We start from the raw sequence: 112,157 nt of genomic DNA on the forward strand, positions 1-112,157 counted from the left end.
GGTCCTGACCCAGTGGAATGGCCGCTATTCGACGTCCTTCACCGGCAACGCCTATCTCTACCAGATCGCCCAGGACACCATCACCTTGAGGAACCTGATGCCATGACCGTCTTGCGCAACCTCGCCGGGCAGCGGCAGCGCGGTGCCTCCTTGCTGATCGCCCTGATCATGCTCCTGTTACTCACGCTCCTGGCGCTGACCAGCCTGCGCGGCGTCACCCTGGAGTCGCGGGTGATGGGGAACATCAAGCAGCAACGCAACCTGCAGAGCGCCGCCGAAACCGCGTTGCGGGCCGGGGAGGGAACGCTCGGCAAGGCCGTCACGGCGCCGGATCTGGCGAGCAGCTGCACGACGACCTTCTGCGTGCCCTATCAGTTGCGCAACAATGCCTACCTCAATGCCGCCGGCACGGCCCTGGGCAGCCAGACGATCGGTACCCGCAGCGTGCCCCTGGGCTACATGACGCCGCTGTTCCGCAACGGCGACCCCAGCGCCACCCTGGACGGCTACAGCATCCTGAGCGCCGGTGCCACCGAGACGCCCAATGCCCGCTGGTATGTGGTCGACCTTGGGCCACTCGACAATGGCAGTGAAGACAATTGCGCCCTGATCGGCTGTGGTACCCGCTACTACGAAGTCAACAGCTGCGCCGGCGTGGGCTGCGCCAGCAGCCAGCCCGGGCAACGGATCACCCTGAGATCCGTCATGACCAAATCCTTCTGATCGGCCGGAGACGCTATTGATGAACGCCCGAGGTCGCCGTCGCTTCCCGCTGCCCCTGCTGCTGCTCGCCCTGGCGACCAGCGCCCAGGCGGTCACCAACTTCCCCACCCAGACGCCGTTGTTCGTCAACAGCGCGGTACCGCCGCTGAACATGCTGGTGGTGGAGCGCGATCACAAGCTCTATGCCCCAGCCTACAACGATGCCGCGGACCTGGATGGCGATGGTGTCCTGGACATCTATTACAAGCCGGGGGTCATCGACTACACCGGTTACTTCGATTCCGCCAAGTGCTATTCCTACGATACCGCCAACGGCTACTTCGTCCCCCAAGGGGCGGGTACGGCGATTTCCAGCGCGCCTACAACCGGTACGCCGAAGAAGTGCGGGACCGGCAACAGCGCCGCGCCCTGGAGCGGGGACTTCCTCAACTACCTGACCACCTCGCGGATGGATGCCCTGCGCAAGGTGCTCTACGGCGGCTATCGCTCGACCGATACCGCGACCAGTACGGTGCTGGCACGGGTCAACGTGCCGGCTGATGCCCATTCCTGGGGCAAGGAATACAATCGGGCCAACGGCTACAACATTTCCGACTATGCGCCCATCAGCACGCCGAGCAGCACCAATACCTACGTGTTGTTCGCCAACACCACCTACAACAGCCAGCCGAGTCTGAGGATCATCCCCAGCACCTCGGATATCCGTATCTGGGGTTGGGTGTCGCGCGAATCGGTGCAGGGGCAGAACACCGCGACCACTACGGCCTTCTCGGACGTCAACCTGTCGGCAACCACGCCCTCGGGCACCCTCACCAGTTCCTCCGGCCGCAACGTCTACAGCTTCAACGTCAAGGTCCAGGCCTGCGTGAGCGGGCTGCTGGAAAGCAACTGCAAGGCCTATCCCAATGGCCAGTACAAACCGACCGGGTTGCTGCACGACTACGGCGAAGGCAACCAGATGTATTTCGGGCTGCTGACCGGCACCTATAACGACAACCTCCAGGGTGGGGTGCTGCGCAAGGCCATCAGTTCCTTCGCCAACGAGGTGGATGCCCAGACCGGCATCTTCGGCGTGGCCTCGGGCAGTGGCCGGAACATCACCTACACCAAGCAGGGCATCATCGCCACGCTCGATGGGATCCAGTACTCCTCGGACAGTAACTGCTCGAGCTGGGCAACGCCCGGCAACGACCTGCCCAATGGCCGGTGCTACAACTATGGCAATCCGCTGGGAGAGATGTCCTACGAGGTATTGCGCTACTTCAGCGGCGCCACGACGCCTACTTCCGGCTATGCCGCCGGTTCGGTGGACAGCGGTCTGGGGCTGCCGGCGGTGACCAGCTGGAGCAATCCCTACAACACCTATCCCTCGTGCTCGAAGCCCTTCCAGACGCTGCTCAGCGACGTGAATCCCAGCTACGACTCGGATCTGCCGGACAGTGCCTTCACCGCCACGTCCGTACCTGCGACGCTCACGGGGTTCAGCAGCCGTACCCTGGGCCAGACCATCTGGGACAACGAGGTAGGCAGCAACCGCAGCATCAACATCGGCGAGGTGGCCGGGAGCGCTACCGACTACGCACCTACCGCCAAGACGGCGAGCGGCTTCGGTAACTTCCGCGGCCTGCCCGACGAACCCACCCGGCAGGGTACCTACAACGTCGCCAGCGTCGCCTACTACGGCAACAAGACCGCCCTGACCACCAGTGGACAAGGGCTGAAGACCTTCGCCGTGGCGCTGTCCTCCACCCTGCCGCGGATCCAGATGACCACCAGCCTCGGGACCCTCACCCTGGTGCCCTTCGGCAAGGTGGTCACTGCGGGCAATACCAAGGATGCGACCGAGCAGATCACCGGCTTCTACGTGGACACCATGGCCAATCTGAGCGGCATGCCGGTGGACAGCAGCAAGAACGGCGGCCGGCCGCTGATCAGTTTCCGCGTGGTCTATGACGATGCCGGCCAGGGCGGCGACTACGACATGGATGCCATCGTCCTCTACACCCTGGCCGCCAACGCCAATGGCACCATCACGGTCACCAGCGATACCCAGTACTCGGTGTCGGGCAATGACTCCCACATGGGCTATACCATGTCGGGCACCACGGCCGATGGCATCTACCTGGAAGTGACCGGCGGTGGGACTTCGTCCAACAGCGGGAACCTGCACTATCCGCTGGATACCCCACCCAACCGCTTGCCCGGGGCCTGTGTGAACAACACGAATAGCTGCCCGGCCTTGCCGGGGCGCAAGAGCAACAGCGTGATGGTAAACGGCAGTACCGCCACCTCCAGGATCTTCACCCCATCGGCCAGCTCCCTGGTCACCAACCTGCAGAACCCCCTGTGGTACGCGGCTAAATGGGGCGGCTACAGCTATTCCAGCAGCAACCCTTTGCCGGTCGCTGGCGACTGGGATTCCAATAGGTCGGGAACGCCCGACAACTATTTCCTGGTGACCAACGCCTCGACGCTCAAGACCCAGCTGTCCAACGCCTTCAACCAGATCCTGCAGAGCAACAGTTCGGTGGCGGCCCCGGCCGTGCTGCCCTATTTGAGCACCACCAATGGCTCGGCGACACGCTACGACAGCTACACCACGTCCCTGAACGCCACCTACTGGAGTGGCGACCTGACCAAGACCACCATCGAGATCACGCCCACCACTACCGGGACAGCGACCAAGACCGCCACCACGGCGTGGAAGGCCAGCGCCCAGATGCCGGGCTGGGCGTCGCGTACCATCAAGATGGCGGCGATACCCGGTACCGGCACCGGGATGCAGGACTTCACCTATGCGCTGCTCTCCGGACGGCGCTATGGCGGCAACGATCTGCAGACCAACCTGGACGCCAACAAGGTCAATTTCCTCAAGGGCGACAACAGCCTGGCCACCTCGAGCTATCGCCAGCGCCAGACGCTGCTGGGCGACATGATCAACTCGGCGCCGGCCCTGGCGGTCGGGGCCCAGTACCTGACCAGTGCAGCCAACGCCCTGGAAAGCGGCGGCGACTACGCGACCTTCAAGACCAACCAGGCCGCCGAGACGCCGATGGTCTACGTAGGGGCCAACGACGGCATGCTCCATGGCTTCAATGCGAATACCGGGCAGGAGACCTTCGCCTTCGTGCCCACGGCGGTAATTCCCAACCTCTACCTGCTGGCCAAGCCGAACTACAACAACGCCACCGCCTCGCAGCACACCTACTACGTAGATGGCTCGCCAGTGATCGCCGACGCCTACTTCGGCAGCGCCTGGCACAAGGTGCTCATCGGCACCCTGCGCGGGGGCGGTCGCTCGATCTTCGCCCTGGACATCACCGACCCGGATGCCATCAAGCTGCTCTGGGAGTTCAGTGGCGAAGCCAGCAATGCCGGCGGCAATAGCCAGACCAGCGCTACCCTGGGCTACAGCTTCGGCACCCCGCTGGTGACGCGCCTGCATACCGGCCAGTGGGCGGTGCTGACCGGCAATGGCTACAACGGCAGCGGCGGTACCGCCTCGCTGCTGATCCTCGACATCGCCACGGGTCGGCTGCTCAAGCAGCTGGATGCCGAGACCACCACCCAGAGCAACGGGCTATTCAACCTCAAGGCGCTGGACGTCAATTCCGATGGGATCGCTGATTACGTCTATGGCGGCGATCTGAAGGGCAACCTCTGGCGCTTCGACCTGCTGAGCAACGGCAGCCTAACGGCCACGGCGACCCTGAACGACTTCAGCGTCGCCTTCGGCGGCCGGCCGCTCTACACCGCGCGCAGCAGCGATACCAATGGCACGCTGCAGCCGATCACGGCACCGCCGTCGGTGGTCAAGCATCCCTCGGGTACTGGCTTCATCGTCATGTTCGGCACCGGCAGCTACTTCACCACCGAGGACAAGACCTCCACCGACCTGCAGACGGTCTACGGCATCTGGGACAAGAACGTCTCGACCCTCGCCACGCCCAACACCACCAGCACCTTGACGGCGCTCCAGCGCAGCAACCTGCAGCAGCAGACCTTCACCTCGGAGTCCACGCTGAACGGGACCAGCGCTCGGGTACTGAGCAATACGACGGTGAACTGGACCACCAGCAGTGGCTGGTACCTGGATCTGCAAAGTAACAACCAGACCCTCGGCGAGCGCGTGGTGAACCCCATGACGGCCAGCGGCCAGGCGTTGCTGTTCAGCACGGTCACACCCAATGCGGATGTCTGCTCCTCGGGCATCACCGGCTGGACCTATGCGGTAGATCCGGCATCGGGTGGGCGGACCGCCTACAACGTCTTCGACCTGAACGGCGACGGTGTGGTAAACAGTCTGGACGGTCTCAACGGAAACGTCGTATCGGGCTTTGGTAGCACTGCCGGCGGCTTTACGCTGTCCAACGACCAGTCTTTTTCCCCTGACTCCAACAAGGATCAGAGAACGATCAGCAAGGGTCCCCAGGCCTCGGGCCGGCAAACCTGGCGGGTGATACCGCAACCGCAATGAGTTCGGGAGACAACAGCAGCATGAACAGCACGCGAGGCTTCACCCTGATCGAGGTGATGATCACCGTCGCCATCGTCGGCATCCTGGCCGCCATCGCCTATCCGAGCTATCAGAGCTACATCCTGCGCAGCCATCGCTCGGAGGGCATGGCGCTGCTCAGCGAGGCGGCGGCGCGCATGGAGCGCTACTACGCGCAGAACAGCACCTATGCCACGGCCACGCCCAGCCGCCTGGGCCTGACCAGCACGGCCAACGCCACCACGGTCAATTCGGCGAACGGCTACTACAGCCTGAGCCTGGGCACCCCGAGCGCGACGTCCTACAGCCTGAGCGCGACGCCGCAGAACGCCCAGGCGAGCGACAGCTGCGGCACCCTGACGTTGGATTCCACCGGCTTGAAGGGCGCTGCAGGTACCACCGCGACCGCCAATGCCGCCACGGTGAGCAACTGCTGGCGCTAATCCTCGCGCGGCTGCACCAAGCCCGCATCCCGACCCTGCTCCACCCGGCAGCCGCCGAAGCCCAGAGTGACCCTCTGGGTGGCGTCGGCCTTGCCGGCGTCGCGGGCTTCGTGTTCCACCACCAGGCGATTCAGGCGGTTGAGCAACTGCATGGATTCGTCGTAGGCGATCTGATAGAGGCTCAGGGTCGAGTCCTGGGTGAGGTTGTGGCCGTAGACCACATGGAAGGTGAAGTCCGGCGCCGCGCGATCCTGCAGGTAGAGGCGCTCGAAGCCGGCCAGCAGGTCGCCGGTGAAGTGGGCCAATAGCCGGCCCGCGCCTTCCTGGCTCTCGGTGCCGCGCAGCAGGGAGCGCGGGGTGAGCACCACCCGGTCTTCCTCGTCGAGGCGGGCATAGCCCTTGCGCAGCCATTCATCCAACACGGTTCGCGCACGGACATCGCTGCCGACGCTGGCCACCAGGGCATCGAAACTCTGTTCCCCACCACGGCGCTGGGTGCGCGGCAGTGGCAGCAGATTACCCTCGGTATCGAGCAGGTCCAGCCGCGAGGTCCAGGCGCTGAGCACCTGCCATTCCAGGCTCGGGGTGCCGCGCGGCTGGTCGGGACTGGCATCGCGCAGGGTGCGGACCTCGCGCCGGGGGAGCCCGGTGAGCACCGAGATGCGGCTGTCGGAGTTGGGTTTGTCGCCTAGGGGTTCGAAGTCCCGCGCCACCTCGAAGTAGGTCTGGCGCAACAGGCGGTCGAAGGTCTGGTAGGTCACGCCGGAGGCGATGGCGATCCGCACCAGTCGACCGATGAGGCTGCGAAGAAGCAAAGGAATCTTGGTGGAAAGCATGCAGGAGAGGCTCGACGCGGATGACGCCCACCCATCTTCGCGGCAGCCAGGGGCGCCGTCAAACCGGCGGTGTCTTCGGTGGACCTGGCGAGAAGCGCGACGGGCCCGGCCCGCCGCCTTCTGGGGAGTCAGCCGGGCGTACCCGATTCGGTCTGGCCGGCCACATCCGGGTCATCGGGAAACTCTTCCGGCTCCATGTCGGCGTAGGGCAGCTCTTCGGGCGGTGGGGTGTTGCTGGGGTTGTCATAGGTCTTGCGGTCGGCGTCGCTCATGGTGGTCTCCCGTGGTCGTCGCAGATATCGAACCCGTCTGGAAGGCGCCGTTCCCGGGCGCGGGCGAGCGGTAGGCCACGGCGACCTTGCGTCGGCGCTGGCTGGGCTGGCCGAACGCCATCAACCCGGGGCGGGTCAACCGCACAGACCGTCTCGTTCGGATGACGGCGCCCGAGGATTCCCGTGATGACCACACCCACCGCTGTCCATCCGTTGCCGTTCCAACCCGCCTTCGAGCAGGTGCCGGACGATGAAGCCGATACCATCCGCGAGATGGTCCAGGCCATGAGAGACATCGCCGAGACCACCTACGCCAACGGCGGCCATGCCATTCGCAGCGTCCACGCCAAGAGCCACGGACTGCTCACTGGCCGGGTGACGGTACTGGACGGCCTGCCCCCGGGCTATGCCCAGGGCGTCTTCGCCACGCCTGGCAGCCATGCGGCGGTCTTGAGGTTCTCCACCAATCCGGGCGACATCCTGCCGGACAGCGTGTCCACGCCCCGGGGGCTGGCACTCAAGTTAATCGATGTACCTGGCGAGCGCCTGCCCGGTAGCGAAGGGCAGGTGACCCAGGATTTCGTCATGCAGAACGCGCCGGCCTTCACCGCGCCGGACCCCAAGACCTTTCTCAAGACGCTCAAGCTGCTGGCCAAGACCACCGACCGCGGCGAAGGCGTGAAGAAGGCACTCTCGGCGGTGCTGCGCGGTACTGAGAAGGTGGTGGAAGCTTTCGGTGGCGAGAGTCCGACGCTGAAGAGCCTGGGCGGTCACCCGGAAACCCACATCCTGGGCGAGACCTTCTACACCATGGTGCCCTTTCTCTACGGGCCCTATTTCGCCAAGCTCAGCGTGGTGCCGGTGGCGCCCGAGCTGACGGCCCTGACCGACGCGCCGGTCGAGGTCAATGGCGAACCCGATGGCTTGCGCGAGGCGGTCAAGGCGCACTTCGCCCAGCACGGTGGCGCCTGGGAGATTCGCGTGCAGCTGGGCGTCGACATCGAGCAGACGCCCATCGAGGATGCCTCGGTGGTCTGGCCGGAAGAGCTGACGCCCTATGTCACCGTGGCCCGTCTGGAGGTACCGCCGCAGCCGGCCTGGAACGAGGCCCGCTCGCGGGCGGTGGACGATGCCATGGTGTTCAGCCCCTGGCACGGCCTCGCTGCCCACCGGCCGCTGGGCGGGATCATGAGATCACGACGGCCGGCGTACGAGATGTCGTCCCAGTTCCGCAGCGAACGCAATGGCTGCCCGCTGCACCATCCGCGTGGACCGCTGGAGTTGTAGCAGGCGGTCAGTTGAGCGCGGCGAGGTCGGCGTCATCGAGTTCGCGGGCGCGCACAGCGGCGGGGCGGGCCACCAGACCGGCGACATAGCGCTCGAAGTTCGGCCGCTTCTCGACGGTGCCGAAGGCCATACCCCAGGCGAGATGGGCACCGACATAGATGTCGGCGGCGGTGAAGCGGTCGTCGACCAGGTATTCGCCGGGCGCCAGGGCGGCGTCGAGGGTATCAAGTACCTCGGCGAGGCTACCGTAGCCCACCGCGCCGCGCTTTTGCGGATCGTCGGGCAGGGTCACGCCCAGGGCCTGGTTGGTAGTGGCGGCTTCCAATGGTCCGGCGGCGAAGAACAACCAGCGGTAGTAGGTGCCGCGGGCCGGATCGTTCAACGGCGGCGCGAGGCCCGCGGCGGGGAAGGCATCGGCGAGGTAGGCGCAGATGGCGGCGGTTTCGGTCACCACCGCCGCACCGTGCCGCAACGCCGGCACCTTGCCCATGGGATTGATTGCCCGGTAGGCCGCCGACTTCATCGCCGGACCATAGTCGATGCGCTGCACCTCGTAGGGCTGGCCAAGCTCTTCCAGCAGCCAGCGCACGATGCGTCCACGCGACATGGGGTGGGTATAGAGCACGGGCCGGTCGAACATGGAAAGGCTTCCTGGAGTTGTCGTACCCCTTAGCATAGGTAGGCCAGCCACCAGCGTCCACGCGCCAGTGCGGCGGTGTCCTTCTGCTAGACTGGCAAACCTTTACGAGCCGTTTCACAGGACTCCCGTGCCCGCATCCTTCGCCTCCCTGCCGCTGGCCGACGCCATGCAAGCCAATCTGGTCGACCTCGGCTACCTGAGCATGACGCCCATCCAGGCGGCCAGCCTGCCCATCATCCTCAAGGGCCAGGATCTCATCGCCCAGGCCAAGACCGGTTCGGGCAAGACGGCCGCCTTCGGTATCGGCCTGTTGACCGGGCTCAATCCGCGCTACTTCGGCTGCCAGGCACTGGTGCTGTGTCCGACCCGCGAGCTGGCCGACCAGGTCGCTCGCGAACTGCGCCGCCTGGCGCGGGCCACGGCCAATCTCAAGATCCTGACCCTCTGCGGCGGCATGCCGCTGGGACCGCAGATCGCCTCCCTGGAGCATGGCGCCCAGGTGATCGTCGGCACCCCGGGCCGGGTGCAGGAGCACCTGCGCAAGGGCACCCTGGTGCTGGACGGACTCAACGTGGCCGTGCTCGACGAAGCCGACCGCATGCTCGACATGGGCTTCATCGACGCCATCGCCGACATCCTGCGGCAGACCCCGGCGCGGCGGCAGACGCTGCTGTTCTCCGCCACCTATCCGGAGGGTATCGAGCGACTGGCCCAGGACTATCTGCGCGCGCCCCTGCGCATCAGCGTCGAGAGCCAGCACAGCGAGACCCAGATCCGCCAGCGCTTCTACGAGATCGCCGCCCAGGATCGCCTGGCCGCCGTGGTGCGGCTGCTGCGGCACTATCGTCCGGCCAGTGCCGTGGCCTTCTGCCAAACCCGCCAGCAGTGCCAGGAGGTGGTCGAGGCGCTGCACGCCCAGCGTATCTCCGCCGCGGCCCTGCACGGGGATCTGGAGCAGCGCGAGCGCGACCAGGTGCTGGCGATGTTCGCCAATCGCAGCCTCTGCGTGCTGGTCGCCACCGACGTGGCCGCCCGCGGCATCGACGTGGCCGGCCTGGAAGCCGTGATCAACGTGGAGCTGTCCCGCGATCCGGCGGTGCACGTGCACCGCATCGGCCGCAGCGGTCGGGCCGGCGAGCAGGGCCTGGCGCTGTCGCTGGTGGCGCCGGCCGAGGCCAGCCGCGCCCAGGCCATCGAGACCCAGCAGGGCAGCCCGCTGGACTGGCAACCGCTTTCTGCCCTGCGCGATACCCCGGAGCCGCTGGTGCCGGCCATGCACACCCTGGCCCTGGCGGCGGGCAAGAAGGACAAGCTGCGCCCCGGCGACATCCTCGGCGCCCTGACCGGCGATGCCGGCCTGCCGGGGGCCAAGATCGGCAAGATCACCCTGTTCGATCACCAGGCCTTCGTCGCCGTGGAAAGAGACATCGCCCGCCAGGCGCTGCAGCGTCTGGCCGAGGGCAAGATCAAGGGCCGCTCGATCAAGGTGCGGATGTTGTAGGGCGGATTTGGCTACGGCCATTGCGGTCCTGGTGGTGCGCTCCTCACGGTATGCCCGTTATCGCGGCCATGGGCCGCTCCTACAGGGTGTCCGTACCTGTAGGAGCGGCCCATGGCCGCGATAGGTGTTCACCAGAAAGCTGCGTAGTGGGGGGTGCCCTCACCCCAGCTCTCTCCCATAGGGAGAGGGGGCTATCGGAGCAGGCGGTCAGTGCCGCCCGCTCCGGCCAGATCGCGATCAGAGGCGTAGCGTGGAAAACGGCGTAGCCTTTTCCACTGAGGGTTTCGTCGCGAGGCGCGCCCTCACCCTAGCCCTCTCCCAGGGGGAGAGGGGATAGTCCGAGCGGGTATCAGGCTTTGTTGGCCCTGGAACCTCGCAGTCGACCTATCTTTAGTGGCGGCCGCGATCAGTCGTCGATCCCCATCCGCCGTCGCGCTCGATGCGACGAGCCGTTGCGCACCGCCCAGCGCAGCACTGGGGCGGTGGCGCCGATGCCGGTGCGAATCAGCCGGCGTTGTAGCGGCCCCTGGTGGAGGCCCAGCTCCGCACTGGCCCAGTCGGGCAGCAGCTCGATACCGGCCTGCATCATCAGCTTGCCGAAGGGCTTGGCCAGGGCGCTCGGCGCGGGTGCCTGCAGCAGTACCCGGCACACCTCGCGGCTGCGCTCGTCACAGACCAGTTCGGGGCGAATCGCCTGGTAGTAGGCGGCGATGTCCGCTCGCGAGCGGGGAACGTCGGTGGCGCCCAGGCGCTCGGCCACCAGGGCGATTTCGGCGTAGTAGCGGTCCTGCTCCGCGCCCGGCAGCCCGGGATCGAAATAGCGCAGGTAGGCGGCGAGGAAGTGGCTGACCTCGGCCACGTGCACCCAGGTCAGTAGCGCCGGGTCTTCGGCGCGGTAGGGACGGCCGTCGGCGACCTGGCCCTGGATGTGGCGGTGGATGGCCTTGACCCGCGCGATCAGCCGCTCGGCGTCGCCCTGGCTGCCGAAGGTGGTGGCGGCGATGAACTGTCCGGTGCGGCGCAGGCGGCCGAGCATGTCCTCGCGAAATCTGGAATGGTCCCAGACCCCGGCCAGGGCCAGCGGGTGCAGGGTCTGCATGAGCAGCGCGGCGATGCCGCCAATGAGCATGCAGGTGAAGTCGCTATGCACCCGCCAGGGGACGCTGCCCGGGCCGAACAGCCCGGGATCGCCGGGTGGCTGCTCGTAGTCGACCTCGCCAAGGGATAGCCCGGTGAGGCTCATCACCTGCCGTTCGATACGGGTGCGGACGAGCTCCATGGCTCAGCGCGGCAGCAGATAGAGGGCGGCGTACTGCAGCAGCATGATGGTCTTGCCGTCCACCAGGCGACCGTCGCGCGCCATGACCAGCGCCTCGTCGAAGGGCAGCTCCAGCAATTCGATGTCCTCGCCTTCCTCGTGCACGCCACCGCCGGCGGTGATGCGCTGGTCGGCGCGGTACTCGCCGGCGAAGAAATGCAGCAGCTCGGTCACCGAGCCGGGGCTCATGAAGGCATCGAACAGGTGCTGGACGTTGTCCAGGCGGTAGCCGGTCTCTTCCTCCACCTCGGCCTTGATGCGGGCCTCGGGTGCCGCCTCGTCCAGCAGACCCGCGGGCGTCTCCACCAGCAGGCCGTCGGCCAGGCCATTGCCCAGGGTGGGCAGGCGGAACTGGCGGATCAGCAGCACGGTGCGCCGCTCGCGGTCGTAGAGCAGGATGGTGGCGCCGTTGCCGCGGTCGTAGGTCTCCCGGGTCTGGCGTTGCCAGGTGCCGTCGCGGCGCAGATAGTCGAAGGTGGTCTTCTTCAGCAGGCCCCAGTCGTCGGCCAGGGTCTGGACCTGCTGGATACGGATGCGGGAGGTATCGGACATGGGACTCGTCTTGGCGGGAAGCGTGGCAGCACGTTAGCAGAAGTGTGCTGCCTTGAGTCGCCGGTCACCCTGGAGGTTGCGCCCAGCACCAGGACAGAACCCCGAGCTACGTCGTCAGAACCAGCGGTCGTTCTTTTTCCGCCGGGTCATGGAGGGCAGGATGAGACCGGCCAGCAGGCCCGCGCCGGCGATGCTACCGCCGTAGACCATGTACTGCATCAGTGCCTGCTTGTTCTCGTTGCCGAGCTTGGCCTGGGTGCTGCGCAGTTCGGATTGCGCCTGGGTCAGCTGGGCGTCCAGGTCCTTGCGGCGGGCTTCGAGTTCGTCGATCTGCTGCTTGCGCGAGTCGAGGGTCTCCTGCATGCCCTGGACGCGATTCTTCCAGCTGTCGTCGATGGTCTTGAGCTGGCCGCTCAGTTCGGCCACCTGCTGTTCCAACTGCGGCAGGCGCTCGGCCTGGCCGGGCTTGGCCTGGAGTTCACTGCTGGGAATCCAGACGGTGCTGCCGCCTTCGCCACGGACCTGGCTGTAGTCGCCCTGGGTGCTGATCAACTCGACCTTCTGCCCGGACTTAAGGGTGCCGACGATGCGATAGCCATCGGTGGGGCCGCTGCGGACATAGGTGGTCAGGCTGTCGCTGACCCAGCGGGTGTTGCTCTCCTGAGCGACGGCGGTGCCGGCGAAGGACGCGAGGGAGGCGGCCAGGCACAGGCCGAGACGCGGGAGGCGGGACAGCAGGCGAGAAGGGGACTTGGGCATGGTCGGGTCTGTATGCATGAGCTGAAAAGATGAAGGCCGTGGTGAACAAGCCGGATTATTGTGGGGCAGTACCCTAGCAAGCTGCCGCGATCTATCCGCCACCCCGGCGCGCTTGCTGTTCGAGACGGTGAAACAGTTCAAGCTTTGAGGGGGGAAAGCGACGGTCAGTGTCATCTTGTCGCCATAAGACGGCCGACGGAAAGCTTCAGAGCCGGCCGAGCAGATCCAGACCCAGGGCGGCCAGCAGCCCCAGCGCCGCGCAGCCGAAGGCCAGCGCCTTGCCCCACCCGCGCTTCCAGGCCACGGCGCCGACCACCATGCCCAGGCCGCAGAGCAGCAACGCGGACTTGAGATAGAAGTCGGACCAGGCGAGCAACCGGTCGATGAAGTCGAAGAGTTCGTGGAATTCCTGCGGCATGGGGCCTCCTGGCGCGCTGGCGCTATTGAGTCGCTAGGGGGCCGGTCGTTCCCTGGCAGTCCGCGGCCAGCAACCGTTCCGCCGAGCCGTAGTCATCGGGCTGGCTACCGGCACGGCCGGCCAGCAGCAGGAATTCGCGGCTGGCAGTGCGGCTCGGCAAGGCGACCAGGGCCAGCGACAGGCGGGGATCGGGCAGCGGGTAGGGCGGTCGTGCGGCCAGGTCGGGGAAGAAGTCCGGCGCCAGCAACTGGGCTTCGCTCAGGCGTCTGGCCTGGTAGCGACCCTCGGCCAGGGCCACCGGCAGCGGTCGCCAGTGCTCATCCAGCCCCGGCGCCAGCTGCCCTAATTGTTGGCGGATCGCCGGACGCACGCAGGCGAGATGCACGTGCAACTGGTCCTGGCTGCGTCCGCTGGGAGCATTGAGGGCGAGACCGATCCAGGCATCCGGCACCGGTGCCGGGCCCCAGGCGCTCAGGTACCAGCGCTGGCGCCAGGCGAGCGCGAACCAGTTGGGTTGACCCGCCTGCCACAGGGCCGGGCTTTCCAGCCCGCGCAGCGGACGTAGCGGAACCAGGATGAAATGCTGACGCTCGCCGGGCGCGCGCAGCACGGCATAGCCCGGATCGGCGACCACTGCGCGGCATGGGGTGGCGAAGCCGGTGAGGCGGGCGTTGGGTGCGCACAGGCCGACCGTGACCTGGCGCAGCAGCTCGCGGCTGGAACAGCCCGTGAGCGTCATGGCCAGCACCAGCAGTGACAGTCCCAGCCGCCACGACCGGCGGACACTGGACGAGTGCGAACATCTGCGCGAGCTTCGCTTCCAATAGGTATCGAGGCCACACAGGGGAGACTCAGCCATGGCCAATGGGTGGGCCGGAGACGGCGCGGTGCAGGAACAGATCGACAGCACGGTGGACGATGCGGTGCAACGCGCCCGCAGCCGTCTGCACAAAGGCGCGAGCCTCAGCCACTGCGAGGAGTGCGGCGACGTCATTCCCGAGGCCCGTCGCCAGGCGGTGCCGGGCGTGCGCCTGTGCATCCGCTGCCAGACGGAACATGACGCGGAGGACCAGCGCGCCGGCGGCTATAACCGGCGCGGGAGCAAGGACAGTCAGTTGCGGTAGGGCTGGATTGACTAGTGTCATGGGGCAGCGACCCGTACCGGGCCATGTCTCGCGGGGTCAAGGCTAGGCGCGTCTTGTACCATGCTGGCCCGCTCCTCGGCAGTGGGTACGGACCGCGTCCACTGCCGAAGCCAGCGGCCCGTCGCGATCAGTCGGGATGCACCGCGTAGCCCCGCAGCCGGTTACCGTCCGGGTCGAGGGCGACGAAGCTGCGGCCGAACGGCAGGTCGGTCGGTGGCAAGGTCATCATTGCGCCCCGGGTCCGCCAGAGTTCGTGCAGCTCATCCACGGCCGTCATGCTAGCGACCTTGAAGCCCAGTTCACCCGTGGCGCTGCCTGCGCTCACCGGTGGGACCACGGTCTCCCGTGCCCACAGGCCCAGGGCTAGACCGGACGGGAGCACGAAGAGGGCGAAGCCGGGGCCGTCCTCGACCGGGGCGAGGTCGAGTAACTGGGCATAGAAATCCCGACTGGTACGGACATCGGCAACGTAGAACATCAGACTGGTGCGGTAGTGCATGGCATCTCTCCTCTGGGTTGATGCCGCCCAGTCTAGGGACCCCCTACTGCCAGTTTCTGTCAGCAGTCATGCAGGGATATTGCGCTGGCGCTCCATTTGCCGCCGCCAGTCCCTGAGCAGGGTCTGGCGCCGCTGCGGATAGCGTTGCTCGCTGGTTTCTACGGCGAGGATGCGGTCGGCGCGAAAGCTGCGGAAATCCTCACGCAGCTCGCACCAGCCCAGTAGCACCCGGGCGGCGTCGAAGTAGGCCAGCGCGAAGGGCCAGATGGTGCGCCGGGACTGGCTGTCGGCGGCATCGCGATAGACCAGGGTGAGCTTGGTTTCCTGGCGGATCGCCTGGCGCAGGAGCGCTGGATCTATCTGGTTTTGTGGGGTTTCCCGGCTCGGCCCGATGAGCAGGGTGGTCATGGCCAACTCGTTTTGCAGTTCGCTCGGCAGGACCGCGGAGATCCGCGCCAGGGCATTGCCGGCTGCGGCGGCGAGACTGCCATCGGTGCGCTCGGCGACCCAGCGCGAGCCGAGCACCAAGGCTTCCAGTTCTTCGGGCGTGAACATCAGCGGTGGCAGCAGGAAGCCCGGCTTGAGGATATAGCCGACCCCGGGTTCGCCTTCGATGGCCGCACCCAGGGCCTGCAGGCTGGCGATGTCGCGATAGAGGGTGCGCAGGCTGACCCCCGTTTCCTCCGCCAAGGCGCGGCCACTCACGGCGCGGCGGTGCCGGCGCAAGGCCTGGAGCAGATCGAACAGCCGTTCGGAGCGTGACATCCGCGCAGTCTAATCGCCCGGCTCCCTTAGCTCTAGCCAGGATGCCTCGAACGTGGGGTGGGGTTGCAGGAGGGCGCGGCTACCGGTGTCCAGGCGAAGCGGAACTTAGCGCGCTGCCGGCCTCTCCATCTGACTATCTCTTACCTTCAGGTCTAGGCCGAGGATTCCCGATGCTTCCCCACAGCCAGCAGGGCAGCGGTTCGCCCACCTTCGTGCTCATGCACTTTCTCGGTGGCTCCCACCGCACCTGGTTTCCCACCGTGCCCTACCTGGATGGCAGGCATCGCTGCGTGGCGCTGAATACCCCGGGCTTCGGCGATGCAGCCGGTGTGAAGGGCTATAGCGTGGCCGAGATGGCTGACCAGGTGGACGCCAGCATTCGCGCCCTGGGCCTTACCCATTGCATCCTGGTCGGACACTCGATGACCGGCAAGGTGGCGGTGGTGCTGGCGGCGCGGCGTCCGGAGTATCTGGTCGGACTGATCCTGGTAGCGCCGTCGCCACCCGGGCCGCAACCCATGAGCGAGGCGGATCGCGACGCCCAGCGTGCCTACGGCAAGAGCCGGGCGGAGGCCGAGGCCTTCGTCGACGAATCCAGCGCCCACCGCCTGCCCGATCCCATCCGGGAGGTCGTGATCGCCGATGCCCAGCGGCTGAATCTGGATGCCTGGCGCGCCTGGGTCGATCATGGCAGTCGCGAGGACTGGAGCGACCGCATCGAGACTCTGGACTATCCGGTGCTGCTGGTCTGCGGCGCCGACGACCAGCAGGTACCGGGGCCGGACGAGCAGCGCCGCACTACCCTGGCCACCTTCCCCAACAGCCGCCTGGAGGTCATCCCCGGCGCCGGCCACCTGATGCCGCTGCAAACGCCCCAGGCCCTGGCGCGGCTGATGCTCGATTTCGCCCGAGGCCTCTGACCGGTGGATTCGCTGACCCAGGCCGTGCTCGGCGCCACCGTCCAGACCGCACTCTTGGGTCGCTGGCAGGGACGCCGCGCCATCCTCTACGGCGCCGCCCTGGCCACCCTGCCGGATCTCGATGTGGTCATCGATTACGGCGATGCGGTCAGCGAGATGACCTACCACCGGGGTTTCAGCCATTCGCTGTTCGTGCTGACCGGATTGGCCCTGGCGCTGACGGGGATCTGCGGGCGCTGGCGCGATCCGGGCTACAGCCGACGACGACTGTTCCTGACGCTCTGGCTGGTGCTCATCACCCATCCCTTGCTGGATGCCTTCACCACCTACGGCACCCAGCTGTTCTGGCCCCTGGCGACCACCCCTGTGGCCTGGTCCAGCATCTTCATCATCGATCCGCTCTATACCCTGCCCCTGTTGCTGGCGGTACTCGCCGGGCTGGTGGTCGGACCGCAGGGTCGCAGCCCACGCCTGCCGGTGGCGGCCCTGGTGATCTCCACGGCCTATCTGGGCTGGACCCTGGTGGCCAAGCAGGCGGCCGAACGCGAGGTGCGCGGGGTGCTGGCCGCCCAGGGGCAGGCGGATGCCCGACTGTTCAGCGCGCCCTTGCCCTTCACCAGCCTGCTCTGGCGGGTGATGGTGGACGATGGGCCGGAGCGCTACCGGGAGACCTGGGTCGGGCTGTTCGACGACCGTCCGCCGCAACTGGTCCCCTTGCCGCGCGGCGGCGAACTGGCGCCAATTCTCGCCGATTCAGCGGCCGAGCGACGGCTGCGCTGGTTCACCGACGACTGGCTGCGCTACGACCGGCTGGGTGATGACCTGGTGGTGACCGACCTGCGCCTGGGCGCCACCGGCTATCACACCTTCCGCTTCGTGCTGGCTCAGCGCGACGCCACGGGCTGGCGGCTGGTCGCCGACCCTTCACTCTGGCCCCGCGAGCGCGGTGGTCGCGAACAGCTGGCGGTGGTCTGGCGCAGGCTCTGGCATCCCGAGCTGCCGGCACCGGTAGCCGACTGGGGCGCGCGGCTGTCGCGCCTGCCGGACTGACGCCAGGCGTCCAGCAGCAGCAGCCACCAGGGGCACCGGGCCTCGCGCAGGGCGGTGTAGCGATCCAGGCCGATGTCGGCCAGCTCCCGGTCCGTGAGGTCGGGCAGGATGCGGCGGGTGGTCAACTGACGCTGGAACAGCAGCCAGCAACCGGCGGCGCGGGTTTGGTCATGAAGGCTAGCGGGTCTGGGCATGGCGGTTCTCCTCTGTGTCTCCATGCTCCGGTGTCCGTGCCAGAGCGGGCAGATCCAGCCCAGCGGATAGTTCGCCATACAGCCGCCGCACAGTGGCAGGCTGTATGGTGGATGGCGTGCGCATCTGTATGGCGCGAGACGGCCCGCTTCGCCGCTATAGTCCGGGCATGAACCGTTATCAGCTGTTGGCCGAGGCGCTCGGCCGTCGTATCGAGCAGGGCCTCTATCGACCGGGCGAACGCCTGCCGTCGGTGCGTGCCCTGGCCCAGGAACACGGGGTCAGCCTGGCCACCGTGCAGCAGGCCTATCGCCTGCTGGAAGACCGTGGGCTGGTGGAGCCGCGGCCCAAGTCCGGCTATTTCGTCCGGCTCGAACGGCGGATGATCGAATTGCCCCAGGTCACCCGCCCGGTGCAATGGCCGGTGGAGGTATCCGGCTGGGAGCCGGTGCGCGAGTTGATGACCAGTACGCCCGACTCGGTGCGGGTCCAGCTCGGCCGGGGCCTGCCGGATACCGAGGCGCCGACCCTGGCGCCCTTGCTCGCCGGCATGGCGCGGCTGGCGCGGCGACCGGGCAATGCCGGGCTGTCCTACGACAGCATCCAGGGTGTGGCCGCCCTGCGCGAACAGGTCGCGCGGCTGCAACTGGATGCCGGTTGCGTGCTTACCGCCGATGACATCGTCATCACCAGCGGCGCCCACGAGGCCCTGGCCACCGCGTTCCGGGCGACGTGTCAGGAAGGCGACATCGTCGCGGTGGATTCGCCGACCTTCCATGGCGTGATGCAGACCCTCAAGGGCCAGGGCCTCAAGGCGCTGGAAATCCCCACCGATCCGCGTACCGGCATCAGCCTGCCGGCGCTGGAGCTGGCCCTGGAGCAATGGCCGGTGCGCGCCATCCAGCTCACCCCCAGCTGCAACAATCCCCTCGGCTACTGCATGCCCGAAGCGAACAAGCGCCAGCTGGTGGCCCTGGCACGCAAGCATGACCTGGCGGTGATCGAGGACGACGTCTACGGCGACCTGCTCTACAGCTATCCGCGCGGGCGGGCGCTCAAGGCCTTCGACGAAGACGACCGGGTGATCCTCTGCGGCTCCTTCTCCAAGACCCTGGCCCCCGGCCTCAGGGTCGGCTGGGTTGCGCCCGGTCGCTACGGCGAGCGTGTCCTGCACCTCAAGTACATCGGCACTGGCTGCACCGCCCCCCAGCCACAGCTGGCCATCGCCGAGTTCATCGCCGCCGGCCACTACACCGCCCACGTGCGGCGCATGCGCGCCCAGTACCAGCGCAATCGCGATCTGATGAGCACCTGGGTGCAACGCTACTTTCCCGCCGGCACCCGGGTCAGCCAGCCCCAGGGCAGCTTCCTGCTCTGGGTGGAGTTGCCCGAGGGCTGCGACAGCCACAGGCTCAATCGCGAATTACTGGCGCAGAGCGTGCAGATCGCCTGTGGCAGCATCTTTTCCGCCTCCGGCAAGTACCGCAACTGCGTACGCCTCAACTATGCCCAGGCTCACCGGGCCGGGGTTGAGGAGGGCGTGCGCCGAGTCGGCGAGACGGCCCGGCGCCTGCTGAGCGAGGCTAAGACGCTGTCCGAGCCCGCGCCGGCCTAGCCGACCTCGGCAATCTCGCTGCAATTGCGGCCGCGGTGCTTGGCCCGGTAGAGGGCGGCGTCGGCCTGGGCCAGCAGCCGTAGCGGCGCGCCTTCCTGCCGTGGCGCCGTCACGGCCACGCCGAAACTGGCGGTGACCGGCAGGGCTTCGGTCGGACCGACCACGAAGGGCGTGTCGGCGATACCCAGGCGTAAGCGCTCGGCGAGCGCCAGGGCAGCCTCCGGCTGCTCGACGTCGGCCAACACGGCGAATTCCTCGCCACCGATGCGGGCCAGGCGATCACCTTCGCGCAACAGGGCACTGCAGCGCTGCGCCAGGTGCTGCAGCAGCTGATCGCCCGCCGGGTGGCCGTAGGTGTCGTTGATCCGCTTGAAGTGATCGATGTCGAAGGCGACCACCGCCAGATAGTGCGGCGCCCGGGCCAGCCCTTGGGCCAGCTGGCGTTCGAAGGCGCGGCGATTGGCCAGGCCGGTGAGGTAGTCGGTTTCCGCCCGCACGCCGAGTTCGGCGATCAGGGCATCGCGCTCCTGACGCAGCAGATCGGCCTGCTGCAGTTCGCGTTCCAGTTGCTCGAAGGCGGCGAACAGGGTGCGCGGATCGTCCTCGTCGTCGGCGATGGTACTGGCCGGCATATGCCGCCGGGTCAGGGTGAGCAACCGCTGGGTATTGGCCAGCAGCGGCGACAGCAGCCGGCGCTTGAGCAGCAGCAGGCCGGTACCCAGCGCCAGCAGGATGCCGAGGGCCGCGACGATGGTCAGCAGCAGGCGCAGATGGGCTTCCCGGGCCAGGCGCGCCGCCTCGGCCTCGGCGAGACTCAAGGCGGTATCGCGCAGGTCCAGGATGCTGGCCATGGTGGGCACGTAGCCGCGGGCGAAGGCGGCCGCGCTGAACGGCTGGCCGGCGACCAGGGCCGTCAGGGTCTGCTGGTAGTACGCCAGGCCCTGGCCCAGGTAGCGCTCGCGCAACTGCTGGAAGCGCTCGCGCTCGGCGTCGGCCGCGCTCCCCTCGAGATTGCCCCGCAACAGATCCACCAACTGGTTCAGGCGGCCCTGGGTCTGCTGCAGCTGCTCGCGCTCGTCCGTCGTGGGCGCGCGCGCTGCCTGCAGCGCCGGAGTCAGCAGCGAGCCCAGGCGCCCGGCGGTATCGCGCAGGCGGGATGCCAGCTTGGTATTGACCAGGCAGGCGGTTATGCCGGGCGTCCGCGAGGTCAGATCCTGCAGGGTGAAGTCCGCGGCGCGGAAATTGGCATCGGAGGCCTGGAACATGGCCTCGACCACCTGGCTGACGGTGGGGCGTGCGGGATCGCTGGCGGGCAGGTTCAGGCGCTGGTCCGCCAGGGTTCGTGCCTGGCGCAGGCGCTGGTAGCTCGCGGCCACCTGCTCGCTGGTCACGCTGCATTCCGGGCAGTCTTGCAAGGCCCGCTGCAACTGGGCGAAGCGGGCATCGCTCAGGGCCCGGGCGCGGCTCAGCGCCTGGGGATCGCCGTCGCGTTCGCCGAGCATGGCGTTGGTGGGACCGCGTTCGGCGGAAATGGCCTCCACCAGGAGCAAGGCCTGGCGGTAGACCGGTAACTGCGCGAGGGTGAGTTGCAGGCTGGCTGAGGCCTCATGGGCCTGACGTACGATCAGTGCCATGCCGCAGCCGGTGGCGAGCAGGGCCAGCACCAGCAGGAAATTCGTCAGACGATTGAGCTGAGCAGTCAGAGAAAAGCGGCCGGACATCTGATGACACCGAAAGCTAACAGATCCAAGGATGGCGAGTTCGACCGCTGATCCAGAGCGGATTCAGGCTCACGCGTCAATAGTAGGTCTCTTCCCTTGCAAAACGTATATGAAAGTTCCCTCGGCAAAGCAGCCGTGGCACGAAAGGTCGTAGGGGAGGCACGAGTGGCCGCGTATTCTTCAGCCAGCCCTGGCAGACGCCCGGGCAGCGGTCTCCTACACTGGTGGCTTTGCCCTGGGAGGCGCCATGTCACTCCGCATCTATCTCGCCGGTCCCGATGTGTTTCGCCCCGATGCCGTCGCCCATGGCCAGGCGCTCAAGGCGCTCTGCGCGGGGCAGGGCTGCGAAGGGCTGTTTCCCCTGGACAATGCCCTTCCCGCCGAACTGACCGAGCCGCGCGAGCAGGCTGCCTGGATCTACCGGGCCAATGTGGCGTTGATCGAGCAGGCCGACGCTGTGCTGGCCGATCTGGACTTCTTCCGTGGCGCCGAGCCCGACAGCGGTACCTGTTTCGAGGTGGGCTATGCGGTGGCGCGGGGCAAGCCGGTGGTGGGCTACGTGCCGGAGCAGGGCAGTCTGGCCGCGCGCATCCGCGCCCGTCATCCCGAGTGGCTCGGCGCCGGACTGCTGGACCGCGACGGCTGGACCCTGGAGGAATTCGGCCTGCCGCTGAATCTGATGCTGGCGGTGTCGACACCCATCGTCGTCGGTGGGCCGGAGAGGGCCTTGGCGGTGTTGCGCGAGCGGCTGGGCTAGCGGCTCATGCCGTGCGGCCCTCACTCCAGCCCTCTCCCAGCGGGAGAGGGGGCGATTGGCGCGGGATCAGCCGCGCGCCAGGGAGGCCAACTCGTCCAGTCCGCTGTTGCCGTCGGCATAGGCCGCGCGGAAGCTAGCGCGTTGCTGCCAGCGCGCCCAGAAGGCTGCCAGGTGCTCGAAGCGCTCATCCAGCGGCGTCTGGTTGGTGGGGAACTTGGAGAAGGCGATGGCGGTGCACAGGGTGATGTCGGCGAAGGTCGGTGCCGCGCCGCCCAGCAGCCACTCACGGCCATCGGCCAGGTGGCGATCCACCAGCGCCGCGTGCATCAGGGCCTCCTTGCGGCAATGCTCGCCCCACTGCGGATTGTGGGTCAGCTCCAGCTTGTGGCCGAGGCCTTCGTGCTGCACATGGAACATGGTCACGATGCGATAGAGCACATGGACGAAGATGCGATCGTTCCACATGGCATCCTGGCCCTGCTCCAGTGGCGTCTCACCCATTACCTTGCGACCGGGATAGCTGTTGTCCAGATAGCGAGCGATGGCCGCGCTCTCGGCCAGGTAACCGCCTTCGGCAAGTTCCAGGGTGGGGGTCTCGCCCCAGGGATTGCGCTTTAGGTGCTGCCACTGCCGTTGCTCGCCCTCGGGCGCCATCTTCAGGATGACCTCCTCGAACTGATCGGCGATGCCCTTTTCATGAATGAACAGCCGCAGCCGTTGCGGATTGGGAAAGGCGGACGGCGAGGTGAAGAGGCGTAGCTTGGCCATGGCGGGCTCCAAAAGGGGGAGGTGACGCAGCATGCGACTGCGCGCAGTCGGGTCGCGTTCGGATAAGGCGACAGAGGATGCTTGCCCCGGGCGGGGACGAGAAGCCAAGCCGCTGTATGCCCTCCATATGCAGAGTCGATTGGCGTTCACCCCGAGAGGCTGGAGACGATCCGCTCGCGCAGCCAGGTATGGGCCGGGTCGCGGTGCAGGCGTTCCGGCCAGAGCAGCAGCATGTCGAAGCCGGGCACCGCCAGCGGCGGTGGCTGGGTTTGCAGACCGGGGTGCGCCAGGGCGATCCGCGATGGCAGCAGGGCGACCAGGTCGCTGCTCACCAGGGCGCTGGCCAGGGTGCTGAAGTGCGGTACCGACAGCACTACGCGTCGCGCCAGGCCGCGCTCGGCCAGCAGGCGGTCGGTCAGGCTGGCGAAGCCGCCGCCGTTGGGCGAGACCAGCGCCTGGTCCAGTTCACAGAACCTCTCCAGAGAGACCGGCTCAGCCAAGGCGGGATGACCCTGGCGTCCCGTCAGCAGATAGCGCTCGGTGAACAGCAGCCGCTGGCGCAGCCCGGGCGCGGCGGCATCGGCCACGTCCAGGGCCAGGTCGAGGTGATCGCCTTCCAGCTGCTCGGCGAGCAGGTCCGGCTTTTTCTCCAGCAGCGCCAGGCGAATGCCGGGCGCCTGCTGGCGCAGGTCGGCCAGCAGGGGCGTCAGCAAGGTGGTGGCGCTGTGGTCGCTGGCGGCGATGCGCCAGGTCCGTTCGGCGCGGGCCGGATCGAAGGGCGCAGCCGGGGCCAGGGCTTCGTCCAGCGCGGCCAGGGCCTGGCGTAGCGGCTCACGCAGGGCGGTCGCCCGTGCGGTGGGTCGCATGCCGCGCGGTCCGGGCAGCAGCAGGGGGTCGTCCAGCAACTGGCGCAGCCGACCGAGTTGCAGGCTGACGGTAGGCTGCGCCAGGTTGAGGCGCCGCGCCGCGCGGGTCACGTTGAGTTCCACCAGCAGGGCGTCGAGGGTCACCAGCAGGTTGAGGTCGAGGCGCCGTAGGCTATTGTGCATGGCAATGGCTACTGTTTCGGTAATTCATTTTCAGCATAGCCTAGCCGTCCCCTAGCCTGGGCTCCTCTTTTCCCGAGGTGCCCGTCATGAAGATCCTGCTGGTCTACGCCCATCCCGAACCCCGCTCCCTCAACGGCGCCCTGCGCGATTTCGCTATCGCCCATCTTCAGGCGGCCGGTCATGAGGTGCAGCTTTCCGATCTCTATGCCCTGGGCTGGAAGGCCACGCTAGATGCGGCGGATGCACCGCACCTGGCACCCGGCGAGCGTTTCGATGCGGTGATGGATTCCCAGCGCGCCTATGCCCAGGGCAGGCAACCTGCGGACATCGCCGCCGAGCAAGCCAAGCTGCTCTGGGCCGATGTGCTGATCCTGCAGTTCCCGCTGTGGTGGTTCTCCCTGCCGGCCATCCTCAAGGGCTGGGTGGAACGGGTCTATGCGTGCGGCTTCGCCTATGGCGTGGGGGAGCACAGCGACACGCACTGGGGCGATCGCTACGGCGAAGGCACCCTGGCGGGCAAGCGCGCCATGCTGGTGGTGACCTGCGGCGGCTGGGAGTCGCACTACGGCGACCGTGGCATTAACGGGGGCCTGAACGACATCCTCTTTCCAATCCAGCACGGCATCCTCTTCTATCCCGGCTTCAGCGTGCTGCCGCCCTTTCCGGTCTATCGCACCAGCAAGGTGGATGCTGCCGAATTCGAGCGGCTGTGTCAGGCCTATGGCGCCCGGCTGGATGGGTTGGCCACGGATGCGCCGCTACCGTTCCGCCGGCAGAACGGCGGCGACTACGAGATTCCGGCGCTGACCCTGAAGCCCGAGCTGGCGCCGGGGCGGGCGGGGCTGGGGATTCATCTGGAGGAGTGAAGGCCTGCCGCCTGCCCAGCATTTTGGCCCCTCACCCCAGCCCTCTCCCTGAGGGAGAGGGGGCGGTCACAGGCGGAGGTTGGGCGTCAGGACGGCGGGGTCGATCCAGTGGAAAAGGCTGCGCCGTTTTCCACGCTACGGGTTGTAGGGTGGACGACGGCGCAGCCTCGTCCACGCGCAACGCCGGGCAGTCTCAGTTGGCTCTCTTGCTATCCACCTGGTCCAGCCGGCCGCCGCGGAAGGTGAGGAAGTACAGCATGCCGTTCCAGGGGCCGTAGGCCCATTCCTCGACGAATTCCACCTGGCGATAGCCGTAGCCGTCGGTGACCTGGCGCTCGCCCAGCGGGGTGACGCTCAGCGGATCGCCGCACTTGCCACGCACCTCGTGGGTGGTGGAGCCGTCGGATACCAGGGCGCTGCCGCAGCGCAGGGAGGCGGCCTGGGCGGTGCCGGCGGCGAGGAGGGCGAGCAGGAGCAGGGCACGGGTCATTGGCGCTTGAACTCGATGCGGGTGAGGCGGTTGGCTTCGAAGGTGAGGATGTAGTTGGCGCCGTTCCAGGGGCCGTACACCCATTCTTCGATCACCGCCTCGCGGCGTTCGTTGCGGCCCAGTTCGTAGCCCACCAGGTCGCGGTGGACCGGCTCGCCGCATTTCTGCAGCACTTCGAAGGCTCTATCACCGCGGCTGACCAGGGCGTTGCCGCATCTCATGGAGTCGGCGGCGGCACCGGTGGCGACCAGCAGGGTGAAAACGGCGAGCAGGCAACGCATGACGAGGGTCTCCTGACCGGTCAGAGCGCGCCGAGCTGCAGCTGTGCGGCCGTGGGCGACTCGCCGGATTGGGGTTGGGTGCTGACGTCCAGCAGATAGACCCGCTGGGCATCCAGTTTCGCCGTGTCCACCAGGTAGGTCTTGATGGCCCCCGCGCGCTGCTGAGCCAGGCTGCGCAGGAGACCGTCGTTGCCGCTCCAGGCTTCGAGCACCGCCTGGCGCAGGCGCGCCGTGCGGGTGGCATCGTCCAGACTATCCCATTCCTGCGGGGGTTGCGCCTGCAGCCGCAGGCGATACAGGCCTTCCAGCAGCGGCGCGCGCATGTCGGCGGGTACCTGCAACTGGCTGGGGTCGGCCGGGACCTTGTCGCCGCGGCGTTGCAGCAGGTTGAAGTACTGGGTCTGGAAGTCCTTTTCCAGCTGGCTGGCCGCCAGGGCGCGTCCGTCGCTGGCGGCGCTGGCGTGACCCTTGACCTCCACCGCCAGTTGCGGACGCTGGCGCAGCGCCGCGGCCAGCTTGTCCAGGTCGCCGCGGGCCTGGGCGGAAAGGGTGGTGCTGCCCGGGGCGAAGTCGATGGCGTCGAGATCGGCCTCGTGGCCGCCGACCAGCCCCGCCAGCATGCGGAAGGGTGCCTGGACGGTACGGGTCAGCAGATTCCTCAGGGTCTGCCAGACCACCGGCATGACGCTGAAGTTGGGGTCACTGAGATTGCCCGCCACCGGCAGGCGCAGGTCGATGCGGCCGTGGCTGTCCTTGAGCAGGGCCACCGCCAGGCGCACCGGCAGGTCCACGGCGTCCTTGCTGTCGACCCGCTCGCCCAGTTCCAGCTGGTCGAGCACCACGTGGTTCTGCGCCTGCAGCTTGCCGTCGTCGATGCGGTATTGCAGGTCCAGGTCGAGACGCCCCTTGCGCACCGCGTAGCCGGCGAACTTGCCGGTGTAGGGCGACAGGGTGGTGAGTTCGACCTGGCGGAAGTAGGCGGTCACGTCCAGTTGTTGCAGAGGGTCGAGGGGGTCGAGGCGGCCCTTGATCTCCACCGGGGCGAAGCGGTCGACCTTGCCAGCGAGGTGGATATCGGCCGGTTTGGAGGCGGCGGTGTCCAGGGTGCCGATGCCGCCTTCCAGGGACTGGATATTGGTGGCGAAGCCGGGTTTCAGGCTGTTGTCGGCGAAGTCGGCGCTGCCATCCTTGATGGTCACCCCGCCGATGCGGACCTGCAGCGGTGGCGAGCTGTCCTTGGACGCGGATTTCGGCTGGGGGACCAGCAGGGCGCTGAAGTTGTTGCTCAGGTCCTCGTTGATCATCAGGGTGCCATAGGGCTTTTCCAGGTCGACCTTGTCGATCACCAGGCGCTTGCCCAGCTCGAAGGCGATGCCCTGCAGGTCGAGTAGTTGCCAGCGCATGAAGTCCTGCTGGTGCAGGGTGTCCAGCACATGCACCTGGGTGACCTGGGCGGTGCCGTCGACCTTGAGGCCCAGCGGCTCGCCCGGGGCGAGGGCCACCTTGAGCTTGCTGGCGAGCTGACCGCTGCGGATCTCCAGGCGCACATAGGGATTGAGATAGGGCTGGGCCTGGCGCAGGTTGAGTTCGTCGATGCCGACGTCGAGTTGCCCCTGCAAGGGGGTGAGGCCCAGCTGGCCGGCGACGGTGATGCGGCCGCGGTCGCCCAGGGTGGTCTTGAGGTCGAGGGCGAAGGGCTTGTCGCCCTGGGTATCGAAGCCCTTCAGCGCCACGTCCAGGCCGCTGAAATAGAGACTGGCCGGGTCCGGCGGGACACGGTCCACCAGGTGCAACTGGTTGTCGGTGAGCTGGACGTCAGCCAGCTTCACCCGCCAGCCCGGGCCGCTGCTCGGAGCGTCGCTGCTGGGGAAGAGCTTCTGCCAGTCCAGGCTGCCGTCCTGCTCGCGATTGCCCCAGGCGTCGAGGCCGTTGCCGCGCAGCTGGGCGATGGTGACTTCGCGTTGCTGCAGATCCAGGGCGATGCCTTCGGCGGCGAAGCGCTTGAAGCTGGCCTTGGGTTCGGCGTTCACCGCCTGCACGGCGACGTCGTCGAGCGCCAGGCGGCCCTGGCTGAGTTGCAGTTGCAGCGCCTTGGCCAGGTCCAGCCGGTAGTGGGTACTGGCCTCCAGGCGGCCCTTGCCCAGGGCCAGGGGCAGTTGGTTGCGCACATAGGGCCACCAGGGCGCGAGGCTTACGTTCTGCAGCGTCAGATCCCCTTCGCTGCGCAGCGGGGCGAGGTCCAGGCTGCCCTTCCAGGTCAGTTGGCCACCCTGGGTGGTGGTGGCGGTCAGCGCCAACTGGCCGGGGGTATCGCCGCTGCGGGTGCGGAAGTCCTGCAGGGTGGCGTCCAGCGGGGTGAGGGTGACGTCCACCGGCTGGGCGCCCTGGGCATCGAGGAAGTGCAGGCGGCCGCCAACCAGGGCGATGCGCTCGATGTGCACCGGGAAGGGTTGGCCGTCCGGCTCGGCGGCGGGGGCTGGCGCGTTGGCCGGGGCGGGCTCGCTGCGCCAGAGCTGGGCCAGGTTGACCTGGCCGTCCTTGGCGATGCGCAGGTCGACCTGGGGCTGGTCGAGACGGACGTCGGTGAGGTGCAGGGTACGGCGCCAGAGACTGTCCAGCTGGAGATTGGCATAGAAGCCGTCAGCGGCCACGGTGGGCTGCTCCGCCGGACCGATCAGCAGCTTCTCCGCGCGCAGTTCCAGGGTGAAGGGGTTGAAGCTCAGCCCCTGCAGGCTGGCGGGCTGGGTGAGGCGCTCGCCGAGCGTCTGGTTGAGGTAGTGCAGGGCGACCCGCGGCCCGACCACGAAGCCGAGCAGACTGTAGAGGGCCAGGAGCACGAGCAGGACGAGGCTCGCTTTGACGATTCTGGGCATGCGGGTTTCTAGGACGATCAAGGTGCGCGGATTATGGCACGTCGCTCTTGCCGGCAAGGGCGGTGGGCGTCCCAAAAGTGCGGTGGGCCGCTCCTGGGGCCCGGCGAATGAGCTGGGCACGGAATGGGATACCCCTCACGAATCGGCATTCACGCACGGCAGCGCGTGTGGGTGAGCGATCGACGGTCGCCTTGGCGGAGAGCCGCCGTCCAGAGCATCGACGGCAGTGGTGAGAGGCTCTAATCCGGCACTTTGCCATGATCCACCCGTCGCTCCGGATTAAGTTTGACTTAATGACCGCCGACTAGCCTCGTGAACAGGTTGCATGCTCAGGAGGAGGACGGCGGCGGGCCGATACCCGCTGTGCGATGGCAGGCCAGCACGGGCAACCACGAATCGAGAGTCCGCGTCGTCGTTCGGAGAGCCTGATGTCCAGTCCGATTTCCCTCCGCTCCATCCAGAAGAAAGTGCAGTTCCTGCGCACCACCTTCAGCTATGTCGGCTGGTCGCTGTTCGGCCTGTTCCTCTGGGACGTGGCGGTGACGGTGGATGCCATGCTGTTCGTCGACGAGCGCTTCGATCTGCCGCTGACACCCCTGACCCTGTTGTGCTCGGCGCTGGTGGTGCTGATCAGCTTTCGCAACAGCAGCGCCTATGGCCGCTGGTGGGAGGCGCGTACGCTGTGGGGCGCCATGGTCAACAGCTCGCGCAGCTTCGGCCGCCAGGTGCTGACCCTGATCGACGACCAGGGCCCCGGCCAGAACCGGGTCAAGGCGGTGCTGCTGCGTCGGCACATGGGCTATCTGCATGCCCTGCGCGCCCAGCTCAAGCGCCAGGACCCGGCTCAGGCCGCCGCGCCCTATCTCGCCCGCCACGAACTGGTGCTGGCCGAGGGTAGCCTCAATTTCGCCAACGACGTCCTCGCCGGCACCGCCGAGCTGATCGCCAGCGAGTACCGCCAGGGCCGGTTGGACAGCATTCGCCTGGCACGGCTGGAAGAGACCCTGGTGGACATGTCCAACTGGCAGGGCGGCATGGAGCGCATTGCCAATACGCCCTTGCCCTATCCCTATGTGTGCTTCCCGCAGCTGTTCAGCTTCCTGTTCTGCATCGCCATGCCGCTGGGGCTGGTCTCGACCCTGGGCTGGTTCACCCCGCTGGTGTCCACCGTGGTCGGTTTCATGCTGCTGGCCCTGGAGCGTATCGGCAGCGACCTGCAGGCGCCCTTCGCCGAGAGCCAGCACCAGATCACCATGGACAAGCTGTGCGCCACCATCGAGGCCAATCTGCTGTCGATGTTGAGACCGCGCAGCGACGAGGGCGCGACCGTGGTGCTGGCGCAGGAGAGCAGCTCGGTCGCGGCACGCCAGGTGGCCTGAGGCGACGGACGGCCGCAACGCAGGCGGCGCCAGGCCGGGCCGGGTGGGCAGGGCCTGGCGCGACCCGCAAAGCGCCGCGCCAGACAGATTCTTTGCGACTGTCATGGCACTAGCACCGCTTCGCTCCTGTCACATTTTGCAACCTCCCCTGGCGACGGCGATTTGCCATGACGTACCGGTCGTGCGGACGTCGCGGATGCGCCGGGGCGAGGCGTGCCATAGGGTGCCAGTCCAGCGGACATCACCCGGGCGACCCCTAACCCTCGCTACGGATGCCCGCTCATGTCAGAGACCCGTTCCCCGGCCGCCGGGACCGGCGCCGAACCCTCGCGTCGCGCTCGTCATGCCCTGGATGCCCTCAACTTCACCCTGGCCGACGTCCGCGACGGCCTGGGGCCTTACCTCGCCATCTACCTGATCGCCGTGCGCGGCCCGGGGGAGGGCTGGAACGAGGCCACCGCCGGTTTCATCATGACCCTGGCCGGCATCGCCGGACTGATCGCGCAAACGCCTGCCGGCGCCCTGATCGACCGTACCCGCCACAAGCGCCTGATGGTTGGCCTGGCCGCCTTGTTGGTCACCATCTGCAGCCTGATGCTGCCCTTCGTGTCCAACTTCTACGTGGTGGCCGCCACCCAGTCGCTGGCCCATGCCGCGGCGGCGATCTTCGCCCCGGCGCTGGCGGCCATCACCCTGGGCATCGTCGGGCCCAAGGCTTTCACCCGGCACATCGGCCGCAACGAAGGCTTCAACCATGCCGGCAACGCCGTCTCGGCGGCCCTGGCCGGCGGCCTGGCCTATTTCTTCGGCCCCACCGTGGTGTTCTGGCTGATGGCGCTACTGGCGGCGGCCTCCATCGTCGCCATCGTCCGCGTGCCCCAGGACGAGATCGACGATGACCTCGCCCAGGGCCTCGGCGAAGAAAACGGCGCCCGCGACGCCAAGCCGGTCTCGGCCTGGCAGGCGCTGCTGGCCAATCGCAAGCTGCAGCTGCTGGCGCTGCTGGCTGCCATCTTCCACCTGGCCAATGCCGCCATGCTGACCTCGGTCGGCCAGCAGCTGACCCATATCGTCGGCAAGGACAGCGCCACCTCGCTGGTGGCCGTCTGCATCGTTGCCGCCCAGTGCGTGATGGTGCCGGTGGCCATCCTGGTGGGGCGCAAGGCCGACGTCTTCGGCCGCAAGCCGATCTTTCTCTTCGCCTTCGCCGTGCTGGCGATCCGCGGGGTGCTCTACACCTTCTCCGACAGCCCCTACTACTTGGTGGCGGTGCAACTGCTCGACGGCGTCGGTGCCGGGATCTATGGCGCCCTGATGCCGGTGATCGTCGCCGACCTGACCCGCGGCTCGGGGCGCTTCAACGTCAGCCAGGGCGCCATCGCCACCGCCCAGGGCCTGGGCGCCGCCATCAGTGCCACCATCGCCGGGGTGATCATCGTCCGCTTCGGCTACGGCGCGGCCTTCACCACCCTGGCGGCCATCGCCGGGGTGGGCTTCGTGCTCTATCTGTTGCTGATGCCCGAGACCCGCGACGAGCACGTCGCTGGGACTGCGGCGCGTTCGACCGGCTCGGTGGTGGGGGGCTGACATGGCACGCCAGGATGACTTCCTCGCCTTCGTCCATATCGGCGATCTGCACCTGACCACCGCCGAGGCGGACAACGCCCGGGACCTGCAGACCATCCTGCAACGGCTGCGCGGACGCACCGAACTGGATTTCGTCTATCTGCCCGGGGACAACGCCGACAATGGCACCCCGGCGCAATACCGGTTGCTGCGCCAGGCACTGGCCGACTTCCCCCTGCCGGTAGCGGCGATCACCGGCGACCACGACATGGAGGGCGGCGATCTCGGGCCCTTCTACGCCGAGCTACAGGTACCCCAGCTACCCTACGCCAAGGACGTGGGCGGCCTGCGCTGCCTGTTCCTCGACATGTGCGGCCCCGGCAGCGGCGGCCCGGACTTCCGCCTCGGCGCCGAGCAGGTGCAGTGGCTGGAGCGGGAACTGCTGGAGGCCACCCGCCAGGAGCGCCAGTGCGTGGTCTTCATGCACAGCTATCCGGCCGATCTGCGCGGGCCCGGCGAGGCGGAACGGGTGGCGCGCCTGCTGCACGAAGGCCCGGTGCGGCTGGTGGAAATCGGCCACACCCATTACAACGAGCTGGCGCATGACGGCGGGGTGCTCTACGCCGCCTGCCGCTCCACCGGCCAGATCGAAGAGGGGCGTGCCGGCTTCGCCCTGGTCACCGTCGATGGTCAGGCGGTGAGCTGGCGCTTCCGCGAGTTGCGCGAAGCGGGGCCCTGGGTGCAGATTACCGCGCCCGGCGATGTCCGGCTGAACGCGGCCGGGGCGGTCGAGGCCGAGGAATGTCGCGCGCTGGTGCTGGCCGCGGCCGCGCTGGACAGCTGCGAATGGCGCGCTGACGAAGGGCCCTGGTGGCCCCTGCAGCCCTTGGGCAAGGGGCGCTATCGTGGCGACCGGCCGGTACCCGCAGGCACCCGGCGCCTGCAGGTCCGGGTTCGGGATGCCCAGGGAGGAGAAGACGGCGACGAGGTGGCGCTGCACGGTGAGCGTCCGGCGCTCGCCGCCCCGGCGCACTGGGGCTCGGATCACAGTCAGCTGGGCGAATGGCCGACCAAGGGCGTGCTGGGTACCCAACTGGGGCCCAATCGCAATGGCCGCAAATGGTGAGACCGGCATCCGGCCGGTCTCGCGGATCGATTAGAAGGAATGCGTCCTAGATGGGGTTTCTCGGAGTTTCTCCTCACCTGCTGACCTGGATCATCGCCGGCCTGGCCACCCTCGGGGTGGTCACCCGGCCGTTCGGCCTGCCCGAGGCGCTGTTCGCCGTGGCCGGCGCGGTGCTGCTGGCCCTGTTCGGCCTGCTGCCGCTGGAGGGTGTCTGGCATGGCATCGCCAAGGGCACCGACGTCTATCTGTTCCTCATCGGCATGATGCTGCTGGCCGAGATCGCCCGGAAGGAAGGACTGTTCGACTGGGTGGCCGGCCATGCGGTACGGGCGGCCAAGGGCTCGGCGCTACGACTGTTCGCCCTGGTCTACGGCGTGGGCATCCTGGTCACGGTGTTTCTCTCCAACGACGCCTGCGCCGTGGTGCTGACCCCGGCGGTCTACTATGCCACCCGTGCCGCCCAGGTGAAGAATCCGCTGCCCTACCTGTTCTCCTGCGCCTTCATCGCCAATGCGGCGAGCTTCGTGCTGCCGATCTCCAACCCGGCCAACCTGGTGGTCTTCGCTGAGCACATGCCCGAGCTGAGCCGCTGGCTGGCGCTGTTCACCCTGCCGTCGATCCTGGCCATCGCCGCGACCTTCCTTGCGCTCTGGGCGACCCAGGCCAAGGTCCTGCGCGCCGAGCAGCTGTCCGAAGGGGGCGCGGTGGATGCCCTGCCCACCACCGGACGCATCGCCGGTTGCGGCCTGATCCTGACCATCCTGGTGCTGCTCGGCGCCTCGGCGCTGGATCTGGAGCTGGGTCTGCCGACCTTCCTGGCCGGCTTCGCCACCTTCCTGGTGGTGGTGGCCTGCAAGCGCGGCGGCGGTCTGGAGTTGCTCAAGCACATTTCCTGGAGCGTGTTGCCGCTGGTGGCGGGCTTGTTCGTGCTGGTAGAGGCGCTGGAGGCGACGGGAGTGCTGAAGCTGCTGGCCAGCCAGCTCCAGGCCGCCGCCCAGGCCACCCCGGAACGTGCCGCCTGGGGGGCCGGGCTTCTGGTGGCCTTCGGCAGCAACCTGGTCAATAACCTGCCCGCGGGCCTGTTGGCTGGCGCCGCCGTCCAGACCGCCCATGTTTCCGAGAAGATCGCCGGAGCGGTGCTGATCGGCATCGACCTCGGCCCCAACCTGTCCATCACCGGTTCGCTGGCGACCCTGCTGTGGTTGGCGGCGTTGCGTCGTGAAGGACTGTCGGTGAGCTTCTGGCAATTCCTCAAGCTGGGCACCCTGGTGATGATCCCGGCGTTGGTGTTGGCGCTGGCTGCGCTGATTCATCTCTGAGGCTCTGATGGACGGTCTCCAGGCGTAGCGTCTTTGTCCCTACGCTTGGGGCACTATCGGGATACCTCTGCTGGAGAGAGTCGCCCATGGCCATCGCTCGCTACACCGGCTTCGCCCAGGCGCTGCACTGGCTGACCGTCGCCCTGCTGTGCCTGCTCTTGCCCTTCGTCTGGGTGGCAGAAAACTTTCCGCCCGGTCCGGTGCGGACCCTCTGGTACCTGCTGCACGAATCCACCGGGATCTCGGTGTTTCTGCTGGTACTGATCCGCCTGACCTGGCGCTGGCGGCATCCGGCGCCACCGGCCAACCCCCGAGACGGTCGGCTGCTGCGACTGCTCGCCGGTCTTAACCACGGCCTGCTCTATGCCGTGCTGCTGCTGATGCCGGTGACCGGCTACCTGATGGCCGGCCAGGGGCAGCCGGTGCCGGTGTTCGGGGTATTTTCGCTACCCGGATTTCCCCGGTATGAAGCCCTCGGCATCCTCGCCAATCGCATCCATGTAGCTTGCCAGTTCGCCGTCTATGGCCTGGTGATCCTGCACGTGGCGGCGGTCGTCTGGCACGTGGCGATCCGCCGGGACGGAACCCTGGAGCGGATGCTGCCCGAGCAACGCAGCTAGGCGCTGCCCTCGACCAGCTGTCGATCACGCTCCAGCAGCGTGGGCAGGGTCTCGCGCAGGTGATCCACCAGGGTGCGGATCTTGGCGTCGAGGAAGCGCCGTGAGGGATAGAGCGCATGGATGTCCAGCCCATAGAGCCGATGCCTGGGCAGCACGCGCTGCAACCGACCGCTGGCGAGGCCGGCGACGGCTGCATACAGCGGCAGGGCACCGATGCCCAGGCCGTTGGCCACGGCCTCGGCCAGGGCATCGGCGGTATTGACCTGGAACGGCGGTCGATCCACCGCCACCTCGGCTATCCCCTCCGGCCCTTCCAGCAACCAGCGATCCGGGGCCATGGCGCGATTGACCAGGCGCAGGCAGCGGTGCCCGGCCAGGTCCGCCGGTGTGGTCGGGCGACCCTCGCGTTCAAGATAGCCGGGCGCCGCGCAGAGCACGCTATGGGTGCTGCCCAGGCGCACCGAATGGAAGGCCGAATCCGCCAGGCCGTCGGCGAGGATCAGCGACAGGTCGTAGCCTTCCTTGAGGATGTCGGTGAAGGTGTTGGTCAGTTGCAGATCTAGGTCGACCTCGGGATAGCGCTCGCCATAGCTGGCCAGGCTCTGGATCAGATAGTGCTGGCCGAGGCCGGTCATGGTGTGGATGCGCAACCGTCCGCGCGGCACCGTCAGGGCGTCGCGGGCCTCGGCATCGGCGTCGTCTAGATCGGCGAGGATGCGCTCGCAACGCACCAGATAGCGCTCGCCGGCCTCGGTCAGGCGCAATTGGCGGGTGGTGCGGTGCAGCAGCCGGGTCTGCAGGTGCTGCTCCAACTGGCTGACCGCCCGGGACACATAGGCGGTGGTCAATTCCAGCTGGCGCGCGGCGGCGGTGAAGCTACCGGTCTGGGCCACGCAGGCGAAGGCGCGCAGGTTGAAGAGGTGATCCATGGGCGAGGGCAGGGCCGGACAAAGGGCCATTGTGGGTCATTACTCGCTCTTTGGTTAAGGCTCTTTGCTGTCGCACCCGGCTTAATCGGGGTGGACTCGACTTCCTAGAATGGCCGCCGAGGCGCTGCGTCTCGCCCCCTCCCATCGATTCCGTCGTTGCCCAGCATGCCCCTCGCGTCGCCCTTATCCCTGCGGCCCTCCCGCTCCGTTCCGCGTAAACGCTGGCCCAGCCTGAATGCCTGGCGCCGCGCCGGCCGCGAATGGGCCCGCACCGACGGCCAGACCTGGGCCTTCATCGCCAAGGCGCTGTTGGCCGCGGCCCTGGCGCTGTGGCTGGCCTATCGCCTGGAGCTGCCGCAACCGAGCACCGTGCTGGTCACCGTCTTCATCGTCCTGCAACCGCAGAGCGGCCAGGTGCTGGCCAAGAGTTTCTATCGGGTATTGGGCAGTCTCGCCGGGCTGACCTTCACCGTCGCCGCCATCGGCCTGTTCGCCCAGGAGCGGGTGCTCTTGCTCGGCGCCCTGGTGCTGTGGATCGGCTATTGCACCCGCGGCGCGGCGCGCTATCGGGACTTTCGCAGCTATGCCTTCCTGCTCGCCGGTTATACCGCCTGCCTGGTGGGGCTGCCGGCGGTGGCCGAGCCCCAGGGCGCCTTCCTCCAGGCGGTATGGCGCCTGCTGGAGATCGCCCTGGGCATCTGCTGCGCCGGGGTGGTGAGCGTGGCCATCCTGCCGCAGACCACCCGCGGCGTCCTGCGCCGCACCCTGGCGCAGCGCCTGCGCGACTTTCTCGCCATGGCCCACGACGGCCTGCTCGGCCGGCTCGACGCCGAGCGCTTCGCCGGGCTCAGCGCCCGGTTCGCCGCCGACTCCGTGGGCTTCGAGAGTCTGCGCAGCGCCAGCGTCTTCGAGGAGCCCTACCTGCGCCGCCGCAGTGGGCGCCTGGCGGCCCTGGGCAACCGCTTCATGCTGCTCAATACCCGTTTCCACGCCCTCTACCAGCTGCTCGAACGCCTGGCCGCGCGGCCCCCAGCCGTGCGTCAGGCCCTGGCGCCCGCCCTGGAACTGGTTGCCGCCGCCCTGGCGCCGGGCCTGGGCCGGCTACCGGAAGAGCGCGATCTGCGCCGGCTCAACCAGCGCCTGGCCGCGGAGCGCGAATCCCTGATGGCGGCGATCCGCGCCGGTCGCCAGCAACTGGCCCGGACGGCGCCTGCGGCCGAGGTCGACCGGCTCGACTACGACACCGCCGCCGAATTGCTCTATCGCTTCGCCGAGGATCTGCACCTGCTGCTGAACACCCAGCTGGAGCTGGATACACCGTCGCGGTCGCCTGCTGCGCCACGCGAGACCTTCACGCCCCTGGCCAGTCGCGCGGTGGCCTGGATGGCCGGGTTGCGCAGTGCCCTGGTGGTGCTGGGGGTGGGGCTGTTCTGGATCGAGACCGCCTGGCCGAGCGGCGCCGCCTGCACCCTGGCGGCGGGGCTGATCTCGGCGCTGGCCTCCACCTCGGCCGATCCGCGCCGCTATTGCCTGCAACTGGCCGGCGGCACCCTGGTCGGGGCCATGGCCGGTGGCCTGCTGCAATTCCAGGTGCTGCCCTGGGTCGATGGCTTCGCCCTATTGCTGCTGACCTTGGCGCCGGTGTTCGCCGCCGGCGCCTGGCTGATCACCCGGCCACGGTTGGCGGGCTATGGCACCGGGCTGATGGTCTGGTTCTGCTCGGCGGCGCTGCCGGGCAATCTGCCGCGCTACGACGCCGACCTCTTCTGCAACACCTACCTGGCCTACCTAGTAGCCTGCGGCGTGGCGGTGCTGGCCGTCAGCGTGCTGCTGCCACCCAGCCAGCCCTGGGTCTGGCGCCGTCTGGAGAACGCCCTGCGCGAGCGGCTGGTATACGCCATCGGCGCGCCTCTGCCGGGTCTGAGCAGCCGCTTCGATGGCGGTCTGCGTGACCTGCTCAACCAGGTGCAGGTGCTGACCGCGGGCCAGCCGCTGGTGCAGCGGCGCCTGCTGCGCTGGACCTTTCTCAGCCTGGAACTGGGCCACGCCATCATCGAGTTGCGCCTGGAGCAGGCCGCCCTGCCGCCGTTGCCCTGGTATCGCGAGCAGCGCGCCTGGCGCCTGGCCATCCGCGCCCTGGGCCGGGCGCTGGTGCGGCTGTTCCGCCAGCCCAACGCCGCCAACCTGGCCCGCGCCCTGAGCGCGGTGGACCAGGCCATCCTGCTGGCGCACCAGGCCCAGCGCCACCTGGAGCCCAATCCGGGCGACTTCGACCGCTCGCCGCTGCGGCGCATCGCCAGCTACCTGCACTTCATCCGCACCTCGTTGCTGGCGCCGGACTCGCCCCTGGCGTGCCATCTACCGCCAGTCGCCCAAGCGCAGCGGGACGAAGGCTGAGCGGCGCCCTGGAAAAATCCGACTAGGCTTACCGACGGGGAGGGCGAAACGCTCTCTGCCATGCGCCTTTCGGCATAACCAGAACAAGGCCCGACCGCCCATGCCCGTACGTTTCGTCCGTCCGCTCCTGTGTTCCGCCAGCTGTTTCCTCACCCCCTTGGCGTTCGCCCTGGATGCCCCCGGCGCGCCCGGCGCCGTACCCTTCTGGTCCTACTCCGGCAAGACCGGCATCGGCACCAGCTACGAGGCCTATCGCGACGGCGCCTACAGCGACCAGGCCAGCACCGGCCGCGTCTCGCGGGTGTGGTTCTCGCTGGCCCAGGGCGTGGTCACCGAGACCATGCAGGGGCTCATCCACCAGGCGCAGTTGCGCGAGATGCAACTGGTGGTCCGCGGCCCCGACTTCACCCACCTGGAACGCGACGACACCGACAGCCGCATCAGCTACCTCGCCACCGACGCCGCCGGCCGGCCCACCTCCCTGGCCTACAAGATCGTCAATCGCGACCGCCAGGGCCGTTACGAGATCGAGAAGCACGTCTTCACCGACCCGGACCAGGACACCCTGGTCATGCGCGTCATCTTTCGCAGCCAGGACCCGCGCATCCAGCCCTATCTCTATGTCGATCCGGCGCTGGCCAACAGCGGCAGCCATGATCGCGCGGCGGTGAAGGGCGCGGTGCTCTACGCCAGCGAGGGCCAGCACGCCTTGGTGGTGAAGGCCAGCCAGCCGCTGCAGACACCGACCGTGGGCTTCGTCGGCACCTCCGACGGCCTCGACGACCTGCGCCGCAACGGCAAGCTGACCCAGCTCTACAGCAGCACCGGCGACCAGGCCGGCAACGTCGCGATGCTGGCCAAGCTGCCGCTCACCGGCGCCGAGACCATCCTGGACGTGGTGGTGGGCTTCGGCGCCAATCCGCGCCAGGCCGAGGCCGCCGCGGATGCCACCCTGGCCCGCGGCTATCGGAAGGTGCTGGCCCATTACAACGGCGAAGGCGAGGCCATCGGCTGGCAGGACTACCTGGCCAGTCTCGACCAGTTGCCGCGCCTGCAGGCCCAGGCCGGCGACGGCGGCAAGCTGCTCAACGCCAGCGCCCTGGTGCTCAAGGCCCAGGAAGACAAGACCCACGCCGGCGCCCTGATCGCCTCGCTGTCCAACCCCTGGGGCGAAACGGTGCCGGCCGCCAAGGGCACTACCGGCTACAAGGCGGTCTGGCCGCGGGACTTCTACCAGTGCGCCATGGCGCTGCTGGCGCTGGGTGACCGGCAGACGCCCAAGGTCGCCTTCAGCTACCTCAAGCAGGTGCAGGTGGACGCCAACACCGCGCGCAAGCCGGCCGACAGCTCCGCCTTCATCCACCAGCAGAAGCAGGGCGACGAGGTCCGCGCGCCCGGCGCCACCGGCTGGTTCCTGCAGAAGACCCACGTCGACGGCACCATCGAATGGGTCGGGGTGCAACTGGACCAGACCGCCATGCCGATCATGCTCGGCTATCGCCTCTGGCAGGGCGGTCTCCTGGGCGATGCCGAGATCGATCGCTGGTACCGCGACATGCTCAGGCCCGCGGCGGACTTCCTCGCCCGCGACAGCCAGGTCAACCTGGGCTGGAACACCTGGCAGGTCAAGCCGCCGCAGACCCAGCAGGAACGCTGGGAAGAGCAGTGGGGCTATTCGCCGTCCACCACTGCGGCGGTGATCGCAGGGCTGGCCACGGCCAGCGAATTGGCGCGCCATGCCGGCGACGAGGCCAATGCCAGCCGCTACCGCGACACCGCGCGACGCTATTCGAGCCAGGTGGAAAAGACCATGGCCACCACCCAGGGCAGCCTGGGTGCCGGTAACTACTACCTTCGCATCACCCAGAATCCCGACCCGAACGACAAGGGCAAGCTGGTCGACAACAACAGCCGTCCGGGCCTGCCGGAAGACCAGGTGCTGGACGCCGGCTTCCTCGAACTGGTGCGCTACGGCGTGCGCCCGGCAGGCGATCCCCTGGTGCAGAAAAGCCTGGCGGTACTGGACGACGAAGGCCTGCCGGAGAATCTGAGAGTCAAGTACAGCTTCCAGTATCCCGGAGTGACCGGCACCTTCCCCGGCTGGCGGCGCTACGGCAACGACGGCTATGGCGAGAGCGAGACCTCCGGCAGCAACTTCCCGGCTACCGAGCAGCCGGTGCCCAATTCCGGCCTGCGCGGCCGGGTCTGGCCGATCTTCACCGGCGAACGTGGCCACTACGAGCTGGCGCGCCTGGTCCTGCAGGGCAAGCCGGATGCGGCGGCGCTGACCAAGCTGCGCGACACCTATGTCCGCGGCCTGGAACTGTTCGCCAACGCCGGCCTGATGCTGCCCGAGCAGGTCTGGGACGGGGTGGGCGACAACCGGCGCCATGGCTACACCAAGGGGCAGGGCACCGATTCCGCCACGCCCCTGGCCTGGTCCCACGCCGAATACGTCAAGCTGCTGCGCTCGATGGCGGACGGCCAGGTGTGGGATCACTACCCGGTGGTGGCGCGGGCTCTGGCGCCCTGAGACAGGCCTGGACGCAAGAGCTACCCGGGTGGCCAATGCTGCCTTTTTGGCAACGAGTGCAGCCAAAAAGGCAGCATTGGCTGACGTCGAGATCGGATTGCCTGATCTCGATCACGGACGCCGACGAACGGCATGCAGCCGTGAAGCGGCGCGCCAGAGCCGCAGATGGAGGCCAACGAACGTCTAACCCGAGGGAACGCCTGTAACAAGACTTGTCTGATGGGCGTTCTCGCGCTTTCCTGAGGCAGCGGATCCTTCCGCTCGCCGCTGTTCTCCTCCCTTTCCGGTCCCTCTGCCCTCGGTCGCGTACCGCGCGGTAGCGTGCCCGGCTGTCGCGCTTTTCTCTCGCTCGCTCCGGCGACCGCTCCGGTGGTCTGGGGGCGGGTCTTTGCCGGTTCCTGTCAAGAAGGTCACGGATATGACTGACGTCGCTCTCCCCATCGCCCTCTACCTGGGCACCCTGGTGCTGCTGGCCTTCGCCCTGCGCCGCAGCCCGCTGCTGACCGAGGAGACCCTGGCGCGCTCCTCGCCGCTGGATGCCCTACGCGGCATCCTCGCCACCGCCGTGGTCTGCCTGCATTTCGTGCTGACCTATCACCTCAAGGCCGAGGGCCAGTGGCGCGAGCCCGACAGCACCCTGCTCTACAACCTGGGCGTGGTGCCGGTCTCGCTGTTCTTCATGATCACCGGCTACCTGTTCTTCGGAAAGGTCTATCGCCGCACGCCGGACTGGGGCGAACTGCTCCGTTCGCGGGTGCTGCGGGTGATGCCGCTGTATCTCTGCGTGGTGGCCGTGGTGGTGCTCTTCACCCTGATCCGCACCCACTTCGTCATCGCCGACGGCCAGCACTTCATGCTCGAATTGCTCAGTTGGGAGCTGTTTTCCGGCTTCAGTCTCAACGGCCTGGAGGAGAGCGGCTGGATGACTGCCGGCGCCCACTGGACACTGCGCTATGAGGCGCTGTTCTACTTGGCCTTGCCGATCATCGCCGCGCTGTTCAATCGCCGTGGCTTCGGGTTGCCGCTGCTGATCTCGGCGCTGCTGGTGGGCGGCCTGGTTGCCGCCGGCTATCACTATCATGTGCTCGGCGCCCGCTTCGGCCTGCTGTTCCTGCTGGGCTTCCTGCCAGTGTTCCTTAAGGTCCATCGGCCGGCGCTGCTGGCTGGGTTGCGCACACCCCTGGTGGCGGCCTTGTCGCTGGCGCTGGTGGCTTACGCCATGGTCCAGCCGGACTACAGCCTCAAGCAGATGCTGGCGCTGGCGCTGCCCTTCGCCGCCATGGCTGCCGGCAACGACCTCTTCGGTCTCCTGCGCAGTCGCGGCCTCAAGGTGCTGGGCGAGATCAGCTACAGCCTCTATCTCACCCATGGCCTGCTGCTTTACGGACTCTTCACCCTGCTCGATCTGGGTTCGGTCGAAGTCCTGGGCACGGTCGGCTTCATGGCGCTGCTGCCACCGGTGCTGGGGCTCGCCTGCCTGCTGTCGATGTTCAGCTACCGCTGGATCGAGCGTCCGCTGATGCATCTGGGGCGGGCGCCGCGGCCTTGCGAAGTGCCGGCGTAAGGTGCGTTCGCGGTGTACTCGGGTGCTCCAGCAGAAAGGCCAGCGCCTCGGCGCAGGAGGCTTCCACCTTGAGCGCGAGCAGATCGTCCGCGCGGGTCCGGCCATAGCCCAGGGCGGCGATGGGCAAGCCGGCGCGGGCGGCGGCCTGGGCGAAGCGAAAGCCGGAATAGACCATCAGCGAGGAGCCCACCACCAGCAGCGCATCGGCGCGGTCCAGGTGGGCGAAGGCGCGCTCCACCCGCGCGCCGGGCACGTGCTCGCCAAAGAACACCACGTCCGGCTTGAGCAGGGCGCCGCAGCGCGGGCAGTCCGGCACGCGGAAACTCATGAAATCCACGCCGTCCAGATCGGCATCGCCATCCGGCGCGGTAGCCGCGTCCAGCTGCAGCCAATCACCATTGAGTTCGCCCAGCCACTGCTGGAATTCCTGGCGCGGCAGGCGCAGCTCGCAACCCAGGCAGCGGATCTGGTCGAGGCGGCCGTGCAGGTCGATCACCGCCTCGCTGCCGGCGGCCTGGTGCAGCCGATCGACGTTCTGGGTCAGCAGCATCTCTACCTGGCCGCGTCTTTCCAGGGCCGCCAGGGCCTGGTGGGTGGCGTTGGGTCGCGCCTGGCAGAAGCGCGGCCAGCCGATCAGGCTGCGCGCCCAGTAGCGACGGCGCAGCAGGTCATCGCCGACGAAGGCCTGCAGGGTGACCGGTTGCGGGCGCTTCCAGGCGCCGTCGCGGTCGCGGTAGTCGGGAATGCCGGAATCGGTGCTGCAACCGGCCCCGGTGAGCAGAAAGATCCGCTCGTGCCGGGCGATGAAATGCTGGAGCTCGGGCAGGGACATCGTGCACCTGAGGTTGCGGGCGATATCCCCAGCTTGGAAAGGGTTATGCCGCGAGGCAAGCCGCAGCTGACGAACGTCCCGTCCGCCGCGCGGCGTTCCGCCTGACGGCAACCTTCTAGAACACCGGCACGTAGATGTAGATCTGCGAATCCTGGGCATCCACCCCGGTGAAGGCCTCGGTGTAGTGCTCGAAACAGGCACCGGGACGGGGTTGCAGGCCGCGGGCGGGGAGCAGTTCGGCGAACAGCCGGCCGAGACTCTTGGCGACGCTGGGCGCGGTGCCCAGGTGCACGTAGCGGGCATAGCGGCCTTCCGGCAGTTCCTGGCGCACCATACCGGCAGGCAGCGGCGCGCCCGGCGCGGTGGCCACGGCAGCCAGATAGTGCATGGCGCCAGCCTGGCGCCAGCTCAGGCCATACCACTCGGCCTCGCCTTCGCGGCCGGTAATCTCGCCCGCGCGGTCGGCGAAGCGCCGCCAGAGGGCGGCGATGTCTTCGCCCTGGCCGGGCTCGAACAGCAGGCCGGTGACTTCCAGGGCGGGATGGTCGACGATTTCCAGCGACATGGGACAGACTCTCTCGAAGATGGCTTGAAGGCCGCCACCTTACTCCAGCGGCGCCGCGCGGTCAGCCACGGCGGCCGTCGGACTAAAGGTCGCAGCCGTCAAGGCGTGCTCCATCCGCGGCAAGCGCCTGGGTCAGCGCCAGGCCCGCCAGGCGTGCACTCGCCAGCAGGCGCTCCACGCTCTGGCCATGCCGGGCGCTGGCAGAGAGTCCGGCCATGGTGGTGATGACGAAGTCGGCCAACTCCTCCGCACGCTGCGGCTGGCAGGCGGCGATCCGGGCCCTGATCAGCGCCTGGGCCGCCTGGTGGTAACGGTCGGCTGCCGCGCGGGCCTGGGGATCGTCGGAACGAGTGCCTTCCAGCACCAGGCAACCGGTCGCGCCGGGATCGACCGCATAGCTGCGCGCCGCCTCTTCCAGCACCTGCGTCAGGGCCACCGCCAGAGACTGCTCGGCCTCCAGGATCTGTCTTAGCAGCAGGGCGCCATTCGAGATGTAGCGCTCGAGCACGCGCTGGTACAGCTCGAGCTTGCTGCCGAAGGCCGCATAGAAGCTCGGCGGCCTGATCCCGAGTGCCTGGGTCAGATCGGCCACGCTCACCCCGTCGTAACCCTTTTCATGGAACAGGCGCTGAGCCTGGACGAGGGCTTCGTCCGGATCGAAGCGGCGCGGTCGTCCACGAGGTGCGGGTTTATTTGTAGTGTTCATTACAAAAATGCTTTGACAGAGGTTGGGTGAGGTTTATTGTAGCACTCACTACATTAATCAGGAGTTAGGGTCATGGCGAATTTTGCAGGCAAGAAGGTCTTGGTGCTGGGCGGCAGCCGCGGCATAGGCGCAGCCATCGTACGGCGCTTCGCCGCCGAGGGTGCCCGGGTGACCTTCACCTATTCCAGCTCCCAGGACGCCGCCCAGGCGCTGGCTGCGGAAACCGGTAGCACAGCCCAAGCGACCGACAGCGCCGACCGCGACGCGGTCATCGCCCGGGTGCGGGACAGCGGCCCGCTGGATGTGCTGGTGGTGAATTCCGGCGTCGCCCTCTTCGGCGATGCGCTGGAGCAGGACCCGGACGCCGTCGACCGGCTGCTGCGCATCAATGTGCAGGCGCCCTATCACGCCGCGGTGGAAGCCGCGCGGCAGATGCCGGCTGGTGGCCGCATCATCGTGATCGGCTCGGTGAATGGCGACCGCATGCCGGTCCCCGGCCTGGCCGCCTACGCCGTGAGCAAATCCGCGCTGCAAGGCCTGGCCCGTGGCCTGGCGCGGGATTTCGGACCGCGCGGCATCACCGTCAACGTGGTGCAGCCGGGGCCCATCGATACCGACATGAATCCGGCCGATGGACCGCTGAAGGAAATGATGCACAGCTTCATGGCCATCAAGCGCCATGGCAGCGCCGAAGAGGTGGCCGGCATGGTCGCCTGGCTGGCCGGCCCCGAGGCCGGCTTCGTCACCGGTGCCATGCACACCATCGACGGGGCCTTCGGCGCCTGATCGAGCGCGCGACCGGCGCCGAGCTAGGCGGCAACCCTAGCCGTAGCGCTTGAACGCCTCGATGGCCAGGCCGTTGCCGATGTTGCCGAAGCGGTCGCCGTCCACCAGGCGGGCGCCGGGGAAACGCTTGGCCAGGGTCTGGCGCAGCGCCGGGATGCCGCTGGAGCCACCGGTGAAGAACAGGCTGTCGACCCGCGCCGGGTCGAGGTCGGCGCGCGCCAGCAGGTCGTCCACGCCACGGCTCAGGCGTTCCAGTTGCACGGCGATGGCGGCGTCGAACAGCGGGCGTTCGAGGTCCGCGGCCAGGCCGGTCTCGATGCGGTCCAGGCGCAGGGTGCGGCGCCAGTCGTCGGTCAGGGCGATCTTGGCGTCTTCCACCTGGATCGCCAGCCAATGGCCGGCGCGTTGTTCGATGAGCTTGAACAAGCGATCCATGCAGCGACTGTCCTGGGCGTCGTATCTCATGTCGCGCAGGGCCAGCACGCTCTTCTTGGCATAGACGGCATTGATGGTGTGCCAGGTTGCCAGGTTGATGTAGTGGCTGGTGGGCATGGTGGCGCCGCTCTTCATGGCGCTGCCGTAGCCCAGCAGCGGCATCACGCCCTCCAGGCTGAGCTGGCGGTCGAAGTCGGTACCGCCGACGTGCACGCCGCCGGTGGCGAGGATGTCGCCGGCACGGTCGGCCAACTCGCGCCGCTCCGGCGCCAGGCGCACCAGGGAGAAGTCCGAGGTACCGCCGCCGATGTCGACGATCAGCACCAACTCCTCCCGCTCGATGCTGCGCTCGTAGTCGAAGGCGGCGGCGAGGGGCTCGAACTGGAAGGAGATGTCGCTGAAGCCCACCTGGCGCGCCACGGCGGCCAGGGTGTCCTCGGCTTCCTGGTCGGCGACCGGATCGTCGTCGACGAAGTGCACCGGGCGGCCCAGTACCACGGCGTCGAAGGCGCGGTCGGCCTGCTGTTCGGCGCGCTGCTTGAGGGTGCCGAGGAACAGTCCGAGCACCTCGGTGAAGGGCAGGGCGCTGCCGAGGATGCTGGTTTCGCCCTTGAGCAGGCTGGAGCCGAGCAGACTCTTGAGCGATCTCAGCAGCCGCCCTTCGTAGCCTTCCAGGTATTCGTGCAGCGCCTGGCGGCCATAGGCCGGACGGCGCTCTTCGGCATTGAAGAAGATCACCGAGGGCAGGGTGGCCTTGCCGTCTTCGAGGGGCAGCAGCACGTCGCCCGAGGGCCGCAGCCAGCCGGCGGTGGAGTTGGAGGTACCGAAGTCGAGGCCCAGGGCGCGGGCGGGCAGAGCAGCCATGTCAGGATCCGTAACGCGAACAGCCGCGCAGTTTAGCCGAGACGCGCTCTCAGGCGAACCCTGGCCCGGTGCCAGCAACCCCGCAGGAACCGCTAGACTGGCGGTTTTTCCCGAGGGTTCCGTGCACCCATGGCGCGCTCTTCTTGCTGGTGGCGGTCGCTGCCGCCCTTGGCCCTGCTGCTGGGCGGTGCGCTCGCCGGGCTGGTCCAGCCGCTAGGACTGCTCTGCGGTGTGCTGTTCCTGGCTTGGCTAGGGGCGCGGCCGTGTGTCGCACCCCAGATCTGGCGGTCGGTGACGCTGGTGACGGCCGTGCTGTTCGCTGCCCATCTCGTGCCAGGGTTCGTGCCCCTGCCGCTGGGGCCACCCCGGGACCTGGGCGGCTCCCAGCCCTGGCAACTGCGGCTGGCGCTGGACAAGGCCTTGGTCGCCCTTGCGCTGTTGCTGGCCTGGTGGGGAACCCCGGTAGGGCCGTGGCGTGTGCGACCGCTGCTGGCCACGGTCGGTCTGACTCTGGTCGGCGTGCCCGCTCTCGCCCTGGCTCTGGGCATCCTCGGCTGGCAGCCGAAGTGGCCGGAGGGTCTGCTGGCCTGGCTGGCAATCAATCTGCTGGTGACCTGCCTGGCCGAAGAACTGGTGTTTCGTGCCTTGCTGCAGCGCTGGCTGGCGGCGACGTTCGGTCCCGTCCGCGGCCTGTTGCTGGCCAGCCTGCTGTTCGGTCTCGCCCATTTGCCGGCTGGTGTCGGCTTCGCCGGGCTGGCTGGTCTGGCTGGTGTGGGTTATGGGCTGGCTTTCCACTGCTCGGGCAACCGCCTTTGGCCGGCGGTGCTGCTGCACGGCGCCCTCAACACCCTGCATCTGCTGTTGCTGACCTATCCCTTGCGCTGATCCTCGCGGCGCCGGTCCAGGGCGCAGACTTCAGCCTGGCAACGCCGACTGCCCTCGGGGTGGGGCAGCCAGGTCAGGCCTGGGCGCAGCTTGAGAAAGAGCCGATAGCCCAGTTCCAGGAATGGCCGTAGCGGCCGCCAGGCCAGCGGCCGGGCCCAGCGTCCGAGTCCAGCGGTGCGCCAGCTCCAATAGGTGGCGTCCAATCCCTTGAACCAACGGCCATCGGCATCCCGCGCGTGCAGCAGGTCGAGCATGACTTGGCGCGGTGGGGCATCGGCAGGGGCCTGGTAGTCCGGCGCGGCCAGATCGACCAGGTGTAGGCGGCTCGGATCGGCATGGCGGCGCAGCCAGGCGATTTCGCGGGCGCAGAGCGGACAGGCGCCATCGTGATAGAGGGTCAGGGGCAGGCGAGGTGCGTGCATCGTCAAGGTCCTGGGTGTCTTGTCCATCTGGACCGGTCGCCGCGGCCGCCGTTGCGCTTTCCGCCGAACGGTAAGCGCAACGCTGGCTCGCGGCGAGTCGGAAACAGAGACGCCGAATGACGGCACTCTACGCAATCAATGAACGAGGTCGCTATGGATCTGGGAATCAAGGGGCGTGTCGCCCTCATCACGGGGGCCAGCGGTGGCATGGGTCTGGCCACGGCGAAATTGCTGGCCGAGGAGGGCGTCAAGCTGGTGCTCTCCGACCTGGAGCAGGACAAGCTCGAAGAGGCGGCGAAGAGCCTGCCGGGCGAGCCGCTGCTGATCGCCGCCGACATGACCGACCAGGCCGCGGTGAACAAGCTGGTGGAGCAGGGCGAGTCCCGTTTCGGCCAGATCGACATCGTCGTCCATACCGCCGGCGTCACTGGCGCCAAGGGCGATCCACTGGAGCTGGAAGATGCCGACTACGAGGAAGCCTGGGCCACCGACTTCTTCTCCGCCGTGCGCGTCGCCCGCGCTGCCATTCCGCGCATGCGCAAGCGTGGCTGGGGTCGCTTCGTCTGCATCACCTCGGAAAACGCCGTCCAACCCTATTGGGAAGAGGCCGTCTACAACGTAGCCAAGGCGGCCCTGGCGGCATTCATCAAGAACCTCTCCTACAAGGAAGCGGCCCACGGCGTGTTGTGCAACACCGTCTCGCCGGCCTTCATCGAGACCGGCATGACCGACGGCATGATGGAAAAGCGCGCCAAGGAATTGGGCGTTTCCTTCGAGGAAGCCATCGAAAGCTTCCTCGACGAAGAGCGGCCCGGCATCGTGCAGAAGCGTCGCGGCAAGGTGGAAGAGGTGGCCGCGGCCATCGCCCTGCTGGTGTCCGAGCGCGCCTCCTTCATCAACGGCAGCAATCTGCGCGTGGATGGGGGATCGGTCCAGGCAGTGCAGAACTAAGAGGAACGGGGCGGCTCCTCGGCCGTCCCCTGTTCCTGCTGACGACGTACCGCCTCGTCCAGGGGAATGAATTCCACCTGCCGATCCTTGACCACCGGCGGCAGGGTGATGCCCATGGAGACATAGATACTGGTGAACATATCCACCCCCATGTCGGCCGGTTTCACCCAGTCCACCGGCACATAGAGCAGGCCGCCGCCGACCGGTACCGGCGCCGAGGGCACCAGCACCGCGTGGTAGTGGCGACCGTCGATGTCGACCACCGCCGGATTCGGCAGCAGCGCCAACACGGCCACGCCCTGGCCACCGAAGAAGCACCACACCGGACTCATGGCGCGGATGTCCGCTCCACCTTCCTTGCGATCGAGCAATTCGACGAAGCGCTCGGCCAGACCATAGAGTTTGCCGAACACCGGAATGCGCCGGAACGTGACGTTGGCGAACCAGGCCAGTGGCCGGCGCAGGCCCAGCTTCACTGCTATGCCCAGCGGATAGAGCAGTACCAGCAGCACCAGAGTGCCGATGCCGTAGGCCGCCAGGGAGTTACCGACGAAGGGATGCCCGACCGCCACGAATAGCTGGCCGAGGGTGGTGTTGGGGCCGATCAAGCCATTGAGGAAGCTGACGATCCAGCCGATCAGGGCCAGGGTCAGCACCAGGGGCAGCAGGAGCAGCAGCCCGGCCAGCCAGGTGGACACGATGCTTTCGAAACCGCGACGAACGAAGGGCATGCAGGGACTCGATGGCTAAAGTGCCAGTCTACGCCAGCCGGGCGATCAGCGCCCGCCAAGTGCTGATCGGCGGGCACTTGGTCGCGGCAGCGCAGGTCTTGAAGACAGTCGCCTTTCGTTCTGGAGTCCTGTGATGCCCCTCACGCTTCGTCCGCTGCTCCTCGCGGCACTGCCCCTCGCCCTGTACGCCGGCTTATCCCTCTGCTCGACCGCGCAGGCGGCCACCCAGCCGGTGCAGGTCCGGGATCTGCGCATTGGCGAAGGGCGGCCGAAGATCATCGTTTCCACCTCGGGCAAGACGGCCGAGCAGGTGCTCGAACAAGGCCGAGCTGCTGCCGCTTCCCCCGCCGTCGACCTGCTGGAGCTGCGCCTCGATCTGCTGGCCTTCGCCACGGATGCCGACCAGGTGGCCGCTTTGGGTCGGCAACTGGTGCAGACGCTGGGCGGCAAGCCCCTGCTGCTGACCTTCAGGTCCAGGCGCGAAGGCGGTGCTGGCGAGCTGGACGATGCGGCCTATGCGGCGCTTTACGGCAAGCTGCTGCAAGCCGGCTTCGCCGATCTGATCGACGTGGAGATGCGCCGCGACGAGCGCCGGGTCAAGGCGTTGGTGGTGGAGGCGCACAAGACCGGCGCCAAGGTGATCCTCTCCAGCCATGACTTCCAGGGCACGCCGGGCAATGCCGAGCTGCTCAAGCGCTTGCAGCGCCAGCAGACCCTGGGCGCCGACATCCTCAAGCTGGCGGTAATGCCGCGGGATGGTGGCGATGTCGCCCGCCTGCTACAGGTGACCTGGACCCAGCACCAGCGCAGCCCCAAGCCGCTGCTCATCATGGCCATGGGCGGGGTCGGCGCCGTCTCCCGCCTGGCCGGCGAGACCTTTGGCAGTGCCCTTACCTTCGGCAGCCAGGGCCAGGCGTCGGCGCCGGGCCAGATCGAGGCGGACGTCCTGCAGCAGACGCTGGAGGCGCTGCACCGGGCGCGCCAGTCCTCGTCATAGCCAGCGAAGGTAGAAGGCCGCTTCCTGCTCAAGTGCATCCGCCTGGTTGGCCGCGCGGCGAAAACCGTGGCCCTCGTCCGGATAGCGCCGCACCACCACCGGCACGCCGCGTGCCTCCAGGGCAGCGGCCATGGCATCGGTCTGCGCCGGCACCACCACGGCGTCCTTGAGCCCCTGGAAGAAGATCACCGGCACCTGGATGCCCTCGGCATGCAGCAGCGGGGTACGCGCCTCGTAGCGGGCGCGGTCGGCCTCGGGGTCGCCGATCAGCCAGTCGAGGTAGTCGGCCTCGAACTTGTGGGTGACCTTGGCCAGCGCCAGGGGATCGCTGACGCCATAGAGGCTGGCACCGGCGCGGAAGACATCGCGGAAGGCCAGGGTGCAGAGCGCCGTATAGCCACCGGCACTGCCGCCACGGATGAAGGCGCGTTGCGGATCGACGTGGCCCTGGCGCCCCAGGTACTCCACCGCTGCACAGGCGTCTTCCACGTCGACCTCGCCCCAGCGCAGGTGCAGCGCCTGGCGGTAGGCGCGGCCATAGCCGCTGCTGCCACGATAGTTGAGATCGGCCACGGCGAAGCCCTGACGGACCCAGAACTGGATGCGCGCATCGAACACCGGATAGGTACAGGATGTCGGGCCCCCATGGATGCTGACCAGCAACGGTGGCGGACCCTCGCCGCGGTCTTCGGGCAGATAGAGAAAACCCTGGGCCTGGCCATCGCCGCTGGGATAGCTCAGGCGTCGCGGAGCGACGATGGCGGCCTCGGGCAGGGGCGCCACCCCACCACTGACGATCTCCATGGCGCCCGTGCGGCGGTCGATGGCCAACACCGCCGAGGGCCGGGTCGGTGCCGCGGCAATGCAGTAGCTATGGGTTTCGTCCAGGGCCAGCCCCCGGAACCTGCTGAAGTCCGCCGCCAGACGCTGGACCTGGCCATCCGCACGACGCTCGCCAAGCACCCCGAAGCCGTCTTCCTGCCAGGTCGCCAGCCAGCCTTCCGCCGTGGGTAACCAACTGGCGCCGCCCAGTTGCCAGGGGGCGGCGGCATGATCCGCCGCCGGCGCCGCCTGGGGGGCGAAACCGTCGTCTGTCTCGCACCAGGGTTGCCACCAGCCCTGGCGGTCGCTCAGCGCCCACAGCCGGTGCTGGCCATCGAAGAGCGGCTGCTGCAGCGATTCCTCGGGATCGGCGGCAACTACCGTGGACGTCCCGGGCAGCCCTTCGGCGTCCAGGGGGGCCACCAGCAGCCGAGTGCGCGTCCAAGGCTGGTGCGGTCTATCCCATTCGATCCAGGCCAGGCGCCGGCCATCGGCGCTGGTACGGGGGGCGGCGTAGAAGTCCGCGCCCTCGGCCAATACCCGGCGCTCGCCCGTCCGCCCGAGCGCGACCAGGCGATGGCGTGGCGGTTGTTCGCGGCGGTCTTCTTCCACGGACAGGATTCGCCCGTGCCGGGCATCCCAGTGCAGATCGCCATAACGCCACTGTTCACCACCGGCCAGGCGCTCGGGCGCGCGGCCGTCCAGGGGCTGCCGATAGACCGCCTGGTCGGCCTCATTGACGAACACCGGCCCCGCATCCGCCAGGCACAGCGCGCCGCCGCCGTACTCATAGACCTTGCTGCGCAGGCTGAACCCCGCCGGCGTGAGACAGACCGGCGCGCTACCGGCCTGGCGCCGCCACAGCCGGGTGGCGCCATCGGTGGGGTCGTATTGGCTCCAGTAGAGCCCACTGGCATCGACCTTGAGTTCGGCGAAATCGATACCGGCGGCAACGGCCTGGGCCGGCGTGAGCGGGGTAGGGGTGGTCATGGCGACTCCAGAAACAGGCACAGCCGTCTAGCCTAGCAGCTGAGTGCGGACGGCGAGGCGGGCATGCCGGCTCCTGCGGGTGGTGACCGGCCAAACCGTTACCACCTTGGCCTCTCCAGGCACAGGATCATTACCCCTCTCCCTTTGGGAGAGGGTTGGGGTGAGGGGGCAGCAGCGCCGAATTCCACCGGTGCCTGGCCTCAGGCTGGTAGACATAGGCCCCATGACTCGGCTGCCAAACCAGCGTAGTCTGCACATTCAACGGTCATGGCACCTGGCCGTGACCCGTGTCGTCCTATTCCATTGCGCCCGTCAGCCGCGCCTCAGGCCGGAGGTCGTCATGCCTCGTCGTGTTTTGCCTTGGTCGTCCGTCCTGCTGCTGTGCCTGGCCAGCTCCTCGGCCCTGGCGCTGGACCTGAGCCTGCCACCCAGCGAGCAACCCCAGGCTTCCCTGGACCAGGTCGCACCGGCCTTTCCCGTGCAACACGAGTCTTCTGCCGCACCTGATCTGGGCGACGGGGGCACCTCACTCTTCAGCAAGCTGCCGAAGGTGCACGGCACCCTGGGCTACGGGGTGATGATGGGGAAGGGACTGCCGAATGGCGTGGAATCGGCGACCCACCTGGGCCTCGAAACCCAGGCCACCGACCACATCAGCATCGGCCTCGGCCTGACCCAGTGGCAGGGTGGGCGTGTCCTGCCTTGAGTCCGCAGGCGCTGCAATGATGATTTAGCCGAGCTAGGCAGCGCTTTTGGTCCGCTTCGGTTGAGCACCATAGCGCCATAGGATCCGTCGCGGCCGTTGGTCGAACAACGGAAAATTTCCCGCTCATGCTGGCGCGACTGTTTGCAGCACCTCCGTCAGAACAACCCCAACTGCTCCCCTGGCGGCGCGAACTGGCTGCAATCCAGGCCCTCGCCGTCACGCCGCTCCAAACCGAAGCGTCGCCGCGCCAGGCGAAAGCGCTGGGCCAACAGTTCGGCGAATTGGCCCTCGCCCTTCATGCGGATGCCGAAGCGGCTGTCGTAGTTCTTGCCGCCACGGGACTGGCGGATCAGGCTCATCACATGGGCCGCTCGCTCGGGGAAATGCGTCTGCAGCCACTCCTCGAACAGCTCGACGATCTCCAGCGGCAGGCGCAACAGGGTGTAGCCCGCCGACCGCGCACCATGGTCGCGCGCCGCTTCGAGCATGGCCTCCAGCTCGTGATCGTTGATCATGGGGATCATCGGCGCCAACAGGACGCTCACCGGTACGCCGTGCTCGTGCAGGCTGCGCATGGCGCGTAGCCTGGCTCCAGGCGCCGCCGTACGGGGTTCGAGGATGCGCTTGAGGTCGTCATCCAGGGTCGTCAGGCTGAAGGCGACCCGCACCAGATTGCGCTCGGCCAGTTGGGTGAGCAGGTCCAGGTCGCGCAGGATCAGCGCGCTCTTGGTAATGAGGGTCACCGGGTGGCGGTAACGCAGCAGGATCTCCAGCGCCTGGCGGGTCAGTTGGTATTGCCGCTCGATGGGCTGGTAGCCGTCGGTGTTGATGCCCAGGGCGATGGGCTGCGGCTGGTAGCCCGGCTTGCTCAGCTCCGCCTCCAGCCGCTCGGCCAGATTGGTCTTGGCGATCAGCTTCGTCTCGAAGTCGATCCCCGGTGACAGATCCCAGTAGGCATGGGAGGGACGGGCGAAGCAGTAGATGCAGCCATGCTCGCACCCGCGATAGGGATTCACCGAGCGATCGAAGCCCACGTCCGGCGACTGGTTGCGGCTGATGACGGTCTTCGCCGTTTCCTGACGCACCTCGGTGGTGAAGGTCAGCGGCGTCGCCTCTTCGTACCAGCCATCACGCTCCGCTTCGCTGCGGGTCGCGGCGAAACGATTGTGTGGATTGCTGGCGGTACCACGGCCGCGTGGTGGGCGTTGGGGCTGGGTCATGGCCCTGTCTCGTATCTGTATTTTTATACAGTATAAGACCTGGCCAAGCAGGACAAGGGCCGCCTATCATCCCTTCTCGTTAACGCTGGAGTGCTCAGCGGCTGCCTCTGTGGCCACCGAGCACTCCCTCTCTTCTTACAACACCGAGATCGGGTAGTTGAAGATGATGCGGTTCTCGTCGAAGGAGCCGCTGGCGCTGTAGTCGCGTCTCATGCTGGAGTTGCGCCAGCGGACCAGCAGTTTCTTGAACGGACCGCTTTGGACCTCGTATTGCACCTCGGACTCGCGGCCCCATTCCTTGCCGTCGGTGATGGTGCCGGTGTGCACGTTGTCGCCGCTGAGGTAGCGGTTCATCAGCGTCAGACCCGGTAGGCCGAAGGCGGCGAAGTTGTAGTCGTAGCGTACCTGCCAGGAGCGTTCGCGAGCGTTGTCGTAGCTGGAGTTATAGCTGTCGTTGGCCAGGGTGCCGCCGCTGGTGCCATTGACCCTCATCCAGGCACTGTCGCCGCTGACGCGCTGCAGACCGACATAGAAGGTACCGCCGCCCTGCTTGGCCGAGAGCAGCGCATAGGCGGTGCGGTTGTCCAGGGCACCGGCTCGCGCGGAGCCATCGTCTTCGCCAATGAAGTAGCCGAGGTTGGCGCCCAGGGTCCAGCTGCCCACCGGCTGGTAATGGATCAGGTTGATGAACTTCTGGTGGTAGATGTCTTCGAGCTGGGCATACCAGAGGCCGATCTGGGTGCGCTTCTCGTTGAACTTGTATTCGCCACCGACGAAGTTGAAGCGGTCGGAGGTGGCGTTGGCGCGGCCCTGCATGAACATGTCCTGCATGCTGGCATCGTTGCGCGGACTGTTCTGGCGCATCTGGCCGCCCCAGAGTTCCAGGTTCTGGATCTCGGTGGAGTGGATCTGGGCGCCCTGGAAGGTCTGGGGCAACGAGCGGCCGTCGTCGGATCTGAGGATGGGCAGTACGGCGAACCATTCGCCCACCTTGACGTCGGTCTTGGACACCTTGGCCTTGGCCGCCAGGGCCAGCCGGCCGAAGTCCTTGGCCGGTTCGTTGCCGGCGTGGGTAGGCAGCAGCTGGGTCCCGTAGGTGCCGGCGCCGCCATCGAGCTTGACCGAGTACAGGCCCAGGGCGTCGATACCGAAGCCCACCGGGCCCTGGGTGTAGCCGGAGGTCAGACCGAAGATGAAGCTCTGGGTCCATTCCTCGGCCTTGTTCTGCGCGGTGTAGGCCGGATCGACGAAGTTGCGGTTGAAATAGAAGTTGCGCAGGTTGAGGTTGGCCTTGGTGTCTTCGATGAAGCCGTTGTCCGCGGCCCACAGCGGAGCGGTACTGGTCAGGGCGGCGAAGGTGGCGCAAGCGCGGGCCAGCCGGCGGGAAGCGAGGCGAGTGCTCATTGGGTGATCCTTGTTTTTATGACTGAGAGGTGCCCTGCCGGCGCGGGAGGCGGCATCTGACGAGGGCGGGAAGCTAGAGGGGAGGGGGTGGAACGCTAAGCGGTCGATGGCGACATGGGGATTCCTTTCTTATTTGAATTATCGGAACGCGCTGACCGAGACGGTCAGCGAACTAGTTATATGACAACGTATATCTTGCGGCAAGGTGACCTGGGTCGTAGGCGGGAGTCCACGGGGGACGAGGACTCCCGCTCCACTCAGACGCTGGCCTTGAGGCTGTCCTGGCGAGCCGTGTCGTAGGCAGCCTTGTCCATCTGCCGGGCGCCCGGCTTGCCCAGATCGCTCATGGGCACACGGTAGGTTTCCGGCGACAGGAAGGCGGCCAGGGCCGACAGGCAGGTCACGCCAAAGGCCAGGCCACCGACCACCAGCCAGATGTTCTCGGTACCGGGCGGAGCGACCAGGGTGAACAGGGCCGGCAGCATGGCGGTGAGCATGGTGCCGATGTTCTGAGCGATGGCCATGGCCGAAACGCGGTAGCGGGTCTGGAACTGCTCCGGGTAGAAGCTTGGGAAGACTGCGTTGTAGCCCTGGTAGACCACACCCCACATCAGTAGCGACATGACGAAGGCCAGTGGCAGGTTGTGGATGCTTATGGCGTAGAGGTAACCGAAGGCCAGCAAGCCGGAGCCCAGGGCGCCACCGATCATGGTCGGCCGGCGGCCGATGCGATCGGAGAGGTTGCCGACGAAGGGGATCACCAGCACCGCGACGATGTTGCCCACCACCGGTATCCAGAGGTAGACGCTCTTGTCGAAGCCGATGCCATAGGCCGGCTGCACCGCGTAGGCCGCACCGAAGATGGTGGCGACCACCGGGATGACGTTCATCAGCGCCATCAGGGCGACCAGGATCATGGACTTCCAACTGGTGGTCAGGGCTTCACCGATGGGCGAGCGCTTGGGGGCGGCGGTCGTCTCGGCCTTGGCTTCTTCCTTGACGAAGGCGGGCGTCTCGTGGACCTCGCGGCGGATGATGTAGCCGGCCAGCAGGACGAAGGCGCTGAGCAGGAAGGGAATGCGCCAGCCCCAGCTGTTGAAGGCATCGGCGGGCATGAAGTAGGCCAGGGGCAGGAAGATCGCGGCGGCCATGACCTGACCGGCCTGGACGCCCTGCAGGGTGAAGCTCGCGTAGTAGCCACGCCGTCCGAAGGGGGCGTGTTCGAGCACCATGGAGCTGGCGCCGGAGATTTCGCCGGCCACGGCGAAGCCCTGGATTAGCCGCAGCACCACCAGCAGGATGGGCGCGAGGATGCCGATCTGGTGGTAGGTGGGCAGCAGGCCGACGGCCATGGTGGCGATGCCCATGAGGAACATGCACAGCAGCAGGACGTTCTTGCGGCCGCGGGTATCGCCCCAGTGACCCAGCACGAAGGCACCGACCGGACGGGCCAGGTAACCTACGCCATAGGTGGCGAGGGAGGCGACGATGGCCATCTTGGGATCGGTGGAGGGAAAGAATATCTGGGGGAAGATCAGGGCCGCCGCTTGGGCGTAGATGAAGAAGTCGTAGTATTCCAGCGCCGAGCCGATCCAGCCGCTGGCAGTGGCTTTCTTGGCTTGGGAGCCGGTGGTAGAGGAGGCGGTATTGGCCATAATTGTCTCCGGATTATTGTCAGGCCTGAGGTGCAACGGGACAGCCGACGTCCTGGTGACGCGGGGTCCGCAAGCGATAGGTATGGAGAGGCCCGGACTAGCCGTCGCCGGCGACACGCAAGAGGTGACGAGCGAAACGGGGGGCGAAATATAGCGTGGATAGCGGGAGCATGGGCGCACACTCTTCTTGTTCGTATTGTTCTTTTGGCTGCGTCGAGCGTTGGCTCTGGCGTCATAGTGCGAGCGGTCTGGAAGGCGGTCAATTCGATAAACGACCTTGCGTTCGATTAGCGAACAAAAACTAACCGGTTCGTACAAAGAGCGCTGTCACCGGGTTCCGCCTCAGAGAATAATTTGCCCAGCGCTGACGAACCAGCTTGAATGTTTCGCGGTCATCCAAGCGGCAATGGTCAACCAACAGGAGTTCCGGCATGCACCGTTCCATCGCCACCGTATCTTTGAGCGGCACCCTTCCCGAAAAGCTCGAAGCCATAGCCGGCGCGGGATTCGACGGTGTCGAGATCTTCGAGAACGACCTGCTGTATTCCGGGGCCAGTCCGCGCGAGATCCGCCAGCTGACCCAGGATCTGGGGCTGGCCATCACCCTGTTCCAACCGTTTCGGGACTTCGAAGGTTGCCGCCGCGAGCGGCTATCGCGCAATCTCGACCGGGCCGAGCGCAAGTTCGACCTGATGCAGGAATTGGGCACCGACCTGATCCTGGTGTGCAGCAACACTGCGCCCGACAGTCTGGGTGACGAACGCCTGCTGGCCGATGATCTGCAACTGCTGGCTGAACGCGCGGCCGTGCGCAAGCTGCGCATCGGCTACGAGGCCCTCGCCTGGGGCCGTCACGTCAACACCTGGCAGCAGGTCTGGCGCCTGGTGAAGGAAGTCGATCATCCCAATCTCGGCGTGCTGCTCGACAGCTTCCACACCCTGTCCCTGGGTGGCGATCCGGCCGGCATCGCCCAGATTCCGGGCGACAAGATCTTCTTCGTACAGATGGCCGACGCGCCGTTGCTGCAGATGGACGTGCTGGAGTGGAGCCGGCATTTCCGCTGCTTCCCCGGTCAGGGCGAATTCGATCTGGCGGGTTTCCTCGCGCCCATCCTGCGCAGCGGTTATACCGGTCCGCTGTCCCTGGAGATCTTCAACGACGGCTTCCGCGCCGCCCAGACCCGCGCCACCGCGGCGGACGGCCTGAGATCCCTGCTCTATCTGGAGGAGAAAACCGCCGAACGCCTGGCCCGCGAAGAGGCTGCGCCCGTCGCCGCGCCGCTGTTCGCGCCGCCGCGGCCGTCGCGCCTGGAGGGCGTTGAATTCCTGGAATTCGCCGTGGACGATGCCCATGGTGCGCAACTGGCCACCTGGCTGGGCAAACTGGGCTTCGCCAAGGCCGGGCGCCATCGTTCGAAGAACGTCACCCTGCTGCGCCAGGGCGATATCAACATCGTGCTCAATGCCGAACCCTATTCCTTCGCCCACAACTTCTTCGAGGCCCACGGGCCGTCGCTGTGCGCCACCGCCTTGCGCGTACCGGACAGCCAGGTCGCCCTGGAGCGGGCTCGGCAGTATCGCGCCCAGCCCTATCGCGGCCTGGTCGGCCCCAACGAGCGGGAGATTCCGGCGGTCCGCGCCCCCGACGGCAGCCTGATCTACTTCGCCGACCGCGGTACCGACGGTCGCACCCTCTACGACACCGATTTCGATGTGAGCGCGGGCGCCAGCGGCGGCCTGGGGCTGACCCGGGTCGATCACGTCGCCGAGGCCCTGCCGGCCGATGCCCTGGATGGCTGGGTGCTGTTCTACAAGAGCCTGTTCGACTTCAGCGCCGACGACGAGGTGGTGGTCCCCGACCCCTATGGTCTGGTCAAGAGCCGTGCCCTGCGCAGTCGCGAGTCCAACGTGCGGCTAGCGCTGAACATCTCGGAAAACCGCAACACCGCCATCGCTCGGGCGCTGTCCAGCTATCGCGGTTCGGGGGTTCATCACGTCGCCTTCGCCTGCGACGATATCTTCCTGGCCGTCGAACAGGCCAAGGCCGCCGGGGTGCCGCTGCTGGAGATTCCGATGAACTACTATGACGACCTCGGCGCTCGCTTCGATTTCGACGACGACTTCCTCAGCCGGCTGGCCTACTACAACGTGCTCTACGACCGCGATGCCAGCGGCGGTGAGTTTTTCCACGTCTATACCGAGTCCTTCGCCGACCGATTCTTCTTCGAAATCCTGCAGCGCAAGGATTACAGTGGCTACGGTGCCGCCAACAGCCCCGTACGGCTGGCGGCCATGGCCGCCGCTCGCCAGGGGCGCCCCGCCCCCGTGAAACTCTGAGCCGGACCTGCACGGGTCCGGCCTTTACCTGACAAGAGCCAGACCCGATGCAGGACTCCCCGGCGCTACAGCCGACGCCCACTACCAAGACTGGTCGCAAGAACAACCCCGAGAAGACCCGCCAGGCAATCCTGGCGGCCGCTGTGGCCGAGTTCGCCGACCTGGGCCTGACCGGTGCCCGGGTGGATGCCATCGCCGAACGCACCCACACCTCCAAGCGGATGATCTACTACTACTTCGGCAGCAAGGAGGAGTTGTACCTGGCCGTGCTGGAGAAGCTCTACAGCAACGTCCGCGCGACCGAAGCGCAATTGCCGCTGGACAGCCTGCCGCCGCTGGAAGCCATCCGCAGGTTGACCGAATTCACCTTCGAACATCACCGCAGCCACGATGACTTCATTCGCTTGGTGAGCATCGAAAACATCCATCGCGGCCATCACCTGGCGCGTTCCGAGACCATCTCCAGCCTGAACCTGTCGGCGCTGCAATCCATCCGCCGCATCCTCGAGCGAGGGGAGGCCAGCGGCGAAGTCCGTCCCGGTCTCGATGCGGTGGACGTGCACCTCCTGATCAGCGCCTTCTGCTTCTTCCGTGTCTCCAACCGCCATACCTTCGGCCTTATCCACCGCGTCGATCTGGACGACGACGACTCGGTGCGTCGGCACAAGGCGATGATCGGCGATGCGGTGGTGGGGTATTTGAAGCCTTGAGTGGCTGCCGTTGGTGCCGCTAATGGCGCCGCTTCAGCCTTGCGGACGTGTGCAATGGTTTCCATGGCGGTAGGGTGGCGCCTTTCGAACAGGGAGGTTTGCCCATGAAAGCCCAACTGATGCTCGCCATCGCGAGTGCTACCCTGGCAGTTGCCAGTCAAGCAGCGGATTACGATATAAAGGCCTACTGCAGTTCGGTCAGTGACGCTGTGGGAGGAAGTGCGCAGATTGAGCTGACCTGTCGCAAGCAAGAGGAGCGTGCCAAGGCATCGATAGCGGGCAAGCATGCCTCTGCCAAGACCCTCGCCTACTGCCAAAGCGTGGGTGATGCCATCGGTGGGAGCTACCAGATCATGGCCACCTGTATCAATCAGGAGATGGCGGCCAAGGCACAGCTGGATCGTTGAAATTCGGTAAAGCCTCGTTGGTGGGCTGCGTCTGTTTAGGTGCCGGTTCTCGGTAAAGACGCGAGTGCTAGGCGGCCCTCACCCCAGCCCTCTCCCAGAGGGAGAGGGGGTGCCCGGTAAACCTTCCGATGAGAGATTTGAATCAGCGTAGTGGTGCTCTGGCGTTATCAGGAGCTACAAGCTGGCGCCCCAGCTACGGCTACACACCTATCCAACCCCCTCTCCCTCAGGGAGAGGGTCGGGGTGAGGGCAAACCCGGGTACCCCATCAACTCCCTTAGAGCACCGGCATCCCCCCCGTCACCGGCAGCATGGCGCCGGAAATGTAGCTCGCTTCATCGGACGCCAGCAGCACATAGGCCGGCGCCAGTTCGACGGGCTGGCCAGGGCGACCCAGCGGCGTGCTGCTGCCGAACTGCTCGGGCTCGTCGGGCTTCATGGTGCTGACGATCAATGGCGTCCAGATCGGGCCGGGGGCCACGCTGTTGGCGCGGATGCCCTTGTCGCCCAGCAGTTGTGCCAGGCCCGCGGTGAAGTTGGCGATGGCGCCCTTGGTGGCCGAGTAGGCCAGCAGCGTCGGCGGGGCGATGTCGGCATTGATCGAGGCGGTGTTGATGATGGAGCCACCGCGCGGCATGTGCTTCACCGCCGCCTGGGTGATGCGGAACATCCCGTGGATGTTCACGTTGAAGGTATGCACCCATTCCTCGTCGGGAATCTCGTCGAGGCTGTCGCGCACCTGCTGAAAGGCAGCGTTGTTGACCAGCACGTCGATGCGCCCGAAGGCCTCGACGGTCTGCTGTACCACGTCCAGGCAGGTCTGGCGCTCGGCCAGGTCGCCCGGCAGCAGCACGGCCTGGCGCCCAGCCTCGCTGACCAGGCGGGCGGTCTCCTCGGCGTCCTCGTGCTCATCCAGGTAGGAGATGGCTACGTCGGCGCCTTCTCGGGCGAAGGCGATGGCCACGGCGCGGCCGATGCCGCTGTCGGCACCGGTGATCAGGGCTTTCTTGCCCGCCAGGCGACCCGAGCCACGATAGCTCTCGGCGCCGCTATCGGGCCGCGGGTCCATACGGGCTTCGGAACCGGGAAAGGTTTGCGGTTGGGGTTTCAACGGAGGCTTGGGATGGTCGGTCATAGGGGACTCCGGCAGAGGAAGGCATCCCGGCAGGCGCCGGGGCGAGCGGTCAGAGGATCGGCTTGCCGCCAGTGACGGCGATGCGCGCACCCGAGGTGTAGCTGGATTCGTCGGACGCCAGCATCACGTAGACTGGTGCCAGCTCCACCGGCTGACCGGGGCGGCCAAGCGGGGTGTTGCCGCCGAATTCCTTGACCTGCTCGGGCGGCATGGTGGCCGGAATCAGCGGGGTCCAGATGGGGCCGGGAGCCACGCTGTTGGCGCGGATGCCTTTCTCGCCGAGCAACTGGGCGAGACCCGCGGTGAAGTTGGCGATGGCGCCCTTGGTGGTGGCATAGGCCAGCAGCGTCGGCCGCGGCATGTCCGAATTCACCGAGGTGGTGTTGATGATGGAGCCGCCCGGGCCCATGTGCTTCACCGCCGCCTGGGTGATGCGAAACATGGCGGTGATGTTCACATCGAAGGTGTAGACCCATTCGTCGTCGGGAATCTCGTCGAGGGTCTCGTGGGTCATCTGGAAGGCGGCGTTGTTGACCAGCACATCGATCCGGCCGAAGGCGGCGACGGTCTGCTCTACGATCGCGAGACACTGCTCGCGCTGGGACAGGCACCCAGGTAGCAGCAGGGCCTCGCGTCCGGCTTCACGCACCAGGCGGGCGGTGTCCTCGGCGTCTTCGTGTTCGTTCAGGTAGCTGATGGCGACATCGGCGCCTTCACGGGCGAAGGCGATGGCCACGGCGCGGCCGATGCCACTATCGCCACCGGTGATCAGCGCCTTCTTGCCGGCCAGACGGCCGGAACCCTTGTAGCTCTGCTCACCGCAATCCGGCAGCGGATTCATGCGCGACTGCAGGCCGGGGACGGCCTGCTGTTGTTCCGGCATCGGGGCTTTGGGGTAATCGGTCATGGAAGCATCCTCGTCGCTTGCGTAATTTTGGTGGCCTGTCAGTACCGACAGGCCACAAGCGGCGAGGGTTCGAGGGGCGGGACGGGCGGCGTGCGCGGGCTAGCGTGGCGCCGGTTCGGCCCAGCGCGGCGCTACGGTGGGCTGCCAGGCGGCGAGGGCGTCTAGCAGGGCGGGCGGCGAGTCTTCCACCTGCAGCATGGCCCGGTGCTGGGGGGCGACGAAGCCTTGGGCGACCAGGTGATCGAGGAAACCTTCCAGTTGGGCGTAGAAGCCGTCCACTTCCAGCAGGCCCATGGGCTTGGCGTGGTAGCCGAGCTGGCCCCAGGTCCAGACTTCGAAGAGTTCCTCCAGAGTGCCCAGGCCACCGGGGAGGGCGATGAAGGCATCGGCCAGCTCGGACATTCGCGCCTTGCGCGCGTGCATACCATCGACCACTTCCAGGCGGGTACAGCCGGTATGGCCCAGCTCGGCGGTCTTCAGGCTCTGCGGGATGATGCCGATCACCTCGCCGCCAGCGGCCAGGGCGGCGTCGGCGACCACGCCCATCAGCCCGACCTTGCCGCCCCCATAGACCAGGGTGAGGCCCCGCTCGGCGAGGGTCCGGCCGAGCTGCGCGGCCGCTTCCTGGAAGACGGGAGAGGCGCCGGGCTTGGCACCACAGAAGACACAGACGGCTTTCAGCGACATGGGAACTCCTTGGCAGGCAAAACGCCTAGCCTAGTCGCCCCACGTGCGGGATCAAAGGGCGCTCATCGCGCAAGGAAATCCTCTTCCGGGGCATTGCCGCTGGCGGCCTGGGCATAGGTGGCGAACAGCTGGCGCAGCAGGGCGGTGAGAGTCATGGCGGGCGTCCTTGGCTGACGGGAGAGGAGGTCATGGTACGCAGAGGTAAGGCACGGCTACCCGGCAAAGGTTTCGATGGGGCCGATAGAGCGAAGCACGCCACGCGCTTGCCATGACCGCTGGAACCCGCCACCCTCGCATCGGTCTGACTGGCGACTTTCACGCATCTGGAGGGTTCATGAAATCCACGTTTTTTGCCGCAGCGTTGTTCGCCTTGGGAAGTAGCGGCGCCTGGGCCGCCGACGTCTGTTCGACACAGATCGAAGCCGGCGACCAGATGACCTACAGCCGCGCCTCGATCCAGGTCCCGGCGTCGTGCAAGACTTTCACCGTGGAGCTGGTCCACAGCGGCAGCCTGCCGAAGAACGTCATGGGCCACAATTGGGTACTGACCCGCTCCACCGACGCCGCTGCCGTCGACGCGGCGGGCATGAACGCTGGCGAGGCCAAGGGCTACCTGCCCGAGGGGGACGAACGCATCATCGCCCATACCAAGATGTTGGGCGGTGGCGAGAAGGATTCGGTGAGCTTCGATACCGGGGCTCTGGAGGCGGGCAAGGAGTACACTTTCTTCTGTTCCTTCCCGGGGCATTTCGGGTCGATGCGAGGGGTGTTGCAGCGGGGGTAAGAGGGGGAGGTTGGGTTGTGGCGGACGACCGGTGCAATCCGACTTCTTGAGCAGGAATTCCTGTGGGTTGGGTTGAGCGGGAGCGAAGCCCCACACCTGGCTCTAGCTGATTATCGAGTGCTTTGATGATTCTGGTTTCGCCCACCCGGGCGAGTCACTTTTGCCAGTCGCGGCAAAAGTAACCAAAAACGCTTGCCCCGGTCATCCGGCCCGGCGCGAAGCGCCAGGTGCGCTCACGCCAGCACCGTGCAGAGGGTCGGTCCAGACGGGCCGTCCATGGCCCGCTGGACCTCTCGCCGCCTCCATGCGGCTCGACCCCCTGCCCGGTACTGGCATGAGCCCTCCTGAACGGGGCGATTTCGCCAGCTTGAAAGTGTTGGTTGAAGAGCCATAACCGTCCGTAGCGTGGACAACGGCGAAGCCTTGTCCACTGGTCACGACCAAGCCCACCTGTGGAAAACGCCGCTACGACCTGACACCGGAAATCGCGGCCATGCCGGTGCGCCGTAGCGACCGCTCCTACAGCAACTGGATACCCTGTAGGAGCGGCCCATGGCCGCGATAAAAACGTTGCTGCCAAAGGGCATTGGCTTCGGTGATTAAGTGCCGCCAGTGAAAAACGCTGCGCGGTTTTCCACGCTACGAATCGCTTTGGCTCTGCCTGTAAACACCGCAATCTCAGGCTGGCACCCCGTCCCCGTCAGTGAGGCCGAGCGAAGCGCGAGGGGCAGGACGCCCCTTCGTGCCGTGCCCCCGAAGCGTAGCGTAGGGCCGAAACGTGGGGTGTGCTTTCTTTTGCTTACTTTTCTTTGCACCGGGCGGCGATCCGCAAGCAAAGAAAAGTGAGTCGCCGGCCAGGCGAAATAGGGGCAGCAGCAATGCCGATAAGCAGCTAGGGCAACCAACATCAAAGACGTTGGGCTTCGCTCCCGCTCAACCCAACCTACCAATGCCAGTCCTCACTCCTTCGCCAACTCCACCTCGATGGCTTCCAGCAGTCGCGGATCATCCGCCGTCACATCCGGCGCGAAACGCCCCACCACCTCTCCATTGCGCCCAATCAGGAATTTCTCGAAATTCCACAGCACCTCGGGCTTGGGATTGGGGCTGCCGCCGCGGCTCAACATGCGCTCGCGGAAGGGGCCGTCGCCGGTAGCCTCGGGCTGGGCGCGGGTCAGCTCTTCGTACAGCGGATGCTTGTCTTCACCCACCACGCTGAGCTTGGCGAACAGGGGGAATTGCACGCCGTAAGTGAGGGTGCAGAATTCCTTGATCTCGGCGTCGCTGCCGGGCTCTTGCTGCTTGAAGTCGTTGGCGGGAAAGCCGAGCACTTCCAGGCCGCGCTCGCGCTGGGCCTCGTAGAGCCGTTCCAGGCCTTCGTACTGGCTGGTGAGGCCACACTTGGAGGCCACGTTCACCACCAGCAGTACCTTTCCCAGGTAGCGCTCCAAGGTCAGGGTTTCGCCGTCGATGGATTGCAGCGGGAGTTTCATCAGGGTTGCGGTCATGGTCGGCTTCCTCGGGGAGAGGCAGTCAGCCTAGCGCAAAAGCGCCGCCTCGGTGGGCGGCGCCTGTCGGTCGGGCGGGGCTCAGCGCTTGAGCTTGACCACGTCGCCGGACACGGTGGTGGTGAAGCCGCTCAGGACGTAGGCCCAGAACCAGTTTTCCTGCACCTGGGTGTTGATCAGGGCATCGCCACCGCGGGATTTGATAGCCGCGTTCTGCGCACGAACGAAGCGATCGTTCTGCTGTACCGGGATGAAGCCCAGCACCATGATGCCGGTGGCCTTGCCTTCGCCGTGGCCGATGACGGTGTACTGCGACGGGTCCAGATTCTGCGTCTTCATCGCGGTACCGGTGCAGCCGGCGACAGCGGCGGCGAGGGCGAAGGAGACGGCGAGCTTGGCGAAACGTTGCATGGAGTGATCCTTTTCTGGTTGGCAATGCCGGGCTTCGTTTCCCGGCCGCCTGCACTCTAGCAGCGCTCGGCCGCGGGTGAGCGCCGTTCATGCCGGTGATGGAGCCGCTCCTCTCGTTATCAGGTGATAGCACCTCGATCTAAGCCTGGATGGTCCGAGCTGCTACCATCGCCCGCCTTTCGTCCGGCGGCGCGCCGGGCGCCGTTACGGAGACCTCGTGTGAATCTGCCTCTCGTCCTCAATCTCGTCGCCTTCGCCGTGCTGCTCGGCCTGTTGGCGCGCACGCGCCGCACCGGCTGGAGCCTGGCCGTGCGCGTCTTCATCGGCCTCGCTCTGGGCGTGGCCTTCGGCCTGGTGCTGCAAGTCGTCTACGGCCATGACGCCCCGGTGCTCAAGACCTCCATCGGCTGGTTCAACCTGGTCGGCAACGGCTACGTGCAGCTGCTGCAGATGAGCATCATGCCGCTGGTGTTCGCCTCCATCCTGGCCGCCGTGGCGCGGCTGCGCGAGGCCTCGTCCATGGGGCGGATCAGCCTGCTGACCCTCGGCACCCTGCTGTTCACCACGGCCATCGCCGCCCTGGTCGGGGTACTGGTCACCTGGCTGTTCGGCCTGAGCGCCGAGGGGCTGGTACAGGGTGCCCAGGAAAGCGCGCGCCTGGCCACCCTGCAGAGCAGCTACGTCGGCAAGGTGGCGGACCTGTCGGTGCCGCAGCTGCTGCTATCCTTCATTCCGAAGAATCCCTTCGCCGATCTGTCCGGTGCCAATCCCACCTCCATCATCAGCGTGGTGATCTTCGCCGCCTTCCTCGGCGTCGCCGCCCTGCGCCTGCAGCGTGACGATCCGGTCCGCGGCGAGAAGGTGCTGGCCGGTATCGACGTGCTCCAGGCCTGGGTGATGAAGCTGGTGCGGTTGCTGCTGCAGCTCACCCCCTATGGCGTGCTGGCGCTGATGACCAAGATGGTCGCCACCGCCAGCCCCCAGGACGTGCTCAAGCTGGGCACCTTTCTGATCGCCTCCTACCTGGGCCTGGCGATCCTCTTCGGCGTGCATGCGCTGCTGCTGACGCTGAGCGGCCTGTCGCCGGCGCGCTTCTTTCCCAAGGTCTGGCCGGTGCTGAGCTTCGCCTTCACCAGTCGCTCCAGCGCGGCGACCATCCCGCTGAACATCGAGGCCCAGACCGAGCGCCTCGGCGTGCCGCCGGCCATCGCCAGCTTCGCCGCCTCCTTCGGCGCCACCATTGGCCAGAACGGCTGCGCCGGGCTCTATCCGGCCATGCTGGCGGTGATGATCGCCCCGACGATGGGTATTAACCCCTTCGATCCGCTGTGGATCGCCACCCTGGTCGGCATCGTCACCCTGAGTTCGGCGGGCGTGGCCGGCGTGGGCGGCGGCGCCACCTTCGCCGCCCTGATCGTGCTGCCGGCTCTGGGCCTGCCGGTCACCCTGGTCGCCCTGCTGGTGTCCATCGAACCCCTGATCGACATGGGGCGCACCGCGCTCAACGTCAACGGCGCCATGACCGCCGGTACCTTGACCGCACGCTGGATGGGGCAGTTGGACAAGGCCGCCTACGACCGCGACGACCGCGCAGAGGCACCGGCGGCGCCGCTAGGGCGCGGTTGAGGCGGTAGCGCTCGAAGGGCGGTGTTGCAGTCAGCGCCGCCTGCCGTTCAACGCTCGCCCACCGCCCAGTCTTGGTCGTCCCGGCACGTCCAGTCCGCGGGCAGCACCCCCGCGCGCACCAGGCGATGGATGGACGAGTAGGGCCATTCCTCCGCTCGGTGGGTGTAGCCGTGCTTCACCGGATTGCCGTGGATGTAGTCGAGATGCCGCTGCAGGTCCTGCTCGTCCTTCATCCGTTGCGCCCAGTAGCGTCGCTGCCAGAGACCGCGCTCGCGCTTGAGCCGGCGTGACAGCTGGACCGTCGTCAGCGGCGGCAACTGGCTGGAGAAGCCCACCTTGATCAGGTTCCAGCGCAGCGGATAGTCGCCGTCATCCGCCGGCAGGCGCCAGAGCGCATGCAGGTGGTCGGGTAGCACCACCATGCCGAGGATCTCGAAGGGATGAGCGGCCTTCACCTGGCGTATCGCCGCCCGTAACAGACCGATGTGATCGGTGAGCAGGGTGGCGGTCGGGTCATTGAGATGGAGCGTGAAGAAAAAGCTGCCGCCCGCGGCGAGGCTGGGTCGGGGGTTCATGGTCACCATCCATGGTGAGTCGAAAACCCTAGTCTAGAGCCTTTTCCTGGGGTGCTCCATGGGCCGGCGTGCCGTCGGGCGTCGCTGGCCCGGCTAGCGACGCCGCGCGCTGTAGACCTTGAAGCCGTCGCGCTGGGCCAGGGTGCGGCAATTGCCGAAGGCGGCCTCGATCAGCGGCGGATAGCGCAGGAAACTGTTGGCCACCAGGCGCAACTCACCGCCCGGGCGCAGGTGGCGCACCGCCTCGGCCAGCAGGGTCTCGGTGGTGCGGTAGTCGGTCTTCACGCCGCTGTGGAAGGGCGGATTGCTGACGATGGCCGCCAGCCCGGTGGGCGCTGCTGCTATGCCGTCGCCAGCGCTCACCGTCCCGGTGAGGCCGTTGGCGGCCAGGGTCTGGCGACTGCTGGCGACGGCGAAGGCGTCCACGTCGAGCAGGTGCAGGGTGCTGGCCGGATAGCGCCGAGCCAGGGTGGCGCCGATCACCCCGGCACCGCAGCCGAAGTCCAGCACCGGGCCCTCGGGCAGGCCATCGAGGTGTTCCAGCAGCAGGGCGGTGCCCACGTCCAGCCGGCCGTGGCTGAAGACGCCCGGCAGGCTGACGACCTCCAGCGCCGCCAGGGGCTGGCGTTGCAGCCAGGCATCCGGGCGGGGATCGGCGTCACTCTGCGGCCCCTGTACCACCCACAGCTGGCAGTGGCGGGCGCTATCGAGCTTACTGGCGCTGCCGAAGGCGCCCAGTTGGCGCGCGGCGCGCTCGATGCCGGCCTTCTTTTCACCCACCAGATAGAGATTGCCGGTGGCGGGCAGCCGTCGGGCCAGGGCGGTGAGCAGGAACTCGGTGGCCTCCCGCGACTTGGGCAGGAACAATACCGCATCCGTCACCTCGGCCGCGGGCGGTTCTATGCCGAAGGAACAGCGTTCCGGATAGCGCGCTGCCAGGTGTTCCGCCTCGCCCGCGTGCCAGCTCCAGCCATGCGCTGCGGGCAGGACGCCGAGCAGCTCGTCGGCGGGCAGACCGGCGAGCAGCAGCGGGCCGCCAAAACGTTCGGGGTGACGGAGGAGGACTTCGCTACGCGGATCCATGGCACTACCTGGCGAAAAAGCGCGAACTTTAGCAGACCACCCGCTGCGGCGTGCCGGCGAGATGGCCGCGGGCATTGTCGGCGAGCTGGCCGATGATGCGCTGGCGGGCTTCGCGACTGCCCCAGGCGTTGTGCGGGGTGACGATCAATCGCGGAATGTCGCCGGCCAGGAGGGGATTGCCCTCGCGCGGGGGCTCCACGCTGAGCACGTCGGTGGCGGCCCCGGCCAGGTGGCCGCGTCTCAGGCAGTCGGCTAGCGCCTGTTCGTCGACGATGCCGCCACGGGCGGTGTTGACCAAGAAGGCCGTGGGTTTCATCGCCGCCAGTTCTGCCGCGCCGATCAGGCCGCGGGTCTGCTCGGTGAGCGGGCAGTGCATCGTCAGGGCATCCACCTGGGGCAAGAGCTCGGCCAGCGGCAGGCTGCCAGGTCGCACCGGGCGACCGGGCAACTGGCCCACCAGGGTCTGCATGCCGAAGGCTTCGGCCAGGCGCTTGACCGCGCTGCCCAGTTCGCCCAGGCCGAGCAGGCCGAGGGTCTTGCCTTCCAGTTCGACGATGGGATGGTCCAGCAGGCAGAACTGCTTGGCGGTCTGCCAGCGCCCGGCGCGGACGTCCGCCTGATAGTCCGGCAGCCGGGTGGCCAGCGCCAGCAGCAGGGCCAGGGTGTGCTGGGCCACCGAGGCGGTGCCGTAGCCCTGGCAATTGCAAACGCGCACGCCCTGGGCGCGGGCGGCGTCCAGATCGACGTTGTTGGTGCCGGTGGCACTGACCAGTACCAGTTTCAGCTCCGGGCAGGCCGAAAGGATGGCGGCATCCAGCATCACCTTGTTGACGATGGCGACCTGGGCTCCCGCCAGGCGGGCGGCGACGTCCTCCTGGGCGATGGCGGGGTGCAGTTCCAGCTCGTCGAACACCGCGCATAGCGGCGCCGGGTCCAGATCGCCCAGGTCGAGGGAGGCATAGTCGAGGAACACGGCGCGAACGGGCATGATGACTCCAGCGAGAGAGTAAGGGAGGTCGAGCCTAGCAGCCAGGCGTCGTCCAGGAAAACCGCCAGGCCGTGGCTGGAGTATGCTGCAGGGATGAATTACCTCGCGCATCTGCACCTGGGCGGCCCCGGCCGCGAAGACCGGCTCGGCAGCCTCTACGGCGATTTCGTCAAGGGCTCGCCGGATGCCTGGCCGGTCGGCATCGCCGCGGGCATCCGCCTGCACCGGCGCATCGACGTCTATACCGACGACCATCCCCTGGTGATCCAGGCCAAGACCCGCCTGCCCAAGGCGCGGCGGCGGGTGGCCGGGCTGCTGGTGGACGTCTTCTTCGATCACTGCCTGGCCCGGCACTGGCACGACTACGCCGATCAGACCCTGCCCAGCTTCACTGCCGACTGCTATAGAACCCTGCTCGCGGAGTCGGCGCTGCCACCGCGACTGGCGCGCATCGCCCCGCTCATGGCGCAACAGGATTGGCTCGGCAGCTACAGGGATTTCGCCGTGCTGGAGCGAGTGGTGGACGGCATGGCCCGGCGGCTGTCACGCCCAGAGTTGCTGGCCGGGGCCTTCGCCGAACTGGCCGGCGCCTACGACGGCCTGGAAGAGGATTTTCGCCACTTCTATCCGCAACTGCAGGCCTTCGCCGCCGCCGAGCGGGCCGCGGCGCGGCTCACCGGCTGAATCCCCAGGCGCGCGGCGATGGCCACCTGGCACTGGCCGGCCAGGACCTGGCGGGGTTGGCCGGCGGACGGCAGCGGCGGCAGCAGGTCGATCCTCAGGGTGGTCCCGCCGCTTTCCAGCAACCGCCGCAGGTGACTGACCAGGTCGTCGTCGCCGATGAAGGCCGCCTCCCGGTCGGGCAAGCCATCGCGCCAGTAGCTCAGGGCCACCGGTTGCAATGGGGTACCGGTGGCTATGGCTGGGCTCAGCAGCCGACCGTGGAAGGTCTTGAGCTGGCTGCCATCGGTGGTGGTGCCCTCGGGGAAGAGCACCAGCGAAAACCCCTGGGTCAGGCGTGCCGTCAGGGCTTCGCCCAACACCTCGCCGCGTTCGGCGCCACGCTGGATGAACAGGGTGCCAGCCTGGCGGGTCAGCCAGCCGGCGAAGGGCCAGGCCGCCACCTCTGCCTTGGACAGGAAGCTCAGCGGCTGCAGGCTGCCGACTCCGATAATGTCGAGCCAGGAGACGTGATTGGCCAGCCAGAGATGGGTCCCCGCGGCCGGTGCGCCCCGGACCTCCAGGCGCAGGCGCAACGCGGCCGCCAGCACCCGGAAGAAGCGCTGGGTCAGCCGCTGACGCAGCCCCAGGCACGGGCGGCGGCTGAGCGTCGTTGCCAGGGCCACGCCCAGGGCGAACAGCGCGCCGAGCAGCAGCGCGGCGAGCACCGGCAGCAGCCGCAGGCCGAGGCGCAGTCGGCTCATACCGCAGCCTTGAAGTGGCGGGCGTAGCGCGGGCAGAGATCTTCGCGGTGCAGCAGGATGAAGACGTCGGCCACGCCGAACTCCGGGTCCCAGCAGGGCGCGCCGCAGACCTGGGCGCCCAGGCGCAGATAGGCCTTGAGCAGTGGGGGCAACTGCACCACCAGGTTGTCCGGCACGGCGACGAAGGGCAGCGGGCGTCGCGGCGTGGCGCGGATCGCTGGGGTGCGCTCGTCGCGGGCGGCGTGGCGTAGCAGGGCGGCGGCCTGCAGGCCGCCGTCGGCCATGGGGACGCTGGCGCAGCCCATCAGGTAGCGATAGCCGCCACTGGCCATGATCTCGGCCAGTTCGGCCCAGAGCAGGGCGATAGCCGCACCGGTACGATGGCCGTTGGCGACGCAGGTCCGCCCGATCTCCAGGATCGGCCCCTGCAGCTCATCGAGGCCGTCCAGCTGGAATTCGCTTTCGCTGTAGAGGCTGCCGACCTGGGCCCGGCGGCGACCGTCGAGCAGACGCGTGGTGGCGATCAGCTCGCCGCTGCGCAGGTCACGCACGCCCAGGTGCAGGCAGTGGGCGTCGAAGGCGTCCTGGTCGAGGCCGTCGGCGAAATGGACGCCGTAGGTACTGCCGAAGACCGAAGCCCGCAGGCGCTGGGCGGCGCGGATGTCCGCGGTGGTCGAGAGGCGTTCGGCGCGAAGCGCGGGCGGTGCGGACACGAGACTCGGCATGGCAGGGCTCCTGCAACGGTTGTGCAGCAAACCCTAGGTAGCCCCCATGACAGCCCCGTGAAGCGGTCATGGCGATTGCGTGACGAGCGGTCGTCGAGCGTTGCAGGGGCGCCTTCCAGATGCCTCGCCGCGCCATCGGGCTGACCGAACGCATTCGCAATTGCTAAGTTGGACGCGTAGACTGATACGTCAATCCTATTTTTTTCCAGCATGAAGGTTCTGGCCATGCAGATCGCGGCGAACACGGCGGTATCCATCGACTACACCCTGACCAACGACGCCGGCGAAGTCATCGACAGCTCCGCTGGTGGTGCTCCGCTGGTCTACCTGCAAGGCGCGGGCAACATCATCCCGGGTCTCGAGCGCGCCCTGTCCGGCAAAGAGGCTGGCGACGAGCTGAAGGTGGCCATCGAGCCGGAAGACGCCTACGGCGAATACAGCCCCGAGCTGGTCGCTACCCTGGGCCGCGAAATGTTCGAAGGCGTGGACGAGCTGGAAGTGGGCATGCAGTTCCATGCCTCCGGCCCGGACGGCGCCATGCAGATCGTCACCGTGCGTGACATCGAGGGCGACCAGGTTACCGTCGACGGCAATCATCCCCTGGCCGGCCAGCGCCTGAACTTCGCTGTCAAGGTCGTCAACGTGCGTGCCGCCAGCGACGAAGAGATCGCCCACGGCCACATCCATGGCGAGGGTGGTCACCACCACTAAGCCTGACTCCAGGCTCCTCGCGACGCCCGCTCCGGCCCCGCCGGCGCGGGCGTCGTCGTTTCCGGACGGTACGAGTAGGGGCGGCCCTCACCCCAACCCTCTCCCCAGGGGAGAGGGGGCTGGTTGGGTGGTGTGGTGTAGGGTGGATGACGGCGCAGCCTCATCCACGCAGGCACGCGGCTCACGTGGAAAAGGCTGCGCGGCTTTGCGCCCTACCGGGCCAGGGCTGCCTTAAGGGCGCACTACCAGCGCCTGGTTGCCTTCCTCGCGGACCCAGAACAGCGTGGCCCCGGCCACGGCGGCGGGCATGAACAGGGCGTTCAGGCCGGGTACCAGCAGCGCCAGATAGGTCACGCCGCCGAAGCCCAGGCAGCGCAGGCGGCGGGTCCGCAGCCAGGCGAGCATGCTGCGGAAATCCAGCTTGTGGTTGTCGGCCGGGAAGTCGATGTACTGCACCGCCATCATCCAGACGCCGAACAGGATCCACAGCGGTGCGGCGATCAGGTTGAGACCGGGGATGAAAGTCAGTACCAGCAGGCCCAGGGCGCGCGGCAGGTAGTACCCCAGCTTGCGCAGCTCGCGCTGCAGGGTGCGGGGCACCATGGTCACCAATTCGGTGAGGTTGAAGGGCGGAAAGTCGTCCTGTCCGCGTACCAGCACCTCCACCTTCTCGGCGAGGAAGCCGTTGAAGGGCGCGGCTACCAGGTTGGCCAGCATGGTGAAGGTGAAGAAGATGATCGCCAGCAGCAACAGCACGAACAGTGGCCAGAGCAGCCATTCGACGAAGCCCGCCCAAGTCGGCAGGCTGGGCATCAGTTGTTCCAGCCAGCCCTCAAAGCCACGCACGGCGAAGGTGAGGATGGCCGCATAGAGCAGCAAATTGATGATCAGCGGGATGACCACGAAGCGGCGCAGGCCGGGGCGGGTCACCAGGCGCAGGCCTTCGGCGAAGTAGGCGGAGCCGGACAGGGGAGCGACAGCCATGTAGATTCCTGACGAGTGGCGGGAATGCACAGCTTACCTCAGGGCTCCATTGGCGAAGCGGTCGACATAGGCGCGCCCTATGGTCTGGATTTAGAATGGTCGCTTCTGTGGAAAGGTCGCTCCCGTTAGGCTGAGCACCATCCCTGGACCCGGCGTCCGTCGCGGACGGTGCCGGTCGCGCCATCGCCAGGAGCGATTGGCGCTGCGGAACGGCTCCGCACGAACCCCGGCCGGCGCGCCCCTCAAGGCGCGCGGGCCATTTCACTCTTAGGTCTGCCGGAGATCCCGGCAGGGAGAATGTCATGTCAGAAGCCAGCACCTCGCGCCATTCGCGCCTCATCATCCTCGGTTCCGGTCCGGCCGGTTACACGGCGGCGGTCTATGCCGCCCGTGCCAACCTCAAGCCGCTGTTGATCACCGGCATGCAGATGGGCGGCCAGCTGACCACCACCACCGAGGTCGACAACTGGCCGGGCGACCCCCACGACCTGACCGGTCCGGCGCTGATGGAGCGTATGCGCGAGCACGCCGAGCGCTTCGAGACCGAGATCGTCTTCGACCACATCAACGCCGTGGACTTCGGTGGCAAGCCCTACACCCTCAAGGGTGACAGCGCCACCTACACCTGCGACGCCCTGATCATCGCCACCGGTGCCAGCGCCCGCTACCTGGGCCTGGCCAGCGAAGAGGCCTTCATGGGCAAGGGCGTGTCCGCCTGCGCCACCTGCGACGGCTTCTTCTATCGCAACCGTGAGGTGGCGGTGGTCGGCGGCGGCAATACCGCGGTCGAGGAGGCCCTGTACCTGGCCAACATCGCCAGCAAGGTGACCCTGATCCACCGGCGCGAGACCTTCCGCGCCGAGAAGATCCTGCAGGACAAGCTGCGTGCCCGGGTCGCCGAAGGCAAGATGGCGCTCAAGCTCAATGCCAGCGTCGACGAGGTGCTGGGTGACAACATGGGCGTCACCGGCGTGCGCATCAAGAACAACGATGGCAGCACCGAAGAGCTGCAGGTGGCCGGCCTGTTCGTCGCCATCGGTCACACCCCCAACACCGGGCTGTTCGAAGGCCAGTTGGAGACCCATGACGGCTACCTGGTGGTGAAGGGCGGTCGCGAGGCCAATGCCACCGCCACCAACGTGCCGGGCGTGTTCGCCGCGGGCGACGTGGCCGACCACACCTACCGCCAGGCCATCACCTCGGCCGGTGCCGGTTGCATGGCCGCGCTGGACGCCGAGCGCTATCTGGATGGGTTGGGCGATTTGCAGGTGCTGTAAAGCTTTCTGGTCTTGGGGTTCATTGATCGCGGCCATGGGCCGCTCCTACAAGAACGGAAGCTACCGTAGGAGCGGCCCATGGCCGCGATAAGACAGTTGCTCCTAAAGGCGAGCCGGTATCCGTAGGAGCGGTCGCTACAGCGTACCGGCATGGCTGCGATTAGAGGAGGGTGTTCCCAGGGAGCGCTAAGCAAAGCCCAGCATGGGCCTTGGTGCTGTTCGTATAGATCAGAAAAAACACCGCGGCTCTTTATCGAGCACGCGGCGTTTTGTTAAGTGAACAGTATTGCGGCAATGCCAGGAATTTTTCGTTTTCGGAGGCTTCCCGTGCGCGGCAAGAGCTGCCTTGGCGACCCATCTGAAAATGCAAAGAGCCCCCGACCGATAGGTCGGGGGCTCTTTGTTTTGGGCTTCCCTCTCCCAGAGGGAAAGGGGGGCGACGTGCCTCTTACTTACCGTACACCGGCAGACGGGCGCAGACGGCCTTGACCTTCTCGCGCACGGCGTCGATCACCGACTCGTCGCCCATGTTGCCGAGGATGTCGCAGATCCAGCCGGCCAATTCGCGGCATTCGGCTTCCTGGAAGCCGCGGGTGGTGACCGCCGGGGTGCCGATGCGCAGACCGGAGGTGACGAAGGGCGAGCGCGGATCGTTCGGCACCGAGTTCTTGTTCACGGTGATGAAGGCGCGACCCAGGGCGGCGTCCGCGTCCTTGCCGGTGATTTCCTGCTTGATCAGGCTGAGCAGGAACAGGTGGTTGTCGGTGCCACCGGAGACCACGTCGAAGCCACGCTCGATGAAGACGCTGGCCATGGCCTGGGCGTTCTTGATCACCTGCTGCTGATAGGTCTTGAACTCGGGTTGCAGGGCTTCCTTGAAGCACACGGCCTTGCCGGCGATAACGTGCATCAGCGGGCCACCCTGGGCGCCGGGGAAAACCGCCGAGTTGAGTTTCTTCTCGATGGCTTCGTTGGCCTTGGCCAGGATCAGGCCGCCGCGCGGGCCGCGCAGGGTCTTGTGGGTGGTGCTGGTGACTACGTCGGCGAAGGGCACCGGGTTCGGGTAGACGCCCGCGGCAACCAGGCCGGCGAAGTGGGCCATGTCGACGAACAGGTAGGCGCCCACGGCATCGGCGATGGCGCGGAAGCGGGCGAAGTCCAGCACCTGGGAGTAGGCGGAGTAGCCGGCGACGATGACCTTGGGCTTGTGCTCCTGGGCCAGGCGCTCGACCTCGGCGTAGTCGATCAGACCCTGCTCGTCGATGCCGTACTGCACGGCGTTGTACAGCTTGCCGGAGGAGGAGACGGTGGCACCGTGGGTCAGGTGGCCGCCGTGAGCCAGGCTCATGCCGAGGATGGTGTCGCCGGCTTCGATCAACGCCAGGTACACGGCCGAGTTGGCCTGGGAACCGGAGTGCGGCTGGACGTTGGCGTAGTCGGCGCCGAACAGCTGCTTGGCGCGGTCGATGGCCAGTTGCTCGACCACGTCGACGTATTCGCAGCCACCGTAGTAGCGCTTGTGCGGATAGCCTTCGGCGTACTTGTTGGTCAGCACCGAACCCTGGGCCTCCATGACCGCCGGACTGGTGTAGTTTTCCGAGGCGATCAGCTCGATGTGGTCTTCCTGGCGCTGGGCTTCCTGCTGCATGGCGGCATGGAGGTCGGCGTCGAAGCGGGCGAGGGTGGTTTCACGGCTGAACATGGCGGCAGGGTCCCCTGAGGCATGGCAAGAGCGAGCCCGGTCCGGGCTCGTGAAAGCCGCCATTCTACCCCATCGCGGGAAGCCTGAGGTATGAGCGCCGGTCATGCACCGGCGCCATGGGTCTCATGTGAGGACCGGGAACAGTCCCTGGCGCTCGAGGCGTTTGCGCAGTTGCTCCGGGGGCAGCGGGCGGTCGAAGAGGAAGCCTTGCACCTCGTCGCAGCCATGGGCGCAGAGGAAGTCGAGCTGTTCCTGCTCCTCGACGCCTTCGGCGATCACCGAGAGGTTGAGGCTGTGGGCCATGGCGATGATGGCCCGGGCGATCTGGGCATCCTGCTCGCCATGGGGCAGGCCGTCGACGAAGCTGCGGTCGATCTTGAGGATGTCGATGGGAAATTGCTTGAGGTAGTTGAGCGACGAGTAGCCGGTGCCGAAGTCGTCCACCGCGATGCACAGCCCCAGGTTCTTGAGTTCGCCCAGCAGCATCAGCGCCTCGCCGACATCACGCATGAGGATGCTCTCGGTCAGCTCCAGTTCCAGGCAGGCCGGGGCCAGGCCGGTCTCGGCGAGGATCTGGGCGATGCGCTGGCCGAGTTGGCCGTCGTTGAACTGGCGGGCGGAGAGATTCACCGAGACCTTGGGAATGCGCACCTTGGCAGCGTGCCATTCGCGCATCTGCCGGCAGGCCTCACGGATCACCCAGTCGCCCACCTGGACCACCAGGCCGATCTCTTCCAGCACCGGGATGAATTCCGCCGGGGAGACGTGACCGCGCACCGGATGCTCCCAGCGCAGCAGGGCCTCGACGCCGGTCAGGCGACCGTTGTCGCAGCGGTACTGCGGCTGGTAGTGCAGGCGGAATTCGCCCTGCAGCAGGGCGTGGCGCAGGTCGGCCTCCAGTTCCAGGCGCTCCAGGGCGCGGGCGTTCATCTCGGCCTGGTAGAACTGGAAGTTGTTCTTGCCCATCTCCTTGGCGTGGTACATGGCCGTGTCGGCGTTCTTCATCAGTTGGCTGAGTTCGTGGCCGTCCTGAGGCGAGAGGGCGATGCCGATGCTGGCGGAGACGAAGAATTCGCGGCCTTCGAGGATGAAGGGGTCGGACAGCTGGGCGAGGATCTGCTCACCGACGCGGATCGCCTGGGCGAGGGCGGTTTCGCGGCTTTCCAGGCCGTACAGCAGCAGGGTGAATTCGTCGCCCCCCATGCGCGCCACGCTGTCCTCGGTGCCAACGCAGGCGGTCAGGCGCACGGCCACTTCCTTGAGCAGGCGGTCGCCGGCGGCGTGGCCGAGGGAGTCGTTGATCGGCTTGAAACGGTCGAGGTCGAGGAACATCAGCACCACCCAGCTGCCGTTGTGGCGGCTCTGCTGCAGGGCGTTGTGCAGGCGATCCTGGAACAGGGTGCGGTTGGGCAGCAGGGTCAGGGCGTCGTAGTAGGCCAGGCGGTGGATGCGCCGCTCGCTGGCCTTGCGCTCGCTGATGTCGACGAAGAAGCAGACGTAGCTCATCAGGTCGCCGTCATCGTCGCGGATGGCGGTGATGCCGACCCAGGAGGGATAGGGCTCGTTGTCGTGGCGGCGCTGCCAGAGTTCGCCTTCCCAGCTTTCCTCGGTACGCAGCTGCTGCATCACGTGCTGCAGCTGGTTGGCTTCCTGTTTGTCGGCACAGAGCATCATCGGCTGCTGGTCGAGGACCTGCTCGGGGGTGAAGCCGGTGATGCGGGTGAAGGTGCGGTTGACGCGGACGATGTAGCCGGCCGGGTCGGTGACCAGGATGGCACCGGCGGAGTGATCGAACACCGTCGCCGCCATGCGCATGTCCTTGTCGGTGCGGCGCTGGGCGGAGATGTCGCGGCAGACGCCGAGCAGGCCGGCGAAGCGTTCGTGGTCGTCCCACAGCGGCTTGAGGCGCAGCTCGATCTGCAGGGTGTGGCCGGCGGCGTGCAGGCAGTCGAGCACCTGGGGAGCGAAGCGTTCCTGGCGCAGGACGGAGAGTGCGCGCGGGTCGTCGAGGCTGCGCATCAGGTGTTGCAGGGTACGGCGGAACTCCTGCAACTGGCGCGTGTGGACCACCAGGTCAGTCAGGCGCCGTTGCTGCAGTTCGGCGATAGTATAGCCCAGCAGCTCCTCCACCGAGGGGCTGATGTAGCTGAGCACCAACTGGGCGTCGGTGGTGAAGATGACGTCGCTGATGCTTTCCGCCAACTGCCGATAGCGGTTTTCGCTGCCGCGCAGACGATCACTGGCGCGCACCATGTCGGTGACATCCAGGGCCAGGCCGACCACGCTGGCGGCGGTGCCGTCCGGACGGCTGGCGAGGCGCTGCTCGCGCACGTCGAACCAGCGCCAGCCACCGTTGCGGTGCTGCCAGCGCAACAGGCTGCTGCTGGGCTGATCGGAGAGCGTCGGTCGCATGCTCACCACCCGGGCGTGCAGCTCGGCGTCGTCCGGGTGCAGGCGCTCGCGCCCGAGGCTGGTGAGGACCCCGGGTGCATAGCCGAGCTTGAGCGCCAGCGGATGGCTCTCGTAGGTCAGCTCGCCACTGGCCACGTCGTAGGTGTAGAGGGTGTCGGGGATGGCGCTGATCAGATTGGACCAGAAGGCATCACGCTCGAGCAGACGCAGCTCGCTGAGCTTGCGCTGGGTGATGTCGTTGAGACTGAGCAGGGTGGCATCGAGGTGCTGCGGGTCGGCCGGCAGGTGCATGCTCAGCCAGAGGTGGCGCTCGCCCGCGCCGCTTTCGATGCAGGTTTCCAGCTCCAGCACCTGCTGCCCGGAAAGCAGGCCGGCCAGCAGGCGGTATCTCTTGCCACCGGGTTGCACGCGGGAGTACCCCACCAGCCGCTCCCAGGCCTGGTCCAGCCGGTCGATACCGAGCATCTCCAGCGCCCGCTGGTTGATCTCGGTGATGCGGACCCTCCGGCCAAGGGACTCGAAGGTTTCGGGCTGGTTGGTGAGCAGCTCGGTGAGCTGTTCCGGCGTCTCGATGCCGAGCGTCTGCAGTGCCGGGTAGAGACCGCTCAGGTCGACCACGCAGATGCCGGTGTGGACGCCGTTGAAGATGTTCTCGTAGCGCTGGCGAGTGGTCTGGATGGTATCCAGGTTGCGCTGCTGCTCGGTGACGTCGCGCAGTACCCAGACGAAGCCGTCCTGCACCTGGGTGCGATCGCGCAGCACGCGCGCGCTCGGCTGGCTGTCGGCCAGGGCGTGGCAGCTGACGGAGAAGCGCCGGGGCTGCTCGTCCACCCAGAGGGTGACCAGGGGCTGACCGCCGGCTTCGGCGTGCGCCGGGGCGACCAGCTGCGGCAGCAGACTGGCCAGGTAGTACTGGGAAGCCTCGCTGGGGGCGATGCCGAGCACGCGTCCGGCGGTGGCATTGACATAGACCAGGCGGCCATCGGCCTGGGTCATGCAGACGAATTCCTCGATGCCGTTCAGCGCCGTGCCGGCCAGCCGCAGGCTGCGCCGCGAGGCCTGGGTTAGCGCCCGCAAACCCTGGTCTTCGCGCAGCAGCAGGTGCAGCAGCACGCCGGTCACCAGGCCGAAGAAGGTGAACAGCGCCAGGCGTCCGAGGGACTCCTGCAGGTGCAGCCCCGGTCCACCGGTAGCCGAGTAGGCGGCGACCACCTGCCAGTCACTGTGCGCCAGCGGTTGGCGGACGACATTCTCGGTCGCCGTGTTCTGCGGCTGGGTCGAGAAGAGCGTGACGCCCTGGTTGATATCCTCCAGACGCCAGTCGAGGCCTTCCGTCATCCGCGTCTGTCGCCAGAGTACCTCGCTCAGCGGGGCGCCGTTCAGCACCCACCAACCGCGCTGCTGGTCCGGATCGCCCGCGATGACCAGGTAGAGCGGCGCTTTGGCCGCGGGGTTGAAGTCGTAGAGGAAGTCCGCCTGCAGGAAATCCGCATGGTTGGTGCGTTTGAGCAACTGCTGAAGGAAGGCGGCGTCCGGCGCCTCGGCCAGGCGCGCGGCGCGTAGCGTGGCGTTGGCCGGCAACCAGCGCACCTGCTCCAGGCCGGGAAAGAAATCGTCGAGGCTGAGCCGCTGGTTGGGCGTCAGCGGCAGGTTGGGGTCGTCGGCTCCGCGCAGCGTACTGCGCACGGCCTGCGCCTTGAGTGCCAGGCTGAAGTCGAGCGTGTTGGCCAGTTGCCGGGTCAGACTCTCCAGTTGTTCGTGGCGCAGCGCCGAGCGCTCGGCGACGCCATTGAGCGCTTGCCAGAACATCATCGCCAGCATCACCACCAGCGACAGGACCAGCAGGGCGCAAGTCAGGCGGCGCGGCGACGGGGCGATTGGCTCTTCCGGCAAGGTGGAGGGCGGAGTGTTCACGGCAGACTGCTTTCCTGCGGGAGCGTGGGCCATACGACTGCGCCCGATTCCGCGGGGCAGAGCTGGCCTATGATAATGTGGCAAGAGGTGCGCCCGCCTGCTTTTTCCGCGCCTTCACCACGGGTGCTTTCGTCGCCCGGGGTTTCGACAGCGTTCGCCGCTGACGCCATACTGTGTCCCCTGTTTTTCATTCCGCTCCCAAGGTCCAACCATGGCTCAATACGTCTACACCATGCATCGGGTCGGCAAGGTCGTGCCGCCCAAGCGTGAGATCCTCAAGAACATCTCCCTGTCGTTCTTCCCCGGCGCCAAGATCGGCGTGCTGGGTCTGAACGGTGCGGGCAAGTCCACGCTGCTGCGCATCATGGCCGGCGTCGATACCGAGATCGAAGGTGAAGCGCGTCCGATGCCCGGTATCAATGTGGGTTATCTGCCGCAGGAGCCGAAACTTGATCCCGAGCAGACGGTTCGTGAGGTGGTCGAGGAAGCCGTTGGTCAGATCAAGCAGGCCCAGGCGCGACTGGACGAGGTCTACGCCGCCTACGCCGAGCCGGATGCCGACTTCGACGCCCTGGCCGCCGAGCAGGCCAAGCTGGAGGCCATCCTCCAGGCCGCCGACGGTCACAACCTGGACCGCCAGCTGGAAGTCGCCGCCGACGCCCTGCGCCTGCCGGCCTGGGACGCCAAGGTCGGGGTGCTCTCCGGTGGCGAGAAGCGCCGCGTGGCGCTCTGCCGCCTGCTGCTGTCGGCCCCTGACATGCTGTTGCTGGACGAACCCACCAACCACCTGGACGCCGACTCGGTGGCCTGGCTGGAGCACTTCCTGCACGACTTCCCCGGCACCGTGGTGGCCATCACCCACGACCGCTACTTCCTCGACAACGTCGCCGGCTGGATCCTGGAACTGGACCGCGGTCAGGGCATTCCCTTCGAGGGCAACTACTCTGGCTGGCTGGAATCCAAGGCCGCGCGCCTGACACAGGAAGCCAAGCAGGAGGCCGCCCACGCCAAGGCCATGAAAGCCGAACTGGAATGGGTGCGCTCCGGCGCCAAGGCCCGCCAGTCCAAGTCCAAGGCCCGTCTGCAGCGCTTCGAGGAAATGCAATCCCAGGAATTCCAGAAGCGCAGCGAGACCAACGAGATCTACATCCCCGCTGGCCAGCGCCTGGGCGACAAGGTCATCGAGTTCAAGAACGTCAGCAAGGGCTACGGCGATCGCCTGCTGATCGACAACCTGAGCTTCACCGTGCCCAAGGGCGCCATCGTCGGCGTCATCGGTGGCAACGGCGCGGGCAAGTCGACCCTGTTCCGCATGATCATGGGCAAGGAGCAGCCGGACTCGGGCAGCATCGAGATCGGCGATACCGTGCAACTGGCCAGCGTCGACCAGAGCCGCGAGAACCTGTCCGACACCAAGACCGTCTGGGAGCAGGTGTCCGACGGTTCGGACATCATCAAGATCGGCAACTACGAGGTACCGTCGCGCAGCTACGTGGGCCGCTTCAACTTCAAGGGCGCCGACCAGCAGAAGTTCGTCAAGGATCTCTCCGGTGGTGAGCGCGGTCGTCTGCACCTGGCGCTGACCCTCAAGCAGGGCGGCAACGTGCTGCTGCTGGACGAACCCTCCAACGACCTGGACGTGGAAACCCTGCGCGCCCTGGAAGATGCCCTGCTGGACTTCCCCGGCGCGGCCATCGTGATTTCCCACGACCGCTGGTTCCTCGACCGCATCGCCACCCACATCCTCTCCTATGAGGATGACTCCAACGTGGTGTTCTTCGAAGGCAACTACACCGAGTACGAAGCCGATCGCAAGAAGCGCCTGGGCGAGGCCGCGGCCCAGCCGAAGCGGGTGAAGTACAAGAAGCTGGCGTAAGCGCCAGGCCCAACGCCGGTGGGGAAACCCGCCGGCGTATTCTTTTGTCTCACGTTATATACTTGATGCTATAACGGTGCTTTGACGTAGCGGACCCGCATCAGGCCGGGACGCCGAGGATGACATGAGACGCCTTGAACACCGCCGTGGCTGCGACACCCGGAGCCAGTTGCAGCTCCTGCACCGCCTCGCGGGTGACCATGGCGACCACGCGGTTGCCGCCGGGCAGGGCGATGACGATCTCGGCATTGACCACGCCGTCACCGACGCTTTCCACCTGGCCGGCCAGGCAGTTGCGCGCCGACAGGCGCAGACCGCTGCTGTCGGTCATCACCATCACCCAGGGCGCCTTGACCAGGGCGACGGCCGGTTTGCCCGGCGCCAGGCCCAGGCTGGCGATGCTGTCCAGGGTGACCACCGCCACCAGCTCGCTACCGCCTGGCAGCGCGAGGGTCACCTCGGCATTCACCGCGCCTTCGCGCACCTGGCTGACGGTTCCCTGGAAGACATTGCGGGCACTGACCTTCATGGGATGTCGCTCCTGAGCGTGGGGGAAGAGGCAAGGGGCGCCACTCTAGGTCGGAGCGTTGTAGTCATACAACCCGAACGCCAGGAGTGCCCGGCATGAGCGCCTCGCCCTTCATCGCCCATCTGTCCTTGGAAAGCAGCGTCGGTGCCGAGCTGACCCAAACCCGTATCCGCCTGCTGGAGGCGATCGCCGCCACCGGCTCCATCAGCCAGGCGGCCAAGCGGGTACCGCTGTCGTACAAGGCGGCCTGGGACGCGGTGGACCAGATCAACAACCTCTCGGCCCAGCCCCTGGTGGCGCGTAGCGCCGGCGGCAGTGGCGGTGGCGGCACCCGCTTGACCGACTATGGCCAGCGGGTGGTGGCCTTCTATCGCGCCCTGGAGCAGCACTACCAGACCACCCTGGACCAGGTGGCGGCCGGGCTCGACGAAGCCAGCCGTACCGAGGTGGCCGATTTCCGTCAGTTGCTGCTCAACCTCAACTGGCGCAGCAGCGCGCGCAACCAATTTTCCGGCGCGGTCGAGGCGCTCGAACACAGCGACGTGGAAAGCGCCGTGACCCTGCGCCTGGACGATGCCACCGCGCTCACCGCCCTGGTCACCCGCGAAAGCGCCGAGCAACTGCGCCTGGCGCCGGGGCGCGCCGTGGTGGCCTTGGTCAAGGCGTCCGCGGTGCTGATCGGCACCGAGCCAGGTCTGCGGCTGTCGGCCCAGAACCAGCTGTGGGGCGAGATCGAGCGGGTCCATGCCGGCCCGGTCAACCATGAGGTGGTGCTGGCCTTGCCCGCCGGTCGCCGGGTCACCGCCACCCTCACCGCGGGTAGCAGTCGCCAACTCGGGCTCGCGCCCGGGGTGGCTGCCTGCGCCTGTTTCAGCGCCGCCAGTGTGCTGTTGTTGAGTCCGTCCTGATCGCCAACCGAAAGAGAATCCCGATGACCTCCTTCCGCTTCCTCTCCTTGACCCTGCTCGCAGGCATCGTGACCACCCCCGTGCTGGCCGATGAGGTCCAGGTGGCCGTCGCCGCCAATTTCAGCGCTCCGCTCAAGGCCATCGGGGAAAAATTCGCCCAGGACACCGGTCACCATCTGGTCATCTCCAGCGGCGCCACCGGCCAGCTCTATACCCAGATCAAGAACGGTGCGCCCTTCCAGGTCTTCCTTTCCGCTGACGACAGTACTCCGGCCAAGCTGGAAAGCGAGGGCGCGGCGGTCAAGGGCTCGCGCTTCACCTATGCCATCGGCACCCTGGCGCTGTGGTCGCCCAAGCCCGACTACGTGGACGAAGAGGGTGCTGTACTCAAACAGAACGCCTTCACCCATCTGGCCGTCGCCAATCCCAAGACCGCGCCCTACGGCCTGGCTGCCACCCAGGTGCTGGCCAAGCTGGGTCTGAGCGACGCCGTGAAGACCAAGCTGGTGGAAGGCCAGAACATTACCCAGACCTACCAGTTCGTCGCCACCGGCAATGCCGAGCTGGGTTTCGTCGCCCTGTCGCAGATCTACCAGGATGGCAAGGTGAAGGAGGGTTCGGCCTGGATCGTGTCGGCCGACCTCTATGAGCCCATCCGTCAGGACGCCGTGCTGCTGGAGCCGGGCAGGGACCAGGCGGCGGCCAAGGCGCTGCTGGCCTACCTGAAGGGCCCCCAGGCAGCGGCGGTGCTCAAGGCCTACGGCTACCGGCAGTGACACCATGAGTCTGAGCGCAGCGGACTGGGCGGCGATTCGCCTGACCCTGGAACTGGCCAGCGTGACCACCCTGCTGCTCTTGCTGCTGGGCACGCCCCTCGCCTGGTGGCTGGCGCGCACCCGCTCCTGGCTAAAGGGACCCGTCGGCGCCCTGGTGGCCTTGCCGCTGGTGCTGCCACCGACGGTGATCGGCTTCTACCTGCTGCTTGCGATGGGGCCGGAGGGTTGGGTGGGGCAGGCGACCTCCGCCCTCGGGCTGGGGCGGCTGCCCTTCACCTTCGCTGGGCTGGTGGTGGGTTCGCTGTGCTATTCGCTGCCCTTCGTGGTGCAGCCGCTGCAGAATGCCTTCGAGGCCATCGGCCCACGGCCGCTGGAAGCGGCGGCCACCCTCAGAGCCGGCCCCCTGGATACCTTCTTCCATGTGGTGCTGCCGCTGGCGCGCCCCGGCTTCGTCACCGCCGCCATCCTCGGCTTCGCCCATACCGTGGGCGAATTCGGCGTGGTGCTGATGATCGGTGGCAACGTGCCCGGCCGCACCCAGGTGGTCTCCATCCAGATCTTCAATCATGTGGAAGCCATGGAATATCCCCAGGCGCATCTCCTGGCCGGGGGCATGCTGGCCTTCTCCTTCGTCATCCTCCTGCTGCTCTATGGGCGCCGCGGGCGGTCGGCCTGGACATGAGTCTCGCCGCGCGCTTCGAACTGAGCCATGCCGACTTCCTGCTGGACGTGGACCTCGCCCTGCCCGGCAGTGGCGTTACCGCGCTGTTCGGCCCTTCGGGCTCGGGCAAGACCAGCTGCCTGAGGTGCGTAGCCGGGCTGGAGCCTGAGGTCCGCGGCCGGTTGGTGGTGGCGGGAGAGACCTGGCAGGACAGCGACCGTGGCCTGTTCCTGCCGCCGCACCAGCGCGCCCTGGGCTACGTCTTCCAGGACGCCAATCTGTTCGAGCACCTGGACGTGCGGCGCAACCTGCTGTTCGGCTGGCAGCGGGTGGCCCCGGCCGAGCGACGGCTGCAGCTGGAGCAGGTCGTCGAGTTGCTGGGCATCGAAGGGCTGCTCGCGCGGATGCCGGCCCGCCTCTCCGGCGGCGAACGCCAGCGGGTCGGCATTGCCCGCGCGCTGCTGACCAGTCCGCGCCTCCTGCTGATGGACGAACCCCTGGCGGCGCTGGACGCCGAGCGCAAGGCCGAGATCCTGCCCTATCTGGAGCGCCTGACCCTAGAGCTGGCGCTACCGATCCTCTACGTCAGCCATGCTCCCGATGAGGTGGCGCGGCTGGCCGATCACCTGGTGCTGCTGGAGCAGGGGCGGGTATTGGCCAGCGGGCCGACCACCGAGGTGCTGGCGCGCCTCGACCTGCCCATCGCCCTGGCCGACGACGCCGGGGTGGTGCTGGAAGGAAGGGTGCTGGGTCATGACCCGGACTACGGCCTGCTCGGTCTGGGCCTGGCCGGCGAGCAGCGGGTACTGCTGGCCCACGCCCCGTTGCCGCCTGGGCAGCCGCTGCGCATCAAGGTGCTGGCGCGGGACGTCAGCCTCAGTCTGGAACGCCAGCACAGCAGCATCCTCAACGTGCTGCCGGCCACCGTCGCCGAAATCGCCCCGACTCGCTCGCCGGCCCAGGTGCTGGTGCGCCTGGACCTGGGCGGTAAGGCGCTGCTGGCGCGGATCACCCGCTATTCGCTGGAGCGGCTTGGACTGCAGCCGGGGAGTCGGGTGTGGGCGCAGTTGAAGTCGGTAGCGGTATTAGCCTGAATCGGGGGCTGGCCTGAGCCGCTCCAGCAGAAAATCCACCAATACCCGCACCGCCGCCGGCAACTGGCGATCCGGCGGATAGAGCAGCCAGGCGGTGCCCTGGTAGGGGCCGAGGTATTGCCAGTCGGGCAGCACCCGCAGCAGGCTGCCGTCGGCCAGACCGGCGTCGGCGGCGAAGGCCGGCAGGCAGGCGATGCCGAGGTCGGCGAGGGTGGCTTCCAGACGCACGCCGCTGTGGTTGCAGGCCAGGCGGCCGCGCACCGTCACGCTTTCCACCCGGTCGCCGCGGCGCAGTTGCCAGCGCTGGTCGCCCGGGCTTTCGCCGAGGTAGAGGCAGTCGTGCTCGGCCAGCGCCTGGGGCTGCTGGGGTGTACCGCGGCGCTGGAGATAGGCGGGACTGGCGCAGAGCACGAAATCCATCTGGCGCAACGGCCGCGCGACGAAGCCGGCGGGCGGCTGCTCGGTGATGCGCACCAGCAGGTCCTGGTCATCGGCGATGGGGTCCAGGGGGCGATCGTCCAGGCGCAGTTGCAGGTCCACCTCGGGATAGCGCTGGAAGAACTCCGGCAGCAGCGGGGCGATCAAGCGGTAGCCGACCGCCTTGGGTACGGCGAGACGTACCTGGCCGCGGGGTTCCTCGCGGTGTTGCTGGCCGCTGTCCAGGGCGCCGCCGGCGGCGGCCAGCAGTCGCTGGCAATGCTCGAGCACTTCGCGCCCGGCGTCGCTCAGGCGCAACTGGCGGGTGGTGCGTTGCAGCAGGCGTACGCCCAGCTCCCGTTCCAGGCGGGCGACCTGGCGGCTGACCGCCGAGGGCGTGGCGTCCAGCAAGCGGGCGGCGGCGGTGAAGCTGCCGGTCTCCACTACCTTGGCGAAGGCGACCATACAGGGCAGCAGGGGGAGGGCGCGCAGGAGGTCCATGCCGATGTTCGCCGGAAGCAATAGGGCTGAAAAGGCTGCCATTGCTTCCCTCGCGGAACAAGAGCTATGCACGCTGATGGGCTTATCGTGCTTACCTCGGGGCGGGCACACTGGCGGCCTGATTCAGGGAGAAGCTGTCATGTCGCAACGCTCCACCTTCGGCCTGGCCGAAGGCCTGCTGCTCGCCACCGCTCTGGTGTGGGGCACCAGCTATGCCGTGGTCAAGGACGCCGTGGTGCTCTATCCGGTACTGGGTTATCTGGCACTGCGCTTCTGTGTCACCGCGCTGCTGCTGGCCCCCACGCTGCGTGGCGACGGCCGCCGCGCCTGGCGCCCTGGCGTACCGACCGGCCTGCTGCTACTGGCGATCTTTCTCGCCGAGACCTATGGCGTGGCCCTGACCACCGCCAGCAACGCCGCCTTTCTCATCAGCCTTTGCGTGGCCCTGACGCCCTTCGCCGAATGGTGGCTGCTCGGCCAACGACCGGAGGCCCGTGCCCTGGGCGCCGCAGCCCTGGCGGTGGTGGGCGCTGGTCTGCTGACCCGTGGCGTGACCCTGAGCTTCAACCTGGGCGACGGCCTGATCCTGCTGGCGGCGGTGCTGCGGGCGGTCAATGTCTGCGTGGTACGCCAGCGTCTGCAGCGGGCCAGCGCTCCGGTCCCGGCCCTGGCGCTGACCGCGGTCCAGACCGGGGTGGTGGGCCTGGCCTGTCTGCTGCTCTTCGCCCTGGGCCCGGGCCTGGCACCGCTGCCCGTGCAACCGGGCTTCTGGCTCGCCACCGGCTACCTGGTGCTGTTTTGCACCCTGGGTGCCTTTCTCGCCCAGAACTATGCCCTGGGGCGGACCAGCGCGACCCGCGTGGCGCTGCTGATGGGCGCCGAGCCGCTGTTCGGGGCGCTGTTCGCCAGCTTCTGGCTGGACGAACGCCTGGGCCTCTGGGGCTGGCTGGGCGGACTGTTGATCGTCGTCGCCTCGCTGTGGGGGACGCTGCCGCGGCGGGTCGTCGCCCAGCCGGTATGTAGCTGAAAGGCTGGGGACGCTGACACCCTAGCCGCTTCGGCTGCCGTCAGAGGGCGGCGTCGTTGGCCTTGAATTCCGTGGTTCGACCGCTGATGGCGAGGAAGGCCAGCACGGCCAGGCCCAGCACCATCCAGCAACTGCCGCCGACCTTGGCGTAGAGGTCGGCGTTGTACAGCACATAGGCCAGGATGATGAAGCCGACCAGGGGGATCAGGCCGTGCAGCAGCGGCCGACCGGCGCCCCGGTGATGCCAGGCCACTGCCACATGCAGGAGCAGGAAGGCGGTCAGTGCACCGAAGTTGCACATGGAAGCGAGCAGGTTGATCTGGCCGACGAAGAACAGGCCCAGTACCAGGCTCAAGGCGGCCACCAGCAGGATGGCGCGCTGGGGCACCCGGGTGACCGGATGGATGTGGCGCAGGAACTGCGGCAGCTGGCGGTCACGGGCCATGGCGAACAGTAGGCGCGAGGTGGCGGCCTGGGCCACCAGGGCGTTGGCGATGGCGGCGCCGATGGCCACGGCGAGGGCGATCACCACCTGCAGCCAGGGACCGGCGATCAGCCGGCCGATCTCATAGAAGGCGTTGTTGGAGGCGTCGGCATCGGGGTACTGGATCAGGTTGGGCTGCAGCAGGGCAGCCAGCCAGGTCTGCACCATGAACAGCGCGGCCACTAGGGTCAGGGCCAGCAGGGTGGCGCGGCCCACCACGCGGCTGCCGCCGCGGGTTTCCTCGGAGAGGGTGGAGATGGCGTCGAAGCCGAGGAAGGACAGCACCGCCACCGACAGGGCGCTGAAGATCAGCGGCAGGGAGAATTCCTGGGGGTTGTACAGCGGCTTCATGCTCCACTCGGCGCCATTCACGCCGCGGCTGATGGCCAGGGACGCCAGCACCACGAACACCAGCAGCACTGCCAGCTGGCCATAGAGGAACAGCCGGTTGGCGCGGGCGGTGGTCTCGATGCCGCGCAGGTTGACCAGGGTATTGAGGCTGACGAAGAAAACGATCCACAGCGGCTGGGGAATCGCCGGGATGACGTTGGCCATGGCGTTGGCGCCGATCACATAGAGCAGGGTGGGCACCAGCAGGTAGTCGAGCAGGATGGCCCAGCCGGCGAGAAAGCCCAGCGCCGGATGCAGGCCGCGACCGACGTAGGCGTAGACCGAGCCGGCCACCGGGAAGGCGCGCGACATCTGTTGGTAGCTGACCGCGGTGAACAGCATGGCGACGAAGCCGATCAGGTAGGTGAGGGGCACCATGCCGTGGCTGGCGTCGAACACCCCGCCAAAGATGGAAAAGGGCGCGATGGGCACCATGAACACCAGGCCGTAGATGAGTAGGTCCTTGAGCCCGAGCTGGCGCTTGAGTTCCTGGGTGTAGCCGAAGCGGGCGAGGTCGGCGGCGTCGCCGGACGGAGCGTGCTGAGTCATGGGGGGCATCCTCGAAGGGGCGGGGTAGGCTCGACTCTAGGCCAGGGGCCAGACAGGCCCCATCCGTAAAAGTGCTAGGTTTGCAGCGGCGCTCGGGCGACTGGCAGAGGCTTTGCTTTCTTTCTCCCATCGCGACCCCCGAGGGAGTTCCAAGATGCATGCCGATCTGCTCACCGTCAGCAGCCGCCTCGCCGGCCTGGCCAGCCTTGATGCCTGCCTGGACGCCGTGCAGGACACCGCCGACGGCTTTGGCTGCAAGGCGCTGATCTACGACTATGCGCCGGTGCCCCTCAGTCACGACGGCGTGCTCATCACCCCCTCGGTGTTCAAGGTGCGCAATGCCCCGGCGGACATGCAGGCCTTCTGGTGCGAGCGCGGCTACTACCAGATCGATCCGGTGCAGCAGTGCGCCAGCCGGCGCGCCACGCCCTTCGTCTGGTCGTTTCGCAGCGAAACCCGCAGCGCCCTGCGCGAGTATCTGGGTGACAGTCATAGGCCGGTCACCCGCTATGTGCGCGACAGCGGCCTCGCCACCGGGGTGACGGTGCCGCTGCACCTGCCCGGCGGCGCCTTCGCCACCCTCACCGGCATCCTCGATGCCGACGCCCAGGACGCCGAGGCTACCGGCGAAGCCTGCCTGGGCGCCTTCCTGGTGCTGGCCCATGCCTTCCAGGCCCGCGCTGACGAACTGCTTGCCCCGGCCGAACGCCGCTGCGGGCAGATCCGCCTGACGCCGCGGGAGCGCGAATGCCTGCAGTATTCGGCCAAGGGCCTGACCGCCAAGCGCATCGCCGCGACCCTCAACCGATCCACCGCCACGGTCAACCTGCACCTCAACTCCGCAGCCCGCAAACTGGGCGCGCGTAACCGGGTCGAGGCAGTGGTGCGGGGGCTGCACTATCGGCTGGTGGAGCTCTGAGTAACCTGGCCAGATCCGTGGGCTGATCGACCTTGTGCCACCCCCGCTGCGGCCTGACACTGGGGCCTCAACTGCCCAGGAGTGTCCCATGAACGCTGCCCGTCCTCCCGTCCCGCCTTTCACCCTCGAATCCGCCCGGCAGAAGGTCCGCGCCGCCGAAGACGGCTGGAACAGCCGCGATCCGGCCAAGGTGGCCCTGGCCTATACCGCCGACAGCCGCTGGCGCAATCGCACCGATTTCCTCCAGGGTCGCGCCGCCATCGAGGCCTTTCTCACCCGCAAGTGGCAGCGCGAGCACGAGTACCGGCTGATCAAGGAACTCTGGGCCCATGACGGCGCGCGCATCGCCGTGCGTTTCGCCTACGAATGGCGGGACGAAGACGGCCAGTGGTACCGCGCCTACGGCAACGAGAACTGGCACTTCGACGACCAGGGCCTAATGGCCGAGCGCCACGCCAGCATCAACGACCTGCCGATCAGCGAGGCTGACCGGCTGTTTCACTGGCCCCAGGGGCGGCGGCCGGACGACCATCCCGGCCTGAGCGACCTGGGGCTCTGATCGACGGCGGGCGGTTATCCTAGACGGACCTGGTCCTGTACAAGGACCGCTGGCCGCCAGGATTCCAAGACGATGCACTACCGCAACCTGCTCCGCCGACTTGACCTGGTCTCGCTGCAGCTGCTGCTGGCGGTGCACGAGGAGGGCACCCTGACCCGCGCCGCCGAGCGCGAGATGATCGCCCTGTCCGCTGCCAGCAAGCGGCTGCATGACCTGGAGCGCTCGCTCGATATCGAACTCTTCGAGCGTAACGCCAAGGGCACCACCCTCACCCCGGTCGGCGAGACGCTGCTGCATTACGCCAAGCGCATCCTCGCCGACGTCGAGCGCATCAGCATCGACGTCGGCGAACACCTGCAGGGCGTGCGCGGCTATGTGCGGATGATGGCCAACATCTCCGCCATCATCGAATTCCTCCCCGAAGACCTGCAGGCCTTCACCGTCGGCCATCCCCAGGTCAAGGTCAGCCTAGACGAGCGACCCAGCGCCGGGGTGGTGAAGGGGGTGCTGGAAGGCGCCGCCGACCTGGGCATCTGTTCCTCGGACACCGACACCCGCGGCCTGCTGGCCGTGCCCTACCGGCAGGACACCCTGGTGGTGGTGATGCGCCCGGATCATCGCCTGGCTGCACGGCCACGGCTGGCCTTCGCCGAGACCCTGGACGACGACCACGTTGGCCTGCACGCCGACAGCTTCATCAACCTGCGCACCAAGGCCGCCGCGCGCAGCCACGGCAAGGCCCTGCGGATCAGGATTCACGTACCCGGCTTCGATGCCGTGTGCCGCATGGTGCAGGCGGGCTTCGGTCTGGGCGTGCTGCCGCTGCAGGCCTTCGAGCTCATCGGGCGACCGCTCGGGCTGGTCGCCGCTGCTCTCGACGACGACTGGTCCCAGCGCAGCCTGGCGCTGGTGGTACGCGACGTCGAGGCCCTGTCACCGGTCAGTCGACTGCTCTACGACCATCTGCTGGCGGGTTGAAACCGGGCCTTCGCGATTCGCGAAGACCCCTTGCCGAAAGACGTTAACCACCGCCCGTGCGATTGGCCTAGCATCGGTCCCCTTCCAATAACAACGAGGCTCGCCCGCCATGACGGCGCTCACCGGACTGCGTGTCATCGAGATCGGCACGCTCATCGCCGCCCCCTTCGCCGCGCGCCTGCTGGCCGAATTCGGCGCCGAGGTGATCAAGATCGAAGCCCTGGACAAGGGCGATCCCCTGCGCAAGTGGCGCAAGCTGCACGAGGGCACCTCGCTCTGGTGGTACCTGCAGTCGCGCAACAAGAAATCCCTCGCCCTGAATCTGCGCTCCGCCGAAGGCGTGGCCCTGGTCAAGCAGCTGGTCGAGGGCGCCGACGTGCTCATCGAGAATCTGCGTCCGGGCGCCCTGGAAAAGCTCGGCCTCGGCTGGGATGTGCTGCACGCCCTCAATCCCAAGCTCACTCTGGTGCGCATCTCCGGCTACGGCCAGACCGGCCCCTATCGCGATCGCCCCGGCTTCGGCGCCATCGGCGAGGCCATGGGCGGCATCCGCTACACCACCGGTACCCCGGGCGTGCCGCCGGCGCGGGTCGGGGTCAGCCTGGGCGATTCCCTGGCCTCCATGCACGCGGTGATCGGCGCCCTGATGTCGGTGCTGCGGGTCAAGACCGGCCAGGGCGACGGCCAGGTGGTCGATGTCTCCCTGGTCGAGAGCGTGTTCAACGTCATGGAAAGCCTGGTGCCCGAATACTCCATGCTTGGCCATGTGCGTGAGCGCAGCGGCGGGGCATTGCCCGGCATCGCGCCGTCCAACACCTATCCCACTGGCGACGGCGCCTATGTGGTGATCGCCGGCAACAGCGATCCGATCTATGTCCGCCTGATGCAGGCGATTGGCCGACCCGATCTGGCCGAGCGGCCGGATCTCGCGCAGAACGACGGCCGCGCCCGCCACAGCGAGCTGATCGACGAGGCCATCGCCGCCTGGACCGGCAGCCGCGGGATTGACGAGGTGCTGGAGATCCTCGAAGGCGCCGAGGTCCCGGCCGGGCGCATCTATTCGGTCGCCGACATCGTCGCCGATCCCCACTATCAGGCGCGCGACATGCTGCTGGATACCACCCTGCCCGACGGCGCCACCCTGAAGATGCCGGGTATCGTGCCCAAGCTGTCTGCCACTCCGGGCCAGGTCAACTGGCAGGGGCCGACCCTTGGTCAGCACACCGATGGCCTGCTGGCCGAGCTGGGGCTGAGCGAAGCGGATATCCAGCGACTCAGGAAGGCCGGGGTGGTGCAATGAGTACCGAGCGCCTGATCGTCCAGGAAGTCGCGCCCCGCGATGGTTTGCAGATCGAGCCGAGCTGGGTGGAAACCGCCGACAAGATCGCCCTGATCGATCAGCTCTCCGCGCTGGGCTTCGCGCGGATCGAGGCCGGTTCCTTCGTCTCGCCCAAGGCGGTGCCGATGTTGCGCGACGGCGAGGCGGTGTTCCAGGGCATCGTCCGCCAGCCCGGGGTGACCTATGTCGCCCTGGTACCCAATCTCAAGGGCGCCCAGCGCGCCCTGGCGGCGGGCGCCGACGAGCTGAACCTGGTGCTCTCCGCCAGCCAGACCCATAACCAGGCCAACATGCGCATGAGTTGCGAGCAGTCCCTCGCCAGCTTCGCCGAGGTGGTGCAGCTGGCCAAGGGGCAGGCGGTCTCGCTCAACGGCACGGTGGCGACCACCTTTGGCTGCCCCTTCGAGGGGCGCATCGACGAAGGCTGGGTGTTCGAACTGGTGCAGCGCTACCTGGCGCTGGGCATGACCGGCATCACCCTGGCCGACACCACCGGCATGGCCAATCCGCGGCAGGTCGCGCGGATCGTCCGCCAGGTGCTGGAACTGATCCCGGCGTCCGCCCTGACCCTGCATTTCCACAACACCCGTGGCCTCGGCCTGTGCAACGTGCTGGCCGCCTTTGAGGCCGGCGCGCGCCGCTTCGACGCCGCCCTCGGCGGCCTCGGTGGCTGCCCCTTCGCCCCGGGCGCCTCCGGCAACATCTGCACCGAGGACCTGGTGAATCTCTGCGCCGAAATCGGCGTGGAGACCGGCATCGATCTGGACCGGCTGATCGCGCTGTCGCGCACCCTGCCAGCGCTGCTGGGCCACGACACCCCCGGCCAGGTGGCCAAGGCCGGCCGCAACTGCGATCTGCATCCGCCCCCCGCGGCCAGCGGCTGACGCCACCCACAGCTCTCGTTCGCCCTGACTACAACAACAAAGGAGCGCCAGCCTGGCCGCTCCCGGGAGACCGCTATGCCTTCAACCGCTACCGCCGCCGTCGCGGCCACCGAACAGGCCATCGTCCGCAAGGTCGCCTGGCGGCTCATGCCGCTGATCATGGTCTGCTACCTGTTCGCCTTCTTCGATCGCATCAACATCAGCTTCGCCAAGTTCCAGCTGCAGGCCGACCTGTCGCTGAGCAACACCGCCTATGGGCTGGGCGCGGGACTCTTCGTGGTCGGCTACGTGCTGTTCGAGGTACCCAGCAACCTGATGCTGTACCGGGTCGGCGCCCGGCGCTGGATCGCCCGCATCATGATCTCCTGGGGCATCGCCACGGCGCTGATGATGTTCGTCACCGCCGAATGGCAGTTCTATGGGCTGCGTTTTCTGATCGGTGCCATGGAAGCCGGCTTCGCACCGGGCATCCTCTACTACCTGACGCTTTGGTTTCCGCAGAGTTATCGCGGGCGCATCACCTCGACGCTGTTTCTCGCCTCGGCCTTCGCCGGGCTGATCGGCGCGCCGGTCTCGGGGGTGATCCTCGGGCAGATGGACGGCCTGCTCGGCATGCGCGGCTGGCACTGGCTGTTCTTGGTCGGTGGCATCCCCTGCGTGCTGCTGGGCGTGCTGGTGCTGCGCCTGCTGCATGACCGCATCAATGATGCGCCGTGGCTCAACGCCGAGGAAAAGACCTTCCTGGCCAGCCGCATCGCCCGCCATGAACACAATAGCCATGGGTCGCTGCTGGCGGCGATCCGGCTGCCGGGCTTCCTGCTGCTCGGGCTGATCTACTTCCTGATCCAGGTTGCCTCCTATGGGCTCAACTTCTGGGCGCCGCAACTCATCCGCAGCGCTGGCACCGAGAGCCCGACCGTCATCGGCCTGCTCACCGCCGTGCCCTACGTCTTCGGCGCCATCAGCATGGTGTTGGTGGGACGGCTGTCAGACGCCAGCGGCGAGCGACGCAAATTCGTCTGCGGCCTGGTGGTCGCCGGTGCCCTGGGCTTTTTCAGCGCGGGACTCTTCGCCGACCACACCACTTTGCTGATCCTGTCCCTTGCCCTGCTGGGCGCCGGTATCATCGCCTGCATCCCGGCCTTCTGGGCGCTGCCGCCGAAATTGCTGGCCGGCGCGGGAGCCGGGGCCGCGGGCGGCATCGCCCTGATCAACACCCTGGGGCAATTCGGTGGCATCGTCAGTCCGGTGATGGTGGGCTACATCAAGGACCTGACCGGCAGCACCACCCCGGCGCTCTACCTCATCGGCTGCAGCAGCCTGCTGGCCGCCGGCCTGCTGTTCTGGGCGCTGCCGCAGAGCCTGCGGACTTCGGACAGGGTCGGCGCCCGCACGCCAGAGCCCGCGACGGTCGAGGACGCCGCGCTGCTGGGCGATCAGCGCCCTCGCAATGCCTGAGGCTAGCGGTCCGACGCGCGCCAGCGCCGGACCACCCTCAGCACCAGCACGAAGAACACCGGCACGAAGACCAGCGCCAGGGTGGCGCTGAGCATGCCGCCGATCACCCCGGTGCCCACCGCCTGCTGGCTGGCGGAGCTGGCACCGGCGGCCAGAGCCAGGGGCACCACGCCGAGGATGAAGGCCAGCGAGGTCATGACGATGGGTCGCAGCCGCAGGCGTGCGGCGTGGCAGGTGGCCTGGTACAGGTCCATACCTTCGTCGTGCAGGCGCTTGGCGAATTCGATGAGCAGGATGGCGTTCTTCGCCGTGAGGCCGATCACCGTGATCAGGCCGACCTTGAAGAAGACGTCGTTGGGCATCCCCCTCAGGGTCACCGCGAGCACGGCGCCCAGTACGCCCAGGGGCACCACCAGCAGCACTGCGGTGGGAATCGACCAGCTCTCGTAGAGCGCGGCGAGGCAGAGGAACACCACCAGCAGCGACAGCCCCAGCAGCAGCGGTGCCTGGCCGGTGGAAAGGCGTTCCTGCAGCGACAGCGCCGTCCACTCCAGGGCGAAACCCCGCGGCAGCTCGGCGGCCAGGCGTTCCAGTTCGGCCATGGCTTCGCCGGTGGTGTGACCGGGCAGCGGCTCGCCGGACAGGCTGATGGCCGGATAGCCGTTGTAGCGCGACAGCTGCGCCGGGCCCTGGGTCCAGTCTGCGCTGACGAAGGCGGACAGCGGTACCATGCCCCCGCGCTCGTTGCGTACCTCCAGGCGCAGCAGGTCGTCCACCTGGCTGCGGCTGCCCAGTTCGGCCTGCACGATCACCTGCTGCATGCGGCCGCGATTGGGGAAGTCGTTGACGTAATTGGAGCCCAGGGCGGTACCCAGGGTCTCGCCGAGGGCGCTAAAGCTCACTCCCAGCGCGGCGGCCTGGCGGCGATCCACCACCAGCTGCACCTGGGCGCTGTCGGCCAGGGCGGTCTCGCGGACATAGGCAATGATCGGATTACCCGCCAGCTTGGCCTGCAATTCATCCCGCGCGGCCTTGAGCGCCGCCTGGCCGCGATTGGACCTGTCCTGCAGGCGCACCTCGAAACCGCTGGAGGTGCCCAGGCCTTCCACCGGTGGCGGCAGCACGGCGAAGCCCTGGGCCTCGCTCTCGCCGGCCAGGGCGGCATTGGCGCGCTCGGCGATGGCCGCGGCGGAGTCGGCCGGACCGCGGACGGACCAGTCCTTGAGGGTGGTGAAGGCCAGGGCGGCGTTCTGGCCGCTGCCGGAAAAGCTGAAGCCGAGCAGCACGAGGTCGTTGGCCACCCCGGGTTCGCCGGCGTAATGGCGTTCCAGACGCTCGAGTACCTTGAGAGTGCGCTCCTGGGTGGCTCCCGGTGGCAGCTGGATGTCGGTGATCAGATAGCCCTGGTCCTCGGTAGGCAGAAAGGCGCTCGGCAGGCGGCCATAGAGCGCCACCAGGGCCGCCAGCAGGACGGCGAACAACAGGAGGTTGGACAGCAGGCGGCGGATGGCGCGGGCTACCCAGCCCTCGAAGCCGCCGGTCAACCGCTCGAAGCCCCGGTTGAAGGCGCCAAAGAAGCCGCCACGGGCATGGTCACCCTGGGGGATCGGCTTGAGCAGGGTGGCGCACAGGGCCGGGGTCAGGCTCAGGGCGAGAAAGGCGGAGAGGAGGATGGCCACCGCCATGGACGCCGAGAACTGGCGATAGATGACGCCGACCGAGCCACTCATGAAGGCCATGGGCACGAAGACCGCGGTCAGCACCAGGGTGATGCCGACGATGGCGCCGGAGATCTCGCCCATGGCCTTGCGCGTGGCCGCGCGGGGATCGAGTCCTTCCGTGGCCATGAGTCGCTCGACGTTCTCCACCACCACGATGGCGTCGTCCACCAGGATGCCGATGGCCAGCACCATGCCGAACAGCGTCAGCACATTGATCGAATAGCCCAGCGCCAGCAGTACGGCGCAGGTACCCAGCAGCGCCACCGGCACCACCAGGGTCGGGATCAGGGTGTAGCGCAGATTCTGCAGGAACAGGTACATCACCGCGAACACCAGCGCCATGGCCTCCAGCAGGGTATGGATGACCTGGGTGATGGAGAGCTCGACGAAGGGCGCCGTGTCGTAGGGGATGTCGACCTTCATCCCGGGCGGAAAGTACTGGGACAGCTCGGCCAGCTTGGCGCGCACCGCCTTGGCGGTGGCCAGGGCATTGGCGGTGGGCGCCAGCTGCACCCCGACCGCCACCGAGGGCTTGCCGTCCAGGCGGGTGCCGAAGTTGTAGCTCTGGCTACCCACCTCGACCCGGGCGACATCGCCCAGGGTCACGCTGGAGCCATCGGCCCCGGCGCGCAGGAGGATGCCGGCGAATTCCGCCGGGTCGCTGAGCTGGCCCTTGATCAGCACCGGCGCGGTCAGTTCCTGGCCAGCCGGAGCGGGCAATTCGCCAAGACTGCCGGCCGCCACCTGGACGTTCTGCTCGGTGATGGCGCGGGTCACATCGGCCGGGGTCAGGCCGACCGCCACCAGGCGACTGGGATCGAGCCAGACGCGCAGGGCGTGCTCGGCGCCGAACAGCTGGGCCTTGCCCACGCCGTCCAGCCGGCGCAATTCGTTGACCACATTGCGTGCCAGGTAGTCGCTCAGGGCAGTGGTGTCGAGCCGGTCATCGGTGGCGGTGAGGGTGACGAACAGCAGGTAACCGGCCGAGGTTTCCTCGATCTGGATGCCCTGCTGGGTGACCGCCCGCGGCAGGCGCGGCTCCACCACCTTGAGGCGATTCTGGATGTCCACCTTGGCCAGCTCCGGATCGGTGCCGGGCTGGAAGGTCACGGTCAGGGTGGCGCTGCCCTGGCTGCTGCTGGACGAGAAGTAGAGCAGGTGATTGACGCCATTGAGTTCCTGTTCGACCAGGCTGACCACGCTCTCGTCCAGGGTCTGCGGCGAGGCGCCTGGATAGCTCAGGGTCAACTCGATCTGCGGCGGCGCCACGTTGGGATATTGGGCCACTGGCAACTGCGGCAGGGCCAACAGCCCGGCGAGCAGGATGAACAGCGCCACCACCCAGGCGAACACCGGGCGGTCGATGAAGAAATTGGCCATCAGTGCGCCTCCACCGCGGCGGTCGGGACTTCCTGGGGCTCCACCACCAGGCCTGGCTGCGCCTGTTGCAGACCTGACAGCAGTACCCGCTCGTTGGCGGCCAAGCCGGACTCCACCACCCAGCGGCCATCCACCACCGGCCCCAATTGCACTTCACGCAGCGCGAGCTTGTTCCCAGCGTCCACCACCCAGACCTGGGCCTGGCCGCCGGCGCTACGCTGCACCGCCCGTTGTGCCACGCTCAGGCCCTGATCGAGCCGTGCCTGCTCCAGGCGCACCCGGACGAAGCTGCCGGGTAGGAGGTCGCGCCGTGGATTGGGAAACTGGCTGCGCAAGGTGATCTGTCCGGTAGTGGCGTCCACCGCGAGATCGGCGAACAGCAGGCGGCCAATCTCCGGATAGGGGCTACCGTCTTCCTGCAGTAGGGTCGCTCGCGCCTGGTCCGGTGCCAGCTGTTGCAGCCGGCCGTCCCGCAGGGCATCGCGCAGCGCCTTGAGTTGACGGGTGGACTGGGTGACATCGGCATGGATGGGGTCCAGCTGCTGGATGATCGCCAGCGGCGTGGCATCGCCCTGGCCGACCAGCGCGCCTTCGCTGACCAGCGCCTTGCCGATGCGCCCGGCGATGGGTGCGGTGACCGTGGCATAGCCCAGGTTCAACCGCGCCCGCTTGAGCGCCGCCTGGGCTGCGGCGACGTCAGCCTCGGCTTGCAGGCTGGCGCCCCGGGCATTGTCCTGTTCCTGGCGGCTGATGGCGTCGCTCTGCACCAGCGCGGCATAGCGCTCGGCCAGCCGGCGGGCCTGGAAGGCGTTGGCCTCGGCCTTGCGCAGGGCGGCGGCAGCGCTATCCACTTCGGCCTGCAGCGGCGCCGGATCGATGCGGAACAGCACGTCACCGGCCTTGACCTCGCTGCCCTCGCGAAACACCCGCTGCAGCACGATGCCGGCGACCCGCGCCCGGACCTCGGCGGTCCGCGGCGCCACCAGGCGGCCACTGAGTTCGCTGGCGATGGCCAGGGGGGTGGGGTGCAGCGTCTCCACCTGCACCCTGGGCGCGGGCGGGGTGGCGGCTTCCGGGGCCGGACGGTCGCAGGCGGCGAGCAGCAGGCAGAGCAGCGCGAGGCTGCCGAGGGCAGGGCGGGGCAGGGACATCGGGGCTTCCTCCAGGAGAGCGCCATGGTAGGCGTCCCGCTCGGGCCTCCCTGTAAACGTCTGTAGGTCTCTTGTGAAAGAGTGTTAAGCCCGGCGCCCGCCTGCCTGGTGTTCGGCTATGCTCGGCACTTTCCCGCCACGAAGACCTGCCGTGATCCCCTTGCTCATCGTCGAAGACGACACCGCCCTGGCTGAGCTCATCGCCACCTACCTGGGCCGCCAGGGCTATGCCGTGACGGTGATCGGTCGCGGCGACGAGGCCCTGGCCGCGGTGCAACGGCTGCGCCCGCAACTGGTGGTGCTCGACGTCATGCTGCCGGGATTGGACGGGCTGCAGGTCTGCCGCCAACTGCGCGCGGCCCGGCCGAGCCTGCCGATCCTGATGCTCACTGCCCTGGACGACAGCCACGACCAGGTGCTGGGCCTGGAGATCGGCGCCGACGACTACGTCAGCAAGCCCTGCGAACCGCGGGTGCTGCTGGCCCGCATCCGCACCCTGTTGCGCCGCTGCCAACTGGGCGAGGCGCCCGTCGACGACCGCCTGACGATCGGCCAATTGCAGCTGCTGCCGGGCGAACGCCAGGTCTGGTGGCGCGACCAGTTGGTGGAGCTGTCGTCCACCGAGTTCAACCTGCTGGCGATCCTGATGCGCCATGCCGGCGAGGTGCTCAGCCGCGACCAGCTGATCCAGCAACTGCGCGGTATCGAATTCAACGGTGTCGACCGCTCGGTGGACGTGGCCATCTCCAAGCTGCGCCGGCGCTTCGAGGAGCATCCCGGCGAAGCCCGGCGGATCAAGACCGTCTGGGGCAAGGGCTATCTCCTCTCCCGGGCTGAGTGGGATTAGTGTGGTGTCTCAGAAGTTAACTGCACAATTTTGGCGGCGCTTTTTGCTTCTGAGCGTCGTTGCCCCTCCTCGCCATAGCCCTGCTATGACTCGTCGCGGCGCCTAGCCCACAAGCAAAAATCACTCGCCAATTCTTGCGCGAACTTCTGAGGCACCACACTTGATGTTCAAGATCCTCGTCCGCCTCTACCTCATCCTCCTGGTGACCTATGGCGCCGCGAGCTACCTGGTGCCCGAGGCGCTGATCAGGGTGTTCGACGAGCGCTACAGTCGCTACGCCCTGGAGCAGTTGCACGGCCCGCTCAGCCTGGCCCAGCGTGCCTTCGTCACCACCCCGCCAGAGCGCTGGCCGACGTTGCAGGAGGAATTGGCCACGGATCTTGCGCCCATCACCCTGCGCCTGGTTCCGCTCGCTGATCCGGTCTTCATCCCGGAAGAGCGTACGGCGCTCGAAGCCGGCGAGTGGCAGGTGCGCCTGGGCGACTATGGTGACGCTAGCGCGGCGCTGGTACCGCTGCCGACAGGCCAGGTGCTCTGGGTCGGTATTCCCGAGGCGCCCACCGACATCGCCCTGACCTACTGGGCCATGAACGCCCTGATCGGCGCGGCCCTGCTGATCTGCCTCTACGTCTGGCTGAGACCGCACTGGCGCGACCTGGAACGGCTGCGGCGGACCGCGGCGCGACTGGGCAAGGGCCATCTCGGTGAGCGCACGGCCATCTCGCCGCGCTCGGACATCGGCGAGGTGGCGCGGGCCTTCGATGACATGGCCCAGGAGCTGGAGGCGCTGATCGTCCAGCAGCGCGACCTGCTCAACGCCGTCTCCCACGAATTGCGCACGCCGCTGTCACGCCTGGAATTCGGCCTGGCGCTGCTGCAGGCCGATCCGCTGCCGGCCGCGACCCACCGCCAGCTGGAGCAACTGGTGCGCCACGTCCGCGAACTGGATGCCCTGGTCGACGAATTGCTGTCCTTCGCCCGGCTGCAGAGCAGCCAGCAGCCGCCCGAACGCCTCAGTCTGGAGCTCGAAGCCTTTCTCGACAGCGTGCTGGCCGATTTCGCCGAAGAACAGGAACGCCGCGGTGCCAAGCTGCACCTGGACGTATCCCAGGCGCCTGCACGGGTCGAGCTGGCGCCGCGTCTCACCGCCCGGGCCCTGCAGAATCTGCTCGGCAACGCCCTGCGTTACTGCCAGCGCGAGGTCTGGGTGACGGTGCGTCGCGACGGCGAAGGGTTGCTGATCACCGTGGAAGACGATGGCGAAGGTATCCCCGAAGCGGAACGCGAGCGGGTCTTCGAACCCTTCTATCGCCTGGATCGCAGTCGTGATCGCGCCACCGGCGGCTTCGGCCTGGGCCTGGCCATCAGTCGGCGGGCGGTGGAAAACCAGGGTGGGCGCCTCAGTCTGAGCGCCGGTACGCGTGGTGGTGCGCGCTTCGATATCCGCCTGCCGCTACGGCCGCGCACGGGGCTCGCCTGAGACCGGAACGGCCCCTACACTTGGCGCCCCCGCCCGTTTCGGAATCGTCATGGCAGAGCCCTTCGACCGCCACCAGCTGCAACCCCTGCTCGACCGTATCGCCGCCGCGGCGCCGCGCCACTTCGGCGAAGGCAAGGTGGCCGACTACATCCCGGCCCTGGCCGAGGTGACGCCGGACCAATTCGGCATCGCCGTGTGCGACGTCCACGGCCAGGTCTGGCAGGCCGGGGCGGCCGAGACCCCGTTCTCCATCCAGTCGATTTCCAAGGTGCTCAACCTGGTGATCGCCATGCAGCGGCTGGACGAGGCGGACATCTGGACCCGCGTCGGCCGCGAGCCCTCCGGCCAGGCGTTCAACTCCATGGTGCAGCTGGAAGGCGAGCAGGGCATCCCGCGTAATCCCTTCATCAATGCGGGTGCCGTGCTGGTCTGCGAGCTGCTGGTGTCACGCATCATGTCCATCCACTGGATGATGCGCGAACAGGCGCGGCGGCTGGCCGGCAATCCGGCGCTCAACTTCGACGACCGAGTGGCCCGCTCGGAGATGGAGCACAAGGCGCGCAACGCGGCCCTGGCCTATCTGATGAAGGCCTACGGCAACCTGCACAGCGAGGTGGACGACGTCCTCGACGTCTATTTCCACGGCTGCGCCCTGGCCATGAATTGCGTCGACGTCGCCCGTGCCTTCGCCTTCCTGGCCAACGGCGGCATCAATCCCCAGGATGGCCAGGTCGTGGTCACGCCTCAGCAGACCCGCCAGCTCAACGCCCTGCTGCTGACCTGTGGGCTCTACGATGCGGCGGGTGACTTCGCCTGGCGTGTCGGCCTGCCGGGCAAGAGCGGGGTAGGGGGCGGCATCGTCGCCATCGTCCCGGGGCAGATGAGCATCTGCGTCTGGTCGCCGCGGCTGGACAGCTACGGCAACTCGGTGGCCGGCCTGCGGGCCCTCGAAAGCCTGGTGGAAGGCTTGGGCGTGGCGCCGCTGGGTTAGTGCGTGCCCGGCTTTGGTGATCCGGGCTGAGTAGTGTCGTTTCGACCCTGGCGCCGGGCGGCGTGGTCACGTCCTGTCCAAGCACCCGCCGTCAGCCGTCGCGCTATCCGGCCTGGGCACAACGAAGCCTTTTAGCGGGGGGATTTGGGTTGGTCGGTCCTGGGGTGGTGACCTCAAGATTGTCTGACCTCCGCCGATATCGCTCGGGAGCCTGCACACCTTCCTGAATCCCCGAGCGCTCTAAGCAGAGGACGCCCAATGAGTAGTTGGTTTAGCAACATTTCCGTCGGCAAGAAGCTGGCGCTAGGTTTCAGCGCGGTCCTGTTGCTTTGCCTGGCCTTGGGTCTGGTCGGCGGGAACACCATCGGCAAGCTGTCCTGGCGCATGGAGGTCATGGGCAAGGTCAATGTCGTGCTGCAGGAGGTGTCGGCGCTAGGTCTGGATCACGTCGAGTATCTGCGCAGCGTCGGCGAACCGGACAAGGCCCAGGCGGTGCGGGACACGCTCAAGCGGATCGACGCCGGCTACGCCGGGTTGGATGCCATGATGACCAAGCCGGTGAATCGCGAGATTCTCGAGCGCTTCGCCAAGGCGCTGGCGGAATACAAGGACATCTTCAAGCTCACCGAAGACAGCTATCGCGCCAGTGGCAGCCGCCAGAGCGGCGATGGCGCCCGCGCCCTGCTGGGCAAGAATGCCGATGCCGCGACGCTGGTGCTGGAAGGCCTGCAGAAGGAGCTCCAGGCGGATAACTCGGCCGACCTCGAGACCCGCTTCCGCCGCAGCCAGATCCTGGCCCAGGTCAAGGAGCAGTTCCAAAAGGCGCGCTTCGAAACCCGTGGCTACACCTACAGCGCCGAGCCCAAATTCTTCCACAAGGCCGTCGAGCAGGTCGACCTGGCCATCGGCGGGCTCGGCAGTCTGAGCGCGGCGTTCGGTACCCTGGACCCTACCGCCATCAGCCAGCTGGAGACCTATCTGAAGGGCTACCGGGCGGCCCTGGACGTCAACCAGGCGGCCTTGCTCAAGATCGCCCAGGCCACCGAGGCCCTGACCCGCAGTGACCAGGGCCTGCTCAAGCTGAGCAACCAGCTCTACGACGCGCAGATGGCGCTGCGCGCCCAGGACATTCAACAAGCCTATGGCTGGCTGCTCAGTTGCCTGCTTGCCGCCCTGGTCATCGGGATCGCCGCGGCCTGGACGATCAATCGCCAGATCGTCCCCGCCCTGCGTCGCGTGGTGCAGGACGTCGCCCAGTTGGGGCGCGGCGATCTCGCCGAACGTCACTACGAGCCGCGGCGCGACGAGATCGGCCAACTGCAACACAGCCTGAACCAGACCACCGCCAGTCTCCGCGACCTGATCGGGCACATCGGCGATGGCGCCACCCAGGTCGCCAGTGCCAGCGAAGAATTGTCGGCCATCACCGATACCAGCCTGCGTGGCACCCAGGAGCAGAAACAGGAAATCGAGCGGGTCGCCACCGCCATGCACCAGATGGCCACCTCGGTGCAGGACGTGGCGCGCAATGCGGTGCAGACCGCGGAAGCGGCGGATACCGCGGTGCAGCACGCCAACGAGGGTACCCAGGTACTGCGGCAGACGGTCCGGCAGATCGATCAGCTGTCCACCGAAGTGGAACAGGCCGCGCTGGCGATGAACCAGCTGGAGGCGGACAGCGGCAAGATCGTCAACGTCCTGGACGTCATCAAGTCCGTGGCCGAGCAGACCAACCTGCTGGCCCTCAACGCCGCCATTGAGGCGGCCCGGGCCGGCGAGGCCGGGCGCGGCTTCGCGGTCGTCGCCGACGAGGTCCGCGCCCTGGCCCAGCGGACCCAGCAGTCCACCCAGGAGATCCAGCAACTGGTCGAGACCTTGCAGAGCGGGACCCTGACCGTGGTCGAGCGCATGACGGCCAGTCGCAACCTGACCTCCAACAGCGTCACCCTGGTACGCGATACCGGGACGGCCCTCGACCATATCTGCGCGGGCATCTCCGGCGTCCAGGCCATGACGCAACAGATCGCCACGGCCGCCGAGGAGCAGAGTTCGGTCGCCGAAGAGGTCAATCGCAGCGTGTTGAACGTGCGCGAGATCGCCGATCAGGCCGCGACGGCTAGCGCCCAGACCAATCAGGCATCTGCCGATCTCGCCCGACTCGGCCAGAGTCTGCAGACGCAGGTGCAGCACTTCCGCGTCTGACCCTGAGCGCAGGGCTACTCGGCTAGTACGCCATGGACAGGCTGAGGGTCACCTGGGGCACCACGCCGTCGGTCTCGCCCTCCGGACCGCTCAACTCGCGCAGGGCGCCGTCGCGATAGAGCGCCAGGGCTTCGGCGCGAGCGCTCCAGCGCGTCTCGCCCCAGCGAAAGGGCTGCTCCAGCGCCAGCCCGGTGCGGGCATAGAGACGGTCACCGGAGTCCGGTCCATAGAAGCCGTTCCAGCCCACCCCCAGGGCACTGGGGAAGCTGAGGCGCAGGCCGCTGGCCGAAAGATCCAGTCCGGGTTCCAGGCTGCCCTGGGTATAGAGTCCACTGTCGCCCTGGGTGCGGGTGGTCACCGCCAGCCCCGGGCGCCAGGCACCCAGGCCCGTATCGGCCTGGTAGGCCAGGGTCAGGCTGGCCTCCTGAGTGGTGGTGGCGACATCGTTGGGGCTGCTCTTGACCGTGTAGACGAGGCCGACCCTCAGGCCCCCGACCGGTGACACCACCAGGCCCAGCAGATTGTTGCTCTCGTACCAGCGCCGCGGGCTGACCCGCTCCTCGCTGGAGGGGCTGTGGAAGCCGTTGCTGCTGCTGAACACCAGCCAGGCATCGGCCATGCTGTCTTTCCCCTGGTGCAGATCCAGGGCGAAACCCGCCTGGACGTGCAGCGGGATGCGGTCGAGGCTGGCCGCGTCGTCATCGTAGTTGCCGCGGGAAAAGTCGCCGTTGCGCACGTCCATGCCCAGTTGCGGATGGAAGCGCCCGGAGCTCTCGCTGACCTCCACGCTGCCCAGGGCGGCGTCTTCGCTCTCGATGGACGGCACGCTGCGCGGTGCGGCGCTGGCGTCGCCAGTGGACAGCAGCCCGCCGGCGACTAGCGCGGTGATTAGGGGGGAGCGCATGAGGTCTTCCTCGGCAGGGTGCCCGCACCGTACTGGCCTGGCCGACCCAAGGTTCGGACCAGGTGGGCTAACGCGGGGTTCCTGCCAGGCTCGCTCAGGCCTGAGACGCTTCGCTATCGCGCAACATCGCTAGCAGGCGGGCGCGCCGGCTTTCCAATTCGTCGATCTGCCGCTCCAGCGTCTGCAATCGCTCGCGCTGGGCCGCCGAGGTTTCCGGGCAGGCCTGGGCGCCCTCGATCAGACGCATGCAGTCGGGAAAGCCGCGGATCTCCGCCAGGCTGAAGCCGGCGCCGAGCAGCCTTTGCAACTGCCGGACCTGGGTCACGGCGCTGGCGGGGAAGTGGCGATAGCCATTGGCGCCGCGACTCGCCACCAGCAGGCCCTGGGCCTCGTAGTGACGTAGCGAACGCACGCTGACCCCGGTGGCGGTAGCGAGCTGACCGATGCTCAGCGAAGGCGGGGATGCAGTCATGACAAGGGTCCGAAGCGGGAAAGCGGAAGACCACCACTATCGCATGGCCGGCAGGGGCTTGACCCTTACATTGGTGTCAGCCTCGAGACTGGCGGTCCCCCTTTCCTGGAGACCTGCCATGAGTACCCTGCGCCTGCTGTCGTCGATCCTGTTGTTGAGTCTTGTCAGTCTTGCGGCCCAAGCCCGAGAGTGGCAAATCACCGCCCCCGACGGTGTGTCTCTGGCCGTCCAGGAACAGGGCGATCCCCAGGGCGTACCCATCATCTTCATCCATGGCCTGCTAGGCAGCCGGCTGAATTGGGAAGCCCAGCTCGCCAGCCCCCTACTGAGTCGCTTCCGCCTGATCACCTACGACCTCCGCGGCCATGGCCTGTCGGGTAAGCCGGCCGGTGCCGCGCCGTACCGCGAGGGGCGCCGCTGGGCCGACGACCTGGCCACGGTCATCGCCGCCACCGGGGCCCGGCGGCCGGTGCTGGTCGGCTGGTCATTGGGTGCCACGGTGATCACCAACTACCTGGCTGCCTACGGTGATGCCGACTTGGCCGGTGTGGTCTATGTGGACGGGGTCATCGAGTTGTCCTCCGCGCAGATCGTGCCGCACCCCGAGGTCTATCGGGACCTGGTCTCGCCCGATCTGCGCACCCACCTGGACGCGATCCGTACCTTTCTCGCCCTGTGTTTCGCCACACCGCCAGCGCCGGCCTTGTTCCAACGACTCTACGCGAATGCCGCCATGGCCTCCTGGGACATGCAGAGCGCCGTCCAGGATCAGGACGGCGCGGCCGTCCAGGGGTTGGGCCGGGTGCGCGTGCCGCTCTGGTTGCTCTATGGTGAAAAGGACGCGCTGGTCCATCCCGAGGCATCCATCGCCCGGGCCCGGGCGCTCAATCCGCGCATCGAAGCGACCCGCTATGCCTCGTCCGGGCATGCACCCTTCCTGGAAGAGGCGCCCCGTTTCAATCGTGACCTCGCCGCCTTCGTCGACCGCCTGGAGCGCTCCCAGCCATGACCGATCCCTGTCTTTTTCCCGGCTTCACTCGGCTGCACCTGGACACGGCGTCAGCCTGCTTCCAGGGCATGATCGGCGGCCAGGGCCCGGCGGTCCTGCTGCTGCACGGCTATCCCCAGACCCATCTGGCCTGGCGCCACATCGCCCCGGTACTGGCCCGGGACCATCGCGTCGTGGTGCCCGATCTGCCGGGCTACGGCGCCAGCCGCCAGCATGACGACCGCTCGCGCTGGACCAAGCGGCGCGTGGCGGCCGCCTTGATCGAGTTGATGGACGCGCTCGGCCTGCCACGCTTCGCCGTGGTCGGCCATGATCGCGGCGCCCGCGTTGGCTACCGCCTGGCGCTGGATCATCCCGCGCGGATCGAGCGCTACGCCTCGCTCACCGTGGTGCCCACACCGGAGGTCTGGCAGGCCTTCGACTTCAGGCGGGGGCTGGCGAACTTCCACTGGACCTTTCTCGCCCAGCCGGCTGATCTGCCTGAACGGCTGCTGGCAGTCGATCCCGATGCCTTTCTCGACCAGGCCCTGGCGCGCATGGCCGGCGGTCTGGAACGGGTCGAACCCCTGGCCCTGGCCGCCTATCGCCAGGCCTTTCGCGATCCGGCCGTGCGCCGGGCCATCTGCGAGGACTATCGCGCTGGTGCCGAAGAGGACCTGGCGGACGATCTCGCCGACCAGGCCCGGGGGCATCTTGTGCAGTGTCCGTTGCTGGTGCTCTGGCCGGAGCAGCAAGGGGATGAATCGCCCTTGGCCATCTGGCGTCGGTGGGCGCTCGACGTGCGTGGGTGCGCTGTGCCCGGTGGGCATCTGCAACCGGAGGAGTCACCACAGGAAGTACTGGCCGCTCTACGACCCTTTCTCGAAGGTAAGCGCTGAGCGACTGGGTCTATTCAGGGGTGGTTGTACGGAGCATAAGTAGGTGGCGCCGTCGCAAGGCCTTTTGTCGGTTTCTGAAATTGTTGCGAAATTCTGAAAATACTAGAACCGGAGTAAGCCAATGACAGCAATCGACCCATAGCTGCCGGTTATCAATAGCACTAATTGGATACCCCTCCCTTGCCAGTAATCAATCAATTACTCTTTATTGGACGGTTCCGCCTAATAGCTTCCTGACTGTCCTTTTACTCCCGCGCCCTTTGCTGCGACCATTTTTGCACTGACCCAGCCCTGCGGATTTTTTTATGATGGACCTTGCTATCGAGTTTCCCGAGTTCTTCCTGCCCAGTTGCACGCTGCGACGGATTAATCGCAATGACGCCGAGGCGATTTTTGCCGGGCTTTCTAACCCGCAGGTTGTTACCCACTACGGCGTGTCTTACGACAGCCTCGAAGCGACGGACGAGCAGATGCGCTGGTATGACGCTCTGTTGGAAGAGCACCGGGGCATTTGGTGGGGCATTACCCTCCCGGGCCGGGACGAACTGATAGGCGCTTGTGGTTTTAACGATTGGTCACACTCCGATCTTAGCCTGGATATCGGCTATTGGCTGATGCCGGAACACTGGGGCCGAGGGCTGATGCAAGACTGCCTGCGCACCATCCTCCGCTTCGCCCTGGGTACCCTCGGCGTACATCGCATTCACGCAGATGTTGAGCCGGAGAACCCCGCCAGCATTCGTTTGCTGGAGCGGGTCGGCTTCGTGTTTGAGGGAACCCTGCGGGATGTGGAATACAAGAACGGGCGCTTCCTCAGCCTGCACCAGTACAGCCTGCTGGCCTCTGACCCGGCGGGGCGAGCTCTGCTGGAGGACGACACACCGATCCTCCGCCCACCCCGGGTCTGATGCGCAGGCACTCGGTGCTTTGGCTCAGCGCAGCATGGCCCATTGGGGATACCCTGAGATTTGGATGAAGGCATGGCAGGCAGCGCTGACTTTCCGCCCTGAGCAAATGACCTTCCACTACGCAGTGCTGGTCGCAGCGGATGGCCAACTACTGGGCTTTTATGGGCTTGAGAGCGGCGAGGATGGCTGGCGGTTGGAGCATTGCTGGGTCGACCCACAGTCGACGGGAAGCAGTTACGGACGGCGCCTGGTGGGGCATGCTCTGGCTTTGGAGCGTGGACTGGGCGTGAATACGCTAGCGGTGGAATCGGACCCATCGGCACGGAGCTTCTACGAGCTGCTCGGTGCACAACATGTGCGCGACGTACCGCGTCCAGTATGTGGCGAGCCCCGGCATCTACCAATACTTGAGTGGGAGTTCAGTGACTAGGCCTGATTGGAGAGTAACGTGCAGATCGATTGGCTGCTGGCAGTCTACTCGCCGTTTGCTGCACCTTTACAAGTCAGCCATGGATCGTTAACCGGCCTGCGCCAAGGACTGCTATGGGTCGATACGAAACTAACCCCCCCTCAAAGGAGGTCTTTCTTGGCCCCCTTCGCCTTGCGGGCCTCAATTACGCTAGTGATGCACATCTCCTTCCATTGACTTAGCGATCGCTTTTCCAAGAAAAATCAATTTTCTTTTGCCAAAGCTTTCTTGATACGGTAGTAAATTGTACATGTCTGAACAGGTTCGATTTGACAAGAAATTCCGTGTGGTCCAGGCCCTCGCAGAACGTATCCAGCGCGGTGAGCTGGGCTCTGGCGAGCGGCTGCCTGGCGAGCATGAGTTGGCCGCCGAATTCGACGTTAGCCGCGGCACTCTGCGCGAAGCCCTGTCGGAGCTTAAGCGGCGCAATTACATCGCGACCCAGACCGGGGTTGGCTCCATCGTCACCTACGATGGTGTGCCCCTCGACCAAAAAGGCGGCTGGGCCCGCGCGCTGGCTGCCGGGGCCGTGCAGATGAGCACCGAATTGCTAGACATCAGCCGCGTGCAACGAAAGGAGCTTGCGCTGATAGCCGGTACCGATCAGTTCGTGCTGGTGGAGCGCCGTCGCCGTGCCGCCGATGGCAGTGTGGTGTCGCTGGAACGCTCGCTGATTCCAGCCGTGGACGGTCTTGAGCAGTTGCCGTTGAGCGGTCTGAAAGACGGCTCGCTAACCGCCTCTTTGGCCGCCCACGGCTATGAGGGCCGGTACGGCAAGCAATGGATAGGCGCCGAGCCTCTCGGCTCCGGTGCCGCCGAACGCCTGCAGCGCCCACTGGCCACGATGTTTCTCAAGGTAGTGCGTGAAACCTTCGACACCCGGGGCCGCTTTATGGAACAGGTGGAAAGCCTGCTGGACCCCGCACACTTTCAAATGCATTTGAATTTCGGAAGCCCATAATGATTAGTCTCGAACAGACACGAGCTCGTGCCCTCGGCGCTTTCTACGGCCTGGCCTTGGGTGACGCGCTGGGCATGCCGACCCAGTCCCTGTCCCGCGAGCAGATTCGCGACCGTTACGGCCGCATCACCGACCTGCAGGCGGCCGACGGCGACCAGCCGATTGCGCCTAACATGCCGGCCGGGGCCATTACCGATGACACCGAGCAAGCCATTCTCGTCGCCCGACGCCTGATCGCCGGCCATGGCCACATCGAGCCCGCGGCCTTGGCCCAGGACCTAATCGACTGGGAAGCGGAGATGCGCGCCAAAGGCTCCCAGGACCTGCTAGGGCCTTCGACGAAGCGCGCCATAGAAATGATCCTGAATGGCGCCAGCCCCGAGCAAGCCGGGCGATTTGGCACCACCAACGGCGCGGCCATGCGCATCGCGCCGATTGGCATCGCCACCGCTATAGACGATCCCGAGTACTTCATGGGCCAGGTGGTGCAA

General features: G+C 67.2%; 102 protein-coding genes and 1 pseudogene (2 of these 103 only partly in view). 55 read left to right on the forward strand and 48 right to left on the reverse strand.

Translation table 11 applies throughout. The features are described from left to right. The 4 genes in view from QZ471_RS17810 to QZ471_RS17825 are tightly spaced (at most 20 nt apart) and all read left to right on the forward strand, a layout consistent with a single transcriptional unit that may run on beyond the window. Window positions 1-106: the 3' portion of a PilW family protein gene (locus QZ471_RS17810; RefSeq protein ID WP_295466236.1), read on the forward strand. Its footprint begins 806 nt before the window's first position; 106 of the gene's 912 nt are visible here — the last part of the coding sequence; the start codon falls outside the window, past its left edge; the stop codon is at window positions 104-106. Beyond that, window positions 103-723, forward strand: a complete 621-nt coding sequence (locus QZ471_RS17815; RefSeq protein ID WP_295466238.1) for a PilX N-terminal domain-containing pilus assembly protein — start codon at window positions 103-105, stop codon at window positions 721-723. Before QZ471_RS17810 ends, QZ471_RS17815 begins: the two co-directional genes overlap by 4 nt. 19 nt (window positions 724-742) lie before the next feature. After that, window positions 743-5,200, forward strand: coding sequence for a PilC/PilY family type IV pilus protein (locus QZ471_RS17820; protein WP_295466240.1), 4,458 nt, complete (start codon window positions 743-745; stop codon window positions 5,198-5,200). Between the two features lie 20 nt (window positions 5,201-5,220). Then, on the forward strand, window positions 5,221-5,661 hold the full coding sequence (locus QZ471_RS17825; RefSeq protein ID WP_295466242.1) for a type IV pilin protein: 441 nt from the start codon (window positions 5,221-5,223) through the stop codon (window positions 5,659-5,661). On the opposite strand, the gene QZ471_RS17830 is transcribed toward QZ471_RS17825, so the two are convergent. Next, window positions 5,658-6,497: a DUF6502 family protein gene (locus QZ471_RS17830; RefSeq protein ID WP_295466244.1), complete on the reverse strand. Its 840-nt coding sequence runs from the start codon at window positions 6,495-6,497 to the stop codon at window positions 5,658-5,660. The genes QZ471_RS17825 and QZ471_RS17830 overlap by 4 nt on opposite strands. 128 nt (window positions 6,498-6,625) lie before the next feature. After that, window positions 6,626-6,769, reverse strand: a complete 144-nt coding sequence (locus QZ471_RS17835) for a hypothetical protein (protein WP_295466246.1) — start codon at window positions 6,767-6,769, stop codon at window positions 6,626-6,628. 186 nt (window positions 6,770-6,955) lie between these two features. Between QZ471_RS17835 and QZ471_RS17840 the strand changes: the two genes are divergently transcribed. Continuing rightward, window positions 6,956-8,056, forward strand: a complete 1,101-nt coding sequence (locus QZ471_RS17840; protein WP_295466248.1) for a catalase family protein — start codon at window positions 6,956-6,958, stop codon at window positions 8,054-8,056. Window positions 8,057-8,063: 7 nt separating this feature from the next. On the opposite strand, the gene QZ471_RS17845 is transcribed toward QZ471_RS17840, so the two are convergent. Next, entirely contained in the window at window positions 8,064-8,696 is a 633-nt protein-coding gene (locus QZ471_RS17845; RefSeq protein WP_295466250.1) for a glutathione S-transferase family protein, read from the reverse strand. A gap of 127 nt (window positions 8,697-8,823) precedes the next feature. Here QZ471_RS17845 and dbpA point away from each other — a divergent pair, with 127 nt between their 5' ends. Next, window positions 8,824-10,197, forward strand: coding sequence for an ATP-dependent RNA helicase DbpA (dbpA, locus tag QZ471_RS17850; RefSeq protein ID WP_295466251.1), 1,374 nt, complete (start codon window positions 8,824-8,826; stop codon window positions 10,195-10,197). 406 nt (window positions 10,198-10,603) lie between these two features. On the opposite strand, the gene QZ471_RS17855 is transcribed toward dbpA, so the two are convergent. The 5 genes from QZ471_RS17855 to QZ471_RS17875 form a co-directional block, all read right to left on the reverse strand. After that, window positions 10,604-11,476 carry an oxygenase MpaB family protein gene (locus tag QZ471_RS17855; protein WP_295466253.1) on the reverse strand — a complete coding sequence of 291 codons (873 nt, stop codon included), beginning with the start codon at window positions 11,474-11,476 and terminating at the stop codon, window positions 10,604-10,606. 3 nt (window positions 11,477-11,479) lie between these two features. Further along, entirely contained in the window at window positions 11,480-12,067 is a 588-nt protein-coding gene (locus QZ471_RS17860) for an NUDIX domain-containing protein (RefSeq protein WP_295466255.1), read from the reverse strand. A gap of 114 nt (window positions 12,068-12,181) precedes the next feature. Beyond that, window positions 12,182-12,826 carry a TIGR04211 family SH3 domain-containing protein gene (locus QZ471_RS17865; protein WP_295466258.1) on the reverse strand — a complete coding sequence of 215 codons (645 nt, stop codon included), beginning with the start codon at window positions 12,824-12,826 and terminating at the stop codon, window positions 12,182-12,184. Window positions 12,827-13,031: 205 nt separating this feature from the next. Continuing rightward, window positions 13,032-13,244: a hypothetical protein gene (locus QZ471_RS17870; protein ID WP_295466259.1), complete on the reverse strand. Its 213-nt coding sequence runs from the start codon at window positions 13,242-13,244 to the stop codon at window positions 13,032-13,034. Between the two features lie 22 nt (window positions 13,245-13,266). Next, window positions 13,267-13,983, reverse strand: a complete 717-nt coding sequence (locus QZ471_RS17875; protein ID WP_295466261.1) for a CDP-diacylglycerol diphosphatase — start codon at window positions 13,981-13,983, stop codon at window positions 13,267-13,269. Window positions 13,984-14,101: 118 nt separating this feature from the next. Here QZ471_RS17875 and QZ471_RS17880 point away from each other — a divergent pair, with 118 nt between their 5' ends. Further along, complete coding sequence (locus QZ471_RS17880; protein WP_295466263.1) at window positions 14,102-14,368, forward strand: DksA/TraR family C4-type zinc finger protein; 267 nt, start codon at window positions 14,102-14,104, stop codon at window positions 14,366-14,368. Window positions 14,369-14,516: 148 nt separating this feature from the next. Here the strand turns inward: QZ471_RS17880 and QZ471_RS17885 are convergent, their stop codons facing one another. Further along, a complete protein-coding gene (locus tag QZ471_RS17885) occupies window positions 14,517-14,888 on the reverse strand; it encodes a VOC family protein (RefSeq protein ID WP_295466265.1) in 372 nt (123 codons plus the stop codon). A 66-nt stretch (window positions 14,889-14,954) separates the two neighbouring features. Then, the gene (locus QZ471_RS17890; protein WP_295466267.1) at window positions 14,955-15,653 is read right to left on the reverse strand and encodes a YafY family protein; all 699 of its coding nucleotides are present in this window, start codon (window positions 15,651-15,653) and stop codon (window positions 14,955-14,957) included. Between the two features lie 170 nt (window positions 15,654-15,823). Here QZ471_RS17890 and QZ471_RS17895 point away from each other — a divergent pair, with 170 nt between their 5' ends. Next, a complete protein-coding gene (locus tag QZ471_RS17895) occupies window positions 15,824-16,573 on the forward strand; it encodes an alpha/beta hydrolase (protein ID WP_295466268.1) in 750 nt (249 codons plus the stop codon). A gap of 3 nt (window positions 16,574-16,576) precedes the next feature. Beyond that, entirely contained in the window at window positions 16,577-17,623 is a 1,047-nt protein-coding gene (locus QZ471_RS17900; RefSeq protein WP_295466270.1) for a metal-dependent hydrolase, read from the forward strand. Window positions 17,624-17,688: 65 nt separating this feature from the next. On the opposite strand, the pseudogene QZ471_RS23845 reads toward QZ471_RS17900, so the two are convergent. Next, a pseudogene (locus tag QZ471_RS23845) lies at window positions 17,689-17,895 on the reverse strand (DUF1127 domain-containing protein); the annotation flags it as partial. A gap of 89 nt (window positions 17,896-17,984) precedes the next feature. On the opposite strand from QZ471_RS23845, the gene QZ471_RS17905 reads away from it, so the two are divergent. Next, entirely contained in the window at window positions 17,985-19,430 is a 1,446-nt protein-coding gene (locus QZ471_RS17905; protein ID WP_295466272.1) for a PLP-dependent aminotransferase family protein, read from the forward strand. Here QZ471_RS17905 and QZ471_RS17910 read toward each other — a convergent pair. Then, window positions 19,427-21,151: a GGDEF domain-containing protein gene (locus tag QZ471_RS17910; protein WP_295466274.1), complete on the reverse strand. Its 1,725-nt coding sequence runs from the start codon at window positions 21,149-21,151 to the stop codon at window positions 19,427-19,429. The genes QZ471_RS17905 and QZ471_RS17910 overlap by 4 nt on opposite strands. Before the next feature lie 247 nt (window positions 21,152-21,398). Here QZ471_RS17910 and QZ471_RS17915 point away from each other — a divergent pair, with 247 nt between their 5' ends. Then, window positions 21,399-21,908, forward strand: a complete 510-nt coding sequence (locus tag QZ471_RS17915) for a nucleoside 2-deoxyribosyltransferase (protein ID WP_295466276.1) — start codon at window positions 21,399-21,401, stop codon at window positions 21,906-21,908. Window positions 21,909-21,974: 66 nt separating this feature from the next. Here QZ471_RS17915 and QZ471_RS17920 read toward each other — a convergent pair whose 3' ends face one another. Together QZ471_RS17920 and QZ471_RS17925 are read right to left on the reverse strand one after the other, a co-directional pair. Next, a complete protein-coding gene (locus QZ471_RS17920; protein WP_295466278.1) occupies window positions 21,975-22,676 on the reverse strand; it encodes a glutathione S-transferase N-terminal domain-containing protein in 702 nt (233 codons plus the stop codon). Window positions 22,677-22,822: 146 nt separating this feature from the next. Continuing rightward, window positions 22,823-23,725 carry a LysR family transcriptional regulator gene (locus tag QZ471_RS17925; RefSeq protein ID WP_295466280.1) on the reverse strand — a complete coding sequence of 301 codons (903 nt, stop codon included), beginning with the start codon at window positions 23,723-23,725 and terminating at the stop codon, window positions 22,823-22,825. Window positions 23,726-23,811: 86 nt separating this feature from the next. On the opposite strand from QZ471_RS17925, the gene QZ471_RS17930 reads away from it, so the two are divergent. Next, the gene (locus QZ471_RS17930; protein ID WP_295466282.1) at window positions 23,812-24,591 is read left to right on the forward strand and encodes an NAD(P)H-dependent oxidoreductase; all 780 of its coding nucleotides are present in this window, start codon (window positions 23,812-23,814) and stop codon (window positions 24,589-24,591) included. Between the two features lie 193 nt (window positions 24,592-24,784). Here QZ471_RS17930 and QZ471_RS17935 read toward each other — a convergent pair whose 3' ends face one another. Genes QZ471_RS17935 through QZ471_RS17945 form a run of 3 tightly spaced genes read right to left on the reverse strand, consistent with a single transcriptional unit; the run spans window position 24,785 to window position 28,235 of the window. Continuing rightward, window positions 24,785-25,081, reverse strand: coding sequence for a DUF2845 domain-containing protein (locus QZ471_RS17935; protein ID WP_295466284.1), 297 nt, complete (start codon window positions 25,079-25,081; stop codon window positions 24,785-24,787). After that, the gene (locus tag QZ471_RS17940; RefSeq protein WP_295466286.1) at window positions 25,078-25,362 is read right to left on the reverse strand and encodes a DUF2845 domain-containing protein; all 285 of its coding nucleotides are present in this window, start codon (window positions 25,360-25,362) and stop codon (window positions 25,078-25,080) included. Before QZ471_RS17940 ends, QZ471_RS17935 begins: the two co-directional genes overlap by 4 nt. A gap of 20 nt (window positions 25,363-25,382) precedes the next feature. Then, window positions 25,383-28,235 carry a DUF748 domain-containing protein gene (locus QZ471_RS17945; RefSeq protein ID WP_295466288.1) on the reverse strand — a complete coding sequence of 951 codons (2,853 nt, stop codon included), beginning with the start codon at window positions 28,233-28,235 and terminating at the stop codon, window positions 25,383-25,385. Window positions 28,236-28,663: 428 nt separating this feature from the next. Between QZ471_RS17945 and QZ471_RS17950 the strand changes: the two genes are divergently transcribed. From QZ471_RS17950 to QZ471_RS17970, 5 genes are all read left to right on the forward strand, one after another. Further along, a complete protein-coding gene (locus tag QZ471_RS17950) occupies window positions 28,664-29,614 on the forward strand; it encodes a bestrophin family ion channel (RefSeq protein WP_295466289.1) in 951 nt (316 codons plus the stop codon). Window positions 29,615-29,896: 282 nt separating this feature from the next. Further along, entirely contained in the window at window positions 29,897-31,201 is a 1,305-nt protein-coding gene (locus tag QZ471_RS17955; protein ID WP_295466291.1) for an MFS transporter, read from the forward strand. A 1-nt stretch (window position 31,202) separates the two neighbouring features. Next, entirely contained in the window at window positions 31,203-32,306 is a 1,104-nt protein-coding gene (locus tag QZ471_RS17960; RefSeq protein ID WP_295466293.1) for a metallophosphoesterase, read from the forward strand. 50 nt (window positions 32,307-32,356) lie between these two features. Further along, the gene (locus QZ471_RS17965) at window positions 32,357-33,625 is read left to right on the forward strand and encodes an arsenic transporter (protein ID WP_295466295.1); all 1,269 of its coding nucleotides are present in this window, start codon (window positions 32,357-32,359) and stop codon (window positions 33,623-33,625) included. An 86-nt stretch (window positions 33,626-33,711) separates the two neighbouring features. Then, window positions 33,712-34,245, forward strand: a complete 534-nt coding sequence (locus tag QZ471_RS17970; RefSeq protein ID WP_295466297.1) for a cytochrome b — start codon at window positions 33,712-33,714, stop codon at window positions 34,243-34,245. Here QZ471_RS17970 and QZ471_RS17975 read toward each other — a convergent pair. Then, the gene (locus QZ471_RS17975; protein WP_295466771.1) at window positions 34,242-35,174 is read right to left on the reverse strand and encodes a LysR family transcriptional regulator; all 933 of its coding nucleotides are present in this window, start codon (window positions 35,172-35,174) and stop codon (window positions 34,242-34,244) included. The two genes, QZ471_RS17970 and QZ471_RS17975, sit on opposite strands and share 4 nt — an antisense overlap. A 165-nt stretch (window positions 35,175-35,339) precedes the next feature. Between QZ471_RS17975 and QZ471_RS17980 the strand changes: the two genes are divergently transcribed. The 3 genes from QZ471_RS17980 to QZ471_RS17990 all read left to right on the forward strand — a co-directional run bounded on the left by QZ471_RS17980 (window position 35,340) and on the right by QZ471_RS17990 (window position 41,668). Further along, on the forward strand, window positions 35,340-37,571 hold the full coding sequence (locus QZ471_RS17980; protein WP_295466299.1) for an FUSC family protein: 2,232 nt from the start codon (window positions 35,340-35,342) through the stop codon (window positions 37,569-37,571). Between the two features lie 100 nt (window positions 37,572-37,671). Continuing rightward, on the forward strand, window positions 37,672-40,104 hold the full coding sequence (locus QZ471_RS17985; RefSeq protein ID WP_295466301.1) for a glucan 1,4-alpha-glucosidase: 2,433 nt from the start codon (window positions 37,672-37,674) through the stop codon (window positions 40,102-40,104). Window positions 40,105-40,522: 418 nt separating this feature from the next. Continuing rightward, window positions 40,523-41,668 (forward strand): acyltransferase, encoded by a 1,146-nt coding sequence (locus QZ471_RS17990; protein WP_295466303.1) that lies wholly within the window; start codon window positions 40,523-40,525, stop codon window positions 41,666-41,668. Here QZ471_RS17990 and QZ471_RS17995 read toward each other — a convergent pair. The 3 genes from QZ471_RS17995 to QZ471_RS18005 form a co-directional block, all read right to left on the reverse strand. Beyond that, entirely contained in the window at window positions 41,595-42,500 is a 906-nt protein-coding gene (locus QZ471_RS17995) for an NAD-dependent protein deacetylase (protein ID WP_295466305.1), read from the reverse strand. The genes QZ471_RS17990 and QZ471_RS17995 overlap by 74 nt on opposite strands. 115 nt (window positions 42,501-42,615) lie before the next feature. Continuing rightward, complete coding sequence (locus QZ471_RS18000) at window positions 42,616-43,065, reverse strand: GyrI-like domain-containing protein (protein ID WP_295466307.1); 450 nt, start codon at window positions 43,063-43,065, stop codon at window positions 42,616-42,618. An 82-nt stretch (window positions 43,066-43,147) separates the two neighbouring features. Further along, on the reverse strand, window positions 43,148-43,771 hold the full coding sequence (locus QZ471_RS18005; RefSeq protein WP_295466309.1) for a TetR/AcrR family transcriptional regulator: 624 nt from the start codon (window positions 43,769-43,771) through the stop codon (window positions 43,148-43,150). Between the two features lie 72 nt (window positions 43,772-43,843). Between QZ471_RS18005 and bdcA the strand changes: the two genes are divergently transcribed. After that, window positions 43,844-44,557, forward strand: coding sequence for an SDR family oxidoreductase (bdcA, locus tag QZ471_RS18010; protein ID WP_295466311.1), 714 nt, complete (start codon window positions 43,844-43,846; stop codon window positions 44,555-44,557). A gap of 36 nt (window positions 44,558-44,593) precedes the next feature. Here bdcA and QZ471_RS18015 read toward each other — a convergent pair whose 3' ends face one another. After that, complete coding sequence (locus tag QZ471_RS18015; protein WP_295466313.1) at window positions 44,594-45,856, reverse strand: Hsp70 family protein; 1,263 nt, start codon at window positions 45,854-45,856, stop codon at window positions 44,594-44,596. Window positions 45,857-45,985: 129 nt separating this feature from the next. On the opposite strand from QZ471_RS18015, the gene QZ471_RS18020 reads away from it, so the two are divergent. After that, complete coding sequence (locus QZ471_RS18020; RefSeq protein ID WP_295466315.1) at window positions 45,986-46,741, forward strand: CPBP family intramembrane glutamic endopeptidase; 756 nt, start codon at window positions 45,986-45,988, stop codon at window positions 46,739-46,741. Here QZ471_RS18020 and QZ471_RS18025 read toward each other — a convergent pair. Further along, window positions 46,726-47,163 carry a DUF393 domain-containing protein gene (locus QZ471_RS18025; RefSeq protein ID WP_295466317.1) on the reverse strand — a complete coding sequence of 146 codons (438 nt, stop codon included), beginning with the start codon at window positions 47,161-47,163 and terminating at the stop codon, window positions 46,726-46,728. The genes QZ471_RS18020 and QZ471_RS18025 overlap by 16 nt on opposite strands. A gap of 153 nt (window positions 47,164-47,316) precedes the next feature. Between QZ471_RS18025 and QZ471_RS18030 the strand changes: the two genes are divergently transcribed. After that, the gene (locus QZ471_RS18030) at window positions 47,317-48,114 is read left to right on the forward strand and encodes an SDR family oxidoreductase (protein WP_295466319.1); all 798 of its coding nucleotides are present in this window, start codon (window positions 47,317-47,319) and stop codon (window positions 48,112-48,114) included. Here the strand turns inward: QZ471_RS18030 and QZ471_RS18035 are convergent. After that, complete coding sequence (locus tag QZ471_RS18035; protein WP_295466320.1) at window positions 48,111-48,845, reverse strand: DUF502 domain-containing protein; 735 nt, start codon at window positions 48,843-48,845, stop codon at window positions 48,111-48,113. The two genes, QZ471_RS18030 and QZ471_RS18035, sit on opposite strands and share 4 nt — an antisense overlap. Window positions 48,846-48,978: 133 nt before the next feature. Between QZ471_RS18035 and aroD the strand changes: the two genes are divergently transcribed. After that, a complete protein-coding gene (aroD, locus tag QZ471_RS18040) occupies window positions 48,979-49,842 on the forward strand; it encodes a type I 3-dehydroquinate dehydratase (protein WP_295466322.1) in 864 nt (287 codons plus the stop codon). On the opposite strand, the gene QZ471_RS18045 is transcribed toward aroD, so the two are convergent. After that, on the reverse strand, window positions 49,837-51,654 hold the full coding sequence (locus tag QZ471_RS18045; RefSeq protein ID WP_295466324.1) for a S9 family peptidase: 1,818 nt from the start codon (window positions 51,652-51,654) through the stop codon (window positions 49,837-49,839). The two genes, aroD and QZ471_RS18045, sit on opposite strands and share 6 nt — an antisense overlap. Before the next feature lie 340 nt (window positions 51,655-51,994). Between QZ471_RS18045 and QZ471_RS18050 the strand changes: the two genes are divergently transcribed. After that, window positions 51,995-52,360 (forward strand): hypothetical protein, encoded by a 366-nt coding sequence (locus QZ471_RS18050; protein ID WP_295466327.1) that lies wholly within the window; start codon window positions 51,995-51,997, stop codon window positions 52,358-52,360. A 155-nt stretch (window positions 52,361-52,515) separates the two neighbouring features. On the opposite strand, the gene QZ471_RS18055 is transcribed toward QZ471_RS18050, so the two are convergent. The 3 genes from QZ471_RS18055 to QZ471_RS18065 form a co-directional block, all read right to left on the reverse strand. Further along, the gene (locus tag QZ471_RS18055) at window positions 52,516-53,580 is read right to left on the reverse strand and encodes a PA0069 family radical SAM protein (protein WP_295466329.1); all 1,065 of its coding nucleotides are present in this window, start codon (window positions 53,578-53,580) and stop codon (window positions 52,516-52,518) included. Window positions 53,581-53,715: 135 nt separating this feature from the next. After that, window positions 53,716-54,984 carry an OprD family porin gene (locus QZ471_RS18060; RefSeq protein WP_295466331.1) on the reverse strand — a complete coding sequence of 423 codons (1,269 nt, stop codon included), beginning with the start codon at window positions 54,982-54,984 and terminating at the stop codon, window positions 53,716-53,718. Between the two features lie 257 nt (window positions 54,985-55,241). Beyond that, the gene (locus QZ471_RS18065; RefSeq protein WP_295466333.1) at window positions 55,242-56,639 is read right to left on the reverse strand and encodes an MFS transporter; all 1,398 of its coding nucleotides are present in this window, start codon (window positions 56,637-56,639) and stop codon (window positions 55,242-55,244) included. Window positions 56,640-57,070: 431 nt separating this feature from the next. Here QZ471_RS18065 and quiC point away from each other — a divergent pair, with 431 nt between their 5' ends. From quiC to QZ471_RS18080, 3 genes are all read left to right on the forward strand, one after another. Then, a complete protein-coding gene (quiC, locus tag QZ471_RS18070; protein ID WP_295466335.1) occupies window positions 57,071-58,975 on the forward strand; it encodes a 3-dehydroshikimate dehydratase QuiC in 1,905 nt (634 codons plus the stop codon). Between the two features lie 47 nt (window positions 58,976-59,022). After that, the gene (locus QZ471_RS18075) at window positions 59,023-59,685 is read left to right on the forward strand and encodes a TetR/AcrR family transcriptional regulator (RefSeq protein WP_295466337.1); all 663 of its coding nucleotides are present in this window, start codon (window positions 59,023-59,025) and stop codon (window positions 59,683-59,685) included. A 104-nt stretch (window positions 59,686-59,789) separates the two neighbouring features. Further along, the gene (locus tag QZ471_RS18080; protein ID WP_295466339.1) at window positions 59,790-60,092 is read left to right on the forward strand and encodes a hypothetical protein; all 303 of its coding nucleotides are present in this window, start codon (window positions 59,790-59,792) and stop codon (window positions 60,090-60,092) included. A 276-nt stretch (window positions 60,093-60,368) separates the two neighbouring features. Here the strand turns inward: QZ471_RS18080 and QZ471_RS18085 are convergent, their stop codons facing one another. From QZ471_RS18085 to QZ471_RS18095, 3 genes are all read right to left on the reverse strand, one after another. Then, a complete protein-coding gene (locus QZ471_RS18085; RefSeq protein WP_295466341.1) occupies window positions 60,369-61,226 on the reverse strand; it encodes a glucose 1-dehydrogenase in 858 nt (285 codons plus the stop codon). Window positions 61,227-61,275: 49 nt separating this feature from the next. Continuing rightward, window positions 61,276-62,133: an SDR family oxidoreductase gene (locus QZ471_RS18090; protein WP_295466343.1), complete on the reverse strand. Its 858-nt coding sequence runs from the start codon at window positions 62,131-62,133 to the stop codon at window positions 61,276-61,278. 99 nt (window positions 62,134-62,232) lie between these two features. Beyond that, complete coding sequence (locus QZ471_RS18095) at window positions 62,233-62,820, reverse strand: TIGR00730 family Rossman fold protein (RefSeq protein WP_295466345.1); 588 nt, start codon at window positions 62,818-62,820, stop codon at window positions 62,233-62,235. 334 nt (window positions 62,821-63,154) lie between these two features. Here QZ471_RS18095 and azu point away from each other — a divergent pair, with 334 nt between their 5' ends. Next, window positions 63,155-63,604 (forward strand): azurin, encoded by a 450-nt coding sequence (gene azu / locus QZ471_RS18100; protein ID WP_295466347.1) that lies wholly within the window; start codon window positions 63,155-63,157, stop codon window positions 63,602-63,604. A 959-nt stretch (window positions 63,605-64,563) separates the two neighbouring features. On the opposite strand, the gene QZ471_RS18105 is transcribed toward azu, so the two are convergent. Both QZ471_RS18105 and QZ471_RS18110 read right to left on the reverse strand, forming a co-directional pair. Then, window positions 64,564-65,112, reverse strand: a complete 549-nt coding sequence (locus QZ471_RS18105) for a glutathione peroxidase (RefSeq protein ID WP_295466349.1) — start codon at window positions 65,110-65,112, stop codon at window positions 64,564-64,566. 81 nt (window positions 65,113-65,193) lie between these two features. Then, window positions 65,194-65,523, reverse strand: coding sequence for a hypothetical protein (locus tag QZ471_RS18110; RefSeq protein WP_295466351.1), 330 nt, complete (start codon window positions 65,521-65,523; stop codon window positions 65,194-65,196). Window positions 65,524-65,742: 219 nt separating this feature from the next. Between QZ471_RS18110 and QZ471_RS18115 the strand changes: the two genes are divergently transcribed. After that, a complete protein-coding gene (locus tag QZ471_RS18115; RefSeq protein ID WP_295466353.1) occupies window positions 65,743-67,149 on the forward strand; it encodes an L-cystine transporter in 1,407 nt (468 codons plus the stop codon). A 47-nt stretch (window positions 67,150-67,196) separates the two neighbouring features. Here QZ471_RS18115 and QZ471_RS18120 read toward each other — a convergent pair whose 3' ends face one another. From QZ471_RS18120 to QZ471_RS18130, 3 genes are all read right to left on the reverse strand, one after another. Beyond that, on the reverse strand, window positions 67,197-67,724 hold the full coding sequence (locus tag QZ471_RS18120) for a transposase (RefSeq protein WP_295466354.1): 528 nt from the start codon (window positions 67,722-67,724) through the stop codon (window positions 67,197-67,199). Between the two features lie 93 nt (window positions 67,725-67,817). Next, window positions 67,818-68,807: a methyltransferase gene (locus QZ471_RS18125; protein WP_295466356.1), complete on the reverse strand. Its 990-nt coding sequence runs from the start codon at window positions 68,805-68,807 to the stop codon at window positions 67,818-67,820. 28 nt (window positions 68,808-68,835) lie between these two features. After that, window positions 68,836-69,795 (reverse strand): 2-hydroxyacid dehydrogenase, encoded by a 960-nt coding sequence (locus tag QZ471_RS18130; protein ID WP_295466358.1) that lies wholly within the window; start codon window positions 69,793-69,795, stop codon window positions 68,836-68,838. Window positions 69,796-69,888: 93 nt separating this feature from the next. Here QZ471_RS18130 and QZ471_RS18135 point away from each other — a divergent pair, with 93 nt between their 5' ends. Next, window positions 69,889-70,479 carry an ACP phosphodiesterase gene (locus QZ471_RS18135; protein WP_295466360.1) on the forward strand — a complete coding sequence of 197 codons (591 nt, stop codon included), beginning with the start codon at window positions 69,889-69,891 and terminating at the stop codon, window positions 70,477-70,479. Here the strand turns inward: QZ471_RS18135 and QZ471_RS18140 are convergent. Both QZ471_RS18140 and QZ471_RS18145 read right to left on the reverse strand, forming a co-directional pair. Beyond that, entirely contained in the window at window positions 70,419-71,219 is an 801-nt protein-coding gene (locus QZ471_RS18140; protein WP_295466362.1) for a lysophospholipid acyltransferase family protein, read from the reverse strand. The genes QZ471_RS18135 and QZ471_RS18140 overlap by 61 nt on opposite strands. Beyond that, the gene (locus QZ471_RS18145; protein WP_295466364.1) at window positions 71,216-71,944 is read right to left on the reverse strand and encodes a GNAT family N-acyltransferase; all 729 of its coding nucleotides are present in this window, start codon (window positions 71,942-71,944) and stop codon (window positions 71,216-71,218) included. The genes QZ471_RS18140 and QZ471_RS18145 overlap by 4 nt, the downstream gene beginning before the upstream one ends. A 225-nt stretch (window positions 71,945-72,169) precedes the next feature. Between QZ471_RS18145 and QZ471_RS18150 the strand changes: the two genes are divergently transcribed. Further along, the gene (locus QZ471_RS18150; protein WP_059231121.1) at window positions 72,170-72,655 is read left to right on the forward strand and encodes a peptidylprolyl isomerase; all 486 of its coding nucleotides are present in this window, start codon (window positions 72,170-72,172) and stop codon (window positions 72,653-72,655) included. 231 nt (window positions 72,656-72,886) lie between these two features. Here QZ471_RS18150 and cysZ read toward each other — a convergent pair whose 3' ends face one another. Further along, entirely contained in the window at window positions 72,887-73,639 is a 753-nt protein-coding gene (gene cysZ, locus QZ471_RS18155) for a sulfate transporter CysZ (RefSeq protein ID WP_295466367.1), read from the reverse strand. 302 nt (window positions 73,640-73,941) lie between these two features. Between cysZ and trxB the strand changes: the two genes are divergently transcribed. After that, the gene (gene trxB / locus QZ471_RS18160; RefSeq protein WP_058760179.1) at window positions 73,942-74,916 is read left to right on the forward strand and encodes a thioredoxin-disulfide reductase; all 975 of its coding nucleotides are present in this window, start codon (window positions 73,942-73,944) and stop codon (window positions 74,914-74,916) included. A 448-nt stretch (window positions 74,917-75,364) separates the two neighbouring features. On the opposite strand, the gene glyA is transcribed toward trxB, so the two are convergent. Both glyA and QZ471_RS18170 read right to left on the reverse strand, forming a co-directional pair. Continuing rightward, complete coding sequence (glyA, locus tag QZ471_RS18165; protein ID WP_295466371.1) at window positions 75,365-76,618, reverse strand: serine hydroxymethyltransferase; 1,254 nt, start codon at window positions 76,616-76,618, stop codon at window positions 75,365-75,367. 123 nt (window positions 76,619-76,741) lie between these two features. Then, complete coding sequence (locus QZ471_RS18170; RefSeq protein WP_295466374.1) at window positions 76,742-80,944, reverse strand: EAL domain-containing protein; 4,203 nt, start codon at window positions 80,942-80,944, stop codon at window positions 76,742-76,744. 211 nt (window positions 80,945-81,155) lie between these two features. Here QZ471_RS18170 and ettA point away from each other — a divergent pair, with 211 nt between their 5' ends. Beyond that, window positions 81,156-82,820, forward strand: coding sequence for an energy-dependent translational throttle protein EttA (gene ettA / locus QZ471_RS18175; protein WP_295466376.1), 1,665 nt, complete (start codon window positions 81,156-81,158; stop codon window positions 82,818-82,820). Between the two features lie 100 nt (window positions 82,821-82,920). Here the strand turns inward: ettA and QZ471_RS18180 are convergent, their stop codons facing one another. Next, the gene (locus QZ471_RS18180) at window positions 82,921-83,349 is read right to left on the reverse strand and encodes a TOBE domain-containing protein (protein WP_295466378.1); all 429 of its coding nucleotides are present in this window, start codon (window positions 83,347-83,349) and stop codon (window positions 82,921-82,923) included. 95 nt (window positions 83,350-83,444) lie between these two features. Between QZ471_RS18180 and QZ471_RS18185 the strand changes: the two genes are divergently transcribed. The 4 genes from QZ471_RS18185 to modC are packed head-to-tail and all read left to right on the forward strand — an operon-like array spanning window position 83,445 to window position 86,788. Further along, window positions 83,445-84,257, forward strand: coding sequence for a TOBE domain-containing protein (locus QZ471_RS18185; RefSeq protein ID WP_058793592.1), 813 nt, complete (start codon window positions 83,445-83,447; stop codon window positions 84,255-84,257). Window positions 84,258-84,280: 23 nt separating this feature from the next. Beyond that, on the forward strand, window positions 84,281-85,033 hold the full coding sequence (modA, locus tag QZ471_RS18190) for a molybdate ABC transporter substrate-binding protein (RefSeq protein ID WP_295466381.1): 753 nt from the start codon (window positions 84,281-84,283) through the stop codon (window positions 85,031-85,033). A 4-nt stretch (window positions 85,034-85,037) separates the two neighbouring features. After that, on the forward strand, window positions 85,038-85,715 hold the full coding sequence (gene modB, locus QZ471_RS18195; RefSeq protein ID WP_295466383.1) for a molybdate ABC transporter permease subunit: 678 nt from the start codon (window positions 85,038-85,040) through the stop codon (window positions 85,713-85,715). Further along, window positions 85,712-86,788, forward strand: coding sequence for a molybdenum ABC transporter ATP-binding protein (modC, locus tag QZ471_RS18200; RefSeq protein WP_295466386.1), 1,077 nt, complete (start codon window positions 85,712-85,714; stop codon window positions 86,786-86,788). Before modB ends, modC begins: the two co-directional genes overlap by 4 nt. Here modC and QZ471_RS18205 read toward each other — a convergent pair. Further along, complete coding sequence (locus tag QZ471_RS18205; protein WP_295466388.1) at window positions 86,780-87,706, reverse strand: LysR family transcriptional regulator; 927 nt, start codon at window positions 87,704-87,706, stop codon at window positions 86,780-86,782. The two genes, modC and QZ471_RS18205, sit on opposite strands and share 9 nt — an antisense overlap. A gap of 139 nt (window positions 87,707-87,845) precedes the next feature. Between QZ471_RS18205 and QZ471_RS18210 the strand changes: the two genes are divergently transcribed. Beyond that, window positions 87,846-88,733, forward strand: coding sequence for a DMT family transporter (locus tag QZ471_RS18210; protein WP_295466390.1), 888 nt, complete (start codon window positions 87,846-87,848; stop codon window positions 88,731-88,733). Between the two features lie 40 nt (window positions 88,734-88,773). On the opposite strand, the gene QZ471_RS18215 is transcribed toward QZ471_RS18210, so the two are convergent. Next, on the reverse strand, window positions 88,774-90,156 hold the full coding sequence (locus tag QZ471_RS18215; protein WP_295466392.1) for an APC family permease: 1,383 nt from the start codon (window positions 90,154-90,156) through the stop codon (window positions 88,774-88,776). Window positions 90,157-90,310: 154 nt separating this feature from the next. On the opposite strand from QZ471_RS18215, the gene QZ471_RS18220 reads away from it, so the two are divergent. The 6 genes from QZ471_RS18220 (at window position 90,311) to QZ471_RS18245 (ending at window position 96,293) form a co-directional block, all read left to right on the forward strand. Then, on the forward strand, window positions 90,311-91,075 hold the full coding sequence (locus QZ471_RS18220; RefSeq protein WP_058776816.1) for a LuxR family transcriptional regulator: 765 nt from the start codon (window positions 90,311-90,313) through the stop codon (window positions 91,073-91,075). Between the two features lie 88 nt (window positions 91,076-91,163). Then, entirely contained in the window at window positions 91,164-91,634 is a 471-nt protein-coding gene (locus QZ471_RS18225) for a nuclear transport factor 2 family protein (RefSeq protein WP_058776817.1), read from the forward strand. A 72-nt stretch (window positions 91,635-91,706) separates the two neighbouring features. Continuing rightward, on the forward strand, window positions 91,707-92,612 hold the full coding sequence (locus QZ471_RS18230) for a LysR family transcriptional regulator (protein ID WP_295466396.1): 906 nt from the start codon (window positions 91,707-91,709) through the stop codon (window positions 92,610-92,612). 109 nt (window positions 92,613-92,721) lie between these two features. Further along, a complete protein-coding gene (locus QZ471_RS18235; protein WP_295466398.1) occupies window positions 92,722-93,912 on the forward strand; it encodes a CaiB/BaiF CoA-transferase family protein in 1,191 nt (396 codons plus the stop codon). Beyond that, a complete protein-coding gene (locus QZ471_RS18240) occupies window positions 93,909-94,835 on the forward strand; it encodes a hydroxymethylglutaryl-CoA lyase (RefSeq protein WP_295466400.1) in 927 nt (308 codons plus the stop codon). Before QZ471_RS18235 ends, QZ471_RS18240 begins: the two co-directional genes overlap by 4 nt. A 75-nt stretch (window positions 94,836-94,910) precedes the next feature. After that, window positions 94,911-96,293 (forward strand): MFS transporter, encoded by a 1,383-nt coding sequence (locus tag QZ471_RS18245; protein ID WP_295466402.1) that lies wholly within the window; start codon window positions 94,911-94,913, stop codon window positions 96,291-96,293. Between the two features lie 2 nt (window positions 96,294-96,295). Here QZ471_RS18245 and QZ471_RS18250 read toward each other — a convergent pair whose 3' ends face one another. Continuing rightward, entirely contained in the window at window positions 96,296-99,394 is a 3,099-nt protein-coding gene (locus tag QZ471_RS18250) for a multidrug efflux RND transporter permease subunit (RefSeq protein ID WP_295466404.1), read from the reverse strand. Next, window positions 99,394-100,545, reverse strand: a complete 1,152-nt coding sequence (locus tag QZ471_RS18255) for an efflux RND transporter periplasmic adaptor subunit (RefSeq protein WP_295466406.1) — start codon at window positions 100,543-100,545, stop codon at window positions 99,394-99,396. Before QZ471_RS18255 ends, QZ471_RS18250 begins: the two co-directional genes overlap by 1 nt. Before the next feature lie 154 nt (window positions 100,546-100,699). On the opposite strand from QZ471_RS18255, the gene QZ471_RS18260 reads away from it, so the two are divergent. The 4 genes from QZ471_RS18260 (at window position 100,700) to QZ471_RS18275 (ending at window position 106,065) form a co-directional block, all read left to right on the forward strand. Next, window positions 100,700-101,392, forward strand: coding sequence for a response regulator transcription factor (locus tag QZ471_RS18260; protein WP_295466772.1), 693 nt, complete (start codon window positions 100,700-100,702; stop codon window positions 101,390-101,392). Window positions 101,393-101,555: 163 nt separating this feature from the next. After that, entirely contained in the window at window positions 101,556-102,872 is a 1,317-nt protein-coding gene (locus QZ471_RS18265) for an ATP-binding protein (RefSeq protein WP_295466408.1), read from the forward strand. Between the two features lie 49 nt (window positions 102,873-102,921). Beyond that, window positions 102,922-103,863 carry a glutaminase B gene (glsB, locus tag QZ471_RS18270; RefSeq protein WP_295466410.1) on the forward strand — a complete coding sequence of 314 codons (942 nt, stop codon included), beginning with the start codon at window positions 102,922-102,924 and terminating at the stop codon, window positions 103,861-103,863. Between the two features lie 258 nt (window positions 103,864-104,121). Then, window positions 104,122-106,065 (forward strand): methyl-accepting chemotaxis protein, encoded by a 1,944-nt coding sequence (locus QZ471_RS18275; RefSeq protein WP_295466412.1) that lies wholly within the window; start codon window positions 104,122-104,124, stop codon window positions 106,063-106,065. Between the two features lie 22 nt (window positions 106,066-106,087). Here the strand turns inward: QZ471_RS18275 and QZ471_RS18280 are convergent, their stop codons facing one another. Both QZ471_RS18280 and QZ471_RS18285 read right to left on the reverse strand, forming a co-directional pair. Continuing rightward, window positions 106,088-106,969: a hypothetical protein gene (locus QZ471_RS18280; protein ID WP_295466414.1), complete on the reverse strand. Its 882-nt coding sequence runs from the start codon at window positions 106,967-106,969 to the stop codon at window positions 106,088-106,090. Window positions 106,970-107,063: 94 nt separating this feature from the next. Next, window positions 107,064-107,441, reverse strand: a complete 378-nt coding sequence (locus QZ471_RS18285) for a MerR family transcriptional regulator (protein WP_295466416.1) — start codon at window positions 107,439-107,441, stop codon at window positions 107,064-107,066. Window positions 107,442-107,559: 118 nt separating this feature from the next. Here QZ471_RS18285 and QZ471_RS18290 point away from each other — a divergent pair, with 118 nt between their 5' ends. From QZ471_RS18290 to QZ471_RS18310, 6 genes are all read left to right on the forward strand, one after another. After that, window positions 107,560-108,450, forward strand: a complete 891-nt coding sequence (locus QZ471_RS18290) for an alpha/beta hydrolase (protein WP_295466418.1) — start codon at window positions 107,560-107,562, stop codon at window positions 108,448-108,450. Beyond that, window positions 108,447-109,328 (forward strand): alpha/beta hydrolase, encoded by an 882-nt coding sequence (locus QZ471_RS18295; protein WP_295466420.1) that lies wholly within the window; start codon window positions 108,447-108,449, stop codon window positions 109,326-109,328. The genes QZ471_RS18290 and QZ471_RS18295 overlap by 4 nt, the downstream gene beginning before the upstream one ends. A gap of 305 nt (window positions 109,329-109,633) precedes the next feature. Continuing rightward, on the forward strand, window positions 109,634-110,236 hold the full coding sequence (locus tag QZ471_RS18300) for a GNAT family protein (RefSeq protein ID WP_295466422.1): 603 nt from the start codon (window positions 109,634-109,636) through the stop codon (window positions 110,234-110,236). Window positions 110,237-110,270: 34 nt separating this feature from the next. Further along, window positions 110,271-110,666 (forward strand): GNAT family N-acetyltransferase, encoded by a 396-nt coding sequence (locus tag QZ471_RS23850; protein ID WP_363287482.1) that lies wholly within the window; start codon window positions 110,271-110,273, stop codon window positions 110,664-110,666. A 289-nt stretch (window positions 110,667-110,955) separates the two neighbouring features. Continuing rightward, on the forward strand, window positions 110,956-111,666 hold the full coding sequence (locus QZ471_RS18305) for a GntR family transcriptional regulator (protein WP_295466424.1): 711 nt from the start codon (window positions 110,956-110,958) through the stop codon (window positions 111,664-111,666). Next, a protein-coding gene (locus QZ471_RS18310) for an ADP-ribosylglycohydrolase family protein (RefSeq protein WP_295466426.1) crosses the window boundary here: on the forward strand, window positions 111,666-112,157 show its 5' portion. Its footprint extends 543 nt past the window's final position; the window shows 492 of its 1,035 coding nt (coding positions 1-492); the start codon lies at window positions 111,666-111,668; the stop codon falls past the right edge of the window. The genes QZ471_RS18305 and QZ471_RS18310 overlap by 1 nt, the downstream gene beginning before the upstream one ends.

Origin of the sequence: uncultured Pseudomonas sp. (genome assembly GCF_913774235.1) — a bacterium.
Taxonomy (GTDB): Bacteria; Pseudomonadota; Gammaproteobacteria; order Pseudomonadales; family Pseudomonadaceae; genus Chryseomonas.

Coding starts and splice junctions, on each gene's coding strand:
- QZ471_RS17815 (WP_295466238.1), top strand. CDS start 103: ATGACCGTCTTGCGCAACCTCGCCGGGCAGCGGCAGCGCGGTGCCTCC.
- QZ471_RS17820 (WP_295466240.1), top strand. CDS start 743: ATGAACGCCCGAGGTCGCCGTCGCTTCCCGCTGCCCCTGCTGCTGCTC.
- QZ471_RS17825 (WP_295466242.1), top strand. CDS start 5,221: ATGAACAGCACGCGAGGCTTCACCCTGATCGAGGTGATGATCACCGTC.
- QZ471_RS17830 (WP_295466244.1), bottom strand. CDS start 6,497: ATGCTTTCCACCAAGATTCCTTTGCTTCTTCGCAGCCTCATCGGTCGA.
- QZ471_RS17835 (WP_295466246.1), bottom strand. CDS start 6,769: ATGAGCGACGCCGACCGCAAGACCTATGACAACCCCAGCAACACCCCA.
- QZ471_RS17840 (WP_295466248.1), top strand. CDS start 6,956: ATGACCACACCCACCGCTGTCCATCCGTTGCCGTTCCAACCCGCCTTC.
- QZ471_RS17845 (WP_295466250.1), bottom strand. CDS start 8,696: ATGTTCGACCGGCCCGTGCTCTATACCCACCCCATGTCGCGTGGACGC.
- QZ471_RS17855 (WP_295466253.1), bottom strand. CDS start 11,476: ATGGAGCTCGTCCGCACCCGTATCGAACGGCAGGTGATGAGCCTCACC.
- QZ471_RS17860 (WP_295466255.1), bottom strand. CDS start 12,067: ATGTCCGATACCTCCCGCATCCGTATCCAGCAGGTCCAGACCCTGGCC.
- QZ471_RS17865 (WP_295466258.1), bottom strand. CDS start 12,826: ATGCCCAAGTCCCCTTCTCGCCTGCTGTCCCGCCTCCCGCGTCTCGGC.
- QZ471_RS17870 (WP_295466259.1), bottom strand. CDS start 13,244: ATGCCGCAGGAATTCCACGAACTCTTCGACTTCATCGACCGGTTGCTC.
- QZ471_RS17875 (WP_295466261.1), bottom strand. CDS start 13,983: ATGACGCTCACGGGCTGTTCCAGCCGCGAGCTGCTGCGCCAGGTCACG.
- QZ471_RS17880 (WP_295466263.1), top strand. CDS start 14,102: ATGGCCAATGGGTGGGCCGGAGACGGCGCGGTGCAGGAACAGATCGAC.
- QZ471_RS17885 (WP_295466265.1), bottom strand. CDS start 14,888: ATGCACTACCGCACCAGTCTGATGTTCTACGTTGCCGATGTCCGTACC.
- QZ471_RS17890 (WP_295466267.1), bottom strand. CDS start 15,653: ATGTCACGCTCCGAACGGCTGTTCGATCTGCTCCAGGCCTTGCGCCGG.
- QZ471_RS17895 (WP_295466268.1), top strand. CDS start 15,824: ATGCTTCCCCACAGCCAGCAGGGCAGCGGTTCGCCCACCTTCGTGCTC.
- QZ471_RS17905 (WP_295466272.1), top strand. CDS start 17,985: ATGAACCGTTATCAGCTGTTGGCCGAGGCGCTCGGCCGTCGTATCGAG.
- QZ471_RS17910 (WP_295466274.1), bottom strand. CDS start 21,151: ATGTCCGGCCGCTTTTCTCTGACTGCTCAGCTCAATCGTCTGACGAAT.
- QZ471_RS17915 (WP_295466276.1), top strand. CDS start 21,399: ATGTCACTCCGCATCTATCTCGCCGGTCCCGATGTGTTTCGCCCCGAT.
- QZ471_RS17920 (WP_295466278.1), bottom strand. CDS start 22,676: ATGGCCAAGCTACGCCTCTTCACCTCGCCGTCCGCCTTTCCCAATCCG.
- QZ471_RS17925 (WP_295466280.1), bottom strand. CDS start 23,725: ATGCACAATAGCCTACGGCGCCTCGACCTCAACCTGCTGGTGACCCTC.
- QZ471_RS17930 (WP_295466282.1), top strand. CDS start 23,812: ATGAAGATCCTGCTGGTCTACGCCCATCCCGAACCCCGCTCCCTCAAC.
- QZ471_RS17935 (WP_295466284.1), bottom strand. CDS start 25,081: ATGACCCGTGCCCTGCTCCTGCTCGCCCTCCTCGCCGCCGGCACCGCC.
- QZ471_RS17940 (WP_295466286.1), bottom strand. CDS start 25,362: ATGCGTTGCCTGCTCGCCGTTTTCACCCTGCTGGTCGCCACCGGTGCC.
- QZ471_RS17945 (WP_295466288.1), bottom strand. CDS start 28,235: ATGCCCAGAATCGTCAAAGCGAGCCTCGTCCTGCTCGTGCTCCTGGCC.
- QZ471_RS17950 (WP_295466289.1), top strand. CDS start 28,664: ATGTCCAGTCCGATTTCCCTCCGCTCCATCCAGAAGAAAGTGCAGTTC.
- QZ471_RS17955 (WP_295466291.1), top strand. CDS start 29,897: ATGTCAGAGACCCGTTCCCCGGCCGCCGGGACCGGCGCCGAACCCTCG.
- QZ471_RS17960 (WP_295466293.1), top strand. CDS start 31,203: ATGGCACGCCAGGATGACTTCCTCGCCTTCGTCCATATCGGCGATCTG.
- QZ471_RS17965 (WP_295466295.1), top strand. CDS start 32,357: ATGGGGTTTCTCGGAGTTTCTCCTCACCTGCTGACCTGGATCATCGCC.
- QZ471_RS17970 (WP_295466297.1), top strand. CDS start 33,712: ATGGCCATCGCTCGCTACACCGGCTTCGCCCAGGCGCTGCACTGGCTG.
- QZ471_RS17975 (WP_295466771.1), bottom strand. CDS start 35,174: ATGGATCACCTCTTCAACCTGCGCGCCTTCGCCTGCGTGGCCCAGACC.
- QZ471_RS17980 (WP_295466299.1), top strand. CDS start 35,340: ATGCCCCTCGCGTCGCCCTTATCCCTGCGGCCCTCCCGCTCCGTTCCG.
- QZ471_RS17985 (WP_295466301.1), top strand. CDS start 37,672: ATGCCCGTACGTTTCGTCCGTCCGCTCCTGTGTTCCGCCAGCTGTTTC.
- QZ471_RS17990 (WP_295466303.1), top strand. CDS start 40,523: ATGACTGACGTCGCTCTCCCCATCGCCCTCTACCTGGGCACCCTGGTG.
- QZ471_RS17995 (WP_295466305.1), bottom strand. CDS start 42,500: ATGTCCCTGCCCGAGCTCCAGCATTTCATCGCCCGGCACGAGCGGATC.
- QZ471_RS18000 (WP_295466307.1), bottom strand. CDS start 43,065: ATGTCGCTGGAAATCGTCGACCATCCCGCCCTGGAAGTCACCGGCCTG.
- QZ471_RS18005 (WP_295466309.1), bottom strand. CDS start 43,771: ATGAACACTACAAATAAACCCGCACCTCGTGGACGACCGCGCCGCTTC.
- bdcA (WP_295466311.1), top strand. CDS start 43,844: ATGGCGAATTTTGCAGGCAAGAAGGTCTTGGTGCTGGGCGGCAGCCGC.
- QZ471_RS18015 (WP_295466313.1), bottom strand. CDS start 45,856: ATGGCTGCTCTGCCCGCCCGCGCCCTGGGCCTCGACTTCGGTACCTCC.
- QZ471_RS18020 (WP_295466315.1), top strand. CDS start 45,986: ATGGCGCGCTCTTCTTGCTGGTGGCGGTCGCTGCCGCCCTTGGCCCTG.
- QZ471_RS18025 (WP_295466317.1), bottom strand. CDS start 47,163: ATGCACGCACCTCGCCTGCCCCTGACCCTCTATCACGATGGCGCCTGT.
- QZ471_RS18030 (WP_295466319.1), top strand. CDS start 47,317: ATGGATCTGGGAATCAAGGGGCGTGTCGCCCTCATCACGGGGGCCAGC.
- QZ471_RS18035 (WP_295466320.1), bottom strand. CDS start 48,845: ATGCCCTTCGTTCGTCGCGGTTTCGAAAGCATCGTGTCCACCTGGCTG.
- aroD (WP_295466322.1), top strand. CDS start 48,979: ATGCCCCTCACGCTTCGTCCGCTGCTCCTCGCGGCACTGCCCCTCGCC.
- QZ471_RS18045 (WP_295466324.1), bottom strand. CDS start 51,654: ATGACCACCCCTACCCCGCTCACGCCGGCCCAGGCCGTTGCCGCCGGT.
- QZ471_RS18050 (WP_295466327.1), top strand. CDS start 51,995: ATGCCTCGTCGTGTTTTGCCTTGGTCGTCCGTCCTGCTGCTGTGCCTG.
- QZ471_RS18055 (WP_295466329.1), bottom strand. CDS start 53,580: ATGACCCAGCCCCAACGCCCACCACGCGGCCGTGGTACCGCCAGCAAT.
- QZ471_RS18060 (WP_295466331.1), bottom strand. CDS start 54,984: ATGAGCACTCGCCTCGCTTCCCGCCGGCTGGCCCGCGCTTGCGCCACC.
- QZ471_RS18065 (WP_295466333.1), bottom strand. CDS start 56,639: ATGGCCAATACCGCCTCCTCTACCACCGGCTCCCAAGCCAAGAAAGCC.
- quiC (WP_295466335.1), top strand. CDS start 57,071: ATGCACCGTTCCATCGCCACCGTATCTTTGAGCGGCACCCTTCCCGAA.
- QZ471_RS18075 (WP_295466337.1), top strand. CDS start 59,023: ATGCAGGACTCCCCGGCGCTACAGCCGACGCCCACTACCAAGACTGGT.
- QZ471_RS18080 (WP_295466339.1), top strand. CDS start 59,790: ATGAAAGCCCAACTGATGCTCGCCATCGCGAGTGCTACCCTGGCAGTT.
- QZ471_RS18085 (WP_295466341.1), bottom strand. CDS start 61,226: ATGACCGACCATCCCAAGCCTCCGTTGAAACCCCAACCGCAAACCTTT.
- QZ471_RS18090 (WP_295466343.1), bottom strand. CDS start 62,133: ATGACCGATTACCCCAAAGCCCCGATGCCGGAACAACAGCAGGCCGTC.
- QZ471_RS18095 (WP_295466345.1), bottom strand. CDS start 62,820: ATGTCGCTGAAAGCCGTCTGTGTCTTCTGTGGTGCCAAGCCCGGCGCC.
- azu (WP_295466347.1), top strand. CDS start 63,155: ATGAAATCCACGTTTTTTGCCGCAGCGTTGTTCGCCTTGGGAAGTAGC.
- QZ471_RS18105 (WP_295466349.1), bottom strand. CDS start 65,112: ATGACCGCAACCCTGATGAAACTCCCGCTGCAATCCATCGACGGCGAA.
- QZ471_RS18110 (WP_295466351.1), bottom strand. CDS start 65,523: ATGCAACGTTTCGCCAAGCTCGCCGTCTCCTTCGCCCTCGCCGCCGCT.
- QZ471_RS18120 (WP_295466354.1), bottom strand. CDS start 67,724: ATGAACCCCCGACCCAGCCTCGCCGCGGGCGGCAGCTTTTTCTTCACG.
- QZ471_RS18125 (WP_295466356.1), bottom strand. CDS start 68,807: ATGGATCCGCGTAGCGAAGTCCTCCTCCGTCACCCCGAACGTTTTGGC.
- QZ471_RS18130 (WP_295466358.1), bottom strand. CDS start 69,795: ATGCCCGTTCGCGCCGTGTTCCTCGACTATGCCTCCCTCGACCTGGGC.
- QZ471_RS18135 (WP_295466360.1), top strand. CDS start 69,889: ATGAATTACCTCGCGCATCTGCACCTGGGCGGCCCCGGCCGCGAAGAC.
- QZ471_RS18140 (WP_295466362.1), bottom strand. CDS start 71,219: ATGAGCCGACTGCGCCTCGGCCTGCGGCTGCTGCCGGTGCTCGCCGCG.
- QZ471_RS18145 (WP_295466364.1), bottom strand. CDS start 71,944: ATGCCGAGTCTCGTGTCCGCACCGCCCGCGCTTCGCGCCGAACGCCTC.
- QZ471_RS18150 (WP_059231121.1), top strand. CDS start 72,170: ATGCAGATCGCGGCGAACACGGCGGTATCCATCGACTACACCCTGACC.
- cysZ (WP_295466367.1), bottom strand. CDS start 73,639: ATGGCTGTCGCTCCCCTGTCCGGCTCCGCCTACTTCGCCGAAGGCCTG.
- trxB (WP_058760179.1), top strand. CDS start 73,942: ATGTCAGAAGCCAGCACCTCGCGCCATTCGCGCCTCATCATCCTCGGT.
- glyA (WP_295466371.1), bottom strand. CDS start 76,618: ATGTTCAGCCGTGAAACCACCCTCGCCCGCTTCGACGCCGACCTCCAT.
- ettA (WP_295466376.1), top strand. CDS start 81,156: ATGGCTCAATACGTCTACACCATGCATCGGGTCGGCAAGGTCGTGCCG.
- QZ471_RS18180 (WP_295466378.1), bottom strand. CDS start 83,349: ATGAAGGTCAGTGCCCGCAATGTCTTCCAGGGAACCGTCAGCCAGGTG.
- QZ471_RS18185 (WP_058793592.1), top strand. CDS start 83,445: ATGAGCGCCTCGCCCTTCATCGCCCATCTGTCCTTGGAAAGCAGCGTC.
- modA (WP_295466381.1), top strand. CDS start 84,281: ATGACCTCCTTCCGCTTCCTCTCCTTGACCCTGCTCGCAGGCATCGTG.
- modB (WP_295466383.1), top strand. CDS start 85,038: ATGAGTCTGAGCGCAGCGGACTGGGCGGCGATTCGCCTGACCCTGGAA.
- modC (WP_295466386.1), top strand. CDS start 85,712: ATGAGTCTCGCCGCGCGCTTCGAACTGAGCCATGCCGACTTCCTGCTG.
- QZ471_RS18205 (WP_295466388.1), bottom strand. CDS start 87,706: ATGGACCTCCTGCGCGCCCTCCCCCTGCTGCCCTGTATGGTCGCCTTC.
- QZ471_RS18210 (WP_295466390.1), top strand. CDS start 87,846: ATGTCGCAACGCTCCACCTTCGGCCTGGCCGAAGGCCTGCTGCTCGCC.
- QZ471_RS18215 (WP_295466392.1), bottom strand. CDS start 90,156: ATGACTCAGCACGCTCCGTCCGGCGACGCCGCCGACCTCGCCCGCTTC.
- QZ471_RS18220 (WP_058776816.1), top strand. CDS start 90,311: ATGCATGCCGATCTGCTCACCGTCAGCAGCCGCCTCGCCGGCCTGGCC.
- QZ471_RS18225 (WP_058776817.1), top strand. CDS start 91,164: ATGAACGCTGCCCGTCCTCCCGTCCCGCCTTTCACCCTCGAATCCGCC.
- QZ471_RS18230 (WP_295466396.1), top strand. CDS start 91,707: ATGCACTACCGCAACCTGCTCCGCCGACTTGACCTGGTCTCGCTGCAG.
- QZ471_RS18235 (WP_295466398.1), top strand. CDS start 92,722: ATGACGGCGCTCACCGGACTGCGTGTCATCGAGATCGGCACGCTCATC.
- QZ471_RS18240 (WP_295466400.1), top strand. CDS start 93,909: ATGAGTACCGAGCGCCTGATCGTCCAGGAAGTCGCGCCCCGCGATGGT.
- QZ471_RS18245 (WP_295466402.1), top strand. CDS start 94,911: ATGCCTTCAACCGCTACCGCCGCCGTCGCGGCCACCGAACAGGCCATC.
- QZ471_RS18250 (WP_295466404.1), bottom strand. CDS start 99,394: ATGGCCAATTTCTTCATCGACCGCCCGGTGTTCGCCTGGGTGGTGGCG.
- QZ471_RS18255 (WP_295466406.1), bottom strand. CDS start 100,545: ATGTCCCTGCCCCGCCCTGCCCTCGGCAGCCTCGCGCTGCTCTGCCTG.
- QZ471_RS18265 (WP_295466408.1), top strand. CDS start 101,556: ATGTTCAAGATCCTCGTCCGCCTCTACCTCATCCTCCTGGTGACCTAT.
- glsB (WP_295466410.1), top strand. CDS start 102,922: ATGGCAGAGCCCTTCGACCGCCACCAGCTGCAACCCCTGCTCGACCGT.
- QZ471_RS18275 (WP_295466412.1), top strand. CDS start 104,122: ATGAGTAGTTGGTTTAGCAACATTTCCGTCGGCAAGAAGCTGGCGCTA.
- QZ471_RS18280 (WP_295466414.1), bottom strand. CDS start 106,969: ATGCGCTCCCCCCTAATCACCGCGCTAGTCGCCGGCGGGCTGCTGTCC.
- QZ471_RS18285 (WP_295466416.1), bottom strand. CDS start 107,441: ATGACTGCATCCCCGCCTTCGCTGAGCATCGGTCAGCTCGCTACCGCC.
- QZ471_RS18290 (WP_295466418.1), top strand. CDS start 107,560: ATGAGTACCCTGCGCCTGCTGTCGTCGATCCTGTTGTTGAGTCTTGTC.
- QZ471_RS18295 (WP_295466420.1), top strand. CDS start 108,447: ATGACCGATCCCTGTCTTTTTCCCGGCTTCACTCGGCTGCACCTGGAC.
- QZ471_RS18300 (WP_295466422.1), top strand. CDS start 109,634: ATGATGGACCTTGCTATCGAGTTTCCCGAGTTCTTCCTGCCCAGTTGC.
- QZ471_RS23850 (WP_363287482.1), top strand. CDS start 110,271: ATGGCCCATTGGGGATACCCTGAGATTTGGATGAAGGCATGGCAGGCA.
- QZ471_RS18305 (WP_295466424.1), top strand. CDS start 110,956: ATGTCTGAACAGGTTCGATTTGACAAGAAATTCCGTGTGGTCCAGGCC.